This window comes from Streptomyces sp. NPDC046915, assembly GCF_040644935.1.
Lineage (GTDB): Bacteria > Actinomycetota > Actinomycetes > Streptomycetales > Streptomycetaceae > Streptomyces.
Map to the genome: position 1 here is coordinate 113,176 of NZ_JBEYXB010000016.1, position 111,823 is coordinate 224,998.

Here is a 111,823-nt window from a genome sequence, read left to right on the forward strand (position 1 = left end):
AAGGTCCGGCCCCTCACCTCCGGTCGGGCCACACTGCCCAGGTCACGGAGCGGACCAGCCTCGGCGGGGCACGAACCCTGATGCATAACCCGGCAGGCTGGCCGGAAGAACTCCTTTCCGCTCTTCACCGCCGGGTCTTCCTGATCCCTTCAACAGGCATGATCGCGGCCCTGGTGACAGGCCAAGCCGATGCCGGCGTGATTGCTGGTCCCCCGATGGGCTACGAGGACGTCGCTCCGATGCCGGTCATCGTCACGGAAGCGGGCGGCCGGGTGACCGACCTGAGCGGAGCATCCGTTCTGGACGGTGATATGTCGGTGCTGGTCACCAACGGCCGGCTGCATGACGAGTTCTTGCATCTGATGGAGGGCCTGCCGCACAGTCGCGACTTGCAGACCCTGGCCGATGGGGATTAGCGGCTGACGACGCCGCTGAGCGAGCCCACCGGCAGGTCCGCTCTACCTCCACCACCTCGCTTAAGACGCGGACACCACGGCCAAGCACCTTGCCTCGCGCCTGGTTCGCCGTCTGTCACTACGCCTCATCACCGTGCCGGCGCTAACCGTGGCTGCGTTGACCATGGGCGGGTACGGGTTCCTCGGACTCCGAACTCCACTCGTCTGGATCGAGATCCTGTTGTTGATACAGGGTCTCTCGATCGGCATGGTGATCGGCCCCGTGACGGCCGCATTGATCAGCAACCTGCCGCTGGAACAGGCCGGTGCAGGATCGGCGGTCACCAACACCGTGCGACAAACCGGCAGTGTCATCGGAATCGCGGTAGGCGGCACGATCATGTCGATCATGTACCGACGTGCGATCGAACCTTCGCTGGAGGGCGCACCCGGTCCGGTGCACGATCAGGCACGAGTTTCCGCCGAACAGGCCCGCCACGTCGCCACCGCCATCCACCGGCCCACTCTTGCTCAGGCTGCTGACAATGCGTTTATCCATGCCATGCACGTCGGTGCGGGCTGGATCGCGGTCATCGCACTCCTCGGAGCAGCTGTGCTGCTGATTACCTTGCCTGCTGTCGAAAAGAAGAAGGGTCCGATACCGGAGCCGGACTACGAAGAGGCCCGCAGCTCCGAGTCCACAGCATGAGGCGGTTCACCGAGAAGCCGAATGGCAACCGATCAGGGACGAACACGTCGCGGAACCGGGGCTCGTCGGCGTCGGCGTCGGCGTCGCGGCCGCGGACGACGCGAGCCGCTTTCGTCATCCAAGAGGTGATCGCCGGGCGTACGGCTGCGCTGCCATCTCGACCTGAGCCAGGAGCCCGCCCCAGGCCGGCCCGGCCACGAAGCCGACCACGGCCCAAAGGAAGACTCATGACGAGGCGGCATCCTCGCCGAACAGCGGTACCTGCGCTACGTCGACGTCTGTGCGGACGCGGTAGGGCCGGGCCGGATGCCGCCGTCCGGCGATGTCCCGGGCGACGTCGACGGCCACCTCCATCACCGCCTCGGGCTTCACCAGGTCGGCGGGCAGGGCCCTGACTGCCGGCACACCAGATCCGACATCACGGCAGGCGGCAGGGAAGGGTTGGCTGCTGCTGCTTCCACTACCCGCCAGTCCGCGTCGGCGAGCAGTTCTTCGATGACCGGCGGCGGGAGTGCTGGGTGGCCGGCGGCTACGGGTCTCGCCTGTATGTCCGCCAGGCAGACGAGCAGCGCCGAGTCCGTCGCCCCGCGATGCCGGGCAACCTCACGGAACACCTTCTGCACCGCTGGTTCGTGCCGGACCAGGTCCTCCAGCAGCGCCGGGGGCGCGTCTGGATTGGTCGCCACCTTGGCCAGGACACGGACACCGTGTCGGTCGACCATGGCGCGCAACTGCGCTTCGGTGAGGCCGGGGTGCGGAGCGATGGCCTTGACCACCTTCGCGTCGAGGTCGTCGGCCAGCCGGTTGCGTGTCTCGGGCGGCAAATCGCGTCGTTGGGCCACGAGCATTCGGGCAGCCGGGTCCGGTGACGTGGCCAGCTCTTCGACCTCGGCGGGAGAGGAGGCGGCAATACGGGGCAGAAGGGTGGCGCCGATCCTGACAGTTCGGGCCACGCGGGTGAGCACGTCGAGCGGCACGCGGGGGTGGTGTGCGAGCCTGCGGCGCACGTCAGGGTCACGGTCGCCGGCCAGCGTATGCATCAGGGCGTCGTCGATCGCGGGATTTTCGGCAAGGTCGGCGCGGACACCGGGAGTGGGGTCTAAGGCGAGCCGTGCGCACGCTTGCTGGGGCAGGTCCTGGCGGCCGACGAGCGCCCAGCGCAACAGCATCGACGGATGGTCCACGAAGCCGACGACGGCTTCGATGGGGGTCGCAGGATTACGGAGTGCCGCCTCCAGCATGGTGTGGACGGTGGACTCGTGGGAGCCGTCGCAGGAGGCGCCCGGCAGCAGGTCGCAGTCGAGCCGTGGGCACTGCGGATCGTGAACGAAGGGAGTCTCCTCGCGGTCACAGACCAGGCAGCGTCGCGCCGCAGGCAGCCCCTCCGCGGTCACCAACGCTGCCAGTGTGGCCGGGGGCGTCGCCTCATTGCCCGCGACCGCGCGGCGCACCTCGGCGTGCGGGTGCGCCGCGAGCCTCGCGGCCACCTCTGGGATGGTCCACAACGCGAGCTCGGCGACGACACGTACGTCGGGGTCCGCCGCGAGCGTGTCCACCACGTCGGACGGGAGGCCAGGGCAGGCTGCCAGCTTCTCCCGGCGCTCACGGACCGGGTCCGCCGCGAGGAGACGCGCCCACTCCGGGCGGCCGACACCCTGGTCGAGCAGGGCGAGGGCGGCATCCGGCCAGACAGAGGGATCGATGTCGGCGGCGGTCAGCCGACCCTCGTACGCGAGCTGCACCGCGCTCTTGTCGACGCGCTCGGCCAACGCGACCGCCTGTGCACGGCTGAGGTCCGCGCGACAGGCGAGATTCGTGGCGATGTCGTCGTCCGCGATGGATATCAGCCGGTCGACCAGCTCGGACGACAGGGCTGGATTGGCGGCGAGCCCGCACAGGATGTGACGCACAGAGGCATCCTGCCTCGAACGTGATGGATGAGTTCGGGATTTTTTTCATGTGCCGTGCTCCCAGGGCCGGTGGGCGAGGCGAGGTGCATCCGGATGGTGAAGACCAAGGCGCGCCGCTGTTCGAGCGGGCCGACGGACGACGAGCAGTTGCCCGAAGACGTGGGAATGCACTCCGCGGGCTACCCCGCCCCGAACCGCTGCAAGGGGTGCGACTCCTGGCTGTGCGCGTCGTGCGACCGGGTGCGTGTGGCGACCGAAGGCGCTCAGTGCGAATCCTGCCGCCCACAGGTCACCGCACCCGCGTGCAACGGTGATCACACAGAGGAGGACGGCCCCTACTACCGGATCACAGTAGGGGGCCTGGAGTGCCTTCACCGAGACGATGTGCCTGCTGATCCGCGCCGGGGCACACAACGGGGGCAGCTCCCGCGTATTCGCGGTTCACCTCCCGATCTGCGGCAGCCAGGTGGAAGCGCTGGAGGCCCTGAAAACGTTCGACCGTGAATCGGACGCGGGGAGCATCAAGGTGGAGCTGACGCCCGAAGGTGCGAAGGCAATGGTGGACGCGGGTCTGCCGGAGCCGGACCTGTCCGGCCTGGGGTACATCGACAGCTGGTGGTACGCCAACGGATACCCGGCCGGCGGCAACAGGCGCGGGCGGCAGTGGGCCGGGGCAGAGCCAGCCCGGGGCATCCGCCGCTGGGCCTGCGTCGGAGAGCCGATGCCCGCGCCACGCTCGTCACCACCGAACATGTCTACTCGGCCTGGAGCGTGGCCAAGGCGCTGCTCATCGGGCGAGGAGGATGCTGGTCACCTGCTCGGGGAGGAAGTCGAGGAGATCGTCCGGGGTACCGGTGGAGCGTTCGTCATGGAACCTGCCGGGAGTGCAGCCGATCATGGTCTTGAAGGTGTGCGAGAAGTGCGGCTGGTCGTGGAAGCCGGCTCCGGTCGCGGCCATGGCCCAGGGCATCCCGGCCCGCTTCAGTCGCAGTGCGGACTGCAGGCGCAGCACCTGGGCGGCTCCCTTGGGGGTAAGCCCGATCTGCTCGCGGAACCACCGCTCCAGGTGGCGGCGGCTCCAGCCGGTGCTGCTGGCGAGTTCCCTCACGGGTGTCTGCCCGCCGGTGCGCCGCAGTTCCTCCCAGGCCCACGCCACCTCGGGGCGGCAGGCAGGGCCCGTGTCCAGCCGCGCGGCCAGCGCTTGGTCGAGCAGAGCGAAACGGTCCGGCCAGTCGGGGCACTCGGCCAGCCGCTCTGTCAGTTCCGTGAGACCGGGGCCGAGGAGGTCGGCCGGGTCCAGGGGCAGCTGTGCCCACTCGGCCGTGGGGACGGCGAAGAGCCGGTAGGCCGCCGGGGGTGACAGCAGGATGGTGACACCGTGCAGGAGTCCCCGGTGCTGGCCGATCGTGGCGGTGCTGCGCAGTCCGTTGACCAGGGAGGCGGCAGCGGCCAGGCGGCGCGGCGCCACAGCGTCGATCACATCGACCGGAGCGGCGAAGCCCAGCATCACCTTCACCACTCCATCAGGCACGAGCAGTCTGCGGCGCGGCGTGCGCGCCCCGAAGCGGAACCCCCGGTAGCCCAGCACCGCCCCGCGCAGTGCGGGGCTCGGCAGTCCGCGGACCAGCTGCCGGTCGTCAGATGCCCCTGGTGTCACGACCATTCCCCCAGAAATGGCGCGTCTATGCCAATCATCACCGTACGCCCTTCGGCGCCCCCGGCGGGGCACGAGTCGCTTTCCTACAATCCAGGCCCGCCCTCCGGCTGGCAGGGTCCTCGCCAAGGGGCATCGCCGAAGGACATGCCCTCATCCATGGCAGCTCCGCCGGCCGTCACCGGTCGGCGAAGGGGAGGCAGACCAGTGACCACTCATCGCACCCGCCCGAGCTTAGGAGCGAGGCGGCTGATCGTCGTCCTCGTGAGTCCGGCGCTGACGCTCGCCGCCGCGGCCGGGGTGTCCAGCGCCGCCGCCAACACGGCCGTCGGCAGCCGGTACGCCGCCCAGGCCGCGCACGCCGGGCTCACCACCGCGCAGACCACGGCACTTCAGAAGGAGGTCGACCGGTACCTCGCCCAGACGGGCGGCACCCAGGTCTCCGCCAACCGCATCGACGTCCCGGACGGCTTCGTCCTGGTAGCCGTCCCGGGCGAGAAGTACGCCCGCGACCTGCGGACCACCACCCGCCCGGCGGACGCCGCCGACTGCGACTACACGAACTTCTGCGGCTGGCCCAAGGCGAACTACGAGGGCACCGTCTGGCAGCACTCCTCGTGCAACACCTACTGGGAGATTCCCGACGGCTGGAACAGCGGCGGGTCGTGGTGGAACAACCAGACGCCCGGCACGGTCGCCCGGATGTACGGCAAGACCAAGAACCTGGTCTACCAGACCCCGCCCGCAGGCGAGAACTCGTGGGACGCGAACGCCAACTGGCACCCCGTCTGGTACGTGAAGGTCTGCTAGCCGCCTCTCGCCGCAAGTCGGGCGGGTGCGGCTCCGCTCGGGGGAGCGGAGCCGCACCCGCCATTCGCTGTCCGCCCGTGCCCAGCGGTGTGCACGCTGGCCCAGGTCCGCTCGATGATCTGGTGAGCCACCAGCGCGGCGCCGCAGCACGCGGTGCGCGTCCAGGCGTGAGTACGAGACTGTCTGTGCCAAGGAGCTGGGCCCAGGCTCTCCGCGTCCTGCAGCAGCCAGGGTTCGAGCTACGCGACTGCGCTGCGCGGCTTTGCCGACGATCCGGCCCCTGCACCCGGACGAGCGGGGCGGCCGGAGAAGCATTGAGGGCCGGGCGGAAGGCCGCGATACTGGCGCCCGGCCCACGGGGGATCAAGGGAGGACACATGAGCCAGGTCGTCACCGGGACCATGGTGCGCGTCGAGAATGTCCACAGGTCGTACGGCCAGGGAGCCGCCGCCGTCCATGCCCTGCGCGGCGTGTCATTCGACATCCCTCGCGGTGAGCTCGTTGCGCTCAAGGGGCGCTCGGGCTCCGGGAAGACCACCCTGCTGAACATCGTCGGAGGGCTCGACGCACCGGACCGGGGGCGGGTCACCGTGGACGGCCTCGACCTGTCCGAGCTCGGCGAGGACGGCCTGCTGGCGCTGCGCCGGGACCGGATCGGCTTCGTCTTCCAGTCCTTCGGCCTCATCCCGATCCTGACGGCCGCGGAGAACGTGGGTGTGCCGATGCGCATGCGCCGGGCCGATGTACGGGAGCGGGAGGAGCGCGTCGAGCTGTTGCTGTCCCTGGTGGGTCTCGCCGACCACGCGGCCCAGCGGCCCGGCGAGCTCTCCGGCGGCCAGCAGCAGCGGGTCGCCATCGCCCGCGCTCTGGCCAACAACCCCTCGTTGCTGATCGCCGACGAGCCCACCGGCCAGCTGGACGCGGAGACCGGCCATGCGGTGATGGAACTGCTGCGGGCGGTCGTGCGCAGCGAACACGTCACGGCCCTGGTGGCTACGCATGACGCGACGCTGCTCGACCTGGCCGACCGGGTGCTGGAACTGCGCGACGGGGGGATATGGGACGAGGCGGGGGAGCAGGCCGAGCCGTCGCCTGTCAGGTGACGGGTTCACCGTCGACCTGGCCGCCACGGCGCGTTGATGCGGCGAGCGGCCCGAGCGCCTGCTGTTCGGTCACAGCCGGCGATCAGCTGTGCCCGCTGTCGTCCGGCCATACCGTGATGTGGTCCTCGTCCAGATCCAGCGCCACCCGGTCGCGCATGCCCAGCGCCCTCGTGTACTCGGCAGGCAACTGGAGGCGTCCGGCCCGGTCGAGCATCGCGTACTCGCGGGCCACCAACGTCTCGTGGCCGGTGGTCTCGTCGACCTCGCTGCGGCGCAGGACCTCCGTGGCGGTGCGGCCGTCGCGGATGGCGACCGTGCGGCGGACCTCGGCGGCCACGGCGCGGTCATGGGTGACGATGACGATCGTGGTGCCCAGTTCCTCGTTCGCCGTGCGGAAGGCGGCGAAGACCTGCTGGGCGGTGTGGGAGTCCAGCTCGCCGGTGGGTTCGTCGGCGAGCAGCACCGCCGGGTCGCAGGCGAGGGCCACGGCGATCGCGACCCGCTGCTGTTGACCACCGGACATCTCCTGTGGGCGGCGGTCCCGGCAGTCGGCGACCTGGAGCAACTCCAGCAGTTCCAGGGCACGTTCGGCGCGGGCCTGGGAGCGGGAGCGGCGTCGCCGGCCCGCCAGTTGGAGGGGCAGGGCGACGTTCTGGGCCGCGGTGAGATACGGAAGCAGGTTGCGGGAGGTCTGCTGCCAGATGAAGCCGACCACCTCGCGCCGGTAGTGCAGACGGTCCTTCGCGGTCATGGCCAGCAGGTCGTGGCCGGCCACCTGGGCCGCCCCGGCGGTGGGGGTGTCCAGGCCGGCCAGGATGTTCATCAGGGTGGACTTGCCGCTGCCCGAGGCGCCCACCAGGGCCATGAGTTCGCCCTCGCGGACGAGCAGGTCGAGGCCCTGGAGGGCCTGCACCTCCACGCCGTCCGCCGAGAAGATACGGACCAGACGGTCGCAGGTGATGAGGGCGTCATGGCCGTAGGCGGGCCGAGTGCGGGTGGCGGTCGCCTTGTCGGTCAGTTCGGCGAGGGTGGGATTCGTCGTCATCGGGCTCCTTGGTCAATGGGGCCGCGGCCGGCCGGGCGCGCGCCGGGCTGCCGTGTGCGGGCGTGGCCCGCCAGGGTGGAGGCCGGGGCCGCCGAGTCCGCCAAGGCCTGGGGCCCCGGGGACCCCAGCCGAGGACAGGGGGCGCGGCTGCCGAGTCCGACCGGGGTCGTGAGCCGGAGGCGCCGGGGCACTCGGGGTCTGGCCCCGAGGCCGCCGGGCTGTGTTGCCGGGCCACCGGGGACGGGGTGGGCTGCCCTTCTCACCCGGTGTCACCTGCTCTCAACTCCCGCACCGCTCCTCTCCTCCCCGCCCACCACGCCTGTACGCCGGCGATTCCCACCGTCACCACCACCACGGCCAGCGTCGGCACCGTCAGTGACCAGGCGTCGGGGTGCAGCAGCGTCTGGTCCAGGGGAACGACCGAGGGCGGTAGGGCCACTGCGGTCAGGTCCATGCCGGGGGAGAGCAGGCGGATCGCGGCCCAGCCGGTCAGGACGCCGCCCGCCGCGGCGAGCACCGCCTGGGGCAGCGACTCCAGGACGAGCAGGCGACGTCCCTGCGCACGGGTGAGGCCCATGGTGCGGAGGCGGGCGAGCAGCGCGATGCGCTCGGGAGCGGCGCGCAGGAGGGACAGGAGCAGCGCGAGCACGGCGTAGCCGGCGCCTGCCGCCACCGCCGCCGTGTAGAGGTGCTCCACGCCGGACTGGAGGGGGGAGTCGACGTACCGGGCTCTCTCGTCGGCGCGGAGGCGGACCGACACCGCGTCCCCGGCCGCCTCTCGCAGGGCACGGCCGTCCGCTTCCGAGCCTGTCACCAGCAGCGTCGTCGGCCTGGCCGCCGTGGCGCCGAGGCCTGCGCGGTCCACCACCAGGAAGTCGCCGCCCGGCACGGCTGGAGTGATGTCCCGGACGAGGACGATGCGGACGGTGACACTGCTGCCGTCCTCCATGGTGACGGGGAACGGAGACGAGCCGTGGGCGTCCGCCAGGCTCGGGGAGGCCACGGCGGGCAGCACGGCGCCGGCCCGCAACTCGCCCCGGCCCTTCCTCAACACTCCTTCGGAGAAGGCACCGAGCCCCGTCCGCCTCGTCAGCTCCGCATAGCCGCCGGGATCCACGCCCACCACCGGCACCGCCTGGCGCCCGTCGTTCGGCTTCGCCCGGTACGCGACGCTCACCGCCGCCACGTCCCGCACGCCGGAGACCCGGCGTACCCGGCCGGCCAGCCCCGCGGGCAGGGGATCCAGCATCGACTCCAGTCGGGCGTCGGCCCCGACGGCGAGGAGCGCCGAATGGTCCCTGGTCTCGCTGATGCCCGCCAGGACCGAGCCGCCGAACGAGGCCGTGGTGAGGGCGGTGAGCAGGGCGAGCAGCGGCAGCACCGCGGACACGGAACCGCGGCCGGCCCGGGCCAGGGACAGCTGGATCACCACACCGCGCAGCTGCCCGGCCGGGCCGGCCAGGCCACGCAGGGGAAGCGGGTAGAGGCGGACCAGCAGCAGCGCGGCGATCACCCCCACCAGCACGGGTGCCGCCGAGATCAGCTGATCGCCGGACCCGCCGGACGTGCCCTGCCGACGCAGGGTCACCACCGCGCCGGCGGTCACCGCCACCAGCGTCAGTTCCGCGACCGTACGCCGCCGGGACAGTCGTACGGACGTCACGTCCTGGCGGAGCGCGGGGATGCGGACGAGCCGGTGGGCGGCCGCCCCGCGCAGGGGGAGGGCGGCGCAGGCGACGACCGTGGCCGCGAGGGCGGCCAGTACGGCGGGCAGGGCCCGGGCGCCGGGAAGGGCCCAGATCGCCACGGCCAGGCCGAGCGCCCCGGCCGGGACGGCGACCACCGCCGTCTCCGCGAGCAGGCGGGCGCCGAGGCCGGGCAGCGAGGCGCCGCGGGCGCGCAGCAGGGCCAGTTCTGTGCGGCGGCGGTCGGCGGCCAGGCCGCCCGCCAGCGCCAGGACGACAACGGCGACCGTACCGCTGCCGAACGCCGCGACCGCGATCAGCGGGGAGACGCCGGAGTGCAGGCGGGAGTAGGAGGCGAGCACGTCGTCGAGGCCGGTGTCGGCGTCCGTGAGGGGGTCGGTGGCGGTGCGTATCTGCTGAAGGCTGGGGCCCGACACCAGGGCGGCGAGCGCGGACTTGAGCGCGCCCAGGTCACGGTGGCGCAGGGTGGTCGGGTCGGGGGCCAGCTGCCAGTAGCGGTAGGGCTGCCCCTCGGTGCCCAGCAGCGCGGGGGCGGCCTCGGGCGGCAGCAACAGGGCGCCGAGCCAGTACCGGGGCGACTCCGCGCTGTTGGGCGATACCCGCATCAGCACGGGCGTGCGCAGCAGGGTGTCCGTCGCCCAGTAGGCGCCGTCCCGGTCGCGCGGGTCGATGATGCCGGTGACCCGGACGGCGAGCGCGTCCCGGCCCGCGCCGGGGACGTGCAGGACCGACCCCACGTTGATGTGCAGGCTCTTGGCGGTGTCCGCGCTGACCGCCGCCTCCACCTCGGGCGTCGTCGCTGTGACCGTGCCGGACGCGCGGGGCAGACGGCCCTCGCTCAGCCGGGCGTGGTCGGCCAGGCCCGCCGGTGCGACGAGGGCGACCCGGGCGGGCAGCCCGCTCGGCCGGGGCAGCCAGGGCTCGGGCACCTCCTGGTTGACGGAGGTGGCCACGCCGTACGACGACTGGCCGGGGTCGGGGACGAAGGGGCGCCGGACCGTGCCGAGGATGCTGTCGTACTGGCGTTTCACGGTGGCGGGGCGCAGTGCCTGCTCGCGCTGGTCCTGCGGCAGGTTCGGCAGCGGCGCCGGGGCGGACAGACCGACGACGCTCCGGAAGTGAGGCACCTGTTCGACGGAGTGGCGCAGGCCCGCGTCCTCGTACCGCTCCAGCGCGCGCGGGAACGCGGCGGCCAGGCAGGTGGTCACCGCCACCAGCAGCGCGAGGGCGAGAGCGGCACCGGGGGCAGACCACAGACGGGTGCGGACCCACGGGGCGGTGGCACGCTCCGCACGCCTGAACGGGATCACCATGTCACTCCCCCTCCCGCAGCACCTGCACCGGATCGGCCTGTCGCACCGCCAGCAGCGCCACGACGACGACCGGGACGGCGGCCACGGCCGCCACCAGGGCGGCCATCCGCAGCGGCGGCAGTTCGACGAGCAGATCCGGCACCGGGCGGGTGGCTTCGCCGGTCAGGACGATGAGTGGCAGCACCGCACGGGTCAGGGCGATGCCCAGGCCCGTGCCCACGGCCAGCGCCAGCGCGACCAGGACGCTCTGCTCGCCGACGACGGCACGGGCCAGTCGGCGACGTGGGGCGCCCAGGGCACGCAGGATCGCGAATTCGGCGTTCCGCTCCCGCAGTGTCCCGGCCGTGCTCACCGCGAACCCGAGCGCTGCCAGCACCGCCGCCGCGGCGGCCGCCGCGGTGAACGCGGCCTCCGGGCCCGCCCCGAACGGATCGTCGCGCAGTTCGGCGGCGATCTCGTCGCGCACGACGATCTGCCCGGGATCGAGGTCGGGCCGGGCGCGCAGAGCGGTGGCGATGTCCGCGCTGTACGAGGGCGAGTCCGGCCGCAGCCACCACTCGGTGGGAGCGAGGGCGAGCCCGTAGCGCGCCTGGAGGACCCGGTTCACGGCGGGCAGATCGACGAGCACGGCACCGCCGTCGCCGTCTCCCTGGCCGCCCTGGGCCGTCGGCAACTGCCTCAGGGCGCGCACAATTCGCACGGGCACGTTCTGCCCCGCCAAGGAGATGTCCATCGTCTGACCGGGGCGGGCGCCGGCGGAGGCCAGGAAGCGGTCGGTGGCGAGGGCGGCCACCGCGGTGGTTCTGGGCTGTGGCACCTGCATGCGCAGCGTCAGGGACGGGCTGAGCCGGGGCTGATCGGACGGGACGTAGCCCGTGCCGTACACCACGGTCGGGTGCGCGGCGGGGCGGACGCGCGGGCGGGTCGGCGCGGTTGCGGCGTCGGCCGAGCCCTGCCCGTCGGTGCCGGAGGCCACCCTCCAGGACGCCGACAGGGGCACCCGCTGTGCCGTGCCGGCGGCGGTTGTCGCGGTCAGGGCGTCGAGGGTCAGGGTGTGCTGTTCCGCGTGGGAGGACGGCACAGGCAGCACGAGCTGTACCCCGGTGAGCGTCAACGGTCCGTGGTTGCTGGGCAGTTCGACCGACAGCATGTGCGGGCGTGCGTCGGCGGGCAGGCTGCCGGACGGCAACGGGTAGGGCACGCCGTGGTCGTCCTCCAGCGTCTGGGTCACGGTCGCCGCGCTCTCCGTGCCCCGCACCGAACTGAGCAGGGTCGCCGTCAGCGTCAGCCGGGTCGCCCCGGCGGGTACGCGTGCGCCCGCCGACTCACCCGATGGACCCAGCCCCGCCAGCAGCCGCTTCATCGGGGCGGGCGCCAGGTCGGGGCGCAGCAGGACGGTGTCCGCCGCGTGCGCGGTGTCCAGCGCCAGCACCGTCGCCGTGCGATCGCCGGACAGCGGCAGGGTCGTCCGTACGGCGGGGGCGGCCTCGCGCACATGAGGCACGGCCGCGTACTCCTGTGTGCGGCCCAGCTCGCCGTCGCCGGTGCCCAGGATGCGCACCGGCGCGCCCGCCGCGAAGTCGGCCTGGTCGTCCTGCGAGCGCTCCCAGGAGGAGCCCTGGCCGATCGCCAGTACGCCGAGCGCGACGGCCAGGACGAGCAGCAGTACGGGCCCGGCACCGCGCCCCGGGCGGCGGCTGAGCTGCCAGCCGGCCAGCGCCGCGGCCAGCCCCCGTCCGCCCGTCGCCCGGCGTTCGGCGAGGCGGGCGGCCGGCGGCAGCAGACGCAGGGTCAGGACCGCGCCGGCAAGCAGCGCGAGGGCGGGCGCGGCGACCAGCAGCGGGTCGATGCCCAGGGCGCCGGTCGTGTCCGCGCTCATCGCGCCCGACGTACGGCGGTCCAGCTGCCAGTAGGCGACCCCGGCCACCGCCACCAGCCCCAGGTCCGCGCCGGCCCGCAGCCAGGCGGGCAGGGCGCGGGCACGGGACGTGCGGAACCCGGTCGACGCGACCGCCGGCAGGGTCACCGCCAGCGCGCACCCCAGCGCCACCCCGGCCGCCGTCAGCCACACCCCGAGCCGTCCGCCGTCCGGCACCTCCAGCTCCAGTCCGAGCCGGGCCAGCGCCCCGTGCCCGGCGAGCAGCCGGGTCAGCGGGCCTGCCAGCAGCGGGGCGATCAGCAGCGCGGGCCCGGCCAGCAGCAGCGCCTCCCGGGCGGCGAGGCCGGCTAGGGCGGCGCGGGAGGCGCCGCGGGCACGCAACAGCCGGGTCTCGCCGGTGCGTTCGGCGGCGAGCAGCCGGGCCACGAGCAGCAGCGCGCAGGCCGCGAGCAGGGCGAGCTGGAGGGCGACGATCAGGAGGGTGGAGCGGGAGACGAGCAGGGAGCGTTCGACCCGGTCGAGGACCTCGGGGAGAGCGGTGGTCGCGGTCGTCTCGGCCGTGTCGCCCTCGCTGTCGTCCCCGGTGCGCAGCTTGAGCAGGGCGGCCGGCCCGGTGCGCGCGGAGGTGCGCAGGGCGTCGATGCGTTCGGCGGTGAGGCGGGCGAAGTCGGCGGAGGCGAGCCACGCGAACGGTCCCTCGCTCACCCGGCCGCCGGTGACGACGGAGGGCGCCGTCAGCAAGGGGCCGTAGGTGATGAAGTCGGACGTCTGTCGTACGCCCCGACCGCCCAGTTCGTCCAGCAGCCAGTAGGGGGAGGCCGGTTCGGTGGGCCGGTACACGCCGGTGACGAGGATCCGCACGGGCGGCCCGTCGAGCCGGTCGGTGACGGTGAGGCGGGCGCCCGGCGTCAGCCGCAGCCGCCGCGCGGCGGTCTCGGGCAGCGCCACCTCGACGTCCGGCGTGCCCGCGCGCGGCGGGCGCCCTTCGCTGAACCGCACCTGCGTGGGGTCGAGTGTCGCGAAGTGCGTGAGGTCGGGATTGTCGCCGGGCCGGGTGGCTGCGGCCCGGGTGGTTGCGGGCAGCGCGTACGGGCCGGAGCACACCAGCGTCCGCACGGTCACCGGCAGTCCGTCGAAGGTACGGCGCGCTCCGTCGCGCACAGCGGTGTCGGCGGCCCGGCGGTGATCGGCCGCCACCTCCGCCGTGACGACCAGCGCGGCATCGGCGGCGTTGCGCGGCTCGGCCAGCGAGTGACGCAGGGCCGCGTCGCCGATCGCGGCCGAGTAGGCGGCCAGGGCCGCCAGCACGGACGTGGTCAGCAGGACGGTGACGAGCGCGGCGGTGATCAGCGGCCGATGCGCTCGTGCCCTCGCCAGGACAAGCGTGGCCCGCCCCGGACGCACCCCGAAACGCCCCCCGTACGTCGCCACCCGGCTTCCCCCAAGCCTCCGTTGACACCGTTGACCGGACCTTTCGGTGATGTTGTCAGACCGGAAGGGGTGGGGTAAGCGATGGTGAACCGGGCTTGACCGGATTGTGACCGGAAATCGGCATTCCGTGACCGGAATCCGGGCTGCGGAGGCCGCATTGCCGCGGCCCGTGACTGCGTCCTCTGCGCGACCCGGACGCCACCGAGGACGTTGACAGCGAGCGGTGACCGCCGGGGCGCGGGGCGCTACCGAGACTGCCCGCGGGTCTTGGTGCTCTCGTCCTGGTGTCTGGTGTGGTCGGCCGGTGGGCGCTGGGGTTCAGCCGGGGTGGCTACCCAGCTCGCCAGGAGTTTGAGGCGGTCTTCGTCGCCGGTGTCCGGTTCGGCGGTGTAGATGGTCAGGGCGTGCGCTTGGGTGGCGGAGATGGGCAGGTCCAGGGGTTGGTAGGTGAGTTCCAGGGGCCCGGCGCCGGGGTGGTGGAAGCGCTTGATGCCGCCATGGTGGATACGCACGGTGTGGGCGGCCCATCGGGTGCGGAAGTCGGTGCTGAGGGTGGACAGCTCTCCGATGAGTTCGCGCAGCGCCTTGTCGCCCGGGTACCGGCCGGCTTCGGCGCGCAGCAGGGCGGCGGTGATGTCGGCGGCATCGTCCCAGGCGTCGACGAAGTGGCGGGAGCTGGGGTCGAGGAAGTAGTAGCGGGCGAAGTTGGGGCGGCCGCGGTCGTCCACGGTCTCGCTGTCGTAGACGGGGGCGAAGAGGGCGCGGGCGAGGGCGTTGGCGGCCACGATGTCCAGGCGGCCGTTGGTGACGAACGCCGCGGACAGAGTCATGGAGTCGAGCAGCCACTGGACGCGGGGCGGGATGTCGACGGCCTTGCGGCGACGCGGTGCGCGGCTGGCGGGTTGGGCGGCTTTGGCCAGGTCGAACAGGTAGGTGCGTTCGTCCTCGTCCAGGTGCAGGGCGTGGGCGACGGCGTCGAGGACTTCTTCGGACACGCCGCTGATGTGGCCCTTCTCCAGCCTCGTGTACCACTCGGTACTCACGCCGGCGAGGACGGCGACCTCCTCGCGCCGCAGCCCGGGCACCCGGCGCCGGCCGTGGGTGGGCAGGCCGGCCTCCGCAGGGGTGATCCGGGCGCGTCGGGTGGCCAGGAAGTCCCGGATGTCGGAGCGGTTGTCGGAGCGGTTGTCGGGGCGGGAGTCCATGCCCTCCACGGTAGGCGCGGTCCGGCGCGGAGGGAGGTTGAGCTTGTACCCCCCATGAACACGACCTTCCTCACGCAGTGACGGAGCCGGTTTCGTGGGATCGGCAGCCAGATGTCGATTGTTGTGGAGATCCAAGAAGTGAGCACCCGAGCAGCACCTTTGCGCCGCACTGGCGACGTGCGGGTCAACGGCCCGGCGGGTCTGCCCTCGCGGCTTCCGCTCGTGGTCCATGTGCTGGCGCTGGGCACGTTCCTGATGGGCACGAGTGAGTTCATGGTGGCGGGCCTGCTCCCGCAGATCGCGGGTGACCTGCACATGAGCGTGGCCCAGGCAGGGCTTCTGATCACCGTCTTCGCCCTCGGCATGATCGTCGGCGCGCCGGTGATGGCGATGCTGACACTGCGGCTGCCCGCTCGGTGGACGCTGGTGCTGGCCCTGGGCCTGTTCTCCGCCGGGCACCTGGTGGCCGCGCTGGGCTCCGGCTTCGGATCGCTGCTGGCGGCGCGGTTTGTGACCGCGCTGGCGACCGGGGCGTTCTGGGCGGTGGCCAATGTGGTGGCCACGCGTGCCGCCGGACCGGCCGCGAGGTCCCGGGCCGTGGGCGTGGTGGGTTCCGGCGCCATGCTCGCCAACGTCGTCGGCGTGCCGCTGGGGGCCTTCGCCGGGCAGTTGGTGGGTTGGCGCGGACCGTTCTGGGCACTGGCGGTCCTCGCGGCGGCCGCCATGGTGCCGATCGCCCGCCGGGTGCCGAACGGGAGCCGGCGCCGCCGTGAGGCGGTGTCGGTCCGGACCGAGTTGTCGGCGCTGCGCTCCGGCCGGGTCTGGCTGGTGCTGGCGGCCTGCGCCACCACCAATGCCGGGGTGCTGGGGACGTACACCTACATCGCGCCGCTGCTGACCGACCGGGCGGGTATCGCCGCCGGTCTCGTGCCGCTGGTGCTCGTGGGGTTCGGTGGCGGCGCCCTGGCAGGCTTCCTGCTCGGGGGACGCCTGGGAGACCTTCGCCCGCAGGCGACGACCGTCACGGCTGCGGCCGCAACCGCTGTCACGCTGCTGGCGCTCGGCCTGTTGCCCGGCTTTGCCGCGGCGTCGGTCGTCCTGGCCGTCCTGCTCGGGTTCTTCGGGTTCGTGGCCACTCCGGTGCTGATCTCCCTCGCCGTCCGCTTCGCGGGCCGGGCCCCCACGCTGGGATCCGCGTTGACGGTCGCCGCGTTCAACCTCGGCACCGCGGCCGGCTCCTGGATCGCCGGGCGTGCTCTGGCCCTGCCGCTCGGTGCCGCCGGACCCGCCACGGTCGGCTCCGCCGTCGCCGCCCTGACCCTGATCCCCACGATCATCATCGCCCGTGCCCGACGCGGCCGCCGGACGCCGCCGCTCGACTGGTCGGCAGCCTGGACGCGATGAAACCCCGGGTGCCCCGGCGGGCCGGGGCCGGGCGGTTACGCCGTCCCCGTGGGTTCGCCGTACCAGAGCACCAAGACGGCAGGGGGCCGCCAGGCTCCCGTGCCTTTCTGAACCAGGCGCCCAAGCGCCGTCACACGAGAACGAGGAGATGCGCACATGCGCGGAGTAGTGATGCACAAGGCCGGCGATGTTCGGGTGGAGGATCGCGAGGACCCGAAGATCGTCGAGCCCACCGACGCCGTCGTGAAGCTGACCGCGACCTGTATCTGCGGCTCGGACCTGTGGCCGTACCGTGGCATCGAGCCCGCCGACCACACGCTCATGGGGCATGAGTATGTGGGCGTGGTCGAGGAGGTCGGCTCGGAGGTGAAGACCGTCAAGCCCGGGGACTTCGTGGTCGGGTCGTTCGTCATCTCCGACAACACCTGCGAGATCTGTCAGGCCGGCTTCCAGTCCAAGTGCGTGCACGCCGAGTTCGTCCACGCAGGCATCGGTACCCAGGCCGAGAAGGCCCGCATCCCGCTGGCCGACGGCACCCTGGTGGCCACGCCCGCGCAGCCCGACCCGGAGCTGGTTCCCGCCCTGCTGGCCGCCTCCGACGTGCTGGGCACCGGCTGGTACGCGGCCGTCGCCGCCGAGGCCGGGCCCGGCAAGACCGTCGCGGTAGTCGGCGACGGCGCGGTGGGCCTGATGGCGGTCCTGGCCGCCAAGCAGCTCGGCGCGGAGCGGATCATTGCCATGTCCCGCCACCCCGAGCGGCAGAAGCTGGCCCTCTACTACGGGGCGACCGACATCGTGGAGGAGCGCGGCGAGGAAGGCATCGCCAAGATCAAGGAACTCACCCGCGGCCTCGGCGCCCACTCGGTCGTCGAGGCGGTCGGCACACAGGAATCGTTCATGCAGGCCGTCGGTGCCACCCGCGGCGGCGGGCACCTGGGTTACGTGGGCGTCAATTACGACGTCCAGATTCCCGGCATCGAGCTGTTCTTCGCCGGTATCCACACCCTCGGCGGGCCCGCCCCCGTGCGCCGCTTCCTCCCCGAGCTGATCCAGCTGATCTGGGACAAGAAGATCGATCCCGGCAAGGTCTTCGACCTCACCCTCCCCCTGGAGCAGGCTCCCGAGGGCTACAAGGCGATGGACGAGCGTCGCGCGACCAAGGTTCTGCTTACCCTCTGAGTACCGGGCCGACAGCCCCGTTCTCGCCCTCCCCCCATCTCACGGACGGAGAAGCCGACCACATGGCTCTGATCTTGGTGACGGGAGCCTCCAGCGGGCTCGGCTATGCGACGGCGACCGCGCTGGCCGGGGAGGGGCACGACGTGGTCGTCCACGCCCGCACCCCGGCACGCGTCACCGCGCCTGCGGGAGGAGGCCGGTGGGCGGGCGAGGCGACCGGGGATCTGGCCGAGATGGACGGGATCTCCGGTGTCGCCCGGCAGGCCGCCGCGTTCGGCCGCTTCGACGCGGTCATCCACAACGCCGGCACCATGCACACCCCCGAGGCGGCCACCGTCAACACCATCGCGCCCTACCTGCTGACGGCCCTGATGGACAGGCCGTCCCGCCTGATCTACCTCAGCAGTTCCATGCATCGGGGCGGTTCCACCGGCCTTGCGCGGTTGGCCGACGGCACGGCCTCCTACAGCGACAGCAAGCTGTGGGTGACCGTCTTGGCCATGGCCGTCGCCTCCCGGTGGGAGGGGACGGCCGCCCACGCCGTCGATCCGGGTTGGGTGCCCACCCGGATGGGCGGCCCCGGCGCGACCGACGACCTGGTCGCCGGCCACCAGACCCAGGTCTGGCTGGCCACCCGCGACGACATCACGCCGCCCACCGGCGGCTACTGGTACCACCGGCGCACCCAGGAGCCGCACCCCGCCGCGCGCGACCCCGAGTTCCAGGACCGGCTCCTGCTTGCCCTGGAGGAGCGCACGGGGGTTCGGCTCGACTGACCGCCGACCGGGGGTCAGCGCCCCTTGCCGGTCTCGGGCGAGGTGATGCCCCGGCTGGCGCGGCGCATGGCCTGATACAGCGCGGCATCCTCCGGAGGGTCCGGCAGCGCGCCGCGGGCGGGGCCCGGAAGGACTGGATCATCCACGCGACCAGACGGCGCCAGGCGCAGGGCAGAGCTGGACACGTCGACGCCGGACGGGTGGACAAGCACACGAAGCCCCTGGTGGAGACGGATTTCTTGGTCGAGAACCCATCTATCAGGGGCTTCGCCCGTCTGTCAGCCCAACTGCCCTGCCCCACCAGCAGGTTGCACAACATTCACTGCCTTCACGCGCCACCCGATCGGTGTTTGTGAAGCGTCAGTAGGATCACGTCATGCCTCCCTCGATAGTCCGCCGCTACATGCTGTCTGCACTGCTGGCCGTGGCACTGGTCGCGTTCGGCTACTACGCTCTGCAGCCCGTCCGAGAGGCTTGCGCGCTCAGCTCCGAGCCCTATGGCTCCACGTTCACCCGAAACATCGCTCACGCGTCCGGTGATGGTCAGTGCGGTGAAGAACGCACGCGGTTCCTGACCTGGCTAGGGCGATAGGCGTACCCGACCGTTCGAGGCCGGCGAGTTCGGGTTGCCGCTGGTCCGGACTGCCTGACAGTGCTGTACGGGCCGGTTGGCACGCCCCTGATCGGCGGTGCCATGTCCGGCGGTCGACCTGGACCCGGTCGGGACGGTTTTGGTGCACCGGCCGGAGAGCCGGTCTTCGTGCACGGGTTCCTGGACCCCCGCCGGACGCGGGCGGGTGTGAGCCTGTTCGGCTCGGCCGGCTTCTCCCAGGGCCGCCGGAGATCCGTGGCCAGAGGTTGGGCGAGCCGGAGTTCGGCATAGGCGACGATCACCAGCCACGTCCACCGGTCGGCCGCCTCCGGGCTGCGAAGCCGGGGCTTGATCCACCCGAGCGTCTGCTTGAACAGGCGGAATATGTGTTCCAGGTCGAAACGTCGGAGGAAGGACTGCCAGCGGCGGCCGACGTCGGCCTCGCTGGCGCCGGTGCCTGACCACCACGGCCAGACAGGCCTGTTCACCTCGCCGCTCGGCAGCTTCTCCACAACCAGGCGGATGACGGTGCCCTCGATCAGGGCAACGGTCCGTAGTGGTCGATCCAGGCTGCCCGCCGGGTCAGCCTCAGGTGCAACCGGTCCCATGCCCGCGCGGTCGCCTTCCCATAGAGGCGGGTGTCCGTCACCGTGACGGCCTGCTCGGTGCCCCAGGTGGCGGGGTCGCTGAAGACGAACTCCCCGCCGTGCTTGGGCGCTCGGCCGCCCTCGGGGTCGTAGACCCGCAGCGGTGCCGGTCGGCGCATGACGCGGTCGGAACGGAGTCGGCCGAGGATCTCGACGGGCAGGTCGCCCAGCAAGTGGGCGATGCGGGGTGCGTCGTATCCGGCGTCCGGCACGGCCAGGACCTCTGGGCCGCCCGGCTTCCACTGGTCGAAAGCGACGAGCCGCTCGACGACTCCGCGGATCTGGACCGTGGTCATCGCGGCGGCGTCGACGCCGGCCTCCAGCCGGACCGCATCCAGCACCGCCGAGGCAGCGACGGACGATGTCCCGGGCCGGCTCGCCCTTCGTCGTAGATCGTGGAGTCGTGGCTCATGCCGGTGTGAACGCGGACGGTGAAGCGGCCGTCCAGGCGGAGTGGTGGAAGGGGTAGGAGTGCCCCACCCGGTCCGACAGTGTCCAGCCATCAAGGTTCACCGGCCGGCGGCGACTCATGCGGCACGGCCCGTGATGCCCGGCATCGGGGTGCGCACTTTCCGGGCGAGACTGTGGATGGCCGGGTGGCCGTCCAGGCGGCGTACTCCTGGCGGACGTAGAGGCGGAGTCCGGGGGTGAGCGTGATCGCGTCGGGGTGGAGCGGGCCGGCCGCCAGGTCCGGATGGCGGCGGTCGTGCAGGACGAGTTGCTCGGCGGTTTCCGCGGCGGCTGCGAGGGGGCCGGGGCCGGGGTCTTCCAGGGCCATCCTGTCCATGAGGGCCGCCCGCCGTAGCAGCCAGGCCCGTTCGGCGGATGTCGCGTCGACGAGGGGGCCGGTGACGGACGGGGTCTGGCGGCCGTCGCGTTCGGCTCCGAGAGCGAGCACGTGATGCATCTCGCGGCGCAGGTCAGGCGCATTCCTGTAGGCCTCGTGCGGAGGCGGGGCGTCGATGCCTTGATGGCTCTTCGGGGTGACGTCCATGATCACCACTCCGCCGGTACGCAGGGGCCGGCGCCGCAGCGTCGGCACAGCACCGTGTCGTGATCGGGACCGCCGTGATCGAGGGCTGGTGGGTGCGCGGCGGACCGCATCGGAACCCGGGCCGGGCCTGGGCAGCCGTCGATGGGGCACGGCTTATGGGTTGCAAAGTCCCACTCGCGGGGTCGTCGGTCGACCCGGCGTCGCAGCTCGCGCGGAACGCCCGGGCCGGTCATGCCGAACACCTCAGGCTGGCGCGGACTTCGCGGCCGCTGCGCGTCTGGCGGACCTCGGTCGACTGGGCGAGGTACCGGACGATGCCGGTGCCGCGGCCATGTTCGTCGGGGGCGATGTCGGAGCGATGGCGCTCCACGGTCATGCCGGAGTCAACGACCATGATGTGCAGAGTGCCGTGGTCGAGGACGAGCACCAGGGTCATGCGCTCGCGGCCGTACTGGGCGGCGTTGGTGGCGAGTTCGTCGATGATGAGAACGGCGGAGTCCCGCTCGCTTGCGGGCACGCTCCAGGTCTCGAGCAGATCGGCCGCGAAGTGACGAGCGGCGGAGACGTGCGCCTCCTGCGCGGGCAGGGTGAGCAGCGCCTGGTGGCGGCAGGGTTGGTCGAGCAGCGAACTCGGGAGGGGCGATTCGGTCACAAACATGTTCTTCTGGCTCTTCTGTGGATGTGCGGAGCTCGGATCGGGGGAGACGCCAACAACGTCGGGGCGGTCGGTGGGCTGGTCCTGCATGGGCGCGCTCACTCAGTTCCACGGACGACGCATGCCCAATGGTTCGAGTCAATTGCACCTTTTGCTCGACTTCTTGCCGACCACGTCAATGCCAGCGGCCTGGCTGGGCCCCACGCACCTCTGTCACCTCTGTGAGAAGTCGATCGAGGCCGTAGTCGGCCGGGCAGGACCGGTAGCTCGGTCCCCTCGCCCGATCGTCGGCGCACTCACGCGGCAAGTCGGTTGAGGGCAGGGCCGGTTCGCGGGAGCGGGCGGTGAGGGCGCCCGGCTCCCGAGGGATCCCGGCGCGGGGTGGCAGGCCTGCCGCTGCCGAGGCCGTGTGACGGGAGCTGCCCGCAGCCCGACGACCGAGCCGCTGAACTGCCTCGGTGTCGACATGGTCCGCCAAATGACCGGCTGTGCAGGCGAAGCGGCCGCAGCACGGCGTGGTGGCGTCGGTCGGCAATGCCTCAGGAGCGAATGGTGACCAGCTTCTGACCGTTGTCTGCGAGGATCTCGAAGTGCTCGATGGCTCCTGGGGACATGGCGACCGCCCCTGGGATCGTGGTGCCGGGCGGGTACTCGCCTGCCCGCCAGGTGGCGCCGTCCGCCCTGGCGCCGCCGGGCCCGACCGCCTGCAGCCGGCAGGTGATTCCGGCGGGCGCGCCCTTGGCGGAGACCTGCAGGACACTGCCCCAGGCGGAGGGGGAGACCTTCACCGAGGCGGAGACGCCGGTGGCGGGATCGCTTCCGGAGAACGTGCGCCAGGCAGCCGGCGCGGTCGGCCCGGGCGGCGTTGCCTGACTGCTCAAGGAGCCGCCAGCCGCCAGCCATGTGCCGCCGGCCGCTGCCGCGATGAACGTCACGGAGGCGGCGGCGCCGGCCAGTTGCAGACGCCAGGTCCTGCGGCGCCGGGACGCGGCCTGCCGCAGCAGCCGCTCCAGCACATCCGCCTGTGGTGTCGGCGCCGTCGGCACCACAGGCCGTGTGGGCGAGGAGCCCTGCGTGCCCTCGGCTGCCCGTGCCACCAGCCGGTCGGACAGCTCCCCGTCCCCCGCCGGCACCGTTCGGGCCGCCGCTTCCGCCGCGGTCACCGTCGCCAGCAACGCGGGCAGCCCCGACAGCCGGATGTGTTCGGCCCGGCACTCGTCGCATTCCGTGAGATGGACGCGCACCTGTTCCATTTCTGCCGAGGGCAGTGTGCCCAGGACGTATCCCCCCAGCGCCAGCCGGAGGGCGTCGTGTTCCGCACTCATGGCCGCCACCTCCCGCACACCACGGTCATGGCTCGATCCCCCGCTCCTGGAGCGCCAGCCGCAGGGCGTGCAGGGCGTAGTACGTCCGTGACTTCACGGTGCCCAGCGGGATGCCCAGTACCCGTGCGGCCTCCACCATGGTCCGGCCCCGGTAGTAGGTCTCCAGCAGCACCGCGCGGTGGTCCGGTGACAGCGTCCGGACGGCGTCGGCAACCGCCCAGCTCTGCAGTGCCTGCTCGATCTCGTCCTCGCCCGGTGTCTGCTCGGCGGCTCGCTCCAGCACTTCGCCGCCGGTCTCGGCAGGCCTGGCCTGCCGGGCCCGGTGGGCGTCGATGACCAGATGCCGGGCGACCGTACACAGCCATGCCCGGGCCGGGCCGCGTGCGGGATCGAACGCGGCGGGATGCTGCCACGCCCGCAGCAGCGTCTCCTGCACCACATCCTCCGCCCATTGCCAGTCTCCTGAGGTCAGTCGCAGCACGTAGTGGAACAGGGGCCCTGCGTGTTCCTCGTACAGAGTGCGCAGCAGTTCCTCATCCGCGGTCGAAAGGGTCCCTTTACCGGAGACACGGCGCGCGGACCGATCCGGATCGGCCCTTGGATCACGTTTTCGGAAGCTCCGGGGCATAAGTCGATCGTCGCGCATATGCACTGCTTTGTCCTGTAATGCACTGCACAGGACAGGTAACCCTCGGTGAGCGCCGCGGAGGCGCGTCGGAGGTTGGTCTCACGGCGTCACCGGGCCCATCCGTGCACAGCGCCCGTGGAGGCCGACCGATCTGCGGCGATGCCAAGAAATCTCACAAAAGTGCATATACGTCGAACCGTACGACCCTCGCCGTCCGTGGAGCCGGACATAAGCCGACTCACATGCAGTTCCTCATCGATTCCCCGCGTGTCATAGGGCGGATCGGAGGTGACCGAAACACACCCACGCGACGCAAGCGCTCCTGGCGCCGGACACGCTCGCCGCGCCCCCGCGCATCTAAGTCGGCGCCACCGCGCCGCCTCGGCTCGTACCCAGCGCACACCACGGCGACGGCTCTGCGCGGCGCTGGACACGTGCGGCGATCGAGAGAGGCCATGAACACGGCATCCACCACATATCCCTGCGGTTGCCTGCGCCCCTGCCGGCGCAGTCCCCGTCTCCGCCCGATCAGTGAGGAACGGACACCATGCACCTGAACTTCCGCACACCGGCCCGGCGTTCACGCGCTGCGGCCGGGCTGGCCGTCGCCACCATCGCCACCGCCGGCGCGCTGGGGCTCCTCAGCTCATGCGGCCAGTCGCCGCATCCCTCGTCCTCCGGAGCCGGCGCTCTCACACCCGGTCCGGGTCAGCACCAGACGGCCGGGATGCCCGGTGCCACGGGGCCGGGAAACACGGCGGGTTCCCCTCCCGGCGCCTCGCCGATGCCCAGCATGAGCATGCCCACCAGTCACTCGAGCACGGGCGCGCCGGCCGCGCCGGTGACGGGGAACGCCGTTGCAATCAACAACTTCGCATTCTCCCCGGCCGTGCTCAAGGTGAAGGTGGGTACGACGGTGACCTGGACCAATCAGGACGCCGACGCCCACACCGTCACCAGTTCCGGAAAGGGCGGCCCGTTGCATTCAGCCGCCCTGGCCACCCACGCCACCTACAGCTACACGTTCACCAAACCCGGCACCTACGCCTACCTCTGCACCATCCATCCGTTCATGACCGCCACCGTGGAGGTGACCTGATGACCGACTACTACGACAGCCACGACGGAGCGCCGGACCACGACGCCGGCCAGCCCGACCCGGAACACGGCATGACGCGTCGCCAACTGATACGCCACGCAGGGTGGTTCGGCGGCGCGGTGGTACTGACCGTGGCCAGTGGAGAGGTGATCAGCCACATCGCCGACTCCCGGGACACCAACGTCGGAGCCACTGCCGGTGCCGTCGCCGCGGGAAGCGGCGCGCTGCGGTTCGTGCAAGTCTCCGACAGCCATATCGGATTCCAGGGCCCTGCGAACACGGACGTGGCCGGCTCATTCACCGAAGCGATCAACCAGGTCAACTCGCTCGGATTCAGGCCTGACTTCGTCATGCACAGCGGCGACCTGACCCACCTGTCCACGGCCGGACAGTTCGACCAGGTCAAGCAGATGATGGCCGGAATGAAGACAGACCGTGTCTTCACCGTACCGGGCGAGCACGACTCCATCGGCGACGCGGGCCGCGCCTACCGGCGGACCTTCGGCACGGGCACGCTCGGCGACGGCTGGTACAGCTTCGATACCCACGGCGTGCACTTCATCGCCCTGGTCAACACCCTGAGCCTGGAGAAGCTCGGCCACCTCGGCAACGACCAGATCGACTTCGTCCGCAAGGACGTCGCCGGCCTGCCCTCGGACACCCCCCTCGTGGTCTTCAGCCACATCCCGCTGTTCGCCATGTACCCGCGGTGGGGCTGGAGCACCGACGACGCCCTCAAGGTCATCGCCCTACTGCGCCGTTTTTCCTCTGTCACCTGCCTCAACGGGCACGTCCACCAGCTGTTCACCAAGACAGAAGGCAACATCACCTTCCACTCCGCCACCACCACCGCCTACCCCCTGCCCGAACCTGGCCGTGCCCCCGCCCCCACCCCGCAGGTCGTCCCCGCCCGACAGCTCAAAGACGCACTTGGCATCCGCAGCGTCGGCTACCGCCAGGGCGACCGCGAACTGGCCATCAAGGATCAGAGGCTGGCATGAACACCCGAAGACTCCCCACCCCCGCCCTGCGATGGGCGACTGCCGCAACCCTCGCCGCCGGCGGATACATCCACGCCCAGCTCTACGTCGACGAGTACCGCTTCATCCACATCATCGGCCCCCTGTTCCTCCTCCAGGCCGGCGCTTCCTTCGCCCTCGCCGCCCTGCTCCTGTTGGGGACACCACCTCTGACATTGAGGGCCGCCGCGGCAGGCGTCGCGCTCGGGGCCCTCGGAGGGTTCACCGCCTCGCGCACCGTAGGCGTGTTCGGATTCACCGAGCGCGGTCTACAGCCCGCACCACAGGCCGTCCTCAGCCTCCTCGCCGAGACCGGAACGCTGCTGCTCCTCGCGACCTGGCAAATGTCGGTGGCCACACAACGTCGCGCGGCCCGACCACCCGTCGGGCCGCCGATCCGCAGCCGGGCCGCCACCGGTACACCACCCGACTGAACCACCACGGTGAAGCCCGCCATCTACGCCACCTGTCACTCCTCCCGGAACCAAGGGGTATCTCCCATGCACCTGGAACCACGCCCAGGAATCGCCTGGCCGAGTCCGCACCTCCGCGAACTGAGGGACGCTGTGCGCATCCTGCTCGGCCTGGACGACGACACCGCCGTCGTGATCCGCCAATTCAGCTGTGGTGAACTCGGTTACGCACCGCTGGAAACCGTCGTCGAGGTGCTGCCCATGGACGGCGGGATCCACCGCTGGACACTCCACCGCCCCGCCGACGAGATCACCGAGCACGACCTGGCCTCTGCTTTTCAGGCGGCTCCGACTCGGCCGACTGCGCTCTGACCGCGTGATGCGCCGGCCGACCCCACTGCGGGTCTTCGAGATTGACAGTGACGACGGCACCGCCGAGCGGTAGAGCGGCAATGTGACTCCGTACCGGCGGCCAGGGCGGATACGTGACGCCGTGGGCGCCCTGGACGGGGGAGGAGGAGTCCGAAACCCTCAACTGGCGGGCGGATGCCTGCCATGGCGAGCAAGACGGCCGAGGCTGTGCTGTTTCCCGGGATCGATGTGCGAGTGGAGCGCGTCAGCAACTCCTTCGGCGTCCTTGTGGTGAAGGCGGTGTCCACCGCTCGCCCGGGCAGGTGTCGTCGAGCAGGTACCAGGCCCGTCCGAGCGGCACCGCCGCTCCAGCACCGGACTGACGGGCTGGCCGCGGTCCATCGTGATCGAGCTCGGCGGACGTCCGGCCGCGCGCTGTGCCGCCGCCTGTGGTTGGCCGCGGGCAAGGCCCGGCTGCTCAGGCTATCGACGGCGCAGAGGGTACCGGACCGGGCACCGCACGCCGGCCGGTCGTCACGGCAGAGCGAGGACATCGTCGATCGCGGACCGGATCTCCTCGTCCTGCATGAAGGCCCGGTAGTCCACGTATGTCGAAAGCCGCCGGCCGGATCCCCGCACCGTACCCAGGATTGCCCGCGCCGCCGGAGAGACCGTGCCGATCCTGGCGAGGGCGCGCAGCGCCTCGAGGGACAAGCCGTAGGCGTCGCCGCCACCGGCGATGGGAAGGAGGTGCTCTTCCAGGGCGGATCCACTCGGCTCCGGCTCGCCAGTGATCGACCACAGCGCGACCGCTGCCCGCAGCCGCAGCCAGCTGTCACCGTGCTCCATGACGCGCCGCACCCGGTCGGCGTAGCGTGCGGCCGCCGGTCCGAAATCGCCGAGGAGGCCGACGGGACCGTATAGCGGTTCGTCCTCGGTCAGCACCGCCTCGCCGATGAGCCGCATCGCCGCGTCGTGGTCGCCACCCAGGCGCCAGGCCGCCCATGCGACCTTGTGATGGTTGCCGGGGAAGTCGAGGACCGTGCACCGGCGCACGGCGGGCTCGGCTGACTCCGCAGCCGGTCCCATCGCCACCAGCGCATCGACTGCGTGCAGCGAGTACCCGGTGTCGTCCAGCAGGGCCACCACTTCCGGCAGTGCGGGCGCAGCGGCCGGCCCCCACGCTTTGAGGACTTCCAGGAAGCAGCAGGTCAGCGAGCCGCCCACGCCGTCGTCCCGGTGCAGCTTCCGCACCGTGGGCAGCAGGGCCTCCGCGTGCGCCCGCAGTGGCTCCAGGACGTCCTCGACCTCCGGCAGGTGGGGGCCGCCCGAGATGTACCCGCGTGAGTACTGGCCCCGGTACGGCGCGTACAGCCGCTCGACCAGCCCCGGCAGGGCGCGCTCGTCGCCGATGCGGCTCAGCGCCCAGCGGGCGTGGTCGCCGACGGTGCCCTCGAGGAACTCGGCCTCGCCCGGGTCGTCGAGGAGGGAGGCCAACTCGTCGGCGTACGGAGCCGCCCGCGAACCCAGCACGGCCAGCAGGTGGGCCGCCCGGTACCGTACGCCGTCATCCGGCTCGGCGAGCAGCGCACCCGCGAGCGGCAACAGCGATGATGCCGCGGACGGCCGGACCACCAGCAGCCGCCATCCCCCGTCCAGCGCGGCGCGGCACAGCAGGGTGTCCCCGTTCCGGCGCGCCGCGCCGATGAGCCGGACGACGAAGGCAAGTGCCGTCCGCGGCGTGGCCTCGAACAGGTGAGCTGTCAAAGAGATGACATCCTCACGGGTGAAGGCACTGTCGATGGCCGGCACGTACCAGATCGCCTCGAACTGCGCACGCACGGCTGGGTCGGACAGGACCTCCACCAGCAGGTCCAGCTCACGGACCGACGCCTGGGGATCGAACGCGGCCCACGCGTGCACGGCCGCGACCCGCATGACGGGACCGTCCGTACGCAGCACCTCGGCCACTGCCGCCCGCACCTTGACCACCGGCACGGCTTGGGCGGAGCCTGCGGCGGCGGTCCCCAGCGCGAGCAGCAGGGGCAGCCGCACCGTCGGGTCCGTCTCGGCGTGCCACCGCTCCCGCAGCACGTCGACACCATCTCCGAGGGGGAGGGCTTCCCTCCGCACCTCCGGCAGGGGGTCCGCGAGCAGCGCCCGGATCCGGGAGCGCTGGAGCCGCCATGCCTCGTGCCACCCCGTGTCCACCAGGCCGGGGTCGGCTTCGGCCGTCGTCTTGGACAGACTCGCCGGCAGTTGGACGAGTGTGGCCCGCGCGCCCATGTCCGGATCGCCGGCGAGTGCAACGACGAACGCCAGCGCGGCGGTTGCGACGGAGGCCACGCGTCCGGTGCCCAGCGCGAAGCAGTCGAACAGGGGGGTGCCCGAGCGCCGACTCCAGCCGCTCCCACGGCACATGGTCCAGCGCCTCAAGCGCTGTTCCTGCGGCCCATAGCCCCCGGGACCTCGCGAATGGGTTCTCCGACGGACATCCTGTCATCGAAAGCCGGCCTCTGCAGGACCGCTGGAGCGGGTGCCCATCTGCTCTCCCGGCGCCGTCTGCCAAAGTCAGCGCGCCGTTACACTCGCCGCCAGGCAGGGTGCCCCGCATTCCCGCACCACGGGGGAGCCGGGCACTTTCTTGCGCTGAAAGAGGGTCCCCATGCTGCTGCGTGAAGTGACGTTCACCGTCGACCTCGGCGAACACGGCTACCTCATCGGCTTCGACGACGACTACCAATTCCCGCGCCAGATGCCGTACGGATGGCGTTGCGGGCCGGCCGGCGAAGCCATCGCCGTCGTACTTCCCACCACCGACACCGGCCCGCTCCGGATGACCGTCCAGGTACACGACAGCCCACCCGCCCCCGAAGCGGATCATCGATGGGAGCCGGCGGAGGAGATGAGCCTGCGCGCCGACATTCCCACCCTCTGCCTGGCCACCATCGGACAGGGCGACTTCTGGGACGCCTGGCCCGAAGACGAACCCCCACCGCAGATGGCGCCCCTCGCCAGCAGGGGCGACTGGGTACGCATGCGCCTGTACTGCCATGCCGACGACCCCGAACCCGGCATCGGCGACCACGGAGAACACCACCTCGTCCAACTCTGGCACGCCCCAGCCACCCCTGCCCTGCACCCTCCACTCAGCGAGGAAGACCGGCAGGCACGCGAAGAGTACGCCGCGCACCAGCCCGGCATCGTGGAGGAATACACCATCGAGTATCCGCCGCGACACTGAACCGATCGGCCACAGGCCCGGGTTCGCGCGCCCCGCAGCCGACTCACACGCCTTCGGATCACGAGTTGCCACGCCATCCCGCGGACCGTGCAGCGGCACCTGCGGCACGAAGCCCGCCGAGGAGCCCTCCGGCTGGGGCGCCTCACGTGACACCTCCTTCCGCGCACTCCTGAGCCAGCCGCAACCGTGAGCAGCCGCCGCGGCACACTGCGGACACGGCGGTGTCCGGCTGTCCCTTGGTCGGACTGTCGAAGGACCAGGCCGCGAGCTTGTTGCCATCGCTCTTGTCGACCTGCCACATGCCCGTCCCGCGACCGAGGACGTCGGTACTCACAATCGGGTGAACGCCTGCATGCTGCTGGGATGACGTTCTGCGGCGGAGCGGGTGCCCCATCCGGTGCGAGGGATCAGCAGCGCACGTCACCACATCCGAACTCAGGACCTTGGGCGGGGCACCTCGAAGTAGGTTCCGTCTGAGAGAGGCGGTCGGATGTCCACTTGGAGAACCGTTCCGTACCGGGCGCGGATGGACGGCACGGCTTCAGGGCGCTGGGGGGTGATGTCGCACCGGGAGTACACGACGGATTTTGGCGGGCAGGCGGGCGTTTCCCTGCCCTCTACCTGGTGGAGAGGGGGCGTGGTTCCGTGGGGCGGCGTGTCCCATGTGATCTCCACATCTTCGTTCACCGACTCCAGGTAGGGAGCGGGCATCAGTTGCCCGTCGGGCTCCACGCCCCGCATCCGCTGGTACATCAGCGCGTAGTCCATCGATCCCCCGGACGCACTCCCGGGGCCGTTGACATTGGGCTGCCACTTCGCGATGTGTGCGGCGTCGATACGCCGCAGCACGTCGGCGACCTCACCCTCGACCCCGAACACGGCATGCCCGCTCATCGAGCAGGTCAGCAAGGGGCCCGTGGCGGGCTCGAAGATGTTTCCCTCGCGGGCTTTGTTGCAGCTGTCCTCGAACATCGTATATCCGGGGTGCAGGCCCTTCACGTGGCTGAACGGCACCAGCAGCCCCCGGATATACGCCTCCTTCGAGTCGCGGATGCGCTGTGCCTCGGCTCCCCGGGCCTTGGCCCGCAGCTCACTGTCGGCGGGCGGTCGGGAGCATGCGGTGGCCACCGTCATCATCAACGCACATCCCACCATCAGCACACCAGTGGCCAGTCTCCGATGTAATCCCAATTCCTCGCCCTTCCCGCATACTTAACGGTCGTCACCACACATTTCCCTGTTCCGTACACGAGTGCATGAGTACGCGTACTCAAAGATCCGCGAGCGACACTGGACGGTCCGCGGCGGCGGATGCGGCGCTCCCGCAACGGCGAGGCGCTGCTGGTCGGCGGGTACACCGACACCGACCCGGTGGCCACGCGCCGGCACACCGTGTGGCACCGCCTGCACTCCGCCGAACTGCACGCCCGCTTCTCCGAGGGCGCCTCCCGCGCCTTGGCTCGAAGCGGTCCTCGTGCCGGCACGGACAGGTCTCTGCCGCAGCCTGAGAAAGCTGCCGATGCTCAAGTGGGGGCCGGTTCCAGTCGCCCGGTGGGGCCGCCGAACGACGTCGCAGGGAATGACGTGTACGCGGGTCAGGGCCGGTTGGGCCTGGGCTGAGGACCTTGTCCCACCGCGAGTCGGCGGGGATCATGACCGAGTGCAGCACCGAGAGGGAATCCACGAACTACTTGCACGCGTCGGACTCACGGTCGTCGAGGACGTGTGCCCGGGCAGCCTGTTCCCGCCGGAGGCCGGCTGGAGGATCGCGCGGGGGATCGCGGCGCCGGACGGCGTGGCCCGGGAAGCGCTCGATGCCGCGTGGTGGCGCCGTCTTTGCGATGTCGACGGTGAGTTCCTGGTGGTCGTCCTCGGGCACCGGACCGGCGGCAACGACTCCTGGTGGACCCGGGTCCGGCACACCGGGAGCGGCGTGCCGGAGTTGACCGGCGCCCCCGGGTTCGTGGCGCTCTCCCTTGACGGGCAGGTGCTGTTGGCGGAGGTGCCCGGTGCGGGCGGGCCTCGGGTGACGGCACTCGACCGACTGCCGGAGCGGCTGGAGGAGGCCGCCGCGGCCGCCGGCCGCGAGACGGAGGCCGAGCGCGCCGAGGTGTGGGCGGCGGTGCCCGGTCGACGTGCGTGGCCTCTGCACTGGGCCGAGGGGATCGGGTCCAATCCGGCCGCGACGGACGAACTGCTGATCCGGTTGCTGGATGTGGAGGCGGGCTTCCTGCACGGATGCGACCGGCCCGCCGTCCTCGACGCCGCCGTGACGCACCCCGATCCGCGGGTGCGGTCAAGGCCCGCCGACACCTTCCGGCCCAAGCTCACGTCCGTTCAGTGGGCACACCTGGTCCGCGCCGAGCCGTCACCGAATCGACGCGTGCTCTGGGCGGAGCACGCCTGCATCTGGGGCGCCGAGCTCCCCGAGGACCTGTACGACGACCTCCTCGCCGGCCCGTCCCGCGCGCAAGCCGCCGAACTCCCGGGGCTCCCCGCACAGCACCTCCCTGGCCTCGCCGCCGACGCCGATCCTCGGGTGCGGGTGGCGGTCTGTGCCCGGTGGGAGGACCTCGCTGCACCGCTGCGGGAGCGGCTGCTGGCCGACACGGACTACACGGTGCGAACGGCTGCGCTGCTCGCCCACCACACCGGCGAACCCATGCCTCGAGAGGTCTTCGCCGCCCTGCCCGACCCGCGGCGGGCGCTCGAACGGTGCCGCCTCGCGCCCGAGCTGGAGGCGGAGCTGGTCCGGGACGGGGACGCGGAGGTACGTCGGGCGCTGGCCGCCAACCCGGGCCTGGGCGCGCACGGCGTCGCCGTGCTGGCGGAGGACCCGCAGGACGGCATCCGCTCCGCGGTGGCGCTGCGCCCCGACCTCACCGAGGAGCAACGTGCCGCGGTGCGCCACGACTTCGACTCGACGTCGATGTCGTACACCCTGCCCTGGGTCGAGGACCTGCACGGCGACGCCGATGCGATGCGCCGTCTCGCCGCGTCGTCCCACCCGCTGGTCCGCCGCAGTGTGGCCCGAGCCCGGCACCTCCCGCCGGATGTCGTGGCGCGCCTGGCGCGCGACGAGGACCGGGTGGTCCGCCTGTTCCTCGCCGAATCGTGCGAGGACGCGCCGGCCGACATGCTGCTGGAGGTCTGGCGCTGGTGGGACGGCAGCTTCAGCCACCCAGACCGGCCCCGCAGCCACCCCAACTTCCCCCGTACGGGCCTGCTGCGCTACACCGCCGACCCCAGCGGGCGGATGCGCCGCCTGGCCCTTGACGATCCGGAGTCGACACCGGCCGACGTCGCACGCCTGGCCCGGGATCCCGAAGCCGAGGTACGCCACCGCGCGGCTGCGGACCCCCGACTGTCACCGGCCGACGCGGTGCGGCTGCTGAACGACCCGGAGGTCCACGTCCGGGGCACCGCGGTACGCAATCCGCAGCTGCCGGCCCGCGTCCTGGCCGGGCTGCTGCACGACCGCGACACGGCATACGCAGCGGTCACCAACCCGGCGATCCCGGTCCCCGTCCTGCACCGCATCCTTACCGCGGCCGCGGCAGCCGTGGCAGCCCCGCCCTGAACTCCGGCACACCTGTTGCGAAAGTCCCGTCCTCCGCCCGAAGGGCGGGCCCGGCGGCGTCCGGTGCGTGCTCTCGGCGTGCCGGGTGGAGAGGCCCTCGTGCTGGACGTACCTAGCCGCCGCAAGCGGCCGCATTTCCTTGTTGACAGCCGGCCAGTATGCATACCTTTCCTACGATGGTCCGCCCGAGCGGCCTTCGGACCCGGCCAGGCCCTCCTATCTGGTCCGAGTCGATATGAACCGGACCGGCGCCAGTACAACGAGAAGTTCAAGACGACCGCGGGCAACTCGCTGCCCGGTCGCGAACCTCAGGGAATGGCGATATGGCGGTCCTCCAGCGGTCCGCGGCTCGCGTTCGGCTACTCCAGCAAAATCGCTGTCAGTCCTGACGAGTTCCAGGCGACCGTCTTCTACAAGAGAGAGCTTGCCGGGTAAGCAGCGCTGAGGCGCGGCTCCCCGCCCGGCTGCGGTTATCTCGTCACCAGCGACCGCATGCTTCAGGGGCTGGTGGGCAGCGCCTGGGGGGAGGGGCGGCCAGGGCCGCTTCACCCTGTAGGTCTGCATCCCGGTGGGCAGCACGGCGTGGTCCGGATGTCCGCGGTGGCCCCGGATCGCGTCACCGCCATGGGCTCCATGCGGCCGCCTCCCGACGCCCGGACTGCCTTGCTGGCGACCTACCGGGTCTCCGCCGGCAGCTACGTCTTCGTCGTGGGCTGACCTGCAAGCGCGAGGAGGCCGCTGACCTGGAGCGCATTCTGCCGGTGCCGGGCATCGAGCCCGGTACCGGCAGAGCTGTACACGGCGACTGCCGCCTAACTTTGTCCTCATCCTGGATAAAGTTCGACCGATCATGGTGAAACTTCTTCCCGGTACGAGTGGATGCTGTTACCGTCCCTGACGAAGCAAGCCGGTACCCGTAAGGTGGCCGGAAGTCGACGGACAGGTCCGACAGGGGCGGTGAGGGGCACGTGAGGCGTATGACGGAGCGACCCGCCAATGCTCATCAGGCCCGGCTGCTGACGCTGTTGCGCGACGGCGGCCCCAGTTCCCGTGCTGAACTGAGTGACCGGATCGACCTGTCCCGGTCCAAACTGGCCGTGGAGGTGGACCGGCTGCTGGAGACGGGCCTGGTCGTGGCTGACGGGCTGGCCCCCTCGCGGGGCGGCCGCCGTTCCCACAACGTCCGGCTCAATCCGCGGCTGCGTTTCCTCGGTGCCGACATCGGCGCGACCTCGGTCGACGTCGCCGTCACCAACGCCGAACTGGAGGTTCTGGGACACCTCAATCAGCCCATGGACGTGCGCGAGGGCCCGGTCGCGGTCCTCGAGCAGGTCCTGGCCCTGGCCGGAAAGCTCAAGGCCGGCGGGCTCGCGGACGGCTTCGACGGCGTCGGTATCGGCGTCCCCGGCCCGGTCCGCTTCCCCGACGGCGTCCCGGTGGCGCCGCCGATCATGCCGGGCTGGGACGGTTTCCCGGTGAGGGAGGCGCTCAGTCAGGAGTTCGGCTGCCCGGTCATGGTCGACAACGACGTGAACCTGATGGCGCTGGGGGAGCAGCACGCGGGGGTCGCACGCTCCGTGGGCGACTTCCTCTGCGTCAAGATCGGCACCGGCATCGGCTGCGGCATCGTCGCGGGCGGCGAGGTCCACCGGGGCGTCACCGGCAGCGCCGGCGACATCGGGCACATCCAGGCCGTACCCGACGGACGCCCCTGCGCCTGCGGCAACCGGGGCTGCCTGGAGGCCCACTTCGGCGGCGCGGCCCTGGCCCGCGACGCACTCGAGGCGGTCGAGCGGGGTCGCTCAGTGGAACTGGCCTCGCGGTTGGCGGCGAACGGCACCCTGACAGCCGTCGACGTCTCCGCCGCGGCGGCCGCCGGAGACGCGACCGCGCTCGATCTGATCCGGGAGGGCGGCACCCGCACCGGGCAGGTCATCGCCGGGCTGGTCTCCTTCTTCAACCCCGGCCTGGTGGTGATCGGCGGCGGTGTGACCGGCCTCGGTCACACCCTGCTGGCCGCGATCCGCACCCAGGTCTACCGCCAGTCGCTGCCCCTGGCGACCGGCAACCTTCCCATCGTCCTCGGTGAACTGGGGTCGGCCGCCGGCGTCATCGGCGCCGCCCGGCTCATCAGCGACCACCTGTTCCTGCCCGCGTAACCCCGGGCGCTCCTCCCGCCAGTCCCACGTGCGCGATCCGCACGACTCGTACTCGTACGACCTCCCTCACCTGCACACCACACCAGCGCAGTGATCCGTGTTGACCAGGTCCGCGCGCCGCTCCGCGCTGTCCTGCGCCGCCCCGCGCCCAGACACATCCGCATGCCCGCCGAGGGGAACCCGCATGGCACCACCACTGCTCAGCATGTCCAAAATCACCAAATCGTTCCCGGGAGTCCAAGCCCTCGCCGGGGTGGACCTCGAAGTCCAGGCGGGGGAGGTGCACTGCCTGCTGGGTCAGAACGGCGCCGGCAAGTCGACGCTCATCAAGACCCTGGCCGGCGCCCATCAGCCGGACGGCGGCATCATCCGCTGGCGCGGCGAACCTGTCGTGCTGCGTTCGCCGGTCGCCGCGATGCGGTTGGGCATCGCCACCATCTATCAGGAACTCGATTTGGTGGCGCACCTGTCGGTGGCCGAGAACGTCTACCTGGGCCACGAACCCACGACCGCCGGTTTCGTCGTACGCGGGAAGACCGCCCGTGCGTCAACAGCACACCTGCTGCAACGACTTGGGCATCCCGAGATCAACCCGTCGCGGCCCGTCGGGGAGTTGTCGGCGGCCCAGCAGCAGGTCGTGTCCATGGCGCGGGCGCTGTCCCACGAGGTGCGGCTCATCGTGATGGACGAGCCGTCGGCCTCCCTCGACCCGGATGAGGTCGACAATCTCTTCCGCACGGTCACCGATCTCACCGCCGACGGTGTGGCCGTCGTCTACATCTCGCACCGGCTGGAGGAGATCCGCCGCATCGGCGACCGCGTCACGGTGCTGAAGGACGGCCGCTCGGTCGCCGGCGGGCTGCCCGCGAAGTCCACGCCGACGCACGACATCGTCGCGCTGATGACCGGACGGGACGTCGAGCAGATTTTCCCCGATCGTCCCACGGCCGAGGCATCCGGCCCCCCGGTTCTCGAAGCCCGCGGGCTGTCCCGACGCGGCGAGTTCGCCCCGTTCGATCTGGAGGTGCGGCCGGGAGAGATCGTGGGCCTGGCCGGTCTCGTGGGCTCCGGGCGCTCGGAGATCCTGGAGACCGTCTGCGGCGCTCGCAGGCCCACCACCGGTCACATCGTGGTGGACGGGCGCAAGGTCCGGCCCGGCAGTGTCCGCGCCGCCGTCCGGGCCGGGCTCGGCCTCGCCCCTGAGGAGCGCAAGGCACAGGCCCTGCTGATGCTGGAGTCGGTCACCAGCAATGTCTCCGCCTCCTCCCTCTCCCGCTTCGCCCGCGGTGGTGTGATTGACCGGCGTGCCGAACGCGCGGCCGCCCACACCGCCACCCGGGAGCTGTCGCTGCGCCCCGACAACCCCGACGCCCAGGTCCGCACGCTCTCCGGCGGCAACCAGCAAAAAGCGGTACTCGCCCGCTGGCTGCTGCGCGGCTGCCGGGTACTGCTGCTGGACGAACCCACCCGCGGTGTCGACGTGGGCGCCCGGGCCGAACTGTACGCGGTGATCCGCCGACTCGCCGACGAGGGACTGGCCGTCCTCCTCGTCTCCAGCGAGGTGCCCGAGGTCCTTGGGCTGGCCGACCGCGTCCTCGTCCTGCGCGAGGGGACGGTCGTCCACACCGCCCCGGCCGCCGAACTCGACGAACACCGCGTCCTCGACCTCGTCATGCAAGGAAGCCCGGAGGCAGAGCAACGCAGCCCCGTGGCCGATGAAGGGAGCCTCGCGTCATGACGCAGCCCATGTCCCCACCACGGGACAGCGCCGACAAGACGGCGTCGCCCGTGGCCGCGCCACCCGCCTGGCGTGCCCTGCTGCCCCGCGCCGACGTCCGCATCCTGTCGCTCCTCGGGGTCCTCGCCGTGCTCGTCGTCATCGGCGGCGTCACCCAGCCCGACCAGTTCCTCGACACCCGCAACCTCCAACTCGTCCTCACCCAGGCGTCCGTCATCGGTGTCGTCACCGTCGGCATGACCTTCGTCATCACCTCCGGCGGCATCGACCTGTCCGTCGGAGCGATCGTCGCCCTCGCCTCCGTCTGGGCGACCACGGTGGCCACCCAGAGCTACGGATTCGCCGGCATCCTCTTCACGGCCGTGGCCGTCGGCGTCGGGTGCGGACTGGTCAACGGAGTACTCATCGCCTACGGCAGGATGGTCCCGTTCATCGCGACGCTCGCCATGCTGGCGTCCGCCCGCGGCCTTGCCCTCCAGATCACCGGCGGCCAGACGCAGGTCGTCACCGTCGGCGGCGTCCTGGACCTCGGCAACCGCGACTCCTACGTGCTCGGCATACCGCCGCTGGTGCTGGTCTTCGCCCTCGTCACCGTCATCGGCTGGTTCCTTCTCAACCGCACCACCTTCGGCCGGCGCACCGTCGCGGTCGGCGGCAACGCGGAGGCGGCCCGGCTCGCCGGCATCGACGTCCGCCGCCAGCGCCTCTACCTCTACCTGCTGTCCGGCCTGTGCTGCGGCATCGCCGCCTTCCTCCTGATCGTCCTGTCCGGATCCGGCCAGAACACCAACGGCAACCTCTACGAACTCGACGCCATCGCCGCGGCGATCATCGGCGGCTCGCTGCTCACCGGCGGCCGGGGCACCATCACCGGCTCCGTCCTCGGCGTCCTGATCTTCACCACGATCACCGACATCTTCGCCCTCAACAACCTCCAGAGCGACGTCCAGCAGATCGCGAAGGGCGCGATCATCGTCGCCGCCGTACTGGTGCAGCGCCGTACCGCGAGCACCACCTGAGGAAAGGGTCCACCGCCATGTCACAGCTCACCAGTCGCAGAGGACTGCTCTTCGGCACCGCCGCGGTCTCCACGGGAGCCTTCCTCACCGCGTGCACCAGCAACGCCACCGGCGCCGCGCCCTCTGCGAACGACCAGTCGGCCGCCTCCGACAAGCCCGGCAAGCACGTCACCATCGGCTTCGCCGGCCCCCAGGCCGACCACGGCTGGCTCAACGCCATCAACGCGAACGCGAAGAGCCGCGCCAAGAGCTACTCCGACGTCACGCTGGAGATCACCGAGGGCTCCAACGACACGGCCACGCAGATCGGCCAGATCGAGACCCTCATCAACAAGAAGGTCGACGTCCTGGTCATCCTCCCCGCGGACGGCAAGGCGCTGACCCAGGTCGGGCTCAAGGCCATGCGGGCAGGCGTCCCGGTGATCAACCTGGACCGGATCTTCAACTCCCCTCAGGCCTACCGCTGCTGGATCGGCGGTGACAACTACGGCATGGGCCTCAATGCCGGGCACTACATCGGCCAGAAGCTCAAGGGCAGGAAGAACGCCAAGGTCGTGGAGCTGGCCGGCATCGACAACCTGGAGCTCACCCGGCAGCGCACCCAGGGCTTCGACGACGCGCTCAAGAACTACCCGAACATCACCAAGGTCGCTCGGCAGGCCGCCGACTTCACCGTCGAGTCCGGACAGGCCAAGATGGCCCAACTCCTCCAGGCCCAGCGGAAGTTCGACGCACTGTGGAACCACGACGACGACCAGGGCGTGGGCGCCCTGCGGGCTGTCGAACAGGCCGGCCGCGACGAGTTCCTGATGGTCGGCGGAGCCGGGGCGCTCTCCGCGTTCCAGGCCATCAAGCAGGACAACGGCGTACTCAAGGCGACCGTCCTGTACCCGCCGAGCATGGCCGCCTCCGCCGTCGACCTGGCCCGCGCCCTGGCGCAGGGCAAGGGGGTCGGCGGGCTCGCCCAGTACGAGATCCCCGCCTCACTCACGGTGTACTCGGCCGTCGTCGACAAGGACAACGTCGACCAGTACCTGTCCACGGGCTTCCGCTGATCCCGCCCGCTCGCACTCCCACCCCGCCACTCGACGAGGAGGACCACCGCATGGCCCAGCCGCAGAACCAGGACGTAGCGGCAGCACAGAACCAGGGCGCGACCGCTGCGGACAGACCGCCGCTGCGCGTCGGCATGATCGGATACGCCTTCATGGGCGCCGCCCACACCCAGGGCTGGCTCACCGCGGGACGCGTCTTCGACCTGCCTCGACGTCCGGTCCTCGCCGCGCTCTGCGGCCGGGACGAGGCCGCCGTACGGCGCATGGCCGACCGGCACGGCTGGGCCACGACCGAGACCGACTGGCGCGCCCTGGTCGCCCGGGACGACATCGACCTCGTCGACATCTGCACCCCGGGCGACAGCCACGCCGAGATCGCCCTCGCCGCTCTCGCCGCCGGCAAGCACGTGCTGTGCGAGAAGCCGCTCGCCAACAGCGTCGCCGAGGCCGAGGCCATGGCGGCAGCGGCCGACGCGGCGCAGCAGCGGGGCCGGGTGGCCATGGTCGGCTTCAACTACCGCCGGCTCCCCGCGATCGCCTTGGCCCGACGGATGATCACCGAAGGCCGGCTGGGCACGCTGCGACACGTACGCCTGACCTACTTGCAGGACTGGCTGGTCGACCCCGACTTTCCGCTCACCTGGCGGCTGCGCAGGGAAGCGGCCGGCTCGGGAGCGCTCGGCGACCTGGGCGCCCACATCATCGACCTCGCCCAGTACCTGGCGGGCGAGCCCCTCGCCGGGGTCTCCGGACTCACCCGGACGTTCGTGCGCGAGCGGCCCCTGCCCGGCGGCCCGAGCGCCGACGGGGGCGTCGGCACGGTCACTGTCGACGACACCGCCCTGTTCACCGCCCGCTTCCCCTCCGGAGCCGTCGCCTCCTTCGAGGCCTCCCGGTTCGCCGCCGGACGCAAGAACTCCCTGCGCGTCGAACTCAACGGCGAACGCGGCTCACTCGCCTTCGACCTGGAGCGCCTGAACGAGCTCGCCTACCACGACCACACCGAACCGGCCGCCCATGCCGGCTTCCGCCGCATCCTCGTCACCGAACCCGACCACCCCTACCTCGACGCCTGGTGGCCGCCCGGCCACGGTCTCGGTTACGAACACACCTTCGTGCACCAGGTCCGCGACCTGATCCACGCGCTGGCCGAGGGCCGCCGTCCCGAACCCTCGTTCGCCGACGGACTCCAGGTCCAGCGCGTGCTCGCGGCGGTCGAGGAGAGCGCCGAGAAGGACTCCGTCTACACCACCGTCGACTGAGAGAACCCCGCCATGCCGCACTCCTTCACCCTCTTCACCGGCCAGTGGGCCGACCTGCCCCTCGAAGAGGTCTGCCGCCTCGCCCGCGACTTCGGCTACGACGGCCTCGAACTCGCCTGCTCCGGCGACCACTTCGAGGTGGACAAGGCGCTCGCGGACCCCTCGTACCTCCCCTCGCGCCACCAGCTCCTCGACAAGTACGGCCTCAAGTGCTGGGCGATCTCCAACCACCTCGTCGGCCAGGCGGTCTGCGACGCCCTCATCGACGAGCGCCACCAGGCCATCCTCCCGGCGCGCATCTGGGGCGACGGCGAACCCGAGGGCGTGCGTCAGCGCGCCGCCACCGAGATCAAGGACACGGCACGGGCGGCAGCCGCCTTCGGCGTCGACACCGTCGTGGGCTTCACCGGCTCCGCCATCTGGCACCTCGTGGCCATGTTCCCGCCCGCCCCCGAGTCCATGATCGAGCGCGGCTACGAGGACTTCGCCGAGCGCTGGCACCCGATCCTCGACGTCTTCGACACCGAGGGCGTCCGCTTCGCGCACGAGGTCCACCCCAGCGAGATCGCCTACGACTACTGGACCACCCACCGCGCCCTGGAGGCCATAGGCCACCGCCCCGCCTTCGGCCTCAACTTCGACCCGTCCCATTTCGTCTGGCAGGACATCGACCCCGTCGGCTTCCTGTGGGACTTCCGCGACCGCATCTACCACGTCGACTGCAAGGAAGCCCGCAAGCGGTTCGACGGGCGGGGCGGCCGCCTCGGCTCGCACCTGCCCTGGGGCGACCCCCGCCGCGGCTGGGACTTCGTCTCGGCCGGCCACGGAGACGTGCCGTGGGAGGACGTCTTCCGCATGCTTCGCTCCATCGGCTACGGCGGCCCCATCTCGGTCGAGTGGGAGGACGCCGGGATGAACCGCCTCCAGGGCGCCCCCGACGCGCTCGCCCACCTCAAGAAGTACGACTACGAGCCGCCGTCGGCCTCCTTCGACGCGGCGTTCGGAAACTGACTGCCACAGGCCGGTACCGCCGGACCCCGAGAGCAGCGCACCGCCGCACCGGGAGCCACCACGGCGTCGGAGATCCTCCACGCCGCCCCTCTACGCCGGCCATGGCACGGCACAGGACACAAGGCGTGCCACGGCCCGGTCCCCGTACAACCGCCTCCGACCACGAGGAGCACCCCATGAGCCGCACCCCGTCCCGCGACCCCGAACTCGCCCACCGCCTCAGCAGACGAGGCATGCTCGGTGTCGCCGCGGGCACCACCGCCGCGGCCCTGCTCGGCACCGCCGCGGCGCCCGCCTCGGCGCACACCGGGACCGACACCGGCGCCCGCCACGGTCGTCCCCTGCTGCCGCCCGGCCGCCTCGGCATCCAGCTCTACAGCCTGCGCGACAAGGTCTCCACGCTCGGCTTCGCCCCCGTCTTCGCCGAGTTGGAGAAGTACGGCTACGACGAGATCGAGTTCGCCGGCTACACCCAGGGCTCGGCGGGCCCGATCACCCTCGCCCAGCTCAGGCGACTGGCGCACAGCCACGGCCTGACCCCGATCGGCAGCCACGTCGGGTACTACGCCGACGACCCGAATGCCTACACCTTCGCCCAGAACCTCACCAAGGTCCTCGACGACGCCCAGGCCCTCGGCCTCCCGCACATAGGCACCGCCTCGGGACCGTTCCGCTACGGGACGACTGTCGACGCGGTCAAGCGCGCCGCGCAGGAGTTCAACACCTACGGCGCGGCGGCCAAGGCGCGCGGCATGAAGTTCTACCAGCACAACCACTCCGACGAGTTCGCCTTCGCCACCGACAACCCCAGGGTCCGGCTCTACGACGTGCTGCTCGCCGAGACCGACCCCGCCCTGGTGTACCTGGAGATGGACATCTTCTGGGCCTACGCCGGCCAGTTCCGCTTCTCGAAGCGGCCCGACGGCACACCCGCCCCCTTCGAACCCCTCGACTATGTGCTCAGGCAGCCGCACCGCTACCCGCTCTTCCACGTCAAGGACGGGGTGAGCGATCCGTCGAACCAGTTCGGCTACCGCATGGTCGACGTCGGCGACGGCGACATCGACTACCAGCGGTTCATCTCGGGCGTCACCCGTCTCAGGGGCGAACGGCTCGCTCACCACTGGCAGGCCGAGTTCGACAACCCCACCGACTCGCTCTCCTTCGCCCGCCGCTCCAGCGCCTATCTGCACTCCCTGCGCGAGAACGGCTGACCGGCGTACCGCGCAGGGGGCAGACCCCTGCGCGGGCGTTACCCCCTCTGGCTTCGTAACTGACGGGCGGCTCTGGTCCACTTCCCGGGCTCTGTCGCTGATTTGGGGGTAGGGCCGGTTGATCAAGGTGACAGGAGGATGTGGCGTCGTAGGAGGTCGAAGTTGGCCCGGCCGTACATCTGTCTCTTCAGCAACTTGATCCGGTTGGCTGCTCGTTCGACCAGGCCGGAGTTCCAGTCGGCGGTTAGACCGGCGGTCACGGCGTCGAAGTCGCTGTGCAGAGCGGCGAAACTGTTAATGCCAGGCAGGTCGGCCGTGGTGGCCTCATTGATCCATTCAGGCAGGGCAGCCGCTGACCGCACATGGGAGCGGCGGCGGGGCGAGGTCACCGCACTGCCGCCGACCTGCTAGAGGACGTGGAGACCGGCCCAGCGCCGGAGCGGCACGTTCCCGCAGGTGCGTGCGGCGCAGGCTACGCGCCGACCCTCTTGCTACCACCCTGCTACCATTGAGTGTGACTTCCATGAAGAAGCAGACGCAGGTCCGGCTGGAAGAGGACGTGCTGGAGGCCGGCAAGGCCGCCGCGCGTGCCCGCCGGCTGGACTTCAACAAGTACGTGGAGCGGCTCATCATCGAGGACACCACCGGTGCCCGCGCCGCCGGTATGGCTGCTGCCCAGCGGCTCATCGATGAACACGGTGATTTCCTCGACGATCTGGAGCAGCAGCTCGACGCCCCGTACGCCGATCCGCGGCCGGGCGCCGCCGCGTGATCCTGCACGTCGACGAATCCTGGATCCTCGAAGTGGCGGAAAGGGCCGGGCACCGCGACCCGGCCGCCGACGACTACGGCGTGCCCATCGCCGCCGTCGCCCGCCACCGCGGCGAGCTCCTCGACACTCCCGTCTACGACGGCGCCTACGCCCGCGCCGCCGCCCTGGTGCACAACCTGGGCCGCTGCCGCTGGCTGGAACGCTCCAACCTCACCGTCGCCTGCGCCGTCGCCGTCATGTATCTCGAGGCCAGCAACATCCCCGTCAGCCCCACCCGCGAACAGCTCACCGCGCTCGCCCACGAGTTGAACAGCCCGCGCTGTACCGCCGACCGGATCGCCTCCTTCCTGCGCACCTGGAAACCCTGAACCCGAACCGGCTGGTGCTCGCCTCAGGGCGTGTGTGGCGGTGGACGACCGCGTGGCGATGACCACTCGGTGCGTTCGCTGGAGACGCGTATGTGAGCAGCTCGCCGAACTTCGGGCGCTCCAGCGGGTGGAGGCGGCTGGAGGTGCCGGCATCCTCCTCGAACGTCACCGGTCGTCGATCCCGGCGATTGGATTCGCGCCGCCACGAGGCCGCGAAAAGCCGGGGTTCATTGGACGCCCGCCGCACCTGTCGTCATTCGTTCGTTTGAGGACAGGGCGGCCGGTCAGGAGAACCTGGCTGGCGGCCACCGACAAGGAGGCCGGCCGGAGCACGCCGGAACCGTGCCGTTCGGCCTTGAGGGCGTGGCTGGGAGTTCTGAACCTATGCCGGCTCGGGTCGTTCCGGGTTCGGGGCGAAGGCGGGTAGCGCGGCGAGGCTGTGGCGCACGGCCTCGCCCCCGTACTCGAACATCTGCCGCTCGTAGCTGTCGACTGCGGTGAGAAGATCTTGACGGCCCTCGGCGGCCTCAATCAGGCAGCGGCGCAGCAGGTCGGCATCGCGCAGGGCGGTGTTCGCACCGTTGCCGCCGGTCGGAGAGGTGGCGTGGATGGCGTCACCGAGCAGCGTGACCGGACCGGGCGCCCAGCGCTCACCTGGCTCGACCACCCCGATGGACAGCAGGGTGCTGTTGTCCGGGTCGGCCTGTTCGATGAGAGCCCGCAGGTCCGGGTGCCAACCGTTCATCCTGGACAGCGCGGCCTCCTGTGCCGTCAAGGTGCCGAGAGAGTCATTCGGCGGGAGGATCATGGCCCAGCGCACGTAGTCATGAATGTCAGGGAGTGTTATTTCGGGTGCCAGTTTCTCCGCCGCTTCCTTTGGCGGAACGGGGAACCGCATCGCCCCGAGCAACAGACTCACTCCGCCCCCGACGATCTTCCCGCCGTAGGCCCGGGACAGACCGGCGAACTGCTCCGTCAGCGGCGTGCGGCCGATGACGAACCGAACGCCGGTGTCCCTCGGGGTGGTCTGCGGCGTCAGCACCTGGCGAACCGCGGAGCCGACCCCGTCCGCCCCGACGAGCAGATCAGCGGTTGCCGGATCGCGTTGCGCGAACCGGGCTTCGACCCTGCCGCCGTCCAACACGTCGTAACCGGTCAGCGCGGCCCCGGTGTGCAAAGTGAGTCCGGTCAGCAGCAGGTGCCGGAGTACGTGCCGGTCCACCACGATCCCACTCCTTGCAGGGCCGAGTTCGCCGATCTTGTTCAGCTGGGCGTCCAGGGCCAGTCGCTCGACGTAGGCGTCACTGACGACCGCGTCCAGCAGCGAGTGCCAACGCTGTGGCAGACAGCTACGCAGCGCCTCGAATCCGACCGGATCCAGTACGAGCCGGTACCCCTGAAATCGTGCGGTGATCGCTGGGTCCCGCTCGTAGACGTCGACCTCGATCCCGGCACCGCGCAGACCCTGCGCCAGGCACAGACCCCCCAGACCGGCTCCGACCACGGAAACGCGCATCACACACCTCCTGAACAGACTGCCCGAACCCTGCTCACGACCTGAGCAGGGGTACGCCAACCGCAGAGACGAACTTAGTTCTGCTGTCACGATCTAAGTTCTACGAGGCGAACTTAGATCGTGTCAAGCTATAGTGATCGGTATGTCCTCCGATCCCCGGCAACGCCGAGCAGCTCGTCACGCCCAGCCCGCTGGGGAGCCCTCAGCGGCGTCACCACGCAAGAAGCCCATCACGGTCGACCGGATCACCGACGCCGCCCTACAGGTCGTGGCCACCGAGGGCTACGACGCACTGACGATCCGTCGAGTCGCCGCGGTACTCGGCACCGGGCCGTCGTCGCTGTACGCGCACATCGTCAGCAAAGAGGACATCGACGATCTGCTCGTCGGCCGGCTCTGCTCCGAGGTCGTGCTGCCCGAACCGGACCCGGCCACGTGGCGCGAGCAGATCCTCGACGTGTACGCGCAGATCCGCGACCAGTACCTGAAATACCCCGGAGTCTCCCGTGCCGCGCTGGGCGTAGTCCCGACCAACCTCTCCACATTGCGGGTCAGGGAAGGGCTCTTGGCGATCCTGCTCGCCGGCGGAATCGAACCGCAGAGCGCTGCCTGGGTGCTCGATGCTCTGTCCCTCTACGTCAGCGCCTACGCCTTGGAGCAGTCGCTGGTCCAGCAGCGGCGCAGACACCCGGACCAGGAATGGGTCCTTGGCCGCGAGGAGTTGATCCGTCGGTTCACCGCGCTGCCGGCCGACACGTTTCCGCAGACCCGACGCTATGCCGCTGAGCTGACCTCCGGCACCGGACACGACCGGTTCGAGTTCACCCTCGGACTGATAATGGACAACCTCACCCAGCCCCAGCCCCAGCCGACTCCGGCATCCGACACCGCCGGATGAACGCCGCGGCCCGAGGCGGGTCTGTACCGGTGTAACGCCCAGCCATGGAACTGGCACCTGATGAGTGACGTGACTGCCTCGGTTGAGGTCGGTTGAGGTCGGTTGAAGAGGTCCGGTCGGACTGGCGGCGGATCTGTTGGAGCGTCCGCGCTACCGAATGTCGCTGCTGCCGTCGCGGCTGGCTTGGGGCCACCAGGAGCAGATGGTCCAGGCCGGCCGCGACGGCGTCCTTCGGCGCTCAGGCGGTCTCGGTCACGGTCAGCGTGTGGCCGGCCTTCAGCCGCACGGCGGTCGGATCGGACACGGTCCTGGAGGGCCGGTGTTCGCGCAGCTCGGGCCATTCGGAGGCGAGCTGCACACCGTACGCGGTGGGGAACCACGCCCGGGTCCGTCCGGTCTGCGGCAGGGTGATGAGGTCGGCCAGCCCCTTGGCACGCAGCATGGCCAGCCTGCGCCTCGTCTGCTCGATGCGCCTCGCGGCAAAGCTGGGGTCCACCGAGGTAGAGCGCTTCCAGGCTTGGGACGCAGAGCAGTGGCTCGGCTTGCGGTCCTCGGTCACGCCGTCCGCTTGAGCCCAAGGTCGCCAGACAGCCCGAGGTGAGGACCTGACTGCCCGCCGCCTGTTGGGGAGGACTTGCTGCCCATCAGCGTGCCTCGGAGGGCGTCTGATCAATCCACAGGATGCCGTGGATGCGTCCAAGCGAGTCGGTGGCGAACGGCCCTTGTGCGAGTGTCAGGTCCATCATGCCTGTTCGGAAGTGGTTTCGGTAGGACGCAGCGCACGTCCGTTCGTCCTTGTGGCAGCTGGTACCGCGCGCCAGACTTATCGTCATCCACTCCCCGGCCAACGTGTCGGCAACCGTTCTCGGCTGTCGGCGCGTTCGCCGTGCTGTCTCGCCGTGTGACGTGCACCGGCCGGGGGTGGCGCGACGAAGGGGATCGATGGATCAGGACATGGTTGTGCTGGCGAGGGTCAGGTTGCTCAGCGCCAACCGGCGGGTGGTGCGCGGTGACGAGGGGCTGTGGATCTACCGCCTTCTGGCACAGGTGGAGCCGTTGCTGCCCGAGCCGCCGCCGAAGCTGGCGGAAGGGCGGCCGCGAGTGCCCGACCGTCAGGCCTCGTGCGGCATCCTGTTCGTCCTGCACACCGGCATCCAGTGGGTGTACCTGCCCCAGGAGCTCGGCTTCGGCTCGGGCATGACCTGCTGGCGCCGCCTGGCCGCCTGGAACGAAGCCGGCGTCTGGGACCAACTGCTGCTGAACAAGCTCCGGTCGAAGAACCAGCTGGACTGGTCCCGGGCGGTGATCGACTCCTCCCACGTCCGGGCCGCCCGCAGGGGCCCAAAAGCGGCCCCAGCCCGGTCGACCGCGCACGTCCGGGCAGCAAACACCACATCATCACCGACGGCCAAGGCATCCCGCTCGCGGTGTCGCTGACCGGCGGCAACCGCAACGACGTCACGCAACTGCTGCCCCTGCTGGACAAGATCCCTGCAGTGGCCGGAGTCGTCGTCCGGCCGCGCCGGCGGCCCGACATGCTCTTTGCGGACCGCGGCTACGACCACGACAAGTACCGGCGGCTCCTGCGGCAGCGCGGAATCCGGCCCGCGATCGCCGAGCGGGGACAACCGCACGGCACCGGCCTGGGCACCTTCCGCTGGGTCGTCGAGCGGACGATCTCCTGGCTGCACGGCTTCCGCCGCCTGCGTATCCGCTGGGAACGACGCGACGACATCCACGAAGCCTTTCTCGGCCTCGCCGTCTGCCTGATCACCCACCGGCACGTCCAGAGGCTTTGTTAGGGCCAGTTAGTCCAGAAAAGGCCCCTGGCGCTGGTCCTCGCTTTCGCGGGCCCGCTTGCGGTCATGGCCTCTGGGTGGCCCGGTGTACGAAAGCGGGCGGGAGGTTCGCCCACACAGCCTTCGAGCGCTCCAGCCGGTCGAAGCGGCAGGCGAGTTCGGCGGTGAAGTGGCGGGCGGGCGGGGTCCAGGCCGCGTGCAGATAGGCGAAGGTGGTGAACCGGCCGCCGGGCGCGAGGACTTCGGTCACGACATCCAGGATGTGCCCGCGCCGGTCCTGCGGCATGACCGTCCACGGCAGCCCGGAGACCACCGCGTCGACCGGTTCGCCCACCGCGGCGGCCAGCCCGGCGGCCGAACCCTGGACCACGGTCAGCCGGCTGTCGCGCCGGGTGACCGACAGCCGGGCCGCGAGCACCGGGTTGAGCTCGACCGCGACGAGCCGTGCGTCGGGTGCGAGCCGGGCGAGGATCGCGTCGGTGAACACTCCGGTCCCCGGGCCGAGCTCGGCGACGAGCCGGGCTCCCTCCAGGCCGATGCCCTCGGTCATCGCGTACGCCAGTCGCCGTGAACTGGCCGCCACGGCACCGGTCATGAGGGGCCGTCTGAGGAACTCGGTGGTGATCGACATGGCGGCCATGGTGGAAGCGCCCCGGGTGGCCGCACGTCGTATCCCCGGCCGGTGTCCGTACGACTGCGGGAGGACCTGGTGACGCCCGCCAGGACGATGCCGGGGAGTGGGCCCCGGCCGTAGCGTGAGGCGGTGCAACGGCTGATCGAGACCCTGCCCCGCCTGCGGCGCGAACATCCGTGGCTGACGGACGTCCTGCTGCTCGTGCTGGTGGCCGTGCCCCCGGTGATCCGCCCACAGCCGGGCTGGCGGCCCGTCTGGGTACAGGCGGGCGTCTACGCCGCCCTGGTGCTGCCCCTGCTGTGGCGTCGCCGCCGGCCGGTCCTCGTCGCGGCCCTGGTGACGGCCGCGTTCTGGGCGCAGTACCTCGGACAGGTGTGGGGACAGGAACCGGGACGCGGCGCCGTCGCCCTGGCCGCGGTTCTGGCCACCCTCACGGTGCGTGGCCTGCGTAGGGCCGCCGCGGCGACGGTGGTCTGTGCCGCAGGCTGCGTTCTGCTGTGGGTTCCCGCCTGGCAGCGGGACTACGGGGGTCCGGGTGCCCGCGGTGCCTGGCTCACCCCGCTCGCCGTGGGGCTCCTGCTGGCCGGGGCCTGGGTGTTCGGCGAGTACGTCCGTGCCCGCCGCGCCTATGTCGCCGAGTTCGAGCGACGGGCCGCGCTCGCGGACTCGGAGCGCCTCGCCCTGGCCCGGGTCGCCGTCGCCGAGGAGCGGGCCCGCATCGCCCGCGAGATCCACGACGTCCTCGCGCACAGCGTGAGCGTGATGGTGCTGAACGCCGAGGGCGGCAGGCTGATGCGGCACGCCGACCCCACGGTCGTCGACCGCACTCTCAATGTCATCAGCGCGACCGGCCGCGAGGCCCTGGACGAACTGCGCCGGCTGCTCGAGGTGCTGCGCACCCCCGAGGCGGACGCCCCAGCCGGCGGCCCCGGCTCCGGGCCACATCACGGTGGGGCCGGTGAGTCCCTTTCGGCCGATCTCCGGCGGCTGGTCGGGCGCCTCAACACGAGCGGCACGCGCGCCCGGCTGGATCTTCGTGGAGAGCGGGGCGGTCTTCCGGCGGATCTCACCGCGCAGACGTACCGCATCGTGCAGGAGGCGCTCACCAACGTCGTCAAGCACGCGCCACCGGACGCCACGATCCATGTGCGGCTGGACACGGGCACCGAGGGGCCGGGGCGGCTGGTCCGCGTCCGGGTGGAGAACTCAGCCGGAGCGGAAGCCGCCCCGGAGCACCCCGGCCCACTGCTTTCCCGCGGTCACGGACTCACCGGCATGCGCGAACGCACCGCCCTGTACGGCGGGAGCGTCGACGCCGGGCCCACACCCGACGGGGGCTACCGGGTCACCGCGACCCTGCGTCCCACCGAGCCCGAGCCCACCACGGCGACCCCATGACCGGCCAGACCCCCACCCCGGCGTCGTCGCGGGTGCTGATCTGCGACGATCAGGAGCTCATCCGGATGGGACTGCGCATGGTCATCGACAGCCAGCCCGACCTCACCGTGGTGGGCGAGGCCGCCGACGGGGATGCGGCGATCACGGGCGTGGCCGCCCTGGAGCCGGACCTCGTCCTGATGGACGTACGCATGCCCGGCCTGGACGGACTCGCCGCGACCGAACACCTCTGCGCGCAGCCGAACGGACCCCGGATCCTTGTCGTCACGACCTTCGACCTTGACGAGTACGCCTACGCGGCCCTGCGCGCCGGCGCGAACGGCTTCCTCGTCAAGGACGCCCCCGCCGAGGAGATCCTGGTGACCGTCCGGGCGGTGCTGCGGGGCGAGGTCATGGTGGCGCCCTCACTCACCCGGCGCCTGGTCGACCGCTTCGTCCGGCAAGCCCCCGCGTCCGTGCCCGCCCAGCGCAGCCGCCTGGCCGCGCTCACCGACCGGGAACGGGAAGTCCTTGCCCTGGTCGCCGGGGGACTGACCAACGGCGAGATCGCCGACCGCCTTTTCGTGGGACAGACGACCGTCAAGACCCACCTCGGCCGCATCCTGACCAAACTCGGTCTCCGCGACCGTATCCACGCGGTGATCTTCGCCTACGAGAGCGGGCTGATACGGGCCGGGGACTGAACAGCGACGGGCACCCGACCGGGCTGCCCGCATCGCCGTGTTTCCAGGACTACCTGCGGTGGGTCCCGCGTTCCTGTCCTGCGCCGGGGTCCAGATCGTCTTCGCCAGGATGCCGTCATAGATCGCCGCAAACTTCCTTCGCAGCGGTTCCCGAACAGCTCGGCGGGCCGCGGTGCACGACGGCGGAGCCCTTTCGAAGATCACGGCCAGGTTGTCGCGCCTTCGTAGCCAGTTGTAATCGGGACGGAAAGTCGGATCATCACGGGATCGGTCCCAGGTGGCAGGACACGGGTGGTGCGCGATCTCCTGGTGCGGGTGCTGCTTCAGCCTTGGCGTAGCGCGTAGCGGCAGGCTGTTGGTGGGGTGAAGATGGAGGTGCGGGTCTCCGCCCCAGGTTTCCCCGAGCTGGGACAACGCAGCTGCCCTGGTACAGGGGCCGAAGCGGATCTGCAGTCCGCGCCTTCACCCTCCGGCCGGCCGGATGCTTCATGTCTCTTTCCGTCGTGAACTTCGGCGCCTGTGTCAGGGCGTTCGCATGCCGATGCCACTAACCATCACCCGGTCTTCGGGGTGCCGCTGTGTCGGTCCTTTCCTTTACGGTCTGCCCATGACTCCTGAGATGTGGGGCCGGTTAAGTCCCTTTCGTGACAAGGCGATTGCGCAGGGTATACCAGGCGACGACGTTGAGCGATGGCTGGCCACCGCCCGCGCCTGTGTGACGCTGACGAGGGGCGGGAACGGGCCGGTCGTGGGCCGATTCGGCGGTCCGCTCCTGCTTCCGGCCGATACCCCGGACCCCGCCCACCCCTTCGTCGCCTCCATCGACCTCGCGGCCCTGCCCGCCGAGGCCACTGACCTGCCCCTGCCTCCCGATGGCCACCTGCTGCTCTTCGCCTTCCCCGAGACCGCCGACGATGACGAAACCATGGGCAGCGTGGTACACGTCCCCGTCGGCACGGCCGTGGCCGAACGGGACAAGCACGCCTGGAACTCCTTCGACTGGGACGACTACGAGGCGATGTTCGCGGAGTTCCCGCAGGGTCCGCTGCGGGCGACGGCCAATGTGTCACTGCCCTACCACAAGTCGGTCATACAGCCCGGCATGCCGTGGGGCGGCCCGCATCCCGGGCATCCCCGCTCCGAGGAACTCGTCGCGGTCTGGGAGAGCACCCGTGCGGACATCGCCCCCGAGGGGCCGCTGCAGATCGGGGGATACGCCGATGAGGAGGCCATCGACACCGACCCGGTCGCCTACGCCGTACACAGGGCCGTGAAAGCCGCGGAAGCGGGCCGGGGGGACGGACCGGTTTCGGATGACGTCTCGGACTGGGTGCTCCTGGCCGACTGGCAGGCCGGCACGGACGTGCAAGGCTGGGAGAGTGCCACCGTCCACTGGGTGATCCAGCGCGAGGACCTGGCCGCGCGGCGCTTCGACCGCGCGTTCACCAGCGTCTTCTGGAACCCCTGACCTGTTCCTGGGTCGTCTCGTTCCGATCAGCTGGTCGTTGGTCCTGATGTGCCGTCAACAGATGAGCAGTGGGCGCGAATCGAACCGCTACCCCCGGACCGGACGCCGAAGCGGGGTGGCCGCTGGCGAGACCACCGGGAGGTGATCGACGCGATCGTCTTCAGGTTCCAGACCGAAGACGGCCTCGATACGGCCCAGGGGGCAACTCGGCCCTCTGACCCGCACCGCAATCAGAACAGCCACAACAGACCCTAGCCTGCCTTCTCCTCCAGCCCTCGGGTGGTCGGCCGCTCGCGGCCCCAGGCGGCCAGCGGCTGGAGTGCGTCGTTGAGGCGCATGCCGTCCTGGGTCAGCGAGTACTCGACGCGGGGCGGCACCTCGTCGTAGGAGACGCGGTGCAGGACGCCGTCCGCTTCCAGCTCACGCAGGTGAGAGGCCAGCACCTTCTCGGTGATCCCCGGAAGCAGCCGACGCAGCTCGCCGAAGCGACGGTAGGGATGCTCGTGGAGCGCCCAGAGGATCAGCACCTTCCACTTGCCACCGATCACCTCCATCGCGGCGTCGATCCCGCAGACGTGTCCGTCTGGCGCGCCCGGCCGGTTCAGCGTCGTCATGCCCTACCCTTCTGACCTGCTCGCTCACCCCGGGGTAACCACCCACTGCCAAGTGCGTACTTGATCACCTCCGGGCCTGCGACCAGCCTAATCGGCATGACACAGAACACTGTTGAGAAGACTCCTGTCACGATGCTGGGCCTCGGCGCGATGGGCACCGCGCTGGCCCGCACCTGGCTTGCCGCCGACCACCCACTGACCGTCTGGAACCGCACCCCAGCCCGCGCCGCGGCACTCGCCGCCGACGGTGCAAGGGTCGCCGACACCGCCGCTGAGGCGGTCGCAGCGAACACCCTGATCGTCGCTTGTCTGTTGGACGACACCTCGGTCGACGAGGTGCTGGCCGGAATCGATCTGGCCGACAAGGACCTGGTCAACCTGACCACCAGCACCCCCGCCCAGGCCCGCGCACGCGCCGAATGGGCCCGCGAGCGCGGCACCCGCTACCTGGACGGCGGGATCATGGCTGTCCCTCCGATGATCGGCGTCCCGGAAGCCGGCGGCTACGTCTTCTACAGCGGCTCGCGGCAGCTGTTCGAGCGACACCAGGAGACCCTGAGCGTCCCGGTCGGCACCACCTACGTCGGCGAGGACGCGGGCTTCGCGGCCCTGCACGACGTGGCCCTGCTCAGCGCCATGTACGGGATGTTCGCCGGGGCCGCGCACGCCTTCGCCCTGATCCGCAAGGAGGACATCGACCCCGCGGCGCTCGCCCCGCTGCTGGCCGACTGGCTCGTCGCGATGGCCCCGGCAGTCCACCAGACCGCCGACCAACTGCGGAGCGGCGACTACACCAAGGGCGTCGTCTCCAACCTCGCCATGCAGGTGGCCGGCACGCCGACCTTCCTGAGCACCGCCGAGCAGCAGGGTGTAAGCCCGGAACTGCTCAGCCCCTACTTCGAGCTGATGCGCCGCCGCCTGGCCGAGGGCAGCGGCGAGGAGGATCTGACGGGCGTGATCGACCTGCTCGTGCACTGACCAGCCACTTGCCGCCACAGAAGCGACCGTGCCGGTCACAGTCCTCATCCTTAGGTCTGTCTGGATCTTGGAGTCGTGGGTGGCCTGGCGGGTAGGGCTTGATGGCAAGTGCTACAGATGCCGGTCCAGCACCTCAGGAGGCGTCGGTTCCGCCGATCCGTGCAGCAGGGCCACGGGAGGAGAGCAGGGGGGGCGTCCGGGGCGGGGAACTCCTCACTGGTCTCCTCGAGATGCCAGCGCAGCAGCGAGAGATCGGCGGCCGGGCGGGAGCCGGGCAGGTCGAGCATCAGGTGAAGTTCGTGGAAGTCACTCATGGCGGCAGGTTATGGGGCTGGCTAGTCCACGGTGTACGCCGGGGAGTCGTGGGCGCCGACTGAGGGCGAGGAAGGGCGTCCAGCGCCCGCGCTGCGAAGCCGGGCGGCCCGTCGGCCCTGAACCATCCCCGGCCGAGCGGGGAGCAGTCGAAGGTCGAGGTGCCCGTGCTCCATCTCAGCACGTGTCAGCCCCCTGAGGCAGTGCGGAAGTCGGGTCGATCAGACGCAGATCCAGCAGTACAGCCGCTCCCCGCGCCGTTGTGCCCCGCGGGCGAGTTCAGCCAACTCGTGCAGCAGGCCGCCGATCACGTCGGTATCACCAGACCCCCGCTCTTCGACCCAATTCCGTGCTGCCACCGTCAATGCGGCGGCCTCTGCCCTTGCCAGGACGCCTTGGAGCTCATCGCTGATGGTGAGCACTAGACGCTCGCCTCCGTCGCGTTCGGCGACGACGTGGGAGGTCCGGGGCCGTGCCAGGAACTCGTCGAAGTCGACCCCGGTCAAGATGACTTCGATCGCTCCGAGATCGGCCGTCGAGTCGAACAACGCGAGGAGAAGGTCGCCGCGTACCTCACCGCGAGGACTCGCAGCGTCACCCCAGAGGAAGCCGAGGAGGTGTGGGATCCTTCGGCGATCTCATCATGGCTGCTTCCCACCACATCCGTGCCGTCCGCGCGCAGGAACTGGGCCGGCATCGCGAGCACCGCGACATGCTTGCCATGAACGGTGACCAGCGTCTGCGTGATCTCGCCGACACCGGCGCCTGGTCCACGGCCCGGCCCCGCCGCTCCTCAGCACCGGCGGGGACCGATGGCTTCCCGGCGGCCCGTGGACGCGGCCACCTCTGCGCTCCCCCTCTGGGAGTTACGTGACGCTCTGACCGCCGAACAGAGGGCAAGGCTTGATTGTCGACGCGCGCACGGGGGCGGCGAGATGCCGGCCCCGTGCGCGTCCGTCAATGGCGGGCCTGGATCTTAAGGTCGCCGCGGGTCTGTACGCGGATGTGGTCACTGGCGAGCATGGCGTGGGGGAAGCCCAGGTCGATCGCGCTGACCTCGTCCAGGCGCGCCATCTGGGACGGGGTCAGGTCGACCTCGAGGGCTCCCAGGTTCTCCTGCAGCTGTTCGGCGGTTCGCGCCCCGATGATGGGCGCGGTCACCCCTGGGTTGTGCAAGGTCCAGGCCAGTCCGACCTGTGCAGGGGTCCGGCCCAGTTCCGCAGCGACCTCTTTGACGACGTCCACGATGGCGAGGTTGCGCTCGGTCACTCCACCCAGGGCCAGGTTGAAGCTCTTGCGGGCGCTCTCACTCTGGTCGGACGCCGGTGCGGTCAAATCCTGGCGGCTGTACTTGCCGGTGAGGACCCCACCTGCCAAGGGGGACCACAGCACGGTTCCCAGTCCCAGTTGCCGGGCCATCGGCAGAAGGTCGCGCTCCCCGGTGCGTTCTACCAGGTTGTACTCCAGTTGTAGCGCCGTCAGTGGCGACCAGCCGCGCAGGTCGGCGATCGTCTGCATGCGTGAGATCTGCCAGGCCGGGGTGTTGGAGATGGCGACGTAAAGGATCTTGCCCTGGCGCACCAGGTCGTCCAGGCCGCGCAGAATCTCCTCCACGGGAGTGGTGGAGTCCCATACGTGCAGGTAGAGCAGGTCGATATAGTCGGTGTTCAGCTGCCGCAGGCTGGTCTCGACCGCGCCGAACAGGCTCTTCCGGCTGGCGCCACCGGAGTTGGGGTCATCGGGTCGGCGCAGCGTCGTGTACTTGGTCGCCAGGACCAGGCTGTCGCGTCGGTTACGGGCGAACTCCCCGAGCATGCGCTCGGAGGTTCCGTTGGTATAGGTGACCGCGGTGTCGATGAAGTTCCCACCCCGCTCGACGTAGAGGTCGAACAGTTTCCGCGCCTCGTCCTGCTCCGCGCCCCAGCCCCAGTCGTTGCCGAAGGTGGCCGCGCCGAGCGCGAGTGGTGAGACCCGCAGGCCTGAACGTCCCAGCTGCCGGTAGGTGTCGAGCGTGAGCGCCATCGTGTTCTCCTGTGAGGTGTGGTTCCTGGCGTGTGTTGCGTGCGGACCGGTCGAGGGTCCGTGGAGGCTCATCAGGCGCCGAGCCCGTAGCCGCCGGCCACGGTGAGGTTCCTGGCCGGTGATGTAGCCGGCGGCGTCCGAGGCGAGGAAGACGTCTGCTTCCGCGACCTCTTGGTTGGATCCGAAGCGCTCGAAGGGGATCTTCGCGCGCATCGCGTCCCGGCCGCTCTGGGGTACTCCCAGCTTGTCGAACAGCGGAGTGTCGGTAGCCCCGGGGTTCACGGCGTTGACGCGAATCCTGCGCGGAGCCAGTTCGAGCGCGAGCGAGGGCAGCATCGCGCCGCGCGTCGCCGCCCCCACGCTGGCGCCAGGGCTGCCGCAGCGGGAGCCGATGCCCACGGTCAGGACGATCGAGCCGCCGTCGTTCATGAGGTGAAGGGCCTTTTGGAGGGTGAAGCACTGGCCCTTGAAGTTGAGGTCGGCGTGCTCGTCGAACGGTTCCTCCGTCACATCGGGGAGCTCGAACCGTGCCCGTGCGAGGAAATCAGGACTCTGTCCGGTGACCGTGACCTCGTAGGCATGGCAACCCTTTCGTCGCTGAAGCCGTGGGCGAGACCATCCATAAACGGGGAACTCCCCGCTTGTCTCACCGTACACTGAACCGGGGACATCCCCAATTCGCTCCCGGGCCTCATCCGACACTCACGATCGCGAAGGTCATGACACCTCCACGCAGCACCCTGCGCGCCGACGCGCAGCGCAACCGCGAGCAGCTGATCGCCACGGCCGCCGAAGCCTTCGCATCCGGACGCGCGATCTCACTGGATGCGATCGCCAAGCGCGCGGGAGTGGGGAACGCCACCCTGTACCGGCACTTCCCCACGCGAGAGGACCTGGTCGAAGAGGTCTACAGGGACCAGATCCGCCCCTTGCGCGAGGAGGCGCGCACCCTGCTGGCTACCGAGCCGCCCGCACGGGCCCTCCACGCGTGGATGCTCCGATTCGCGGACTGGGCCGGCGAACGACGCGGCATCTGCGAGGCCCTGGTCGCCATGAGCGCTTCCGGCCGCTTCGGCACCGGACCGGTCTGCGACGAGGTCCAGCAGGTCCTGGCGATGGTGCTCAAGGCCGGCGCCACAGCAGGAGAACTGCGCAGCGACATCGACCCGGCCGACGTAGGCAGCATCCTCGCCGGTTTGCTCTCCGTAGCCGGCGCACCCGAGCAGCGCCCCCAGCTGAACCGCATGCTGGACGTCGTCGTCGACGGACTCAGGCCCCGCTGAGCGATACGTCAGCGGTTCGGCGAGGCGTCGGCCCATGCCGGACGACGTGGCTGCGGCCGTGGCGGTCATGGTGCCCCAGACCTTGGCGAGGACCGTCGGGATGGTTGCCTACGTTCGGCTCGTTCCCCGACCCGCGACAGCGCCCGAACGGCTCGTCAGGCGTTCCTGCCGTCGCCGCTCAAGGAGATCAGCGAGGTGGGACCAAGGCCGCCAGTAGTTGATCTCGGAGGCGTCAGCGCTTCCGGCGGGCGGCGGGATCGCGGACGCGAAGGGCCACGACCACGAGGTCACCGTCGACGCGCAGAGCGGCAAGGTCACGGCTGCCAAGGCCGACGACGGCAGGAACGACAGCGACAGCACCTCCGGCGACCACGACGAGGTCTGACGGCAGAGCGCGGCGTACTGCCCACCGGGCGGGGATCCCTCCGGCGGACACCCCTGCCCCGCCAGGTCACCCCACGAGACATCGCGGGGAGGCCGTGCCGCTTGCTCCGGGCTACGCTGCCAGGCGGGGGCTGTCGTGGATCACGGAGTCAGGCATGCCCAAGCCCCCATCGACGAGGAACCGGTCGTCCTCGCAACACATGCTCCGCTACGCCCTTCGGCACCCCAGGCGGATCCCTCCCTACCTGCGCCGCGCCGCGCGGGACACCTGGCTGGGCATCCGCCACCGGGACCACGTCGCCTACTACCGCGCTGTCATGGCCTCCGATACCGCACGCAGCCCCGAACTCGCCGTCGGCAGCCGCTCACAGGCCCGCTGGCTGGCGCTCGGCCGGATGCAGTTCGACTACCTGCTCGAACACGGCCTGAAGCCGCAGGACCGGATGCTGGAGATCGGCTGCGGGAACCTGCGCGCCGGATGGCGGTTCATCGACTACCTCCAACCCGGCCACTACTACGGGATCGACATCTCGCCGGCCATCCTCCTCGAGGCACAGCGCACCCTCGCCCGCCGAGGTCTGCAGGACCGACTCGCCCACTTGGCCCTCGTCGAGAACCTGACGCTCGACTTCCTGCCCCCGGGCTGGTTCACCGTGGTGCACGCCCACAGCGTCTTCTCACACTCGCCACTGGAGGTGATCGACGAGTGCCTGGCCAACGTCGGGCGGGTGCTGGCTCCAGGCGGCTTCTTCGACTTCACCTTCGACCGTACAGAGGGCTCCGAGCACCAGGTGCTCCACGAGGACTTCTACTACCGCACGCAGACCCTCATCTCGCTGGCCGAACGCCACGGCCTCACCGCCCGTTTCATGGACGACTGGGAGCAGCGCCCGCACGGCCAGTCGAAGATCCGCGTCACGAACCACGCAGCGGTGTAGCGTCGCCGGTCGGCTGCGGGGCCGCTCCCAGATCCTCGGCCACGACGGGCCGCCGTGCAGGCTGGCCGACGCCCCGGGTGGCGAGGGCGGTCCAGGCAAGGCGCACAGCGGAACCTTTCGAAGAAGTCACACCGTCAGGCATTGACCCTTGAGACCGCTGCGTCCGATCAAGAACAACTGGACCACGGCCGTGCAGGTCACCGGAATCGGCTGAAGCCGCCCCGACGCCGGGGCATTCGGACCACGCGCGTCGGATGTCCCGGCACGTGGCGCGGCCCTGCTGTGAGCACGGCGGCGGCGCGCGACGCAGTTTGCCGGAACGGCAACAGGAGTGGAAAGACCGGGATGCGGTGGGCGACGGTGGGTCCGTGACTGACAACATCGCAGCAGGATCGCCCGCGTCCGACTTTCCCTCGCCTGCCGACGGTTACGTCGGAGACCCCGCGGTGCGGGCGGAGTGGGACAACCGGTACGCCGAGCGACAACAGTTGTGGAGCGGCCAGCCCAATGGTGTGCTCGTGGCCGAGGTTGCCGGGCTCGCGCCCGGGCGGGTGCTCGACGTCGGCTGCGGCGAGGGCGCGGACGCGGTCTGGCTCGCGCGCGGCGGCTGGGAGGTGACCGCGCTCGAGGTCTCGGGCGTGGCGCTGGAGCGGGCGGCCGGGCACGCGCGGGACGCTGGGCTCGCCGTTCACTGGGTACACGCCGCACTCACCGAGGCGGCGCTCCCGCCGGCCTCCTTCGACCTGGTGTCCGCGCAGTACCCGGCCTTGCTGCGCACCCCCGAGGCTGCGGCCGAGCGAGCGCTGCTCGCGGCCGTCGCGCCCGGCGGCGTGCTGCTGCTCGCACACCATGCGGGGATGGACACCCAGCAGGCGCACGACAGCGGGTTCGACCCGGCTGACTACGTCTGGCCCTCGATGGTCGCCGATCTCCTCAACGACGACTGGGAGGTAGAGGTGGACGAGCAACGGCCACGCGTGGCACCCGGCGGTGGCGCCGGCGCGCACCACACCGACGACCTGGTGCTGCGCGTGCGCCGGCTGCGCTGAGGCCTCTCGGTTCGCTGCAGGCCCGGCAGCTGGGCAGACGTGATGACCCGTTCCACTGACAACGGGCTGTGGGCCTCTCATGGATCAAGAGCCTTCGGGGCGCACGGCACGACGGCCACCAGCGGACCGTTCGTCGTCTCCGCCGCCGTCGCTGTCGCCGGCCAGCTCAAGCTCACCGGCTGGGCCAAAGAGCGCTGGCAGTCCAGCGACGCCCTCGTACGAGGACTGGCGGCGATGGGACTCGCGTTCGTACCGCTCGCCCTCAGTCCGCGCGGCTCCTCCACGGTCGTACTCACATCCCTGATCGTGGCCGTGGTCCTGCTGGCGGCCGGATCCGCCGTCGTCTACCCCTTCGAGATGGACACGGTCGTCACCATGTCCGGCGACCGCCTGGTGGCCACCCACTACGGCCTCTCCACACGGTCTCCGGCCTGGGCATCACAGGACGGAAGCGGTGGAGAACGGCACCGCCGTTCTCCACCGCTTCCGTCTCCTCCAAGACACGCCGACCACAAGTCGCGGGTGTCACCGAATACGCAGGAGCATGGGCATCTACCGCTTCCGAAGGAGTGAGCATGGGACGAAACAGACTGCTCACATCAGCTGCGACAGTATGCGCAGCCGTGAGTCTCGGCCTCATGGTCCCCCACACCGCCGCAGCCGCCCCCGCTTCCGCCGCCTGTTCCTACGTGTCGTCGGACTTCCGCGCCACGCTCGTTTACGGCGATACCGGAGCGGCTGTCCGGCAGGCCCAGTGCCTGAGCAACGCGTGGGGAGGCCAGCCCCCCAAACTTGCGATCGACGGGGTCTACGACTCCGTCATGCTGAAGAAGATCAAGTGGATCCAGGTCTGCCACGGCCTGCCTCAGAGCGGAGTCATCGAGGGCCGCACCTGGCAAGTGCTCTACCACCCAGCCCTGGACTGCTACGTCCCCTATCCCTCGTGAACGGAGCCGTCGTCGGTGCCGCTGTGGCATATGGGACGGCTGGACCAGCCCCCGTCACCGGCGCGGCCCTGCCGCCTGCACGTGGTACGGCCGGGGGCGTACGTCACCGTGGGTGTCGAGGACCGGGTAAAGGGTGATGCCGGTGCGGGCACTTTTGGGGCCAGGCGCTGTTCGGTGAGAAAGGCGTGGGCGGCGGTCACGAGGGAGACGTGGTGGTGCCAGCCGGCAGGTTGGACAGCCAGTAATCGGTCGGCGCCTCGGCGTCGGCGAGCCGTTCGATCAGCTGCCAGCAGTCGGGCAGGACCCCGTCCCACCAGCCCTGCCCGGCTGGGGCGGCGGCCTGGACCGGCCTTTCGACGGCCTTGCCCACGGGGCGGACACGTATGGCGGCGAAGCGGGAGCGTCACTCCCCTCGCGAGCCATTGCGCCAGGTCACGGGATGGACGGCGAACGGATGGGCGGTCACATCCGCTCGGACAGCCGGCATGTAGTCGGCTCCGCGCTCGGCGGGTTCGAGCTGTGCGGCCGCAGCTCGCCTGGCTGCCCGAGTTCAGGGCCTGACCTCCACAGGATCACCCGAGGGGCGTCCGGACGGGAGCGGATCGGTCTCTCAGCGGAACGTGCCTCGGAAGAAAGCACTAAGATCAACGACCGCCCCTCACAGGAGTCAGCCTTTGACGGCTCCGGTCAGCACGCCGGTCCTGAAGTGCTTCTGCATGAACGGGTACACGACGAGCAGGGGCACCAGCGTCAGCACGACCACCGCCATCTGCAAGGACAGCGGCGCGGTCTGCCCATGAGAGTTGCCGAAGCCGCTGTTGACGGAGCCCGGCAGGCCGTTGCCGCGGTTCACGTACGTCAACAGCACATATTGCAGCGGCCACTTCTGGCTCTCCGTGGGCATGAAGAGCATGACGTCGAAGAAGGCGTTCCAGTAGCCGACGGCGTACAAAAGGGTGATCACCGCGGTGACGGCGCGGGAGGTGGGCAGGACCACCGACCACAGGATCCGCCAGTCGCCGGCCCCGTCCATGCGGGCCGCGTCGATGAGTTCGGTCGACGTGCTGGAGTAGAAGGAGCGCAGCACGAGGATGTTGAAGACCGACACGGCGCTCGGCAGGATGAGGGCCCAGTACTCGCCGTAGCCGCCGAGGCCAGTGACCACCAGGAAGGTGGGGATCAGGCCGCCGCTGACGAACATGGTGATGACCAGGAGCGTCAGGATCGGCCGGTGGGCGTAGGACTGGGAGCGGGACAGTCCGTAGGCGCACCACACCGACACCATCATCGAGATCGAGGTGCCGATGACGGTGACGGCCAGGCTCACCAGCACCGAGGTGCGTACGGTCGGGTCGCCGAGCATCTCCAGGTAGGCGGAGAGCGTGAGGCCGTCGGGCCAGATCACCAGCCCGCCGGCCCGGTTGATGGCGGCCTGCGTGGAGAGGCTGGTGACCACGATGATCCACAGGGGTACCAGTACGGCCGCTGCGACCAGGGCGAGTGCGGTGCTTTTCCCGGTGGTTCCGGCCGCCGACGGCTGCTCGTCCCAGACGGGGCGCTTGGCGCTGCGGCGCCCGTGCAGTGCATGGGCAGTGCTCATGTGCGGTACAACCCGTCCTCCCCGAAGGTGTGCGCGAGCTTGTTCGCGCCCCAGATCAGCGGCAGCGAGATGACGCTCTTGAACAGGCCCGCCGCGGCTCCGTAGCTGTAGTTGTTGGTGGCGATGCCGTAGTAGAAGGAGAAGGTGTCCAGCACGTCCGCCGCCTTGTGGCCCACGGCGACCCGCTGGAGCAGGAGTTGCTCGAAGCCGACCGTCAGGGCGTTGCCGAGGCGCAGCACCAGCATCAGCACGATCACTCCGTGCATCCCGGGCAGCGTGATGTGCCACATCCGGCGCCAGCGGCCTGCGCCGTCCACCGTGGCGGCCTCGTACAGGGTGATGTCGATGGCGGCGAGTGCGGCGAGGAAGACGATGATGCCTCAGCCCGCCTCCTTCCAGACGGCCTGGAACGTGACCAGCAGGGCGAAGGTGTGGGAGTTGGACATGATGTCCCAGGTGCCGATGGAGTGCTGGCGCAGGAACTGGTTGAGCACGCCGGCGCCGCCGAGCATCTGCTGGAAGACGGTGATCGTCAGCACCCAGGAGAAGAAGTGCGGCAGATAGACGATCGACTGGATGAGGTTGCGCAGCCGTTCGCTGAGCACGGTGTTGAGCAGCAGGGCGAGGGCGATCGGGACGGGGAAGAAGAGGATCAGCTGGACGAAGCTGAGATACAGCGTGTTCTTCAACGCGGCCCAGAACAGCGGGTCCTGGAAGAGGGCGGTGAACTGCTCCAGGCCGGCCCACTGGCTGTACCGGACGCCGACCAGCGGGTCGTAGTACTGGAAGGCCGTGATCAGGCCGAAGAGCGGCACGTAGTTGAAGACCAGGAGCAGTACCACGGCCGGGATCGTCATGATGACGAGGGACTTGTCCCGGCGCAGCCGGATCCGCCAGTGCAGCTTGACGTGTGGGTGCGGCGGGTGATCCGGGGCGCCGCGCTTCTCGGTCTTGGCCGTGACGGTGGTGGCCACAGTTGCGTTTCCCCTCACTGACCGGTGCCGTACTTCTCCAGGACGTTCGTCGTCAGCCATCGCTTGAGCCGGTCGCCGCTGCTCTTCCAGGCGGCGACCGTCTGCTTGCCGTGGCAGCAGTCCTTGATGGTGTCCTCGACCGACTGCGCGGCGTCCGCGGTGGCCAGCGAGGCCGGCAGGGAGATGTTCATGTTCCAGAACACCGGCTTGTACAGGTACTTGGCATTGGTGGCCTGCCAGGCCGCGAAGTCCTTCGTCATCTGGTCCGCGCCGGGGTTGCTGATCACCTGCGGGGAGGAGGCCAGGAACGAGTAGGTCTGGGGCTGGACGTACTTCTTGCCGGCGTCGGTGAAGGTGGGAACCCCCTTGACCATGGTGTGGTGGATGCCCTCGACGCCGTAGTTGACCATGGTGTACTCGGCCGAACCGTAGGGCGCGGCCAGGTAGTCGGCCACCGCGAGCAGCTCCTCGATCTGGTCCTTTCCCAGCCTCTTGTTGAGGTAGCTGAGGACGCCGGTGGAGTTGCCCAGGAACAGGTTCGGCCTGGAGGTGCCGTCGGCGGCGAAGACGTCGAGGGCGCCACGCCGGTAGTTCTTGTCGGCGGCCGAGCCGGACTGCTGGTCGGTGAGGGTCCACGCCCCGGTGCCGCCGCCGGAGAGCAGGACCTTCTGCGCGTAGAAGCGGGTCGCGGCGGAGACCTCCTGGCCGGCCAGGGCATCGCGGTGCACGGAGCCGGACTTGGCAAGTTTGTGGTGCCAGTTGAGCGCCTCGAGGAACTCTTGCGTCTCGTACTTGTTGAGCAGCTTGCCGTCCTGGACCTTCCACTTGTTGGGTACGCCCCAGAACGGGAAGAGGTATGTCCACACGTCGTCGAACGCCCGGATGCCACGCTTGGCGTCGGTCAGCTCCTTGCCCTGGGTGAACAGATCGTCGGCGGATTTGATCTGGTCGGCGCCGATGCCCTTGGCGGAGAGAATGTCGCGCCGGTAGAAGGTGGTGCCGGAGACGACGCAGCGGCTGGAGTAGGACGGGATGCCGTAGATCTTGTTGCCCCAGGCGCCCGCCTGCCAGGCGCCGCTGGGTATGGCGGCAAGGTTCGGATATTTCTTGATCCTGTCACCGGCCAGGTACGGCGTGAGGTCGGCGAGCTGGGTGCCGGCCAGTCCGCCCGTGTTGAAGCCGGAGTTCCACCAGGCCGGCAGCTGGATCCAGTCCGGGAGCTTCTGGGCCGAGGTCATCGTGGGGACGATGGTGAGGTAGTTGTTGCCGTCGGTGGGCTTCATCCTGAGGTCGACGCCCAGGGCCTTGTTCATGGCCTGGTAGAAGAAGTTGCCGGGGGAGGGGACGGTGCCCCACAGCGGAGTGACCGCCGTGTAGCTGCCCCCTTGCCGGGCACGCCGTCGACCGTCCGGGGCCGCTGGGCCGGATAGGTGAGGAAGCCGGGGTCGGTCGCGATGTCGGCGCCACCGGCCACCGGCGCGATGTCCGGCTTGATGGTGGTCGCGGGTGCGTAGGCGGGGAGCGCGGCCTTGAGCCTCTTCTTGGTGCTGGCCCCGCCGGTGCTCTGCCCACCGCTGCCGCAGGCGGACAGCAGCGGCGCCGTCGCGGCGGCACCGGCCACGGCCGCGGCCGTGCTCAACAGGGTTCTGCGGTTCATTCAATTGGCCATGGTCGGCTGCTTTCTCCGGTGGGACACGGAAACGGAGCGGAGTGAGGCGAAGCGCTTCAACAACGGGCCCGCGGGGAGGAGCGAGGACGCTGGGATCAGCCGGTCGTCCCGGTCACCGTGTTGCCTGTCCTGGTGACGTGGTAGATCACCGAGGAGCCGCTCCAGAAATGGAAGGTGACTGTGACGCGGGAGTTGTCCTTGAGGGAGTTGACGAAGCCGGAGGTCAGCTTGATGGAGTCGCCGGTGTACGCGGTGAAGGCGGTGTCCCATTGCTGGTAGGGGGTCCAGCCGGCCGGGCCGGCGTTGCTTCCGTCGTCGTAGGTGGCCTCCATCGTGGCCAGTTGGTCGCCCCGGAACTGGGTGGGGATGGTCAGGCCGTCGGTGTCCCCGGAAGCGCCGGACAGGACCGGGGTGTCGTACGTGATCACGTCGATCCGCCACGGGATGCCACGCGAAAACCTGGCCTGCAGTGTTGCGTCGACGCCGTACGTCCGGTCACCGGCCAGCTCGGTGAGTGCGGCGGGTGTCAGCGTGAGCTGGTTGCCGGAGACGGCGTAGTCCCTGCCCTTCAGCAGGTTGCGGGAGCCGTACCGCAGGCCCTGGAAGTCGGTGCCGTTCGGGTTGAGCGTGAGGCTCTGGGCGGTGATGGCCCCCGACTTCGGGAGGAACACCTGGTCGCTGGACGCGGTGCCCGAGCGTGTGCTCCAGCTCGACTTGATCTGGGCGAACAGCTCCGGGTCCCGCCATTGCAGGGTGGTGCGGTTCAGGAACTGGCCCGCGTCCCACAGCATGGTGGTGAGCTTCTGCTTGCGGGCGTAGTTGCCCAGGAACTCGAAGTACTTGCGTTGCTCGCCCCGTTCGATGATGCCGGGGCGGTTGTGGTCGTAGGCGAGTAGGGCGTACTCGCCGATGATGACCGGGACTCCGTGGGCGACGAAGGTGTCGTGGACGCGGTCGAAAGTGTCCGTGAGGTCCTTCTGGGCGGTGGCGTCGAACCGGATGTAGCCGGCGATGTTCACACTGAACGGCCACCATCCGTAGAAGTGGATGGTCGTGGCCACCATGGGGTCGTGGAGGGCGGCGAGGTCGGCGGCCAACGCGTCGAGCCGGCCCTGGTCGGCGTTGGTGTACAGGGTGGGCAGGACGAGCAGCCGGCCGGTGTTGCGGCCGCCGGAGGTGCGGACGATGCGGTGGAAGACGGTGTTGAGTTCGGCCAGCAGCCGGTAGTTCTCGTCGTCGCCCGAAGTGCTGCTGAACGTCGGCTCGTTGATGCTCTCGAAGGCCAATCGGGACGGCTCGTCGCGGAACTCCGCCGCGATCTGGGTCCAGGTGGCGGTGTAGCGGGCGAGGACGGCGTCGTGATCCGTGGAGAGGTTGTTGACCCACATCCACGAATCGTGGTGCATGTTGAGCAGCACGGAGAGGTGTTCGTCCAGCGCCCAGTCGACGACCTGTCGCACCTTCGCCAGCCAGGCCGGGGCGATCGTGTAGTCCGGGGCAGTGCCCTGGTGGACGCCCCAGGTGACGGGCAGCCGAATGCTCCTGAAGCCCTGCGATCTAACCTTTTTGAAGAGCGCCCTGGTCACGGGCGGGTTGCCCCAGGACGTCTCGTCGGGGATGGCGTCGTAGGTGTTGCCCAGGTTCCAGCCGGGCTGCATGGCCGCGACCGCGCTGCGGGCGGTGGCGGAGCCGGCCGGGGGCGGGTCGGCGGCCCGTGCGGTGGCGGGCATCAGCGGCAGGAGGGCGATCGCCAGCAGGAGCGCCGCGGCGAGCCTTGGTACCAGTCTCCGCGTCATCGCGGGCACCTTCCGGATGAGGGGGCGCAGACCGCCCAGGAAATAGGAACTGGCTTCGACGGAAAACTTTCTCTGCGCGCGGCGGAGAAATTAACATGAAGATGTGTCCGGGGCCACAGGTCTGTCGGTAAGAGATGCGAGAATGACGCGGCACACCTGCACGAGGCTGTTCAACCGGCTTGCGCGCCAGGCCCGCCCAGGGCGCGAGCGGTTCGATGATCGGGAAGGCCACCTTGGCGGACAACGCAGCAGTTGGACCGGCGGATCGGGAGCACGAGGAGCGTGACGCGCCCAAGTCGGTCACGATCGCGTACATCGCCGAGTCGGCGGGGGTGTCGGTGCCGACCGTGTCCAAGGTGCTCAACGGAAAGTCGGGGGTGTCCGCGGACACGCGTGCCCGGGTCGAAGAGCTGATCAACAGGTACGGCTACCGCAAGCCGGCCGGAGCCGGCCGGAGCAATGTCGTCGAGCTGGTGTTCCGCGAGCTCAAGGACATGTGGGCGGTCGAGATCATCCGGGGTGTGGAGAAGGTGGCTCGCCGGCACCGCGTGGGCCTCATGGTCTCCGAATTCGGCCTGCACGACAGCGCGGCACCCACCTGGGACGACACGGTTGCCCGGCGCCCGAACTGCGTGCTGTCGGTGGCGCAGCTCTCCGAGGCTGAACGCGAGCAATTGACGGCGAAGGGGATCCCGTTCGTCGTCTTCGACCCGATCATGGAGCTGCCGGACGACGTCCCGTACGTGGGTGCCACGAACTGGTCCGGCGGCCGCGCCGCGACCCGCCACCTCGCCGAACTCGGTCACCGGCGCATCGCGATGATCGGCGGCCCCGAGGATCAGCTGTGCTGCTCCGCCCGGCTGGACGGATACCGTTCGGCGATGCACGCTGCGGGCCTGCCGGTCGATCCGGAGATCGTCGTGCATGTCGGCCTCACCCGCGACGACGGCTACGACGCGGCGCGCACCCTGCTCGCCCTGCCCGAACGCCCGACGGCGATCTTCGCTGCCAACGACCTGCAGGCGCTCGGCGTCTACCAGGCGGCGCGCGAGGCCGGCCTGCGCATCCCGGACGATCTGAGCGTGGTCGGTTTCGACGACCTCCCGGTCGTGGCCTGGGTGGATCCTCCGCTGACCACCGTCCACCAGCCCCTGACCGAGATGGCGGTGGCGGCGACCGAGCTGGCACTCACCCTCGGCCGCGGCGAGCAGGCACCCCAGGCAGGCTTGGAGATCGCGACGACCCTGACGGTCCGGGGGAGCACCGCTCCGTTGAAGTAAAGCCCTACCCTGGTTCGAAACTTTCGCATCTCCGCAACGACACTTGCCAAGTGCTCCAGTCTCGTAGACCGTGGTGCGCGTTCCTCGTCCACCCGGCCGCTCGTCATCCCGATGGAGGGCACATGCGCAGGCTGGTCCAAAGACACCGCATCCGCCTGATCGGGTTTGTCGCAGCCGTCTCGCTGGCCGCGGCCGGCTCCATCACCGCCGCCACCCCTCCGGCGGAAGCCGTTTCGGCCGCGGCCACCGCCTCCGTCTCGGTGGAGGCCGGCCGCACGCTGGCGAGCATCCCGGCCACCGGGGTCGGAATGAACGTTGCCGTCTACGACGGCAACATGAACCACCCGTCCGTTCCCGGGCTGCTCAAGGACGCGGGTGTCGGCATGGTCCGCTATCCGGGCGGCGGTTACGCCGACGGGTACCACTGGCAGACGCACACCGTCGAGGGCGGCTACGTCGCGCCGAACACCGGCTTCGACGCCTTCATGGCCACGGTACGCGCCACCGGAGCGCAGCCGATCATCACCGCCGACTACGGCTCGGGCACACCCGAGGAGGCGGCCGGCTGGGTGCGGTACGCCAACGTCACCAAGGGCTACGGCGTGAAGTACTGGGAGATCGGCAACGAGGTCTACGGCAACGGCCTCTACGGCGCCAGCTGGGAGACCGACCACCACTCCAGCAAGACCGCCACGACGTACGCGACCAACCTCGTGCAGTACGCCACCGCGATGAAGGCCGTGGACCCGACCATCAAGATCGGTGCCGTGCTGACCACCCCGGGAGCCTGGCCGGACGGCATCACAGGACCCGGCGACACGACGGACTGGAACCACACGGTTCTCTCGATCGCCGGCTCGAAGATCGACTTCGTGATCGTGCACCACTACCCGATCGGCAACAGCCAGGCCGACCTGCTGGGCAAACCCCAGGCGGAGATCCCCGGCATGGCAGCCACGCTCCGGTCACTGATCAACCAGTACGCCGGGAGCAATGCGCCCAACGTGGGCATCGCGGTGACCGAGGCCAACGCCAACGCCTACAAGGACACCTCCCCGAACGGGCTGTTCGCGCCGGACGAGTACCTGACATGGATGGAGAACGGCGCCTTCACCCTCGACTGGTGGAACCTGCACAACGGCACCGACTGCAGCCACGTGACCACCGTGGAAGGCGCCACCGACTACGACGACGGAGGAATCCTCTCCAGCGGCGCCTCCTGTCAACCGCCGCTGAACACGCCCTTCCCGCCCTACTACGGCGCCCGGATGATCACCAAGCTGGGTGCGCCGGGCGACCGGCTGGTCCGGGCCGCCAGTTCGACGTCGCTGGTGTCCGCGCACGCCGTGCGGCGGGCGAACGGTGACGTGAGCGTCCTCCTCATCAACAAGGACCCCGCCGACGACGCCACGGTCACCCTGTCCTACAGCGGGTTCACCCCGTCCTCGGCCACCCCGACCGTGTACTCGTACCGGAAGAACGCCACCTCGATCGGCTCCGCCACCACCGGCAGCGCCACCCGCCAGACCGTGCCGGCCTACTCGATCGTGGTCGTACAACTCCGCAACGGCTGAGCAGGCGAACCGCCGCCCAGCGAACGCAGCCAGTGAACCGCAAGCCATTGGACCAGTGAGAGGACTCGATCAGGGTGTCGAGCAGGCCCGAGACGGGCACCACCACCGTCAACAACCCGGTCATCGCCGGCTTTCATCCCGATCCGAGTATCTGCCGGGTGGGCGAGGACTATTACGTCGCGTGCTCCAGCTTCGAGTACTTTCCGGGTGTTCCCGTCTTCCACAGCCGGGACCTGGTGCACTGGACGCAGATCGGCAACGCGTTGGACCGGCCGAGCCAGCTGCGCCTGCCGCTGGGCTCGCCCGCCTCGGGCGGGATCTACGCGCCCACTCTGCGCCATCATGACGGCCGTTTCTGGCTGATCGTCACCAACGTCAGCCGCGACGGCAACCTGCTGTTCACGGCCACCGACCCGGCGGGCCCCTGGTCCGATCCGGTGAGGCTGCCCGGGGTGCAGGGCATCGACCCGGATCTCGCCTGGGACGAGGACGGCACCTGCTGGTGCACGGTCGCCGGAGTGTCGCAGGTTCGCCTCGACCCTTACACCGGGGAGACCTTCGGGCCTGCGCGGAAACTCTGGTCCGGCATGCCCGGAGCCAAGGCCCCCGAGGCACCGCATCTGTACCGGATCGGCGGCTACTGGTACCTGCTCATCGCCGAGGGAGGCACCGAGCGCTGCCACGGTGTCTCGATCGCCCGGAGCCATACGCCCGAGGGTCCGTTCGAGCCGTGCCCGGCCAACCCGATCCTCACCCACCGCGGCACCGACCATCCCATCCAGAACACCGGCCACGCCGACCTGGTTCAGGCACCCGACGGCTCCTGGTGGATGGTGCTGCTCGGGGTGCGGCCGGGAGGCGGCACTCCGGGCTGGCACGTGCTGGGCCGCGAGACGTTCCTGGCGCCGGTGACGTGGGTGGACGACTGGCCGGTCGTCGGCGAACTGTCCCTGGATGCGCCCGCGCCCCCGTGGCCGCTCCAGCCGGCCTCCGTCAGGCCGGTCCGGGACGACTTCGACCAGAGCGAGCTGGCCCCGCACTGGGTCTCACTGCGCCATCGCCCCGCGGAGGACTGCACCACCAAGGAACGGCACGGCTGGCTGGCCCTGCGCGCCCGCGGAGCCTCGCTCGACGACACCGACGTGACGTTCGTCGGCCGACGGCAGCAGCATCTGTCCTGCCGGGTGCGGACCCTGGTCGACGTGGGGGAGGGGCGCGGCGGCCTGGCCGTACGCCTCGACGAGCAGCACCACTACGACATCGAGGCGGCCTCCGGCGAGGTACAAGTACGCGCCCGCATCGGCCCGTTGAGCACGGTCGTGGCGTCCCGGCCGGTACCCCCCGGACCTGTGGTCCTCCGCATCGAGGTGGCCGCTGTAGAGACGGTGAACGACGCACGCACCGGCCCCGACACCGTTTCGATCGGCATCGAGGAAGCGGACGGCACGTTCGCCGAACTCACCTCACTGGACGGCAAATACCTGTCCACGGAGGTCGCCGGCGGCTTCACCGGCCGGGTCCTCGGAATGTTCGCCTCGGCCGGCTCCGTGCACTTCGACTGGTTCGACTACGAGCCACTCGATAGCTGAAGACGGGTTCCCCGCCTGGGGGAGGGAGCCGATCGATAATTGTGAGGCGTGTTGTCGCGCGTGCTGGAACACTGCCTCGGTGATCGATTCTCACTGCCTCAACTGCTTCGCCCTCCTGCCCTGAGGCCCGGAGATCTCGTTGTCATCGCGGCGCTGTGTCGCCGATCCGGCTGGTCTGAGCGTGACGTACTGGAGGGTGCGCCATCGCTGCTTGAGCTCGGCGGCGGTGCGCTCGCCAGTGCGCGGGCGTGCCGCAGCAGGGTGTTGAACATGCGGGTGTCGACGTGAAGTGCCTGCTCGGACTTGCCCTTTGAGCGGCTGGGCCGGACGCGGCTGCGTCGTCGAGGGCGGCGCCGGGCTCGGGCCCTGTGTGGGCGGCTCACCGCGTCGCGACCCAGTTCGTACGCGATGCATGCCGGCTCGGTGTTGCGCCTCAGCGGTGGTCGACGTAGGCGACGAGCCCGCCGACGGTCAGGCCCACTGCGCATCCGTGGCGGAAGCATTCGTGGCGCATGCGCGGGGTGTACTGTGCGTCGGTCATCGCGTACGGTGCGCGGATCCCCAGTTCCACGCCGCACAGGCACACGACGTAGCCGTGACGCAGGGCGGCGGCCGCCCACTCGGGGTCGTGCGGGACCCAGGTCCGGGAGTAGATCTCCCCGTCGGGCGTCCGCAGTTCCAGCCGGGAGTAGGTGTATCCGAGGCGCCCCGCCAGTTTTGGCTGTTCATCGGGTGTCTCGTGCAGCTCCCATCCGGGGATCGAGCGCAGGTCGGCGTAGCCGGGCGGCCTGCGTCTCATGCCGAAGTAGACCTCGTCGGGGTCGCGTCGCAGTGGCTCGCGCATGCGCAGCTCGTCGAATATGGTGGGCCGCTTCTCGTCGAGGCGGACCTCGTCATCGTCGGATCCTGGCGGGTCGGGCAGGCGCAGGTCGGAGAACTCGGGCGGTAGGCGCCTCATGCCGAACAGGATGGCGCCTTCGATCTGCGGTTCCTTGGGTATGCCCTCGAGCGAGGCTCTCTTCGGCACGACGTACCCGAAGTGGCCCACGCCCAGGGCACGCCTGAACTCGAAGAGGGCAGCGGGCATGTGACGTGTCTGTGCGTGATCGAGGGTGACTGTGCCTTCCGCGGTCTCCAGACCCATCACGATGCCCTCGAGCCGCAGCGCGGGGTCGTCGCTGAACAGGATCTGCCCGTTGTCGTCGACCTGTTCGAACTGATGCCAGCTCATCTCCTTGAGCCCTCCGGTTGGTTACCGTTCCGCGCCCGCGAAGCGGACGGCTGGATGTTGAACCATCCTATTGAAGGATCGTTGAACAATCCATACATTGGAACGCGTACACCCACCAGGCCGACGGTTTCATCGAGAGCAAGGGTGAGGTTGAGCGTGGAGGAAGTACGCACAGGGCGGATACGCGTGGGCCGGTGGGTACTGGTGGGCGCCGCAAGCACCGGCGCAGCGTTGGCACTGTGGGCGATCGTGCGTCTGATCGTGCGCACGGCCTTCGTCGCGCACGCCCAGTGGATCGACTTGCTGTGCGCGCTGGCGATCCTCCTCGGCTGCGTGTTCCTTTGCACGTGCTGGTACTTGGACCTCCGGTGGCTGCTGTGCGCGGTGTGCCTCTTCGGGGTGCTGATCCTGCAGATCCTGGAGCTGGATCAGCAGGCACTGCACCAGCACGGGCGCACCGAACACGTCAGGGTCCGACAGATTCAGTGGTCCACCGGCGACGGCATGGATCCGGGCGTCCACCGCTACACGGTCACCGTTGTCGACGGCCCACCGCTGGCTCCGTTCGAGGAGAACGGGCTCATGGGCTGGAAGTGGGTGGTAGGCGGCACTTACACGGTGACCGTCGATCCGCAGGGCCGTGCCCCGCTCAGGCGGGGGGACAAGCCCGGGCCTCCGGTGATCCAGCGGCTCCTGCAGATCCCACTCGGCCTCGGCCTGGCCTTCGCCCTGTGGCGGCCAGCAGGCCTGCTCCTGCGCCGACAACGCGTCCCATCAGCCGGACCCACTCAGCCATAGGGGGCTGTGCTTGAGCGGCGCCGGGGCACCGACAATCTCACCTGCTCTGGTCCCTGGCGTGTGGATGGCCGGCGTCGTCTCGGTTGACCCGGTCCCGCTCACTGTCGTGACGACCGGCCTCAAATACGCCGACTTTTCCTTGAAGGGTGTTGCACAAGGCTCTGAGCTGGGCATCTCCCTTGTATTGTTGAGGTGTTATGTGCTGAGCGGGTGTGGGTGGAGACGTTCACGGGGCTGCGGTTGACGCAGTTTTCGGGTCTGTTGAAGGTGGTGCAGGAGCGGGGCGGCAATGGCACGTTGCGGGGCCGGCCATGGTCGCTGTCGCTGGCCGAGCGGGTGCTGATGGTCGCGGTGTACTACCGCACGAACCTCACGATGCGGCAGCTCGGCCCGCTGTTCGGTGTCTCCTCCTCTCCTCCATCGTGTGCAGGGTCATCCAGCGGCTGGACCCCGGTCTCGCGATCGAGCCCGCCAGCCGCTCGGCGGAGGCCGCGGACCGGTTGTGGATCGTGGACGGCACGCTGATCCCCGCTGCGGGACCGGAGTGTGGCGGCCTCCGGCCGCAACTGCCGGTTCTCGGCGAACGTGCAGGGCATCGTGGACGCCGACACCCGGCTGGTGATCGCGGCAGCCCGTCCGGTGCCGGGGACGACCGTGGACGCCCACGTCTGGCGGGCGTCCGGGCTGAGTCGGCACTGCGAGGGAGTGACCGTGCCAGGCGACGGCGCCTGTCCCAACTGCGGGATGGCGGTACCGCACCGCAAACGCCCGGGACGGGCCCTGCTCCAGGCCGAGGAGGACGACAACGCCGAACATCGCAGGGCGCGTGCCCGGGTGGAACACGTCATCGGCCGGCTGAAGAACTACAAGATCCTGCGCGACTGCCGCCAGCGGGGCGATGGGCTCCATCACGCGGTCCAAGCCGTGGCCCACATGCACAACCTCGCCCTCGCGTCATGAGCAGAGAGAGCCCGTCACCCGCTCTGACCTGCCCGCACTCAGCCTTGTGCAACACCCTTTAGGAACTTTCGATGCCGCGCCACTGCGTCATGCGGATGAAGAGGCTGACCAGCGACGGAGTGACCGGCCTGCGGAGTCACCCGTCGCCGAGACCAGCCGTCTTGTGGGCCGCGACGAGCGTCCGGGGTGGAGAAAGGCCAGCGTGGAGCGCCGCTGCGGATGCCGTCGGCCGTTAGTTCGTTTTCCGGGAACTCGCAAGGCGTGGGCACCGTGAGTGCGTGTCACGATGTTCCCCCTTCCGCAAGACGGCGGTGTGTCCACCGCCCTATAGTCCGTTCGTGCTCAAGCGGAGGAGGTTGCCGTGAGCGGGTTACCGCGTAGGACCGAGCGGATTTCCCAGCCGGTGTCGTAGGGGGAGCCGGTGCAGACGAGCAGTGAACCGGACCCGGCTGAGGAACACCGGGACATGGCGAGCAGATTCGAAGCCCGCCGGGCCGTACAGATCATCGCCCGGCCGGACCAGAGCGTCGTGGGCCGCCGAGCGGACGGGGCGTCCTTGTCCGGGAGGCGCGGTTCGGGGTATCAGGTCGCCGAAGGCACGGTGCTGACCGCCGCGCACGTCGTACGCGACGCAGGGGTAATCGCCGTGCGTTTCGTGCTCGACGACGGCTCCGTGCGCGCGTTGCATGGAACCGTGGTCTTCTGCGACCGGGAAATCGATGTGGCCGTCCTGCGTATCCCAGAGGGCAGTACCCCCGTAGGCCGGACCGCGGACCAGCTGCCGCGCGCCGCATTCGGCCGGATCGACGAGCCGGCTCCCTGCGTGGCCGTGGGCTTTCCCCGGTTCAAAATGCGCCGGACCGTGCATGCTGACGACTCGGTGACGGAGTACCGCGACAGCCGCTACGCGGACGGCACTGCCGTCCCGGGCTCCAACCTCCGCGACGGAGGCCTTGAACTGCGTGTGGCTGCTCCCGAGTCGGACCCCGACCCGGCGCGTTCGCCGTGGGAGGGCATGTCCGGAGCCGCAGTCTGGAGCCGGGGAAGGATCATCGGCGTGGTCAGCGAGCACCGGCGCGCTGACGAGCTGGGAACGTTGACCGCCAGCCGTGTGGACCGTTGGCAGGCACAGCTGACGCCGCCGCAAGCCGCCCGACTCCGCACACTGATCGGCTTTCCCGACCCGACCGTCCGGCCGCTGACGCTGGGCCCTCACGCTGACATCCTGCAGGACTATCTGGCGGCTGCCGAGCGCTCGGTCGCGGCTCAGCCCTACTTCGGCTCATCCGCCGGTTTCGCTCCGCCGTTGGCCGCCGTCTACCTGCGTCAGCTCGCCCGCCGCCTCGACGACGCGCCCGCCACGGGACCGGATGAGCCAGAGCATGAGCTGGTTGTCCCCGGCAAGCGGCTCGAGGCAGCCGACATCCTCGGTCTGGCCGGTAGCTGTGCCGTCGTCGCGGGGCCGGGCGGGGGGAAGTCGAGCCTTCTGCGCACGGTGGCCGCCGCCTCCTTCGCCCGCTGGCGCCGTGATGCCACGGACACCGCGGTGCCGGTACTTGTCCGGGCCGCAGACCTGGTCGGCGACGGAACCCTGCTCGACGCAGCAGCGCAGGCGGTCACTGCCGAACTCAGGTGGCACGGACTTGCCGCCGCTCTCCCCGCGCAGCTGTTCCGGAGTCCCCCCGGGCCGCAAGTGCCCTGGCTGTTCCTGGTCGACGGCCTCGACGAGATCACCGATCCGGCTGCTCGTCGACGCTTGCTGACCGCTCTGTCCGCCCTGGCCGGAGGGACGCAGGGGGCGCACGTGCGCTTCACCGTGGCCACTCGGCCGCTGCCATCAGGGGAGTTGGAACGGCTCGGTCCAACCGTGCCCTGGTACGGCTTACAACCGTTCTCCCCCCAGGACGTGCGGGACGTCGCCGCATCCTGGTTCAGCGCACACGGCCGACCTGATGCGCAGGAGGCGGCCGACCGGTTCTCGGCGGCGCTGGCCCGGCGCACTCGGCTCGCCGAAGTGGCCTCCACGCCGCTGCTGACCGCGATGCTGTGCCGCCTTGCTGCAGACCAGCACGGCCTCGGTGCCCAGCAGGACATCGAACTGCCGGAAAGCCGCGGCGAGATCTACGCGCAGTTCACCGACCTGCTCTTTGCGCGGCTTGCCGACGAGGGCCGGTCCGGGATTCTCGTCCAGGCCGGCCACAGCCTGCGGCGGCACAACCCGGCGGTGACCGACCATGTGCACAAACTGCTGCTCAGCCTGCCTCGGTTGCTCGGCGAACTGGCCCGGCTGCGCCGAAACGGATCCTGCGGGGCTCGCACGGCCGTCGACATCATCGCGGTCCTGCCCGGTGGCGACGGTCCGGCCGGAGTCCCCGAAGCGCACTGGCGCGACTTCCTCGACTCCTTGCTGCGGCGCAGTGGCCTGATGACCCCACGCGGCACGGATCACGATTTCCTGCACCTGACGATCCGGGACTACCTGGCCGCCCGCCAAGCTGTCACGGACCCACAACAGCGCGTCCGAATCCTGCACCAGGCTCTGCGGCTTCGCCGCACGATCCCGCCCGTGCAGGTTCGCTGGACCGCGCCGGACGCGCAGGACCTGTCCTACTTCGGGTTCGTCCTCGACCCTGGCGGGCATGACACGGCAGACACGACGACGGATCTGCTTCGGCTCCTCGGCACCCGGCGCACTCAACTCGACGCGTGTCAGATGCTGGCGGAGCTCCAGAAGCTGGGCGTCGGGCTGCCTGACGTGGTGCGGCAGGAGGCGCTCACCCGGCTGGCAGCCGCCACCAACCGGGTGAGGAGGAAAGACGAAGGCGGCAGGGAACGGCTCGAGGCCGCGCGGATCCTGGCCAGGATGGACCGTGATACCGGACTGGTGGCGCTCGAATCCCTTGCCACCCAGCAGACATACAAGGGTTACCGGTTTGAGGCCGTCCGCGAGCTGGCCTCCTACGACCTGGCCCGGGCAGCAAATGTGCTGACGGCTATCGCCGATCAGCAGGCCCTGGGCGAGCACGGCCGTTTCAGGGCTGCGCGACTGCTCTACCAACTGGACCCGGGGCGCGGACTGGTCTGGTTCAGTCAGCGTTTCGATGAGCGATCCCTGGACGATCCCCTGCGAGAGCGCCTCAGGCACTCACGGGTCCAGGAGTCCGTCGCCCGCAACCTCGCTCTGGTGGACCGGGACGCTGCCATCAGCCTGCTCGAATCAGCTCTGCGAGCCGCCGGCCCCCGGTTCAACCCCGTCGAAGAGCGCCTGGCCGCCGTTCTCGGCGAAATCGACCACGATCGGGCCCTGGCTCTGCTGCGGGAACTGCGGGAAGCAGCCGACCTGCCGGGCATCGCACGCATCTACATCGACAGTGCGCTCGCCGCTCTGGACGAGGCCACCGGCGCCGACACATCCGAAACCTACGTCCGCAGCGACGACGACAGCTGGCTGAGGGTCAAAATCGCTCACCTGATCCCTGAGATGACGGGTGACACATGGTCGATCGCCTCCGCACCTGAACCTGCCGCCCGGCTGAACGAGGCGCCCGGAACGACGCTGCCCGAGGGTCTGATCAACAGTCTGGACGATCCAGCCGCAGCGAACCTCCTGTTCGAGGTCGCCAGCGGCGCGCAACATCGACGTGAGTACCGTGACCTGTGGCGTGTCACCGCGGCCTGGCAGCTTGCGCGGCTGGGTGACCCGCGCGCACAGGAGATTCTCGAGATGTTCGCTACAGACCCGGCTATGGGCTTCCGCTACCGCCGCGACGCTGTCAGGGCTCTGACGCTCGTCGACTGCGACCGCGCGCTCACGCTCGTGGACCAGATGACCCTCGAACCCGGGCGGAGCCGCTCGGAGCGCCGGAACCTGGCCAGAGTGCGTGCCTGGATCCACCAGCGTTCACTCGAGCAGGACACTCATCCTTGACCGGCGATGATCAACTGCCGCCGTCGCAGGGCCGCCCGGCGGACGGGCTATTCCTCGTCGGCTCCGGCATGGCCCGAGATCTGCGGTGCCTGGTGAGTTCCGACCAGTCTCGGGGTGAGGGAGAGCTTGATCCTCTGGGTGTTCGACGCGTCCTTCTTGTGTTCGCCCCCCAGATCGACCACCCAGAAGCGGACCTTGCCCCCGCCGCTGTCAGACCGTTCCACAGCGACTGAAGCCTCGAGCTCGATCGGCCCGAGTTCGAAGCGAAGGTTCTCGTCCTTGCCCGCCTCGATCGCGGCCTGCAACTCCGAGCGCAGGTCTTTGATGACGCTTCCCAGTTCGATCACGAGTCGTCCCCCTCTGGAACCGCTGGCGCAACTGCCATCAAGCGTAGGGCTCCCCGCCTGACGGCCGGGGTGCAAATCGCATTGATTTGACGCTTGGGCCTCTACCCCGCATGCGGCCCGCGGCGATTCCATCGACTTTGACGGCGAGCAGCCGGCCTGACCGTCCGGAGACGGGCGACTCCGACTCTTCGATGGCGAGTCACCAAAGTAGGGATTGAAGAGCGGCCCTGGGATTTTCACGAAGCCTCATCAGTGGTGCCGCTGGTGACACGCAGGGCGTTGCAGGATGCGCAGCCCTTCGTCGGGGTGCCGGAGCACGGCCGTGTCTCCAGGCGGAACCGCCGGCCCGCCCCGTGCTACGGCGTGGGGGGCCGCTGCGGGGAGCGGAGGATGAGCAGGGTGATCTCGCTGGGGGCGAAGAGGCGGAAGGGCGGGCCCCAGAAGCCGGTGCCGCGGCTGGTGTAGAGGGGGGTGCGGGGGCCGTGGTGGCTGAGGCCGACGAGGGCGGGCTGGTCGATGCGGACCAGGTGGTGGAAGGGCCAGATCTGGCCGCCGTGGGTGTGGCCGGAGAGTTGGAGGTCGATGCCGTCGGCTGCCGCTTGGTCGACGAACTTGGGCTGGTGTGCCAGGAGCAGGACGGGGTGGTCGGGGTCGGTGCCGTTCAGGGCTCCGGCGAGGTGGGCGCCGTGGCCGGCGAGGCCGGAGGACTAGGCGGTGACGTCATCCAGGCAGGCGACCACATGGGTGTCGTCTCCGCGTTCGAGCAGCAGAGATGGCGGTGCGGAGCGGCTCCCAGCCCGTCTCGTCCATCAGGTCGACCCAGCCCTGGGCCTTGCTGTAGTACTCGTGGTTGCCGGTGACGGAGACCCGGGCCTGGGTGGCCCGCACGGTGCCGAGTGGGGTGGCCTGGGCGCGGCGGCGTTCGGCCGTGCCGTCCGCGATGTCGCCGGTGTGGCAGACCAGGTCGGCTTCCAGCGTGTTCACCGTCTCGCACACCCGTGCCGACCAGCGGGCGCGATCGAGTGGGCCGTAGTGGGTGTCGGTGATGAGGACGACGCGGGTGCCGTCCAACCCGGCACCCAGGCCGGGGAGTTGCACGTCGAGTCGGCGCACGCGTGGCACGCGGCGGGCCTCGGCGTACCCCCAGGCGAGCAGTACCGACGCTGCGGGACCGGAATGTGGCGGCCGCCGGCCGCAACTGCCGGTTCTCGGCGAACGGGCAGGGCATCGTGGACGCCGACACCCGGCTGGTGATCGCGGCAGCCCGTCCGGTGCCGGGGACGACCGTGGACGCAGCCTGGCCAACCTCGCCATCGTCGCCCTCGACCGGCTCGAAGCACTCGTCCGCAACCGACTCAAGCGCCTTCAGTACCGGTCCGGCACCCTCGACGGCTTCATAGCGGACACCAGCCTGACCCTCGACGACCCAGCTTCCCCCTGACCCGCCGACGTCAGTAATTCCGCGGCGGGTTGACGAAAAGCCAATCGGCCGGACCCTTCCGGATTAATTATCCGGGGTGTTGACGTAATTCGGAGAGGCTTCGCATGCTGGGCTCCGGGCCATCCCAAGGACGCCGCACCGGCACTGCTTGGCCTCAGCCATGGACATCCCGGATCGAGTTGCCGCGCGCTCCGGCGCGGCCTCCCGGGATGAGGAACGAGAGGGCGATTGATGAGTACCGACCCCCATAACGCGTCGCCGATCGGCCGACGGACGCTGCTGGCCGGGATGGCCAGGACGGCAGGCGCGGTCGGCCTCGCCGGCGCTGTCGGCTCGCTGGGGGCGACGGGCCGGGCTGCCGCCGCGGTTTCGCCGGTGAGCGGGCAGTACCCGTCGGCGAAGGGGCGTTACCCCTCGAACTGGCCCGACCTGGAGCCGTACGGCCTCGCGGACGCCCGCATGGATCTGTGGCCGAGGGACGACAACTCCTTCATCCTGCCGCTCGAGCTGCGCCCGCGCGACGAGGAACTCGGGCGGGTCTGGATACGCGACTTCTACGTCAACTGTTTCCGGGTCGACGGTCGCCGCCCGCTCTACGTCGCCACCGGCACCACCCGGGTGCCCGGCCTCGACACCGCCGGCCCCTGGAACGACGGCATCTTCATCTGGACATCCACCTCCCTGCGCGGCCCCTGGCGTCTGGCCGACACCACCGGCATCCGGCCGGGCGCCGAGAAGGGCAAGGTCTGGTCGCCCGAGTTCGCCGACGAGAACCGGCCCGGGCGCACGGTCGTGGCCCCGTGGCAGGAGTACTGGTACGACGACCTGTTCGGCAAGCGCGGCAACGTCTGGGCGCCGGAGGTGCACTACTTCCGCGACACCTGGTACATCGTCGCCTGCACGGGCGACCGCGCGCACAAGGTCGGCTCGTTCCTGCTGGTGAGCGACGGGGGCGTCGAGGGTCCGTACCGGCTCGCCGAGGGCAACCTCGACAAGCCGTTCGGCGATCCGCTGCCCGACGCGCCGTACATCGATCACGGAGCGCGCTACCACATCGACGGCAGCATGTTCACCGAGGGCGACAACGCCTGGCTGGTGCTGCACAACAACCTGTACGCCCCGTTCCGGGACGACATGGAGGACATCGTCCCTACGACGAACCTCCCGGCGTTCCAGCAGCAGCCCTACAGCCCCGAGCCGTACCTGGAGGGCGCCTACGTCTTCAAGCACGGCGGCAAGTACTTCCTGGTGCAGGCCGCGTGGGACCGCACCTCGACGGCCGCCGACGGCAGCATCCGCCACGCCTACAGCGGCGGCGGGACGCAGTACCAGTACGACGCGGTCGTCGCCGTCGCCGACCGCCTGGAGGGCCCGTACTCCCGGCGCTGGACGGCGGCTGTGGGCGGCGGCCACAACAGCGTCTTCGCGGACGAGGGCGGTCATCTGTGGGCGACCTTCTTCCGCAACCCGAGCTTCGGCCACTGGGCCGACCCGACGCGCGTCGCCGACGCCGCGGTGCCCGGCGTCGTCCGCCTGGAGTGGACCGGCCCGCAGGGCAACCGCCTCTACGTCCAGCGACAGAGCCGAGGCCAGGCCATCGGCGGGTGAAGGCCCAGGACGACGCGATCCCCCCGTGCGAGGCGTCAACGGACGCCGCGCACGGTCGGGTTGACCCGCATCCCCGCCCCATTGTCCCGAACGCGTTGTCCCACTGGAAGGGAACACTGTGACCTGCCCGACCGCTCCGAACATCATCTTCTGCATGTCCGATCAGGTCCGCGCCGACTTCACCAAAGGCGTGGGCTTCGAACTCGACACGATGCCCTTTCTCGACTCCCTCGCCGCCCAGGGCACCCGCTTCCGCCGCGCGTACACCACGGCTCCGGCCTGCGTCCCGGCGCGCACCAGCCTGCTGACCGGCAGATGGCCCAGCACCCACCGCGTCCGGCAGAACTCCAGCACCGACGCGACGCTGGTGTCACGCGGCGACGACCTGGTCGACGTCCTGCGCGGCGCCGGCTACCAGCTGTTCTACGCGGGCAAGACGCACATGTACCGCAACAACCCGGCGGAGTACGACGCCTTCTCCGAGTACGGGCACACGAAGGCGCCGGACAAGACCACCGAGCAGCGGGCCTTCACCGCCTATCTGAACTCCATCGACATGGGCCCGACGACGGCGCCCACGCCGTTCCCGGCGCAGCAGCAGTACCCGTACCGGATCGTCTCCGACGCCATCCAGCAGATCGACGCCCGGGACCCCGACAAGCCGTTCTTCGCCTTCGTCTCCACCCCCGAGCCGCACAACCCGTACCAGGTGTCGGAGCCGTACTACTCGATGTTCTCCGAGGACGAGATCCCTGAGCGGCTCACCAGCCCGGCGGACGCGGAGGCCAAGGGCGGCGCCTACAAGTGGCTGCGCGACCTGGTGGAGGAGAAGCGCCCTGGATACGACGGCCTCTGGCGCCGCTACCGTGCCACCTACTGCGGCATGCTCCGCCTCATCGACGACCAGTGGCGCCGGCTCGTCGACCACCTCAAGGAGCAGGGGCTGTACGAGAACACCCTGCTGATCTTCCTCGCCGACCACGGCGACTACACCGCCGAGTACGGCCTGCAGCGCAAGGGCGCGGGCATCGCCGAGGTCCTGGCGAACGTGCCCGTGATCGTGCACGGCTGCGGCATCAAGGTGCAGGACAACAAGACGGACTTCGTCTCGATCGCCGATATCCTGCCCACGGTGTGCGAGGCGATCGGCCACCCCATCCCGCTGGGTGTCCAGGGCCGCAGCCTGTGGCAGATGCTCACCGGCTCCGACTACCCAGCCGCGGAGTTCGCCGACATCGTCACCGAGCGCGGCTTCGGCGGCCTGCCCTACCCCGCCGACGCCCGGCCGCCGCTTCACTTCCCCTACGAGGGCAGCAGGTACGACGAGCTGAACAGCGTGACGCAGAGTGGTTCGTCGCGGATGCTCCGGCACGACCACTGGAAGCTCTACGAGCACGTCGGCGACGTGGGTGAGCTCTACGACCTCGACAAGGATCCGATGGAGCTGCACAACCGCTGGGACGATCCGAGCCTGCGCAAGGTCAAGGCCGATCTCATGCAGCGGGTGCAGCGATGGGCGGTCCGGCTTACCGACGACCTCCCCAAGGGCGTCTACGAGCCCAGGCTCGCCCAGCACAACTGGTACCGGACCTCGGAGGATGACGGAGCATGACCGGACCGAACGACCCCAGCGACGGCAACCAGCAGGCCGGCCCGTCACGCCGTACGGTCCTGCGCGGTGTGGCCGCCGCGACCCTGGCCACGGCGGCCACGACCGCGGCTGCCACCGGGACCGCTTCCGCGGCCGGCGGCTCGTCTGCCGCGGTCGTCGACCACCCAGGCGCGCAGTGGCTGCCCGCCGCCCGCACCAATTTCCGTACCGCGCAGCGTCCTCACAGGCATCCGATCGACTACGTGCTCATCCACGTGACGCAGGAGCGCTTTGACGACGCAGTCGCCGTCTTCCGGAAGCCCGGCCGGAAGACCTCGGCCCACTACGTGGTCCGTTCGGCGGACGGCCACATCGGGCAGTGCGTGAGGGAGAGGGACATCGCCTGGCACGCCGGTCACCCCGACTACGACGACCGCAGCATCGGCATCACCCACGAGGGCTGGGTCAACTCCACCCGCTGGTTCACCGAGGAGATGTACGCCGCGTCCGCGGCGCTCACCGCGGCCGTGTGCGCCCGCTATGCCATTCCCGTCGACCGCACCCACATCCTGGGCCACCACCAGGTGCCCGGGACCACCCACACCGACCCTGGGGCCAACTGGGACTGGGAGCACTATCTCGAACTGGTGCGCCAGGTGAAAACCGCGAGCTGAGCAGCACATCGAGGGGGCGGCGCCACAGGCACCCCCCCCTCGGCTGTTCGGCCCTGTGGGCCATTCGGGCCAATGCCCGGCCAGGCCTCCGCACCCGGCGGACCGGGAAGCGGACATCCTGAGTCGGCCCTGCTCAGCAACGGGGCGCGGACGCGTCGGCGTTCACGCCTCACCGGCGGCGTCTGCGTCCGGACGCGAACTGACCGGCGGCCGTGTGCACGCCACCATCCTGCCGTCGGTCGGCGCCGCGCCGTCGCGGCGGCCGCCCGAGCGACCCCGCAGGATCACGCGGACGGAGCACCAGGGGGCGTCGGCTGCGAGGCGCCGGCGGCGAGGGCCGCTCCCCGCTACGCCGTCTCGGAGGCGTCGTTGGCGCAGCGGAAACCGAGGTTGCCGGAAGAGGACTCAGGTGTGTTCGAGGCGCGCGGTGACTCGGTAGCGGTTGCAGTAGGAGTCGTGGCACAGGCAGGAACCGCCCCGCAGGACACGCGTCGTTCCCGTCGCCGGGCCCTGCGGGTTCTCCTCCGGCGACTCGGCATAGTAGGAGGGGGAGAACCAGTCGGAGCACCACTCCCACACGTTGCCCGCGGTGTTCCACAGGCCGTAGCCGTTGGGGCGGTAGGCCTTGACCCGAGTTGTGGTCAGATAACCGTACTCGGCGGTGTTGTGGTGCGGGAACTCCCCCTGCCAGATGTCGCACCGCCAACGCCCGCCCGGGTGAGTTCGTCACCCCACGCCTAGCGCCGGCCGACGAGGCCGCCTCGCGCGGCGTACTCCCACTCGGCCTCCGTGGGGAGGTGCTTGCCGGCCCGGCTCGCGTAGGCGGCGGCGTCGTTCCACGAGATGCGGACGACCGGATGGTTCTGCCGGCCGGTCATGTCGGAGCGAGCGCCCTCGGGACGGCGCCAGTGCGCCCCGCGGACGTTGATCCACCACGGCGTCCCGGCGACGGAGCCCAGGACGTTGGAGGAGGGGGCGGCGACCAGCAGGTGGAAGACCCCCGAGGAGCCGTGGCGCTCCGCGTCCGTCGCGTAGCCCGTCGCCTCGACGAAGGTGGCGAACTGGGCATTGGTGACGGCGGTTTCGTCGATGTGGAACGGCGCGAACCGTACCGGGTGGACAGGTGTCTCACCGTCGGCCGGGTAGCCTTCGTCGAAGGCGTCGCCCATAGCGAACTCGCCGCCGCGCAGCAGGATCTGCCCGCGGGTCGAGCGGCTGGAGGCGACGGGCTTCGGCGCCGGCGCGACCACGGTGGTCCGCCCACGGGCCACCGGCCGCCGCAACTGTTACTTCCGGTAGGTGGATTCGTCCAGCCCGCTCAGGGTTGCGTCGTGACCCACCGCGCCGACGTCGTACATCGATGTCATCCAGTGGTAGAAGTTGTCGCCGCGTTCGCGTAGGAGGGCGTAGAGGCAGCGCATCATCCGCGAGCGGACATCTGCGTGCTCGGGACGACGCCGTCGGGATTATTTATCCGGAGTGTTGACGTAATGAGTGGGCCTTTCCGATGCTGTACGGCGTGCAAACCAGCAATGGCCTTCCGTGACGTGGCGGATCGGAGCACGAGGTGCTGGAACTGCTGTGCCGACACGGCCCGCTCAGCCGGAGCGGGCTTCGGGAACTCACCGGATTCTGGGAGGACGACTCCGTACGACACGGCCGTGAAGCTCGGCGACGACGGCGCCGTCTGTTCCACCTCGACGGCGGCCCGTGGGAGCTGAGCGACCTGGCTTCGGACAACCCTGCCGAGGTGCATGAGCTCACCAGGCAGATCGGGGTCAGCTTCTGTGATCCCGAGCAAGGACAAGACCGGGCCCACCGGTTCGTCCAACGGCACATCGACGTACGTGAAGCCGAAGGCGGCAACGCGCCCTCAACAGCCGTTGCCCCCGGATGTGAGGGCTGTTTTCGCTGATGAGACCTAACGGAAGGGCAGGCGATCGCATGCAGGGAAGTGGTACGGAATCCGGTGGTGGGCCGCAGCGCAGGTCGACGTCCCGGCGCGGGTTGCTCGGCCTGGCCACAGGCGCTGCGCTCGCGGCAGCCGGGTTGGCGGCCCGCGGCGCGAACGGCGGGCGCGGCGCGGTGACCGCGGCCGACGCCGGCGGTTCCTTCGACGCGGTGCCGGCCGGTGCGGTCGTGAGCCAGGTGACCGCGTCCCCCGCCTCGGGCGTCCTGGGCGCCAACTACAACGAGTCCTTGGACATGATCGACTACGCGGAGCTGGGCGCTGTCTCCGCCACCTGGATGCGTGGCTTCTACCTGATGTCCGACGCCGACTCGGGGGATCCGGCGACGCAGACGGGGATGGCGACGTTGCTGCAGGCGTCGTCCGACGGCTACGGCACGGTGCTCTCCACGAAGTTCCAGTACCACGACACTACGCTTCCAGCGCCGGGTACCGCGGCCATGGACACCGCCCTGACCCGGCTCGACAAGGTCCTGGCGGCGGTGCTCGGGAAGGTCGACATCGTCACCATCGGCAACGAGCCGTTCTACGAGACCAGTCAGGCGGACCGTACGACCTCCGCCATCAACGACTTTTACGAGGCGCTGGCCAAGCACGCCATCCAGTACCGGAGCACGCACTTCGGCACGACCTCCAAGACCGTCTTCTACATGGGGGCGCTCAACGGCCTCGAGGACCCTGCCAACCAGAACGCGCAGACCGACCGCTGGATGACCTTCGTGGCCGGCAACGCCCATATCGCCGGTACGGACATCCACCCGCATGTGGCGGGCATCGACGCGGCGCAGAAGTACCTCGACTACATCCTGCCCTACCTCCGCGCGGACCAGACGTTCCTGGCCACCGAGTTCTCCCTGATCAAGCTCTGGGAGCAGCACATGAGCGACCCGGTGGACCCCTCGTTCGCGAGTGCCTACGGCATTCCGGCGGGCACGTTGGTGTGGCAGGTCATCCACGATGCCGCCAACAACCCTTTCACGGAGCAGAAATGGAACGACTTCCTGCTCTCCAACACGTGGTTCGCCAACCACTCGACCTTCATCACGAACTGGATAGCGCGCATGCGCAACACCGGTAAGCTCGCCGTGTCCAGCTACGGCATCACCGAGGGCGCGCCGATCCCCAACTTCGGTGCGAGCAGTGCCCCTTGGGTGCTCAACAGCATCTTCTGCCCCTACGTCTGCCAGATCGGGACGGGCGGCCTGCCCGGCCGCGACCGCACCTGGGCCTCCTCCTTCCGGGCCGCGCAGTAGGACCGCCGGGCGGCTTACTGGTCCTCGGCCTGACACCCGATCGGGGAAGGGCACCTGAGGGCGACGTGAGGGTCTTCGCCCGCGGCGTTCGAGGAAGTCCGGTCGGTCGAGCCGTCGGCGGTCCTGCCGGATGACCGGTTGGTCGGGTGAGTGGCCGTCTGGGCTCACGTGGGCGGGCTCCTGCGGCAGATGGCCCGACGCGTGCTGGAGTCGGCCCTGGAAGGCGGATCAACGCGTGCTTCGGCTGCCAGGAGCACGCCTCCGCCGGGGTGCGGGACCTTCCCGCACCCCAGCCGGGCGATACGCGCGGCGGACCGGCGCGGTGCGGGAAACTAGCGGCAAGGCCGTGAAGTTACGGGTCCGGCGGGGTTGTCCAGGGTCTTTGAGCTGCGGACTCGCCGGACGTGAGGAGCGGAGCCCCGGTAGAACTGGCAGTCGACCAAGACAAGCCGTTCACAAAGACCGGAGGTTCCGCTGTTCGGGCAGTCCGCCATCACCCGTGCCGTCACGGTGGCCGAAGGCCCCTTCGCGCCGGGTCATCTCGGCGAACGTACCCAGCTTGTGCCCTTCGAGATGGTCGACGAGGCGCTGATGGCGACCAGGGCGGTGCAGTCGCGGCTGCGGGACCTGCCCTCCCGGGTCGTGATCTACCTGGTCCTGGCCGCGTGCCTGTTCCCGGAGGTGGGATATCCCGGTGCGTGGCGCAAGCTCACCGACGCGCTGGCGGGCCTGCCCCTGGCTGCGCCGACGGCGAGCGCGCCGGCCCAGGCCCGCCGCCGTGTCGGCAGCAAGCTGCTGCGGTGGCTGTTCGACCTCCTGCGCGGACCGGCTCCGACTGCGCACGGCCCCGGGGCCCGCTGGCGCGAGCTGCTGGTGGTCGCACGGGACGGCACCATCCTGACGGTTCCTGACGCCCCTGCCGTCCTGAGCGAGTTCACCAAGCAGGCGGGCAACCATGGCGGGACCGGCTACCCGCAGATCCGCCTGCTGGCGCTGGTCGCCTGCGGCACCCGTACCCTCATCGACGCCGTGTTCGGCCCCACCACCACGGGCGAGATCACCCACGCCCCGCGCCTGCTGTCCAGCCTCCGGCCCGGGATGATCCTGCTCGCCGACCGCAACTTCGCCGCCCAACGGCTCGTGACCGACATCGCCGCCACCGGTGCCGAGGCCCTGGTCCGGCTGAAGAACGGCCACAGGATGCCGGTCCTGGCCCGCTACCGGGACGGCTCCTACCTCTCCACGCTGGGCGACCTGCGCGTCCGCGTCGTCGACTGCGAGATCACCGTCACCACCACCACCGGCAAACACACCGGTCTGTACCGACTGGCCACCACCCTGCTCGACCACCAGCGCCACCCGGCAGCCGAACTGGCCACGCCCTACCACCAGCGGTGGGAGATCGAAACCGCCTGCCTGGAACTGAAGTCGGCCATCCTCGGCGGCCGGGTCCTGCGGGCCCGCACCCCCGAGGGCATCGACCAGGAGATCCACGCCCTGCTCGTGCGCCCTGGACAGGCGTGCGCTGGTGCGGCGCCCGAGACCCTTCGGGCGCCGCACCACGAGATGCCGCAGGAGGGCCGTCCCTCACATGGCCGGGGGACGGCAGGCATTGCCGGGGGCGGGCTACTTGAACCAGTAGCGGACGCCGTGGTGGTGGGAGCGGGTGCCTGCGTACAGGTGTACGGCGGTATGGGTTTCACCTGGGAGGTGCTCGCGCGTCTCTACCCCAGGCGTGCCTGGGGCCAGGCGAGGCGTTCGGCAGCGCCGACGACCATGCCGCGGTGCTCGCCCAGCCCCTCTGCTCCCTGCGCACAGTTGATCTCGCCCGAGGAGACGTAGCGCCGTGTAGGGGGCGAGGAGTGCCGACAGCGGCCGGTGCTGTTCGGCGAGCGCAGCCAGGACGTGCAGAGCCGTGAGCATCCCGGTGTCCGCCCGCCAGAAGTCGCGGAAGTAGTAGTGGCCGGCGTGCTCGCCGCCGAAGACGGCGTCGTACTCCGCCGTGCGCGTCTTCATGAAGGAGTGCCCGACCCGCGAGCGGATCGGCCTGCCTCCGTGCTCGCGGATGATCTCCGCGGCCGCGGCGGAGGTGATGACGTTGTGCACGATTGCGGCACCGAGATGGCGGCTCAGCTCACGCGCCGCGACCAGGCCGACGATTGCCGACGGGCTGACGGGTGCGCCCTGTTCGTCGACGAAGAAGCAGCGGTCGGCGTCGCCGCCGAAGGCCAGTCCGATGTCCGCGCCGCTCGCGCGCACTGCGGCTTGCAGGTTGGGCGCCTGACCCTGGGGGATCAGTCGACTCCCTGCACCCCGGTACGGTGCACCAGGCCGTTCAGGATGAGGGCGAGGCCCGCCTCGAACGCCGACTCGTGATCGATCACCGGCACGTCAACCGGTAGATCCGTGCCGTCACCAGGGCCGGTGTCTGCCTGCTCTTCCAGGACGCTGCCGACGGTGAAGCGGCTGGCGGCCAGCATGGCCATCTGCGCGTCCCGCTCGGGCACGCCGGAAGTGACGAGGAAGTCCATCTTGCGGCGGATCCGGTCGAGGTCGCCGGTGGGGGTGCTGCCGGCGTGGAGCCGTGCGCCGTCCCGGCGCATCAGCAGGGTGCGCCTGAAACTGCGTGTGTTGTCCGCGAACCAGTCGCGCCAGTCGTCGCCGGGTGCCGGCAGGGGCGCGGTCGCATGGGGTTCCATCGCCGCCTCCGCCATAGCGGTGAGCAGGTCCTTCTTGGTGCGGAAGTACCAGTAGAGCGACGGCTGCTCCACGTTCAGTCGCTTCGCCAGCCGTCTCGTGCTGACGGCATCCAGCCCGACCTCGTCGAGCAGGCCGAGCGCCTCAGCGATGACGGTTTCGCGGTTCATCTTGGTCACGTTGACAATCTATCGCTGATAGATGACTCTGAAAAAGAATCTTTCACTGATAGATTTTGGAGGGATGGGTATGACGAAGGGATCGGGCAAGCAGCCCCTGCGGATCCTCGTCGCCGGTGGTGGAATCGCGGGGCAGGCCCTGGCCTTCTGGCTCACCCGGGGCGGCCACCGGGTGACCGTTGTCGAACGTTTTCCGGCGCTGCGGGCCGCCGGGGCCCAGGTCGATCTTCGGGGGCAGGGCATCGAGGCCGTCAAGCGAATGGGGCTTCTCGACGCCGTCCGAGGCAAGCTCGTGGACGAGGCGGGCGTTGCCTTCATCGACGTACACGGCAAGGCCAAGGCGACGATCATGGCCAATACCTCGGGGAAGGGCCGGCAGACCCTCACGTCCGAGTACGAGATCATGCGCGGGGACTTGGTGCGCATCCTGCACGATGCGACGAGGGATGACACCGAGTACGTCTTCGGTAAGAGCGTGGACGGCTTCGAGCAGGACACCCACAAGGTCGTCGCGCATTTCTCCGACGGGTCATCCGGCGAATTCGACCTTCTGGTTGGCGCGGACGGCCAGGGATCGCGCATCCGGCGAGCGATTCTTCCAGAGGGTCTCGACCCGTACTGGAGGGTGGGCATCCACATGGCCTACTGGTTCGTTCCGCGCATCGCATCCGACAGCAATATCCGGGACACCTACATGATCCCGAGAGGCCGCCAGATCATGCGCCGCAGCCACAACCCGACCGAGACCCAGGTGTACTTCGTCCTACGGGAGGAATCCGAGGAGGCCTCGGCGATCCACCGGACGCCCGTCGAGCGTCAGCAGGAGTTCTGGGCGAGCAGGTTCCGCGATGCCGGGTGGCAGACCGAGCGCTTCATCGAGGGTATGAAGACGAGCCCGTTCTTCTACTCCCAGGAGGTCGTCCAGGTCCGTACCGACACCTGGTCCAAGGGCCGCGTGGTCCTGGCCGGTGACGCCGCCCACTGCGCCTCCCCCTACAGCGGCATGGGCATCTCCGGCGGCCTGGTCGGCGCCCACGTCCTGGCCGGCGAGATCAATCGGCACCCGGGCGACCTGCCGACCGCGCTGGCGAACTACGACCGCGTGCTGCGGCCCTTCGTCAACGAGATCCAGGGCGAAGTCAACCCGCGCCTGCTGCGCCTGGGCATGCCGATGACCCAGCGTGCGATCGATGCCTTCCAGGCCACCACCGCGCTGGCCTGCTTCCTGCACGTCCCGGACCTCGCCGCGCGCCTGTCGAAGGAGGACCGCGGCGGCAACTGGCAGCTCCCAGAGAACCCGGCACGGACCAGCACCGGCTGAAAGCGACCGTGCAGTTCGCACCGAGGGCCGCCATGACCACTCCCGACCAGCGGTGCGAACTGCGGCAGGACGAGGGACCCTGCCTACCAGCTGATCAGCGGCCGGCCCCCGGTGTTCCTCATGCCCACCGTCGCCATCCTCCTCGTCTGCGGGTAAGCCGGACCCAGGATGGAGGGCCGCCGCAGGCGCTCTTGACCGGGCGGCTCGCCCCGCACACGACACGAGCGGGCGGCCCTGGCCGACAGCGTGCGTGTCGCTTGCCGAAACGCCCCACTCTGTTGAACGACGGAGCGAGTGGGGCGACGAGCATCACTGGTCGATTTCAGAGATCCCCATCACCGGAGTCCGCGGAAGTTCTCCCGTCTGCCCGTCTTCACCCGACTGGGTATGCGATCGAGCCGCGGCGGAGTCTCCGGCCGCTACATCTCCTGCGCCAGCCCTTGCGCCTTTTCCTGCGGCATCTCTTGCGACTTCTATACGAGACACCAAGTCGCTTCTCCTGAGGTCCACTTGGCCGGAGACCCAGCGCCAGGCGGTTTTTGCCGGCCCTGCCCCTGGCGCTACCGCAGCGTGTTGGCGTTCTCTCGTTCGTTTCCTCCTCGTACGAGGTATACGCCGGGCCTCAGTTCATCGGAGTGGGCACGAATGCGCGGCCTGGTCCCCGCAGGCCAGAGGGTGTCGTCGGACCAGATGACGTTGCTCAGTACCGTCAGGTCGCTGACATCCACCCGTGTCAGGTCCGCACCCGAGGCATCCACCTGTCCGTCGGCGAGTTCGCGCAGTTCGGCCCAAGGCCATGTCGGGAGGGCGAGGGCCAGGGCAAGGGTGAGGGCGTGGGTGAGCTCGTGGGTGAGATCGAGGACGAGGGCGAGGTTGCGGGCGCGATTGAGGGCGCGGTCGAGGTAGGGGACGAGGTCGGGAACGCGCCTGCGGGCGCGGGCGAGTTTGAGGACGAGGCCGTGGGCGAGGTCCCGGTGGTCCTGGTCGAGGTCCGGGACGCGAAGAAGGTCGTCGTGGACGAGGGCGCGGTCGCGGGCGAGGTCTCGGGCGAGGGCGAAGGCGAGGTCGCGGGCCTGGGCGAGGTCGCGGTCGCGGGCGAGGTCGGGGATGCGAAGAAGGGCGCCGACGAGGTCGCGGGCGGGGGATTGGGCGAGGTCGTGGGCGTGGGCGAGGGCATGGGCGAGGTCGCGGACGAAGTCACGGACGAGGGCCGGGGGGCTGGTGAGGTCGCGGACGAGGGCCGGGGTGCGGGCGAGGCCGCGGGCGAGGTCACGGGCGCTGTCAGGGGCGGGGCCGCGGTCGAGAGCGCGGAGGAGGTCGTAGGCGCGGTCGCGGGCGCAGTCGAGGACGCGGTCGAGGGCCCTGATGGTGATCAGGGTCTGGCCGTCCGGGATCGCTGGTGCAGGGGATGCGGCCGGTGCGGTGCTGGGGGCGGTCTGGTTGGTTTCCAGGAAGGCGGATAGGAGGGTGCTGGTGTCGCTGGTTGCCTTCACCTGCCGCAGGAGGTCGGCCGCGGCGGTGTCCAGGAGAGCGTCCAGTTGCGTGTCGGTGACCTCCTCGGGCCTGTCTTCGCGGCCGCTCATCGGGCTTCCTTCCTCGTGACCGTGTGTGGAGCAAGGGCGCGGCGTAAGGCTGCGCGGCCTTGCTTTCTCAGATCCCGGACCTTCTGCGCGGTCACACCGAGTAATTTTGCGATCTCGGTGTCAGGAGCACCGTCCAGGGTGAGGGCCATTACGGACCGCTGAGGCTCGGGAAGGTCGGCCAGGACTTTCAGGACGGTGAGGGTCTGCTCGGTGAGGTCAGCATGATCTTCGCTCGGATCGGAGAGGTCGGGCAGCCCGGTCCCGTACGCGATCAGCGGCTGGTCGCGCTTCTGCCCCGGCGGCCGGTGGTGAACGTTCCAGACCACCCGCCGGATCCAGCCGGTGTGGTTGCCGATGGATGCCCAGCGTCCGGCAAGTACCTCACGCCACGCTTGGAGGAACGCTTCCTGGGCCGCGTCCTCGGCCTCGTGGCGACTGACTCCCTTCATCATCAGGAGCCGGAGGATACGGGGATGGGTGTCTTCAACGAAGTCCAGGAATTCACCGCGCACCCGAACCATTCTGGCGGCATCCGCCGAGGGCAACGCGCCAATCTCGGATCCTCCACCGTCGATCGGCCCGGGACCTGGGTCATCCGCGTCCACCAGCCCCGCCTTCCCGGCCCCCGACCTCGATGACGATGCCGTGCTCCCCCAGATCGATGATGCGGCTGCCCGCCGGCAGAATCCTTACGTGCTGCCGGCGGGACTCTTCGCGATACCGGCGCAGGTGCACCCGTGCCTTCAGCCAGCCCCCGGCGATCGTGGTGATGGCTGTGATCACCGCACCCGCCATGGTCACCACAGCCGTCGTGTCGGGCTCCATGCCGCCTCCCCTCGTGGCCTGTTACGGGCAGAGCTGATGCCCTTCCCACTCGTATGTGGCCGTAGCAGACCTTGATCGGGAAGCAGGTCTCATGATTTTTTGCTCAGTGATCCGGCCGACCAACGGCCTGAGCGTCACTCGTAGCTCTTTTGCCCTTGGAGACAGAGGCAGGAGGCGCCTGGGCTCGGGCGAGGTCGCGTGGGTCATCTGGCGCGGCGTCCCGCCTGGCCTGCCAGCAGGACTGTGGGGCCCACTAGTGGCCAGTAGTGCGACGGCCGCGCTTGCCTGGTCATCGTTTCTTTTTGCTCCTTCCCTGCCAGGGCGCTGACGGGCCCACGCGTCTGTTTTAGCGTCCTCGGGAAAGCCGACGGTCTGGCCGCGGTAGGGGTACCGGCTATCAGCCCTTGACGATCAGGGAGATGATGGCGACCAGGATGTCGGCGCGCCGGTCGGCGCCACGATGATCGAGCACCGGGTGGCGGTGTACGGCGTAGCCGAGCGCACCGACCATCAGCAGCACGACCAGGACCAGCGGCAGACCGACCAGCAGGACAATCGTGGACATGCGGGTTCCCCTCGGACTGGCAGGTCAGGCGGGACCAGATACGCGGACGGTCCGCGCAACTTGTCCTGGAGCGCAGGGGCTTCCAGGCGGCGCCAGGGTCACGGATGCGAGGGTTAGCCCTGCAACCCGTCTGTGACCCTGGCGGTAACCGGTCCACCTGCTCGGTCGAGAAGTCATTCGGCAGCAAGAACTCGACCGCGACAGGTCAGCCGCCACGTTGACGGAGCCGACGAATGTGTGCGGATGACTGCAGCTGAACACAGGGGCCGCCCGCGGCCGCCGCAGGCAACGTGGGAAGGTCACGGTCGGGCCTCTGGTCCGCCCCTGCGATACCCGCCCGCCGGAGGGTGCCTGGTATTTGTGGAGGTAGTAGATCTACGTCCGTAACGAAAAAGGCGGACCGCATTCTGGACGCGTAAGAGCGGCTTGTGCAGCGCACCTGCGCCTGGTGCGGTGCGTCCATCGCCTACACAGGCAAGGGCCGGCCGCCCGTCTACTGCTCGCCTGCGCACCGGCCCGGGCCTGGGAGGTGCGCAGCGCCGACCGCCGCGCAGACCGGCCGGTGGAGGCCGGCGAGCGGACCTCCGAGCCCGTCCGGGGCGCCCGGCCGTCCGGCTGAGCGGCAAGCCGTACACCCTGCCCACGGATGCCGTTGAGTGGGTGGAAGCCCTGGCCGCCCTGCGCAGCCGCGCCGGGTCCGCGCGCATCTTCCCCTTCCGGGAGCAGTTGGCCCGCGCCTGCGAGCGTGCGGCGCGCGCTCTACGCGAGGCCGAACCGGATCAGGCCGACTGAATTCCACCACTGCGCCCACGCGCTGAGGTCCGCCATCAGGTTGATCTGCGAGGGACATTCACAGGCGCGGTGGCGGGGGATTTGATCGGCCTTGGCCGAAGCGAAGCACCAGCCCAGCAGTGCACGGGGCAGCCGAAGCGCCCCCAGCCCGCCATCAACGAGCCGCACAGCATGGCTCGAGGAACACAGAACGACAGAACGTCTGTCCGAGCGAAACTGGACGCCACGGGATGCTCATCACGCGCGACCAGTGTCCTGAACTGGCCTGATGCGGCATGGGGCTTCGCCTCGAAGGTGATCGTTTGTCAGTGCCTGCCGTCAGCATGGTGGCTACGCAGTAACTGGATGCTTCGGGGGAGGATCACATGCCGTTCGTACGCCCCTACGTACGTTCCGATGGGACACCGGTTCGGGGGCACCCCCGGTGGGCGCGGAGGGCGCGCCGGGAGTTAACCATCCTGGCGGTGGCCGCCCTGGCGGTCGTCGGCTTCGGGCACAGCAACGCCCAAGCAGACAGGCCCACAAGTCCCCAGCGGGGATCGACAGGGCCGTACCCGATCCGCTTCGACCAGCTCACCGGCAACCCGCCCAAAGCCGTGGTGCCGCAGCCCACCCTGTCCTACCCGATCAAGTTCAAGACGCCCAAGGCGAAGCCGGCCACGCCCAGGCACACGGTGTCGTATCCGATCGACTTCTCCACGATGGGCGGTGGCCGGTGACCCGACGTCCGCCCGCACGTCGGCGACCGTCCCGGCGTCCCAGCCGCAGGCGCCGGCAGCAGCAGGACGCCCAGCTGGTCACCATCGGCGTCGCCGCTGTCGCCGCCATCACGTTGACCGTCATGGTGGTCAACTGGCTGCTCGCGCACTGGTGGATCCTCCTCATCGCCGCCCTGATCGCGCTGCTGGGCGGCGCGGGATGGTGGCAGCAGCGGTCACAGCGCGCCCAGTGGCAGCAAGCCCAGGCGCGCGCACTGCGCTACCGGATCGCTCAGATGGACGCACTCACCCACCGACAGTTCGAGCACGCGATCAGGGACCTGATGCACCGCGACGGATGCGCAGACGCCGTCCAAGTCGGAGGCCAGGGCGATCTCGGCGCTGACGTGAAGGCCACCGACCCCTTCGGCCGACGCTGGGTGATCCAGTGCAAGCACCGCAAGAACGGAGACCGCGGAGCCGCCGTGGGCACCCCCGAACTGCAGGTCCTCAACGGCACCGGCCGTCCCGTCCACAACGGCGACGTCGTCGTCATGGTCACCAACGGCAGAATCACCCAGCCCGGCCGCACCTTCGCCCAGCAGCAACGACTCCACCTCGTTGACCGCCGGGTCCTCGCAGAATGGGCGGCCGGCTCACGCCCCCTGTGGGAACTCCTGCGAGCCGTACCCCCGCCGCGGCAGCCGACAACTCAGTCCTAGCCGGGAGTGCCCTATATGGCCTGTCCGCGCATCCGAGTGATCCAGCCTCAGAGAAGCGCTTTGTTGCCAACGAGCACCAACTGAGCTGCCCGGTACAGGGGTTTGTGGCTACATCAGAAGGCTGGGAGGTTGCCTCAAGGGGGAGGACAGGCTGCGTGATGCTGTCGATCAACGTAGCGTTTCTACTGGCGGTCATCATCTACCTCCGGCTGCGCCGCCGGACCCAGGCCCGCAGCCGCAACGACGAGCTGCTGACCGTGATCATCGTCATGGCCTTCGGAGTTCTCATCGCTCCCACGGCCTTCGGCCAGGGGGTGCTCCACACCGTGGGGCAGCTTGCGGATGGGATCACCCGGTCAGGCCGCTGAGCGCCGGAGATTGTTCACTCCCCGCCGGCAGCGTCGAGCTGCGCGACATCATCGGGCGTGAGGTCGGTACAGACGCGCTTGAGCCGGACGGTGAGCCGACCTGACGGTGCTTCGCCCGTCTCCTCACTGAAGTCGGCCAGGCTGCCGGAGAGGACCGCCTCGTTGAAGCCGACCGTCGGGCACCCGCGAGCGGCCCGCAGGGACCGGGCGCACGATCGGATCATGGAGGTTCCGGTACAGGGCGCCCTCGGCGAGGAGCTGTTTGCGGCATGCTCCTGTCGTGCTCGTTCCGCAGCGCCGACGCCGCATCGTGCTCTGGCCGATCTCGTAGGTCGCGCCCGTGGCCCTCATCCCCGCCCTCGTGCTCGGTTGGGCTGTATACGTGTACGTCAGCAGCGTCCTCAATGGTGTCGGCACCGCGTTGGTGCTGTTCAGCGTCTTCCTGGCCGTCGTCTACGCCTACCGCAGGCGACGAGTAGCCCGATGGGGCCCCTCAAGGACGCTACGCCCCGGACCTCTTGCCAGTCTGGCTCGTGGCGCGCCTGGCCGTCGCCCTTGCCCTCCTCCTGGGCTGGGTGATCTACCAGCTGGCGCTCGACTACTTCACGCACGCGGCTGCTGCGCAGAAGCCGACCAAGCCGGTCAACATCAACGACGTTCTCAAGGCCACCGTCACCATCCTGACGCTGGTTGGCGCTGTACTCGCTGGCGTCTACGCCTATCGCAAGCAGCTCCTCGCCGAGGGCGACGCGCACCGCGCGGACGCAAGCCAGCTCGCCGAGCGCTACGCCACCGCCGCCGGGCAGCTCGGCCACGACCAGCGGCTCGCCGACGGCTGGCAGGAACAGCGCCAGGTCTGCATCGACGTGCTGTGCGCCTACCTGATCATGCCCTACGAAACCGACCCCACGGCAGCTACAAGGAGGGCGAGTGCGAGGTCCGTCACACCATCATCCGCGTCATCCGCGGGACCCGGACGCCTCCACGTCCTGGTGCCCATACGCCTTCGACTTCAGCGGCGCCACCTTCGACGGCGGCGACCTCTCGCACAGCCATTTTCGATCTCGGGGAACGACGCCGTCATGTCCGTCCCCTGCCTGGAGCGCAGCAGGACCCGCCGGTCCGCGTACACGGCGAACTGGGCGCGGTAGCCGTCCTTCTCCAGACTTTGATATGTCTCATGAGACATCAGCTCGCTGTCTGGGCCACTTCAAAACCGGCGCATGATCGGCAAGCAGCTCAACATCGCCGAGGCCCGCCACCGCCTGGCCCGGCGGATCTTCTTCGGACAGCGCGGCGAACTGCGCCAGCACTACCGCAAGGGCACGGAGGACCAGCCCATTTTCCGCTCCGCGCAGGCCGGCCGCCGACCGCTGCGCCAACCGTCGGCCGATGAGAACGCCAGCGAGGCGTAGCGGAGCGTTGCCCAGGGCAGAACAGTTCACCTTTCGTAGCGGCCATGGTGCGCGCGTGAGAGGGCGGCGGCGCCCTGGCAGGCGAGGGTGGCGGCATCGTCTGCGTACTGGGGGATGTCGTCGGGCCATTTCGAGGTCGGCTGGAGGATCAGCAGCGAGACGGCACCGTGCAGGCACGCGCAGATGGCCCGGGTCAGCGCCGTCACATCGCCGTGGAGCACGCCGGCGTCGGCGCATCGCTGCACCGTTTCCCGCAGGAATCGGAAGCAGGCGTCGGCGACGTGCTCAGTGGCGGCTGTCGCGGGTCCGGTCGCGACCAGGCGGTAGCGCAGGGGATGGTCGAGCCCGAACCTGATGTAGGCGACACTGCGCTGGTGGAGTTCGGCGAACGGGTCGGTGGTCTGGGCGCTGATGCTCAGCATCCGTCGGCCGAGCTCGTCCCAGACCCCGAGGCACACGGTGTGCAGCAGTTCCAGTCGGTTGTCGAAGTGCAGATATACCGAGGGCGTGCTGACCCCGACAGCCTGTGCCACCGCACGGATGGTCACGCCGTCCTCGCCGGCGTCGTCGAGCAGCGTGCCGGCCGCTTCGATGAGCTCGTCCCTCAGTCGGCCGCCGTGGCCTCGCTTGGCGCGACTGCGACGACGGCCTTCGGTTGTGCTGGCGCGGCCGTCGGCCGTGGTCTGGCCGGGTCCCTTAGTCATGGCGCCTCCGGAGGGCGACGAGTTGAGTGACGCGGACGCAGAGCCGGTCTTTGTCATCCCTGATGTCGATTTCCACGGCGACCGTTGACTTGCCGACGTGCAGCGGGCGGGAGGTCGCGAAGGCGCCGGTGCCGTGTACGGGCCGCAGGAAGTGGGTGGTGGATTCCATGGTCGCGGGGACGGTGTCGGCGGTCCCGTTCAGCGTGGCGCACACGGCGCCGGCTACATCGGCCAGCCCCATCAGTGCCCCGCCGTGCATCGCGGCACCGACGGTGGACTGCTCGGGCGTGTAGGCGAGTTGCGCGGTCACAGCGTCGGCCTTGAGGGATCCGAAGCGTATCCCGAGCGTCCTGGCGAACGGCGCCAAGGTGTAGACGTCTTGCGCGGTGATGGTCATCGCGGCCCCTCAGGTTGTCGGCGTTAAGTTAACGGTGACATGTTACGTGGACGTCACGGTTCGCGTCCACGCCTGTGGCGCGAGGCTGTAGGGCTGTGCCCGTGACGTGCAACGCGGCCATTGATCAGAGCGGTTGAACCAGCTGCCCACGACCTAGGATCCGGCGAGCTCGGGGTCCGGCTTCGTTGTTGTCTGGATCTGCGTCAGGAGTTCACCGGCGGGGGAGAGGAGCTTCGGCCGAACTGGCTGTCGCGAAACGCTCCTGTGGCCTGTGCTGCGAGGGACGCCGCGGCGGACACGGCGCGGCGGCACGCCGGGCTGGTGGGCTGGCGTGCCGCCGACTGGGGTGTGAGGCCGCTGGTGTTGGTCAGTGGCCGAGGTACACGTATTCGTAGCCTTGGGTTCCGTTCCACCAGCCGCTTATTTCCCAGGCTGACCATGCGCCTGTGGTGCAGCTGCGGGCGAAGACTCGGGGGTAGGCGCTGGTTTTGTCGTTTCCGATGTCGCCTCGGCCGAATGCGCACATGCCGTCGTTAGTGGTGTCGATGACGCGGATCTTGATGCTGCTTTGGATGCGGCCGTTGTAGGTGCGGCGGCATTCGTAGTACTGCATCTTGGCGCCGCCGGTGGGGTGGGTTCCCCCGTACCAGCAGTTTTGGCTCGTGGTGGTCATCGGGGTGGCGAGGGAGCTGGCTGTGGGGATTCCAGCGGCCCCTGTGCCCAGGGCAAGGCCGGCGACAGCGGCGACCATGCCTTTGCGGATGTTCATTTTCTGTGTCTCCTTCGGACTCGACTGGAACAGGTGTTGCCGCGCGTCGCTGGGTGCTTGGTCGCTCTCGGTGACCGCCAACCGCAGTCGCCTGCGGCCGGAGCTGATCAGGTGCCGGCCCCGGCAGTCTGCTCGGCTGGAGAGGGACTTGGACGAGCGGTGTGAGAGGAGTGAAACGGTGCCAGCGCCAGGTCGGTACCGGTCGCCTTCGGTGTGCGCGTCCGACCCCTGTGGTGGCGGCCCGCTCTTATTCGCGGCACCAGTGCAGGAGGGCGTCCCAGGTTCGGGCGCCTACGATTCCGTCTGCCCGCAGCCCGCAGTGTTCTTGGGTGACGATCACTGCGCGGTGCGTCTGACGGCCGAAGGTGCCGTCGGCCGGGACGGCGAGTTTGCTCTGCAGGTACCTCACGCACCCGCCCGTGCTGCCTTGCCTGAGGACGTTGGTCGGCAGGCCGTTGACCCAATGGCATCCATGGGCCGCGGAGGAAGGTGCTGCGCTTGCGTCGGCGGCGCCGAGAGCGCCGAGGAAGCAGGCGCCGGCCAGAGCGGCGGCGGCAAGGACTCGCCGTATGGCTGGTGGATTTCGTCTGAGCTGTTCCATGGGGGACCCCGGTCCGGTGGGAGGAACGTGGACTGAGCCGTGGCCTCGTCGCCTCGCGCTCGAGGTCGGCTGGGCTGCTGGTGGTCCGCCGGGCGTCGAGGCCCGGCGGACCACAAGGCGGCACGTCACGCCGTCTGGTGACGCTGCAAGCAGGTGTCGGCTGGCGCTGTCAGCACTTGGGCAGTCCGGCCGGGGGGTCGTGGGGCGTGTTGACGTTGCCGCCCCAGGAGTACACGTCGTAGTAGACGTGATCGGGGTTGTCGTGCGTGTCGATGACGGTGCCGTAGTACCAGACGTTCGTGTGGTGCTTGCCGTCGTTGTAGTAGTCGCCTCGCTTGTAGCAGTTGACGGCGAAGCTGCTCTTGCCCTTGGTCGTGCCGACGAGATAGCTGTTCAGGTGAGGGCCACCGCGCAGGTTGCTGCCACCGTCCACGGTCGTCCCGATCCCGCTTGCGGCGGGCGGGGTGGCTGTGGCCGCGTCGGCCGGTGCTGCTCCGCTGAGCGGTCCGGCGGCGATTCCAACGGCAACCGCCGCGGTAGACAGGGCCGCTCGCACGTATGCGCGCATAGTGATCTCCAATCTGATGTTGTGATAGCTCATGACCCGGCACACAGGCGGTAGAGAAACGGGCGTTGCCGGGGTGCCGGCGGTAGCGGCCGTCCTTCTGACGCTGTGGGACGACTCCGCCGCAGTGGTGGAAGCAGGGTGGGGTGCGGGCGTCCACCCCCGTGGGACGCCCGGCCGGCAGGTCAGTAGTTCCAGGCGGGGTGGCCGTAGCCCCAGATGAGGTGGCTGGTGCGGGGGTACTTCAGCTGCTTGACCTGGTCGGAGCGGTTGCCCTCGACCGTGTAGACGTAGGTGTCGTCGTAGGACGTCACGATCCCGATGTGGTCCTCGCCGTTGTGCCCGTTGAGGTCGAAGAAGATCACGCAGCCTTCGCGCGGGCCGCCGCAGGTGGCCCCGCGGCGGAAGAAGCGGTGGTGGTTGTTGAACCACGTGAGGTGGTCGGGAACGTACGCGTGCTTGCCGCCGATGGCCCCCAGCTGGCCGACCTCGTGGAAGACCCAGCTGACGAAGATGTCGCACCACTCCTGTCCGTCGGTCCCGTACCAGCGGCCGTACTTGGTGTGGTTGGTTCCGCTTTCCCGGTATCCCACCTCGCTCTTGGCGATCCGGGTGACCTTCACCGGCGGCACGTTCGGATCCATCGGCATGACGGTGTCCAGCATGGCGAGTTCAGCCGGCGACAGTTCGTGGCTGGGATCGACCGGCTTGGTCGCCGCAGCGAGCCCAGGTACCTGCTCGCCGGAGACGAGCGGCCTTTCCTGCGGGATGAGCGGTTCGGGCATGATCACTCCTTCGTGCTGTCCACGCGGGGACAGTGATCGACTGACAGGTGACGGCCGGACGAGGTGAGCGAGCCCGTGTCGTCTGACCTCGACTTTTCCGGCCTGTGGATTGAATGGGCAGCCGGTTTCGCCAGCCTGATCAATGACCGCACCGCAGGTCAGGGCGTGGCGGACGGAGCTGACCCAAGAAATCGCCTGTGGTTGCCGTTGCCTCACGGGTGCGCGTAGCTTCACGGACCACAGCGCTGCGTCAACGGGGGAAGCGGCGCAGGGGGTGATGTCGATGGCCGGATGTGCGGAGAATCCGCTCGATCCAGGTGCAGGACCGGTGCAACGGCTGGCGTCCGAGTTACGCAAACTCCGTTCAGAGGCCGGGAGCCCGACCTACCGGTCGATGGCGCAGCGCACGCATCAAGGGGCGAGCACCCTGTCGCAAGCAGCAGCCGGGGAGCGGCTGCCGACCCTGCCGGTCGTCCTCGCCTACGTACAAGCCTGCGGTGGCCACCCGGAGGAGTGGGAGGAGCGCTGGCGTCAGGCGGCCGCGGAAGCAGCGGCGGAACCCCGCGTCGAGGACGAGAAGGCCAAGCCCCCTCATCGAGGTCTGGCCCGTTTTGAACCGGCCGACGCTGATCTGTTCTTCGGCTGCGATGAACTCACCGAGCGCCTGTTCCAGCAGGCCTGTCTCCGCCGCTTCACCGCGGTCTTCGGCCCTTCAGGCTCTGGCAAGTCCTCCCTGCTACGGGCCGGCCTCCGGGAGCGTGTGGTCATCGCCGTTCGTGCGGACTTCCTTGGCCACTGTGCTCAGCACCCGGGTCTGACGGCCGCGCTGCGGGACGGGACTGTGCTGGCCGGCCCGATGAGCCGCGACGAACTGCGTGAGGCCGTGGTCAAACCCGCGCAAGCCGCGGGGCTGATAGTGGAACGGGCCTGCTGTATGACGTCGCTTCACAGCGGCAACTGGGCATCTTGTCCACTCCCGGTGATGCGATCTTCTCACTCGCCTTGAGCAAAGATGGCGGCACGCTGTACGCGGCCGGCCAACACGTGGCCTGGCAGAAGTACGACATAGACCCGGAACGTGCAGCCCGTGCGGTGTGCCGCCGCGCCGGGGGACCGCTGCCCCCTGCCGACTGGCACACCTACCTGCCTGACGTTCCATACCGCAAGACCTGCTGAGCAGGAGGAGTCGGACGACTGGCACTTGAGGACGGCTGATTCTGCACTGCTCGGAGCGGCTCCTTCGGGCTCGTAGTGTCTCTGACATTGCGGCGGGATGAGTGCGGGCTTTTGGCGGCTGTGTTTGAGCTGTGCGCGGACGGTGGCGGGGTTGATGTCGAGGATGTCGGCGATCTCGGCGGTGGTGAAGCTGTGGACGTAGCGCAGGACGAATGTCTGCTGTTCGCGTTGCTACGCGGATCCCGCACGGACTCTGCTGGCTGGTCAGCCTCAGACACCCGCGAACTTACGCCCGAACATACACAGGGGTCTCGGTGCAAAATGAGCTGGTCTCTCAAGACCATTAGGCGTTGCCCCGGGTAAGACGACGTCCCCTGGATCGCGGGCTGTGGCGGCTGCGGTCCAGGTGGCGTTCAGCGGGCGGCGGTTACTCGGCGAGCAGCTCGACCGGGATGTTGCCGCGCGTGGCGTTGGAGTACGGGCAGACCTGGTGGGTGGCCTCGATGAGCTCGCGACCGACTTCCCGGGGCAAGCTGTCCGGTAACTTCGTACGCAGGCTGACTTCGAGCTGGAAGCCGCCCTGCCCGTTGGGGGCGAGGCCGACTTCGGCGGTGACCGACACACCCGAGACGTCGATCTTTCTCTTCTGCGCCACCAGCTGCATGGAGGCGGCGAAGCAGGCCGCATAGCCCGCCGCGAAGAGCTGCTCGGGGTTGGTGCCGTCGCCGGTGCCGCCCAACTCCTTCTGGAGGGCCAGCTCGACGTCCAACTTGCCGTCCGAACTGAAGGCGCGGCCGTCGCGGCCGGTCGCGGTCGCGACGGCGGTGTACAGGCTCATGTCCTGCCCTTCTGTGGTAGACCGATCGGTCAATCTGGTTGGCGCACTCAGCGTATGGAGGTCAGGAGCCGCGCCCCATGGCTCACCGTCTCCGTTTCATGTCTGATCGTCTTGTGTGTGGCGGCCTCACGATACGATCTGCCGATGGACGTGCTCAGCGATGCGATCGGCGTCATGCGTACGGGGCGCCCGCATTCCAGTGAAATCCGCAAGCACGCTCCGTGGGGGGTGCGGGCGGAGCCCTTCTCCGGGGCCGGCTTCCATGTGGTGCTGGAAGGGACATGCTGGCTGATCCCGCCGACGGGCGCCGCGATCGCCCTGAGCGTGGGCGATGTGGTGTGCCTTCCGCACGGCTGCGGTCACGCTCTGGCCGACAGCCCGTCGACGGCCCTGACGGGCGCACCCTCGGCCTCCCTGCGGGAGATAGCGCCGAGCGCCGACGACGGCGAGGGAGCCACGACGGTCCTGCTGTGCGGCGCATACACGCTCGACCAGACCCGGCCACATCCGATGTTCGAGGAACTACCCGAGGTCATCCACCTTCCAGCGCGTCTCGGCCACCGCACGCCGCTACATGCTGCCGTCAACCTGCTCGGCGACGAGATCGCCAACCCCGACCACGGAACCGAAGCGGTCGTGTCGGCCCTGCTGGACATCATGCTGCTGTACATCCTGCGGGCCTGGCTCGACGCGAAAGCCGACGACGGTCCGGCCACCGGGTGGGCCGCAACACTGCGCGATCCGGCGATCACCGCAGCGCTGCGCCATATCCACCAGGAACCCGCCGGGCAGTGGACGGTCGAAGCGCTGGGCGCGAAAGCCGGACTGTCGCGCGCGGCCTTCTCCCGCCGGTTCACCTCGCTGGTCGGCAAGCCGCCGCTGGGCTACCTGACCTGGTGGCGGATGACCCTGGCGGCGCGACTGCTGCGCGACAGCGACAAGCCGGTAAAGACCGTCGCGCAGCGCACGGGATACACCTCCGAATTCGCCTTCGCCAAAGCGTTCAAACGAGAGTACGGCTTGGCCCCCGGTCGGTACCGCCAGCAGTCGCGGAGGTAGTCCGGTCAGCACGCCGTGACGACGACGGCCTCCTGATGGGCATGGCGCCGCGACGACGTGCTGACGGGCTGCGTACGTGCGGCGATCGAACCGCAGCCTGAGTTGCACGCCATGGCCTCCCGGCCATCAGGAGCCCACGGCACGGGCCGCAACTGTCACCTCGCCCTCGCCGCCGCGGCGTCCATGGTCCCCAGCCCCCGCATCGCGCCCGATATGCAGACGCCCGAGTCCGCAGCAGAGGGTGCGGCGGGGCCGGAATTGTGAAGGCTTGTACCCCGGCGTCGCCGACGGGTGGCTGGATCGTCGACCGGGGAGTGGGGGCGGGGCGGTTTGCCGGGCACGCTCCGCGTCAGCTCAGTGTGGTCAGCGATTCCGCGTCGTACGGGGCGAGTTCGTGGAAGTGGCCGTTGAGGACCTTCTTGGCCCAGTTCGGTTTTGGAGGAGTGCGCGGTCGACGGAGACCAGATCGAACTCCTCGCGTGCCATGCGGTCGAGGAGGTTGTCCATGCCCTTGACCGGGGCGCCTTCGCCTTCGAAAGCGCGGTTGCAGTCGCCGTCGAGGCCGACCGACCCGACCGTGATGGTCTGCTTGCCGGTGAGCTCCTTCGTCCAGCCGGCCAGGATCAGGTCGGAGCCGTCGAACTCGGGCCGCCAGTAGCGGCGGGTGTTGGCGTGGAAGGCGTCGACGCCGGCCGCGGCGAGCGGGGTGAGGATGGCCTCCAGCTCCTCCGGGGTGTCGGCGAGCTTCACGTCGTAGACCCCCACCTTCCACTGGGAGTAGCGGAAGAGGATCGGTAATTCGGGGGAGACCGCGTCGCGGACCGCTGCGACGGCTTCGGCGGCGAACTTCGTGCGGGCCACCGGGTCGCCGCCGTAGGCGTCGGTACGGCGGTTGGTGCGCTCCCACAGGAACGGGTCGCTGAGGAGGCCGCCGGCGCCGTGGAGCCGTTGTTGCCAGACCGGACACCGAGGCGTGGGGGACGGTAGCGGGATCACCGACAGGTGATCGACGCGATCGCATGGAAGTTCCAGCCCGACTCGCAGTGGGTGCATCTGCCCGCCGAGCACGGCTCGTGGAAGGGCGTCTACACCAGGCTGCGGAACTGAGCGATCGCCAGCCCCTGGGATCGGGTTTTCACCGCTCTGCTCGCCCAGGCCGACGCCGAAGGTGCCCTGGACCGGGCCGTCGCGGTCGACTCCACCATCGTGCGCGCTCACCAGCACGCGGCTGGGGCCCGCAAAAGGGGTCCCCAGCCGGCGAGCCCGGTCACCACGCGATCGGACGCTCAGGTGGTGGGCTGACCACGAAGATCCACCTTGCCGCGGACAGCCGTGGTCGACCGTTGTGCTTTGTCCTCACGCCCGGCCAGGCAAATGATGCGCCCGTGTGCGAGCACGTCCTGGCCGCTCTGCGCATGCCCAGGTCGGTTGGCCGACCGCGCACCCGGCCTCTCGTAGTCCTGGCGGACCGGGCTCGTGACTACGGCACCGCCTGAGGGGCCTGACTGCTGGTTGCAGCCAGCGTCGGCCCCTTAGGGATCTTCTCTGTCCGGCTGGTCCTCAAGAGTTCCGGCCGGTTCCAGATGGTCCCCGGGTGTCCTTTGCATCGCATGACATCGGCATGGCTATGCAATGCATTGGGGTGATGAGAGTCCGCGGTGCTGTGTTTGTCCGGAGAGCACGTGTGCCTCAGTCCTCGTGGGCTGCCCAGTCGAGTCCGAAGTTGGCGAGCCGTTGGAGTCGCTCGGCACTCAGCTTGGCGCGCCTGGTCTTGGTGTTGGACAGGAACACGCCGAGTTTGACGGGGGTGCCGTCCGGCAGGGTCTCGATGTGGGCGCGGCCGGGCCCGACGGTGCCGGTGCGTTCCCAGTGCTGGGCGAGTGCCGTACACCCCCGCTCGAAGCCCGCTGACACGCCCTTGGAAGCCCGCGCGGGTGTCTGCTGCTCCGGTGGTAGGGGTGTGATGCCCAGGGCTGGCTTCGTAACTGACGTGCGACACCGTTTATCACCGAGTCCGGGCAGCACTTGATGATCACAGGGCCGGAAAATGTCGATGAGAACTGACACCCGGTCAGGTGCTTACGTCCTCGGTGGGGAACCGGGAGGAGGCGCTCTACCGACGGACCGCCGAGATCAGTCCGCCGGGCTGCTCCTCGCGCCGCGGCGGGGTGCTGATCGGGCGGCCGTAGGCGGCAGCGCGCTCGCGCAGGGTGTGGCTGCCGGCCTCCCAGCCGTGCCCGGCCAGCCAGCCCACCGGGTCGTCGGGCATCTCCGAGACCCACATGGACGCCGCTGATCCTGGCACGGCGTCCGCGCCGAAGCGCTCGATCACGCCGCGCGAGCCCAACGTCAGCCCCATCCGACTGCCTGCCGCCGACTGCGCGCTGATCCGGGCCAGCAGCAGTTCCACCGCGTCCTCGGGCAGATAGATCAGCAGTCCTTCGGCGATCCACGCGGTCGGCACGGCCGGGTCGTGCCCTGCGGCGGCCAGCGCGCCTGGCCAGTCCTCACGCAGATCCACCGCGACGGTGATCCGCTCGCAGCGTGCGACGGCCCGCTCCTGGCGCAGCACCGAAGCCTTGAAGTCCAGTGGTGCGGCGGTGTCGACCTCGAAGAGCCGGGTGCCCTCGGGCCAGTCCATCCGGAAGGCCCGGCTGTCCATGCCGGCGCCGAGCAGCACGACCTGCCGGACCCCGGACGCGGAGGCCTGTTGCAACAGGTCGTCGAGGAACTTCGTCCTGATGACGATGGAGAACGACACGGCCAGCCGGCGGCGGCGCGCGGCCTCGTCATCGGGCAGCGGCGGCGAGGAGGGTGACAGGCCGCCGGCGGTGGCGAAGGCTTGTGCCAGCGGGTCGCGGAACAGCGCGTTCTCCCGCTCGGTCTCCAGCGCCCGCACTCTGGCCACCCCCACTGCCGTGGCCCACACTCCCGACGGCTGCACCCGCTCCTGCTCATCAGTCACCGCGCCAGCCTAGATGATCGATTCCAAGGGGAGCTGAAGAGTGGAGCCAGGTTCATGCGCGGCCAGCCGGTCATGCGCGCACACTCGCCGCACTGGTCATGACGGGCAAGAGCAGGCGTCTTCCCCTTGACGGCCTCCTGAGCCGACAAATGCGGCTCCCGCCGATGAAGGGCTTGGTGGTGCGACGTCAGCCGGAGGCGTCGTGCGCGGCAGCCCGGGCCTGGGTGATGGCGAGGCGGTAGGAGTCGGTGCCTGTCTGGATCAGGTTGCCGCCGGAGGTGAGCCGGTCGACGATGGCCGCGCAGAGCCGGGGGTCGGTGAAGGTTTTGGTCCAGCCGCTGAAACTCTCGTTCGAGGCGATGGCGACGCTGTTCTTTTCCTCGCGTTCGGTCAGCACCTGGAACAGCAGCTCGGCGCCCCTGCGGTCGAGTTCCATACAGCCCAGCTCGTCGATGCAGAGAAGATCGACTCGGCGGTAGCGGGCGATGGTCTTGGTCAGCACCTTCTCGTCCGCGGACCAGTTCGTTGACGAGTTTGGTGGCGAGTGTGTAGCGGACCCGGTAGCCGGCCATCGCGGCTTCCGCGCCCACCGCGATCAGCAGGTGCGACTTGCCGGTGCCGGAGTCGCCGATCAGGCAGAGCGGCAGGCCCTTCTTGACCCACTCGCAGGCCGCCAGGGTGTGGATGACCGCTGGGTCCACGCTGGGGTTCGCCTCGAAGTCGAAGGCCCGCAGCGATTTCTCGCGGGGGAAGGCGGCGGCCTTGATCCGCCGTTCCGAACGGCGGCGGGCCCGGTCGTCGCATTCGGCCATGAGCAGTTCGGCGAGGAAGCCGCGATACGACATCTGGTCACGGGCGGCGGCTTCGGCCAGCTCGGGGAACTGGGCCCGGATGGTCGGCAGTCGAAGCATCCGGCATGCCTGGTCGACAGCAGCGTCGGCGGCTTGTTCGGTCAGCCCGCGGTGGCGTTTGAACGTCGTCATGGCGTTTCTCCCTCGACGGCAATGTGGTCGGCCGGCCGCCTCGGTCGCAGCAGTTGGTCGTAGGCCGCGACCGAGGGCAGCGGCCGGTTGTCGGGCGGCAGGTGGGGCCAGGCGCCGTTCGGTCAGGAACGTCACACTCGCCCGGTCCGGCTCCGGATCTGCCTTCGGGGGCGGCGCATCGGCGGCATCGGCGGCCTTGCGGGCTTCCAGTGCGACCGCGTCCGCGGTCATGGCGCCTGCCCGCAGGGCGGCGGCGAGCCCGGTCACCAGATACTCATGATGAAGATGCCGTCCCAGCAGCAGGACCTCGATCAGAGCGCGGGTGCCGTCGCGGTCGCCGTGGGCCTTGCAGGCGGCCGCCCACCACACGTCATGGACAGGGGTGAACTTGCCCGCGGAGCGGGCCTGTTCCAGGGCGTTTGCACCGGGGAAGGCGCCGGGCTTGCGGACCAGGGCCTCCAGGTAGCGGTCCAGTTCCAGGGGGGTCTGGCCCTTGGCGACGAGCCGCTCGTGTCGGGCGACTTCCTTGCGGCCGTCGTAGACGACGACGTCGGAGGCGTGCAGCATCACTCGAACGGTGTGTCCGATCAGTCCCACCGGCACCGAATAGCGGTTCGTGCGGACGCTGACCTGCGCGTATCTGTCCACCCGCAGGCTGAACAGCCGACCGGTCTCGAACGGTTCGTCGGGCAGCGGCTGCAGCAGCGGGCGTTCGGTGGCGAAGTACCCGCCGATCGTCCTGGGCCGTGACCGGATGCGGCGGGCATCGTCCTCGTCGTCCCACCGCTCGACCATCGCGTTGAGTTCGGCGAGGGATTCGACTTCCGGGACGGGGACGAGGTGGTTCTGGCGGAACCAGCCGATCTGGCCTTCCATCCCGCCCTTCTCATGGGCTCCTTCCACCGCACCGTGCTCGTCCAGCAGCCGGTCGAAGATCCGCTTGACGGTATGCCGCTGCTTGCGCGGCGCTTCCAGATCCGCCCGCATCTGGTCGATGGTCGGCTTGAAGGCGTCGAGCCGCGTCTTGCGGGGCGGCAGCTGCTTGCGAGGCTCCGGCCAGACGGGACTCCATGGCCGCCTTCACCGTCCGGAAGCCCACCCCGTACTTGCGCTGCAAGGCCCGGTTCGACATCCCCGCCCGGGCATCGCGGCGTATCGCCGCGTACAGATCGACCTTGGACTTCGGTGACACCGGCGCCCCCTCACCACGCAGAGAACCCCCAGACATCCTCGCCACCAACTGCCTCGGCAAGGCCCTGTACTGGCCGCTGTTCCAGGACCCCGCCCGGCCGGTCAACATGGCCCGCTACCAGTTCCTCAATCCCGGCGCCGAGCAGTACATGACCGAACTGGACCACCAAAGGGCCGCAGCCGCAGCCCTCCTGCGCACCGAGGCCGGACAAGACCCCTACAACCGCGACCTCAGCGACCTGATCGGCGAACTCTCCACCCGCAGCGAGGACTTCCGTTCGTTGTGGGCCGCGCACAACGTGCGCCTGCACCACACTGGCCTCAAACGCTTCCGCCACCCCGCCGTCGGTGATCTCACCCTCGCCTTCGAAGCCCTGCTCGTACCGACCGACCCGGGTCTGACCCTCACCGCTATGAGTGCCGAACCCGGTACCTCTTCGGCTGACGGCCTCAAACTGCTCTCCAGCTGGGCCGCCACACTCGACGGGAACCACCAACCGGACAACGAACCCACCAACGACCAAGGCGCCACACACCGGCCCTGAGCGTTCGCCCGGCAGCGCGTGAAGGTCTCCCGCCACTCGCTCCGTGATGCGCGGGTCTTCAGGCTTCCAGGCCGTACGGAGCGGTCGTCTGGCTGGAGGATCGATCAGCTACGTCGTGGTGGGTGAGGGCCACACATCGGGGCCGCCGCCGCGCCAGGTGATCAGCGGGGAGTCCTCAAAGTCGACGTCATTCACCTCGATGCCGGCCCTGTGCAGAATCTTCAGGAAATCGGTGATCCCGTAGGCCACCCCATAGATGGTGATTCCGTAGGCCGTTTCAAGGATTGTGCCGTCCACCCGCACTCGTCGGCCACCTGCGGGCGAGGGTGGCTGGACGGTGACGTGCGGGGTGCGGGCCATGCGTCCAGCCTCTGTCCGGAGAGAGCCGGATGCACCTGGACGGGGCTGTCCGGCTACTCCGCGAGGAGGCGCGGTCTGTTCCTGGTAGGCCCCGTAGCCGCTCCAGCTCCGTGTACCGCTTCCTCTCCGGCGTGACCAGCAGCAGCCCCAACCCCTGCGGAAGAGCCTGCCCTGAAGGCCGCCCGCGACCGTCTTTCCGCGATGGCCCGGACGTCGGCCACCTGAGCTGTTCGTTGAGCCCGAACCGGGGGCTCGGGTCTCACGACCGCTCGGGGGCCCCTGGTCGAAATTCGACATGCTCCAGGTCGGTGAACTCCATCAGGAGGTCGTGGGCGCGGCGGCCGCGGTCTTGACGCATGTGCCGACGGAATGCCGACGCAGCATGGGAACACGAACGGTGACATGATGGTCACTCGGTGCCCGGATTCGCGTGGCCCCGCCCGGCACAGCGGCCGGGGGAAGGCAGTTTGGTCCCCGGGGGCGGAAGCGCTCGCGGTACAGGGAAGCGGTGGGATGCGGCAGGCAGGAGTCCTTGACGTCGGGTGCCACAGCGCCCTGCTCACGGTGGCACGGCGTCGGGCGGGCGGGGTGCTGGAGCCGGTGCTGTCCCGCAAGGTGCGGCTGGGGCTGCACCAGGCCCTCGATCGGAAAGGGCGGCTGCGCGAGCCGGGGGTGAGAAGCGTGCAGCGGGCGGTGGCCGAAGCAGTCGCCGCGGATCCGCGGCTGCGCGTGGCGGAGGTGTTCGCGTTCGCCACCTCCGTCATCCGGGATGCGCCCAACTGCGACGAGGTCATCGCCCGGGTGGCGCGGGCCACCGGTGTCCGGCTGCGGGTGCTGCCCGGCGAGGAGGA

General features: G+C 69.7%; 102 protein-coding genes and 18 pseudogenes (2 of these 120 running past the window's edge). 63 read left to right on the forward strand and 57 right to left on the reverse strand.

Going from position 1 to position 111,823, the window contains the following annotated elements; genetic code table 11:
* Window positions 1-416 carry the 3' end of an inositol monophosphatase family protein gene (locus tag ABZ915_RS34170; protein WP_361811265.1) on the forward strand. The gene continues 433 nt to the left of window position 1, outside the view, so only the last 416 of its 849 coding nucleotides appear in the window; its start codon lies beyond the left edge, outside the window; it ends in the stop codon at window positions 414-416.
* A 100-nt stretch (window positions 417-516) separates the two neighbouring features.
* The gene (locus ABZ915_RS34175) at window positions 517-1,104 is read left to right on the forward strand and encodes a hypothetical protein (RefSeq protein ID WP_361811555.1); all 588 of its coding nucleotides are present in this window, start codon (window positions 517-519) and stop codon (window positions 1,102-1,104) included.
* A gap of 225 nt (window positions 1,105-1,329) precedes the next feature.
* Here ABZ915_RS34175 and ABZ915_RS34180 read toward each other — a convergent pair whose 3' ends face one another.
* The 3 genes from ABZ915_RS34180 to ABZ915_RS34190 all read right to left on the reverse strand — a co-directional run bounded on the left by ABZ915_RS34180 (window position 1,330) and on the right by ABZ915_RS34190 (window position 4,671).
* The gene (locus ABZ915_RS34180; RefSeq protein WP_361811267.1) at window positions 1,330-1,509 is read right to left on the reverse strand and encodes a hypothetical protein; all 180 of its coding nucleotides are present in this window, start codon (window positions 1,507-1,509) and stop codon (window positions 1,330-1,332) included.
* On the reverse strand, window positions 1,473-3,014 hold the full coding sequence (locus ABZ915_RS34185) for a hypothetical protein (protein ID WP_361811269.1): 1,542 nt from the start codon (window positions 3,012-3,014) through the stop codon (window positions 1,473-1,475). Before ABZ915_RS34185 ends, ABZ915_RS34180 begins: the two co-directional genes overlap by 37 nt.
* A 787-nt stretch (window positions 3,015-3,801) precedes the next feature.
* Window positions 3,802-4,671, reverse strand: coding sequence for a helix-turn-helix transcriptional regulator (locus ABZ915_RS34190; protein WP_361811271.1), 870 nt, complete (start codon window positions 4,669-4,671; stop codon window positions 3,802-3,804).
* Window positions 4,672-4,875: 204 nt separating this feature from the next.
* Between ABZ915_RS34190 and ABZ915_RS34195 the strand changes: the two genes are divergently transcribed.
* Complete coding sequence (locus ABZ915_RS34195; RefSeq protein ID WP_361811273.1) at window positions 4,876-5,478, forward strand: peptidase inhibitor family I36 protein; 603 nt, start codon at window positions 4,876-4,878, stop codon at window positions 5,476-5,478.
* Window positions 5,479-5,855: 377 nt separating this feature from the next.
* Entirely contained in the window at window positions 5,856-6,581 is a 726-nt protein-coding gene (locus ABZ915_RS34200; protein ID WP_361811275.1) for an ABC transporter ATP-binding protein, read from the forward strand.
* 82 nt (window positions 6,582-6,663) lie between these two features.
* Here ABZ915_RS34200 and ABZ915_RS34205 read toward each other — a convergent pair whose 3' ends face one another.
* The 4 genes from ABZ915_RS34205 to ABZ915_RS34220 all read right to left on the reverse strand — a co-directional run bounded on the left by ABZ915_RS34205 (window position 6,664) and on the right by ABZ915_RS34220 (window position 15,160).
* Window positions 6,664-7,626 (reverse strand): ABC transporter ATP-binding protein, encoded by a 963-nt coding sequence (locus ABZ915_RS34205; RefSeq protein WP_361811277.1) that lies wholly within the window; start codon window positions 7,624-7,626, stop codon window positions 6,664-6,666.
* A 259-nt stretch (window positions 7,627-7,885) separates the two neighbouring features.
* On the reverse strand, window positions 7,886-10,645 hold the full coding sequence (locus tag ABZ915_RS34210; protein WP_361811279.1) for an FtsX-like permease family protein: 2,760 nt from the start codon (window positions 10,643-10,645) through the stop codon (window positions 7,886-7,888).
* A gap of 1 nt (window position 10,646) precedes the next feature.
* Window positions 10,647-13,955 (reverse strand): ABC transporter permease, encoded by a 3,309-nt coding sequence (locus ABZ915_RS34215; protein WP_361811282.1) that lies wholly within the window; start codon window positions 13,953-13,955, stop codon window positions 10,647-10,649.
* A gap of 245 nt (window positions 13,956-14,200) precedes the next feature.
* Window positions 14,201-15,160, reverse strand: coding sequence for a helix-turn-helix transcriptional regulator (locus ABZ915_RS34220; RefSeq protein WP_361811285.1), 960 nt, complete (start codon window positions 15,158-15,160; stop codon window positions 14,201-14,203).
* A 138-nt stretch (window positions 15,161-15,298) separates the two neighbouring features.
* Between ABZ915_RS34220 and ABZ915_RS34225 the strand changes: the two genes are divergently transcribed.
* The 3 genes from ABZ915_RS34225 (at window position 15,299) to ABZ915_RS34235 (ending at window position 18,519) form a co-directional block, all read left to right on the forward strand.
* Complete coding sequence (locus ABZ915_RS34225) at window positions 15,299-16,564, forward strand: MFS transporter (RefSeq protein WP_361811288.1); 1,266 nt, start codon at window positions 15,299-15,301, stop codon at window positions 16,562-16,564.
* 156 nt (window positions 16,565-16,720) lie between these two features.
* Window positions 16,721-17,743, forward strand: a complete 1,023-nt coding sequence (locus tag ABZ915_RS34230) for a zinc-dependent alcohol dehydrogenase family protein (RefSeq protein WP_361811291.1) — start codon at window positions 16,721-16,723, stop codon at window positions 17,741-17,743.
* Window positions 17,744-17,805: 62 nt separating this feature from the next.
* A complete protein-coding gene (locus tag ABZ915_RS34235; protein WP_361811293.1) occupies window positions 17,806-18,519 on the forward strand; it encodes an SDR family NAD(P)-dependent oxidoreductase in 714 nt (237 codons plus the stop codon).
* A 699-nt stretch (window positions 18,520-19,218) separates the two neighbouring features.
* Here the strand turns inward: ABZ915_RS34235 and ABZ915_RS34240 are convergent.
* From ABZ915_RS34240 to ABZ915_RS34260, 5 genes and pseudogenes are all read right to left on the reverse strand, one after another.
* Window positions 19,219-20,105: pseudogene (locus ABZ915_RS34240) on the reverse strand (transposase); the annotation flags it as partial.
* A 155-nt stretch (window positions 20,106-20,260) separates the two neighbouring features.
* A complete protein-coding gene (locus ABZ915_RS34245; protein ID WP_361811296.1) occupies window positions 20,261-20,752 on the reverse strand; it encodes a hypothetical protein in 492 nt (163 codons plus the stop codon).
* Window positions 20,753-20,981: 229 nt separating this feature from the next.
* Window positions 20,982-21,497 carry an ATP-binding protein gene (locus ABZ915_RS34250; protein ID WP_361811299.1) on the reverse strand — a complete coding sequence of 172 codons (516 nt, stop codon included), beginning with the start codon at window positions 21,495-21,497 and terminating at the stop codon, window positions 20,982-20,984.
* 449 nt (window positions 21,498-21,946) lie between these two features.
* Entirely contained in the window at window positions 21,947-22,732 is a 786-nt protein-coding gene (locus ABZ915_RS34255) for a zf-HC2 domain-containing protein (protein WP_361811302.1), read from the reverse strand.
* 25 nt (window positions 22,733-22,757) lie between these two features.
* Window positions 22,758-23,378 carry a sigma-70 family RNA polymerase sigma factor gene (locus ABZ915_RS34260; RefSeq protein ID WP_361811305.1) on the reverse strand — a complete coding sequence of 207 codons (621 nt, stop codon included), beginning with the start codon at window positions 23,376-23,378 and terminating at the stop codon, window positions 22,758-22,760.
* Window positions 23,379-23,907: 529 nt separating this feature from the next.
* Here ABZ915_RS34260 and ABZ915_RS34265 point away from each other — a divergent pair.
* The 4 genes from ABZ915_RS34265 to ABZ915_RS34280 all read left to right on the forward strand — a co-directional run bounded on the left by ABZ915_RS34265 (window position 23,908) and on the right by ABZ915_RS34280 (window position 26,263).
* Complete coding sequence (locus tag ABZ915_RS34265; RefSeq protein WP_361811308.1) at window positions 23,908-24,459, forward strand: plastocyanin/azurin family copper-binding protein; 552 nt, start codon at window positions 23,908-23,910, stop codon at window positions 24,457-24,459.
* Window positions 24,459-25,460, forward strand: a complete 1,002-nt coding sequence (locus ABZ915_RS34270; RefSeq protein WP_361811311.1) for a metallophosphoesterase — start codon at window positions 24,459-24,461, stop codon at window positions 25,458-25,460. The genes ABZ915_RS34265 and ABZ915_RS34270 overlap by 1 nt, the downstream gene beginning before the upstream one ends.
* Entirely contained in the window at window positions 25,457-25,912 is a 456-nt protein-coding gene (locus ABZ915_RS34275; RefSeq protein WP_361811314.1) for a hypothetical protein, read from the forward strand. Before ABZ915_RS34270 ends, ABZ915_RS34275 begins: the two co-directional genes overlap by 4 nt.
* 132 nt (window positions 25,913-26,044) lie before the next feature.
* The gene (locus ABZ915_RS34280) at window positions 26,045-26,263 is read left to right on the forward strand and encodes a hypothetical protein (RefSeq protein WP_361811316.1); all 219 of its coding nucleotides are present in this window, start codon (window positions 26,045-26,047) and stop codon (window positions 26,261-26,263) included.
* 513 nt (window positions 26,264-26,776) lie between these two features.
* Here ABZ915_RS34280 and ABZ915_RS34285 read toward each other — a convergent pair.
* A complete protein-coding gene (locus ABZ915_RS34285; protein ID WP_361811319.1) occupies window positions 26,777-28,663 on the reverse strand; it encodes a HEAT repeat domain-containing protein in 1,887 nt (628 codons plus the stop codon).
* A gap of 244 nt (window positions 28,664-28,907) precedes the next feature.
* On the opposite strand from ABZ915_RS34285, the gene ABZ915_RS34290 reads away from it, so the two are divergent.
* On the forward strand, window positions 28,908-29,486 hold the full coding sequence (locus ABZ915_RS34290) for a hypothetical protein (protein ID WP_361811322.1): 579 nt from the start codon (window positions 28,908-28,910) through the stop codon (window positions 29,484-29,486).
* A 142-nt stretch (window positions 29,487-29,628) separates the two neighbouring features.
* On the opposite strand, the gene ABZ915_RS34295 is transcribed toward ABZ915_RS34290, so the two are convergent.
* Complete coding sequence (locus tag ABZ915_RS34295; protein WP_361811325.1) at window positions 29,629-29,820, reverse strand: hypothetical protein; 192 nt, start codon at window positions 29,818-29,820, stop codon at window positions 29,629-29,631.
* 101 nt (window positions 29,821-29,921) lie between these two features.
* Window positions 29,922-30,614 carry a hypothetical protein gene (locus ABZ915_RS34300; protein WP_361811328.1) on the reverse strand — a complete coding sequence of 231 codons (693 nt, stop codon included), beginning with the start codon at window positions 30,612-30,614 and terminating at the stop codon, window positions 29,922-29,924.
* A gap of 532 nt (window positions 30,615-31,146) precedes the next feature.
* On the opposite strand from ABZ915_RS34300, the gene ABZ915_RS34305 reads away from it, so the two are divergent.
* From ABZ915_RS34305 to ABZ915_RS34345, 9 genes are all read left to right on the forward strand, one after another.
* A complete protein-coding gene (locus ABZ915_RS34305) occupies window positions 31,147-33,066 on the forward strand; it encodes a hypothetical protein (RefSeq protein WP_361811330.1) in 1,920 nt (639 codons plus the stop codon).
* A 591-nt stretch (window positions 33,067-33,657) separates the two neighbouring features.
* Entirely contained in the window at window positions 33,658-33,783 is a 126-nt protein-coding gene (locus tag ABZ915_RS34310) for a hypothetical protein (RefSeq protein ID WP_361811333.1), read from the forward strand.
* Between the two features lie 260 nt (window positions 33,784-34,043).
* Window positions 34,044-35,225, forward strand: a complete 1,182-nt coding sequence (locus ABZ915_RS34315; protein ID WP_361811336.1) for an ROK family transcriptional regulator — start codon at window positions 34,044-34,046, stop codon at window positions 35,223-35,225.
* Window positions 35,226-35,409: 184 nt separating this feature from the next.
* Window positions 35,410-36,963, forward strand: a complete 1,554-nt coding sequence (locus ABZ915_RS34320) for a sugar ABC transporter ATP-binding protein (RefSeq protein WP_361811339.1) — start codon at window positions 35,410-35,412, stop codon at window positions 36,961-36,963.
* Window positions 36,960-37,982 carry an ABC transporter permease gene (locus tag ABZ915_RS34325; protein ID WP_361811342.1) on the forward strand — a complete coding sequence of 341 codons (1,023 nt, stop codon included), beginning with the start codon at window positions 36,960-36,962 and terminating at the stop codon, window positions 37,980-37,982. The genes ABZ915_RS34320 and ABZ915_RS34325 overlap by 4 nt, the downstream gene beginning before the upstream one ends.
* Before the next feature lie 17 nt (window positions 37,983-37,999).
* Complete coding sequence (locus tag ABZ915_RS34330) at window positions 38,000-39,037, forward strand: substrate-binding domain-containing protein (protein WP_361811345.1); 1,038 nt, start codon at window positions 38,000-38,002, stop codon at window positions 39,035-39,037.
* Window positions 39,038-39,087: 50 nt separating this feature from the next.
* A complete protein-coding gene (locus ABZ915_RS34335) occupies window positions 39,088-40,299 on the forward strand; it encodes a Gfo/Idh/MocA family oxidoreductase (protein ID WP_361811348.1) in 1,212 nt (403 codons plus the stop codon).
* Window positions 40,300-40,311: 12 nt separating this feature from the next.
* On the forward strand, window positions 40,312-41,310 hold the full coding sequence (locus tag ABZ915_RS34340; RefSeq protein ID WP_361811351.1) for a sugar phosphate isomerase/epimerase family protein: 999 nt from the start codon (window positions 40,312-40,314) through the stop codon (window positions 41,308-41,310).
* Window positions 41,311-41,486: 176 nt separating this feature from the next.
* Complete coding sequence (locus ABZ915_RS34345; protein WP_361811354.1) at window positions 41,487-42,524, forward strand: sugar phosphate isomerase/epimerase; 1,038 nt, start codon at window positions 41,487-41,489, stop codon at window positions 42,522-42,524.
* A gap of 122 nt (window positions 42,525-42,646) precedes the next feature.
* Here the strand turns inward: ABZ915_RS34345 and ABZ915_RS34350 are convergent, their stop codons facing one another.
* Window positions 42,647-42,913: a transposase gene (locus ABZ915_RS34350; RefSeq protein ID WP_361811357.1), complete on the reverse strand. Its 267-nt coding sequence runs from the start codon at window positions 42,911-42,913 to the stop codon at window positions 42,647-42,649.
* A 134-nt stretch (window positions 42,914-43,047) separates the two neighbouring features.
* Here ABZ915_RS34350 and ABZ915_RS34355 point away from each other — a divergent pair, with 134 nt between their 5' ends.
* Both ABZ915_RS34355 and ABZ915_RS34360 read left to right on the forward strand, forming a co-directional pair.
* Window positions 43,048-43,296: a hypothetical protein gene (locus tag ABZ915_RS34355; protein ID WP_361811359.1), complete on the forward strand. Its 249-nt coding sequence runs from the start codon at window positions 43,048-43,050 to the stop codon at window positions 43,294-43,296.
* Complete coding sequence (locus tag ABZ915_RS34360) at window positions 43,293-43,664, forward strand: fic family toxin-antitoxin system, toxin component (protein WP_361811362.1); 372 nt, start codon at window positions 43,293-43,295, stop codon at window positions 43,662-43,664. The genes ABZ915_RS34355 and ABZ915_RS34360 overlap by 4 nt, the downstream gene beginning before the upstream one ends.
* Before the next feature lie 382 nt (window positions 43,665-44,046).
* Here ABZ915_RS34360 and ABZ915_RS34365 read toward each other — a convergent pair whose 3' ends face one another.
* Window positions 44,047-45,180 (reverse strand): NAD(P)/FAD-dependent oxidoreductase, encoded by a 1,134-nt coding sequence (locus tag ABZ915_RS34365; protein ID WP_361811365.1) that lies wholly within the window; start codon window positions 45,178-45,180, stop codon window positions 44,047-44,049.
* Window positions 45,181-45,322: 142 nt separating this feature from the next.
* Here ABZ915_RS34365 and ABZ915_RS34370 point away from each other — a divergent pair, with 142 nt between their 5' ends.
* Window positions 45,323-46,078: a TetR/AcrR family transcriptional regulator gene (locus ABZ915_RS34370; protein WP_361811368.1), complete on the forward strand. Its 756-nt coding sequence runs from the start codon at window positions 45,323-45,325 to the stop codon at window positions 46,076-46,078.
* Between the two features lie 238 nt (window positions 46,079-46,316).
* Here ABZ915_RS34370 and ABZ915_RS34375 read toward each other — a convergent pair whose 3' ends face one another.
* Window positions 46,317-46,574, reverse strand: coding sequence for a hypothetical protein (locus ABZ915_RS34375; protein ID WP_361811579.1), 258 nt, complete (start codon window positions 46,572-46,574; stop codon window positions 46,317-46,319).
* Here ABZ915_RS34375 and ABZ915_RS34380 point away from each other — a divergent pair.
* Together ABZ915_RS34380 and ABZ915_RS34385 are read left to right on the forward strand one after the other, a co-directional pair.
* Window positions 46,537-46,650, forward strand: a pseudogene (locus ABZ915_RS34380) (GNAT family N-acetyltransferase); the annotation flags it as partial. The gene ABZ915_RS34375 and the pseudogene ABZ915_RS34380 overlap by 38 nt on opposite strands.
* 466 nt (window positions 46,651-47,116) lie before the next feature.
* A protein-coding gene (locus ABZ915_RS34385) for an IS5 family transposase (RefSeq protein ID WP_361811558.1) occupies window positions 47,117-47,880 on the forward strand; the annotation gives its coding sequence in 2 pieces (ribosomal slippage) (window positions 47,117-47,399 and window positions 47,399-47,880; 765 coding nt in all).
* Window positions 47,881-47,941: 61 nt separating this feature from the next.
* Here the strand turns inward: ABZ915_RS34385 and ABZ915_RS34390 are convergent.
* Window positions 47,942-48,508 carry a methyltransferase domain-containing protein gene (locus ABZ915_RS34390; protein ID WP_361811371.1) on the reverse strand — a complete coding sequence of 189 codons (567 nt, stop codon included), beginning with the start codon at window positions 48,506-48,508 and terminating at the stop codon, window positions 47,942-47,944.
* A 132-nt stretch (window positions 48,509-48,640) separates the two neighbouring features.
* Here ABZ915_RS34390 and ABZ915_RS34395 point away from each other — a divergent pair, with 132 nt between their 5' ends.
* The 4 genes and pseudogenes from ABZ915_RS34395 to ABZ915_RS34410 all read left to right on the forward strand — a co-directional run.
* The gene (locus tag ABZ915_RS34395; RefSeq protein ID WP_361811374.1) at window positions 48,641-49,909 is read left to right on the forward strand and encodes a histidine kinase; all 1,269 of its coding nucleotides are present in this window, start codon (window positions 48,641-48,643) and stop codon (window positions 49,907-49,909) included.
* Window positions 49,906-50,592 (forward strand): response regulator transcription factor, encoded by a 687-nt coding sequence (locus ABZ915_RS34400; protein ID WP_361811377.1) that lies wholly within the window; start codon window positions 49,906-49,908, stop codon window positions 50,590-50,592. Before ABZ915_RS34395 ends, ABZ915_RS34400 begins: the two co-directional genes overlap by 4 nt.
* A gap of 748 nt (window positions 50,593-51,340) precedes the next feature.
* Window positions 51,341-52,060: a DUF1963 domain-containing protein gene (locus tag ABZ915_RS34405; RefSeq protein ID WP_361811380.1), complete on the forward strand. Its 720-nt coding sequence runs from the start codon at window positions 51,341-51,343 to the stop codon at window positions 52,058-52,060.
* 48 nt (window positions 52,061-52,108) lie between these two features.
* Window positions 52,109-52,234: pseudogene (locus ABZ915_RS34410) on the forward strand (transposase); the annotation flags it as partial.
* Between the two features lie 77 nt (window positions 52,235-52,311).
* Here ABZ915_RS34410 and ABZ915_RS34415 read toward each other — a convergent pair.
* The gene (locus tag ABZ915_RS34415; RefSeq protein WP_361811383.1) at window positions 52,312-52,674 is read right to left on the reverse strand and encodes a helix-turn-helix domain-containing protein; all 363 of its coding nucleotides are present in this window, start codon (window positions 52,672-52,674) and stop codon (window positions 52,312-52,314) included.
* Between the two features lie 96 nt (window positions 52,675-52,770).
* On the opposite strand from ABZ915_RS34415, the gene ABZ915_RS34420 reads away from it, so the two are divergent.
* Window positions 52,771-53,652 (forward strand): NAD(P)-binding domain-containing protein, encoded by an 882-nt coding sequence (locus ABZ915_RS34420; RefSeq protein ID WP_361811386.1) that lies wholly within the window; start codon window positions 52,771-52,773, stop codon window positions 53,650-53,652.
* 533 nt (window positions 53,653-54,185) lie between these two features.
* Here ABZ915_RS34420 and ABZ915_RS34425 read toward each other — a convergent pair.
* The 3 genes and pseudogenes from ABZ915_RS34425 to ABZ915_RS34435 all read right to left on the reverse strand — a co-directional run.
* A complete protein-coding gene (locus tag ABZ915_RS34425) occupies window positions 54,186-54,512 on the reverse strand; it encodes a hypothetical protein (RefSeq protein WP_361811389.1) in 327 nt (108 codons plus the stop codon).
* Window positions 54,513-54,921: 409 nt separating this feature from the next.
* Entirely contained in the window at window positions 54,922-55,986 is a 1,065-nt protein-coding gene (locus tag ABZ915_RS34430) for an aldo/keto reductase (protein WP_361811561.1), read from the reverse strand.
* A 168-nt stretch (window positions 55,987-56,154) separates the two neighbouring features.
* Window positions 56,155-56,688 (reverse strand): annotated as a pseudogene (locus ABZ915_RS34435) (SDR family oxidoreductase); the annotation flags it as partial.
* A gap of 17 nt (window positions 56,689-56,705) precedes the next feature.
* Here ABZ915_RS34435 and ABZ915_RS34440 point away from each other — a divergent pair.
* The 6 genes and pseudogenes from ABZ915_RS34440 (at window position 56,706) to ABZ915_RS34465 (ending at window position 60,587) form a co-directional block, all read left to right on the forward strand.
* Window positions 56,706-57,269: a TetR/AcrR family transcriptional regulator gene (locus ABZ915_RS34440; RefSeq protein ID WP_361811392.1), complete on the forward strand. Its 564-nt coding sequence runs from the start codon at window positions 56,706-56,708 to the stop codon at window positions 57,267-57,269.
* A 217-nt stretch (window positions 57,270-57,486) separates the two neighbouring features.
* Complete coding sequence (locus ABZ915_RS34445) at window positions 57,487-57,654, forward strand: hypothetical protein (protein WP_361811395.1); 168 nt, start codon at window positions 57,487-57,489, stop codon at window positions 57,652-57,654.
* A 154-nt stretch (window positions 57,655-57,808) separates the two neighbouring features.
* Window positions 57,809-58,591 (forward strand): class I SAM-dependent methyltransferase, encoded by a 783-nt coding sequence (locus ABZ915_RS34450; protein ID WP_361811398.1) that lies wholly within the window; start codon window positions 57,809-57,811, stop codon window positions 58,589-58,591.
* Between the two features lie 368 nt (window positions 58,592-58,959).
* Window positions 58,960-59,640, forward strand: coding sequence for a class I SAM-dependent methyltransferase (locus ABZ915_RS34455; protein WP_361811401.1), 681 nt, complete (start codon window positions 58,960-58,962; stop codon window positions 59,638-59,640).
* A gap of 105 nt (window positions 59,641-59,745) precedes the next feature.
* Window positions 59,746-60,080, forward strand: a pseudogene (locus ABZ915_RS34460) (MFS transporter); the annotation flags it as partial.
* A 183-nt stretch (window positions 60,081-60,263) separates the two neighbouring features.
* Window positions 60,264-60,587: a peptidoglycan-binding domain-containing protein gene (locus ABZ915_RS34465; protein WP_361811564.1), complete on the forward strand. Its 324-nt coding sequence runs from the start codon at window positions 60,264-60,266 to the stop codon at window positions 60,585-60,587.
* A 101-nt stretch (window positions 60,588-60,688) separates the two neighbouring features.
* Here ABZ915_RS34465 and ABZ915_RS34470 read toward each other — a convergent pair.
* The 8 genes and pseudogenes from ABZ915_RS34470 to ABZ915_RS34505 all read right to left on the reverse strand — a co-directional run.
* A pseudogene (locus tag ABZ915_RS34470) lies at window positions 60,689-61,089 on the reverse strand (IS701 family transposase); the annotation flags it as partial.
* 165 nt (window positions 61,090-61,254) lie between these two features.
* On the reverse strand, window positions 61,255-62,187 hold the full coding sequence (locus ABZ915_RS34475) for a carbohydrate ABC transporter permease (RefSeq protein WP_361811404.1): 933 nt from the start codon (window positions 62,185-62,187) through the stop codon (window positions 61,255-61,257).
* Window positions 62,184-62,453 carry a hypothetical protein gene (locus tag ABZ915_RS34480; protein ID WP_361811582.1) on the reverse strand — a complete coding sequence of 90 codons (270 nt, stop codon included), beginning with the start codon at window positions 62,451-62,453 and terminating at the stop codon, window positions 62,184-62,186. The genes ABZ915_RS34475 and ABZ915_RS34480 overlap by 4 nt, the downstream gene beginning before the upstream one ends.
* Window positions 62,454-62,504 (reverse strand): annotated as a pseudogene (locus ABZ915_RS34485) (hypothetical protein); the annotation flags it as partial.
* 63 nt (window positions 62,505-62,567) lie between these two features.
* On the reverse strand, window positions 62,568-63,161 hold the full coding sequence (locus ABZ915_RS34490) for a hypothetical protein (protein ID WP_361811407.1): 594 nt from the start codon (window positions 63,159-63,161) through the stop codon (window positions 62,568-62,570).
* Window positions 63,162-63,175: 14 nt separating this feature from the next.
* Entirely contained in the window at window positions 63,176-64,474 is a 1,299-nt protein-coding gene (locus ABZ915_RS34495; RefSeq protein ID WP_361811410.1) for a hypothetical protein, read from the reverse strand.
* Window positions 64,471-64,818 carry a hypothetical protein gene (locus ABZ915_RS34500; protein WP_361811413.1) on the reverse strand — a complete coding sequence of 116 codons (348 nt, stop codon included), beginning with the start codon at window positions 64,816-64,818 and terminating at the stop codon, window positions 64,471-64,473. The genes ABZ915_RS34495 and ABZ915_RS34500 overlap by 4 nt, the downstream gene beginning before the upstream one ends.
* Before the next feature lie 107 nt (window positions 64,819-64,925).
* On the reverse strand, window positions 64,926-66,626 hold the full coding sequence (locus tag ABZ915_RS34505; protein ID WP_361811415.1) for a cellulase family glycosylhydrolase: 1,701 nt from the start codon (window positions 66,624-66,626) through the stop codon (window positions 64,926-64,928).
* 233 nt (window positions 66,627-66,859) lie between these two features.
* Between ABZ915_RS34505 and ABZ915_RS34510 the strand changes: the two genes are divergently transcribed.
* From ABZ915_RS34510 to ABZ915_RS34520, 3 genes are all read left to right on the forward strand, one after another.
* Window positions 66,860-67,906 carry a LacI family DNA-binding transcriptional regulator gene (locus ABZ915_RS34510; protein ID WP_361811418.1) on the forward strand — a complete coding sequence of 349 codons (1,047 nt, stop codon included), beginning with the start codon at window positions 66,860-66,862 and terminating at the stop codon, window positions 67,904-67,906.
* Window positions 67,907-68,028: 122 nt separating this feature from the next.
* Window positions 68,029-69,480 carry a cellulose-binding protein gene (locus ABZ915_RS34515; protein ID WP_361811421.1) on the forward strand — a complete coding sequence of 484 codons (1,452 nt, stop codon included), beginning with the start codon at window positions 68,029-68,031 and terminating at the stop codon, window positions 69,478-69,480.
* Window positions 69,481-69,554: 74 nt separating this feature from the next.
* The gene (locus ABZ915_RS34520; RefSeq protein WP_361811424.1) at window positions 69,555-71,069 is read left to right on the forward strand and encodes a glycoside hydrolase family 43 protein; all 1,515 of its coding nucleotides are present in this window, start codon (window positions 69,555-69,557) and stop codon (window positions 71,067-71,069) included.
* Between the two features lie 433 nt (window positions 71,070-71,502).
* Here the strand turns inward: ABZ915_RS34520 and ABZ915_RS34525 are convergent, their stop codons facing one another.
* Window positions 71,503-72,300, reverse strand: coding sequence for a hypothetical protein (locus ABZ915_RS34525; RefSeq protein ID WP_361811427.1), 798 nt, complete (start codon window positions 72,298-72,300; stop codon window positions 71,503-71,505).
* Between the two features lie 156 nt (window positions 72,301-72,456).
* Between ABZ915_RS34525 and ABZ915_RS34530 the strand changes: the two genes are divergently transcribed.
* From ABZ915_RS34530 to ABZ915_RS34540, 3 genes and pseudogenes are all read left to right on the forward strand, one after another.
* Complete coding sequence (locus tag ABZ915_RS34530) at window positions 72,457-73,098, forward strand: hypothetical protein (RefSeq protein ID WP_361811430.1); 642 nt, start codon at window positions 72,457-72,459, stop codon at window positions 73,096-73,098.
* A 183-nt stretch (window positions 73,099-73,281) separates the two neighbouring features.
* Window positions 73,282-74,058, forward strand: a pseudogene (locus ABZ915_RS34535) (transposase family protein).
* A gap of 466 nt (window positions 74,059-74,524) precedes the next feature.
* Complete coding sequence (locus ABZ915_RS34540) at window positions 74,525-77,986, forward strand: trypsin-like peptidase domain-containing protein (protein WP_361811433.1); 3,462 nt, start codon at window positions 74,525-74,527, stop codon at window positions 77,984-77,986.
* A 47-nt stretch (window positions 77,987-78,033) separates the two neighbouring features.
* On the opposite strand, the gene ABZ915_RS34545 is transcribed toward ABZ915_RS34540, so the two are convergent.
* Together ABZ915_RS34545 and ABZ915_RS34550 are read right to left on the reverse strand one after the other, a co-directional pair.
* Complete coding sequence (locus ABZ915_RS34545; protein WP_361811436.1) at window positions 78,034-78,333, reverse strand: trypco2 family protein; 300 nt, start codon at window positions 78,331-78,333, stop codon at window positions 78,034-78,036.
* A 356-nt stretch (window positions 78,334-78,689) separates the two neighbouring features.
* A pseudogene (locus ABZ915_RS34550) lies at window positions 78,690-79,497 on the reverse strand (metallophosphoesterase); the annotation flags it as partial.
* Between ABZ915_RS34550 and ABZ915_RS34555 the strand changes: the two are divergent.
* The 5 genes and pseudogenes from ABZ915_RS34555 to ABZ915_RS34575 form a co-directional block, all read left to right on the forward strand.
* Window positions 79,488-79,634 (forward strand): annotated as a pseudogene (locus ABZ915_RS34555) (IS5/IS1182 family transposase); the annotation flags it as partial. The pseudogenes ABZ915_RS34550 and ABZ915_RS34555 sit on opposite strands and share 10 nt — an antisense overlap.
* Window positions 79,625-79,774: pseudogene (locus ABZ915_RS34560) on the forward strand (IS630 family transposase); the annotation flags it as partial. The pseudogenes ABZ915_RS34555 and ABZ915_RS34560, both read left to right, overlap by 10 nt.
* A gap of 231 nt (window positions 79,775-80,005) precedes the next feature.
* Window positions 80,006-81,382 (forward strand): family 43 glycosylhydrolase, encoded by a 1,377-nt coding sequence (locus ABZ915_RS34565; protein ID WP_361811439.1) that lies wholly within the window; start codon window positions 80,006-80,008, stop codon window positions 81,380-81,382.
* Between the two features lie 118 nt (window positions 81,383-81,500).
* On the forward strand, window positions 81,501-82,994 hold the full coding sequence (locus ABZ915_RS34570) for a sulfatase-like hydrolase/transferase (protein ID WP_361811442.1): 1,494 nt from the start codon (window positions 81,501-81,503) through the stop codon (window positions 82,992-82,994).
* Window positions 82,991-83,647 carry an N-acetylmuramoyl-L-alanine amidase gene (locus ABZ915_RS34575; RefSeq protein ID WP_361811445.1) on the forward strand — a complete coding sequence of 219 codons (657 nt, stop codon included), beginning with the start codon at window positions 82,991-82,993 and terminating at the stop codon, window positions 83,645-83,647. The genes ABZ915_RS34570 and ABZ915_RS34575 overlap by 4 nt, the downstream gene beginning before the upstream one ends.
* Before the next feature lie 347 nt (window positions 83,648-83,994).
* Here the strand turns inward: ABZ915_RS34575 and ABZ915_RS34580 are convergent.
* Both ABZ915_RS34580 and ABZ915_RS34585 read right to left on the reverse strand, forming a co-directional pair.
* A pseudogene (locus tag ABZ915_RS34580) lies at window positions 83,995-84,843 on the reverse strand (formylglycine-generating enzyme family protein).
* Between the two features lie 90 nt (window positions 84,844-84,933).
* Window positions 84,934-85,071, reverse strand: coding sequence for a hypothetical protein (locus ABZ915_RS34585; RefSeq protein WP_361811448.1), 138 nt, complete (start codon window positions 85,069-85,071; stop codon window positions 84,934-84,936).
* A 520-nt stretch (window positions 85,072-85,591) separates the two neighbouring features.
* On the opposite strand from ABZ915_RS34585, the gene ABZ915_RS34590 reads away from it, so the two are divergent.
* On the forward strand, window positions 85,592-86,869 hold the full coding sequence (locus tag ABZ915_RS34590; RefSeq protein WP_361811451.1) for a hypothetical protein: 1,278 nt from the start codon (window positions 85,592-85,594) through the stop codon (window positions 86,867-86,869).
* A gap of 561 nt (window positions 86,870-87,430) precedes the next feature.
* Window positions 87,431-88,711 (forward strand): IS4 family transposase, encoded by a 1,281-nt coding sequence (locus tag ABZ915_RS34595; protein ID WP_361811454.1) that lies wholly within the window; start codon window positions 87,431-87,433, stop codon window positions 88,709-88,711.
* On the opposite strand, the pseudogene manB reads toward ABZ915_RS34595, so the two are convergent.
* Window positions 88,687-89,143: pseudogene (gene manB, locus ABZ915_RS34600) on the reverse strand (phosphomannomutase/phosphoglucomutase); the annotation flags it as partial. The gene ABZ915_RS34595 and the pseudogene manB sit on opposite strands and share 25 nt — an antisense overlap.
* Before the next feature lie 20 nt (window positions 89,144-89,163).
* The gene (locus ABZ915_RS34605) at window positions 89,164-89,736 is read right to left on the reverse strand and encodes a TetR/AcrR family transcriptional regulator C-terminal domain-containing protein (RefSeq protein ID WP_361811567.1); all 573 of its coding nucleotides are present in this window, start codon (window positions 89,734-89,736) and stop codon (window positions 89,164-89,166) included.
* Window positions 89,737-89,815: 79 nt separating this feature from the next.
* Between ABZ915_RS34605 and ABZ915_RS34610 the strand changes: the two genes are divergently transcribed.
* Window positions 89,816-91,066, forward strand: coding sequence for an FAD-dependent monooxygenase (locus ABZ915_RS34610; protein WP_361811457.1), 1,251 nt, complete (start codon window positions 89,816-89,818; stop codon window positions 91,064-91,066).
* Window positions 91,067-91,626: 560 nt separating this feature from the next.
* On the opposite strand, the gene ABZ915_RS34615 is transcribed toward ABZ915_RS34610, so the two are convergent.
* From ABZ915_RS34615 to ABZ915_RS34630, 4 genes are all read right to left on the reverse strand, one after another.
* Complete coding sequence (locus ABZ915_RS34615) at window positions 91,627-92,649, reverse strand: hypothetical protein (RefSeq protein ID WP_361811460.1); 1,023 nt, start codon at window positions 92,647-92,649, stop codon at window positions 91,627-91,629.
* Window positions 92,646-93,254 (reverse strand): sigma-70 family RNA polymerase sigma factor, encoded by a 609-nt coding sequence (locus ABZ915_RS34620; protein WP_361811463.1) that lies wholly within the window; start codon window positions 93,252-93,254, stop codon window positions 92,646-92,648. The genes ABZ915_RS34615 and ABZ915_RS34620 overlap by 4 nt, the downstream gene beginning before the upstream one ends.
* Window positions 93,241-93,474 carry a hypothetical protein gene (locus tag ABZ915_RS34625; protein ID WP_361811466.1) on the reverse strand — a complete coding sequence of 78 codons (234 nt, stop codon included), beginning with the start codon at window positions 93,472-93,474 and terminating at the stop codon, window positions 93,241-93,243. The genes ABZ915_RS34620 and ABZ915_RS34625 overlap by 14 nt, the downstream gene beginning before the upstream one ends.
* 397 nt (window positions 93,475-93,871) lie before the next feature.
* Window positions 93,872-94,039: a hypothetical protein gene (locus tag ABZ915_RS34630; RefSeq protein ID WP_361811469.1), complete on the reverse strand. Its 168-nt coding sequence runs from the start codon at window positions 94,037-94,039 to the stop codon at window positions 93,872-93,874.
* Window positions 94,040-94,699: 660 nt separating this feature from the next.
* Between ABZ915_RS34630 and ABZ915_RS34635 the strand changes: the two genes are divergently transcribed.
* The 4 genes from ABZ915_RS34635 (at window position 94,700) to ABZ915_RS34650 (ending at window position 96,619) form a co-directional block, all read left to right on the forward strand.
* Window positions 94,700-94,831 (forward strand): hypothetical protein, encoded by a 132-nt coding sequence (locus ABZ915_RS34635; protein ID WP_361811472.1) that lies wholly within the window; start codon window positions 94,700-94,702, stop codon window positions 94,829-94,831.
* Between the two features lie 464 nt (window positions 94,832-95,295).
* Window positions 95,296-95,550: a hypothetical protein gene (locus tag ABZ915_RS34640; RefSeq protein ID WP_361811475.1), complete on the forward strand. Its 255-nt coding sequence runs from the start codon at window positions 95,296-95,298 to the stop codon at window positions 95,548-95,550.
* On the forward strand, window positions 95,547-96,251 hold the full coding sequence (locus tag ABZ915_RS34645) for a restriction endonuclease (protein ID WP_361811478.1): 705 nt from the start codon (window positions 95,547-95,549) through the stop codon (window positions 96,249-96,251). Before ABZ915_RS34640 ends, ABZ915_RS34645 begins: the two co-directional genes overlap by 4 nt.
* Before the next feature lie 158 nt (window positions 96,252-96,409).
* Window positions 96,410-96,619: a hypothetical protein gene (locus ABZ915_RS34650; protein ID WP_361811570.1), complete on the forward strand. Its 210-nt coding sequence runs from the start codon at window positions 96,410-96,412 to the stop codon at window positions 96,617-96,619.
* 14 nt (window positions 96,620-96,633) lie between these two features.
* Here the strand turns inward: ABZ915_RS34650 and ABZ915_RS34655 are convergent, their stop codons facing one another.
* Complete coding sequence (locus ABZ915_RS34655) at window positions 96,634-96,843, reverse strand: hypothetical protein (RefSeq protein WP_361811481.1); 210 nt, start codon at window positions 96,841-96,843, stop codon at window positions 96,634-96,636.
* A 309-nt stretch (window positions 96,844-97,152) separates the two neighbouring features.
* Here ABZ915_RS34655 and ABZ915_RS34660 point away from each other — a divergent pair, with 309 nt between their 5' ends.
* Together ABZ915_RS34660 and ABZ915_RS34665 are read left to right on the forward strand one after the other, a co-directional pair.
* A complete protein-coding gene (locus tag ABZ915_RS34660; protein WP_361811484.1) occupies window positions 97,153-97,770 on the forward strand; it encodes a hypothetical protein in 618 nt (205 codons plus the stop codon).
* A 72-nt stretch (window positions 97,771-97,842) separates the two neighbouring features.
* Window positions 97,843-98,034, forward strand: a complete 192-nt coding sequence (locus ABZ915_RS34665; protein WP_361811487.1) for a Tn3 family transposase — start codon at window positions 97,843-97,845, stop codon at window positions 98,032-98,034.
* A gap of 26 nt (window positions 98,035-98,060) precedes the next feature.
* Here ABZ915_RS34665 and ABZ915_RS34670 read toward each other — a convergent pair whose 3' ends face one another.
* From ABZ915_RS34670 to ABZ915_RS34695, 6 genes are all read right to left on the reverse strand, one after another.
* Window positions 98,061-98,738, reverse strand: coding sequence for a TetR/AcrR family transcriptional regulator (locus tag ABZ915_RS34670; RefSeq protein ID WP_361811490.1), 678 nt, complete (start codon window positions 98,736-98,738; stop codon window positions 98,061-98,063).
* Window positions 98,731-99,135: a PaaI family thioesterase gene (locus tag ABZ915_RS34675; protein WP_067271683.1), complete on the reverse strand. Its 405-nt coding sequence runs from the start codon at window positions 99,133-99,135 to the stop codon at window positions 98,731-98,733. The genes ABZ915_RS34670 and ABZ915_RS34675 overlap by 8 nt, the downstream gene beginning before the upstream one ends.
* A 367-nt stretch (window positions 99,136-99,502) precedes the next feature.
* Complete coding sequence (locus ABZ915_RS34680) at window positions 99,503-99,904, reverse strand: hypothetical protein (protein ID WP_361811493.1); 402 nt, start codon at window positions 99,902-99,904, stop codon at window positions 99,503-99,505.
* Window positions 99,905-100,151: 247 nt separating this feature from the next.
* On the reverse strand, window positions 100,152-100,505 hold the full coding sequence (locus tag ABZ915_RS34685; RefSeq protein WP_361811496.1) for a peptidoglycan-binding domain-containing protein: 354 nt from the start codon (window positions 100,503-100,505) through the stop codon (window positions 100,152-100,154).
* Window positions 100,506-100,674: 169 nt separating this feature from the next.
* The gene (locus ABZ915_RS34690; RefSeq protein ID WP_361811499.1) at window positions 100,675-100,938 is read right to left on the reverse strand and encodes a hypothetical protein; all 264 of its coding nucleotides are present in this window, start codon (window positions 100,936-100,938) and stop codon (window positions 100,675-100,677) included.
* A gap of 317 nt (window positions 100,939-101,255) precedes the next feature.
* Window positions 101,256-101,855 (reverse strand): CHAP domain-containing protein, encoded by a 600-nt coding sequence (locus ABZ915_RS34695; protein WP_361811502.1) that lies wholly within the window; start codon window positions 101,853-101,855, stop codon window positions 101,256-101,258.
* Window positions 101,856-102,138: 283 nt separating this feature from the next.
* On the opposite strand from ABZ915_RS34695, the gene ABZ915_RS34700 reads away from it, so the two are divergent.
* Window positions 102,139-102,861 (forward strand): helix-turn-helix domain-containing protein, encoded by a 723-nt coding sequence (locus tag ABZ915_RS34700; protein ID WP_361811573.1) that lies wholly within the window; start codon window positions 102,139-102,141, stop codon window positions 102,859-102,861.
* Here ABZ915_RS34700 and ABZ915_RS34705 read toward each other — a convergent pair.
* Window positions 102,849-103,250, reverse strand: a pseudogene (locus ABZ915_RS34705) (sigma factor-like helix-turn-helix DNA-binding protein); the annotation flags it as partial. The gene ABZ915_RS34700 and the pseudogene ABZ915_RS34705 sit on opposite strands and share 13 nt — an antisense overlap.
* A 208-nt stretch (window positions 103,251-103,458) precedes the next feature.
* Window positions 103,459-103,869, reverse strand: a complete 411-nt coding sequence (locus ABZ915_RS34710) for an organic hydroperoxide resistance protein (RefSeq protein ID WP_361811505.1) — start codon at window positions 103,867-103,869, stop codon at window positions 103,459-103,461.
* A gap of 144 nt (window positions 103,870-104,013) precedes the next feature.
* On the opposite strand from ABZ915_RS34710, the gene ABZ915_RS34715 reads away from it, so the two are divergent.
* Window positions 104,014-104,928, forward strand: a complete 915-nt coding sequence (locus ABZ915_RS34715) for an AraC family transcriptional regulator (protein WP_361811508.1) — start codon at window positions 104,014-104,016, stop codon at window positions 104,926-104,928.
* Between the two features lie 349 nt (window positions 104,929-105,277).
* On the opposite strand, the pseudogene ABZ915_RS34720 reads toward ABZ915_RS34715, so the two are convergent.
* Window positions 105,278-105,873, reverse strand: a pseudogene (locus ABZ915_RS34720) (12-oxophytodienoate reductase); the annotation flags it as partial.
* A 57-nt stretch (window positions 105,874-105,930) separates the two neighbouring features.
* Here ABZ915_RS34720 and ABZ915_RS34725 point away from each other — a divergent pair.
* Window positions 105,931-106,035, forward strand: coding sequence for a hypothetical protein (locus tag ABZ915_RS34725; RefSeq protein ID WP_361811511.1), 105 nt, complete (start codon window positions 105,931-105,933; stop codon window positions 106,033-106,035).
* 78 nt (window positions 106,036-106,113) lie between these two features.
* Window positions 106,114-106,307 (forward strand): annotated as a pseudogene (locus ABZ915_RS34730) (transposase); the annotation flags it as partial.
* Between the two features lie 310 nt (window positions 106,308-106,617).
* On the opposite strand, the gene ABZ915_RS34735 reads toward ABZ915_RS34730, so the two are convergent.
* The 4 genes and pseudogenes from ABZ915_RS34735 to ABZ915_RS34750 all read right to left on the reverse strand — a co-directional run bounded on the left by ABZ915_RS34735 (window position 106,618) and on the right by ABZ915_RS34750 (window position 110,008).
* A complete protein-coding gene (locus ABZ915_RS34735; RefSeq protein ID WP_361811514.1) occupies window positions 106,618-106,842 on the reverse strand; it encodes a hypothetical protein in 225 nt (74 codons plus the stop codon).
* Window positions 106,843-107,041: 199 nt separating this feature from the next.
* Window positions 107,042-107,857: a class I SAM-dependent methyltransferase gene (locus tag ABZ915_RS34740; RefSeq protein WP_361811576.1), complete on the reverse strand. Its 816-nt coding sequence runs from the start codon at window positions 107,855-107,857 to the stop codon at window positions 107,042-107,044.
* Between the two features lie 223 nt (window positions 107,858-108,080).
* Window positions 108,081-108,876, reverse strand: a pseudogene (gene istB, locus ABZ915_RS34745) (IS21-like element helper ATPase IstB).
* Window positions 108,873-110,008, reverse strand: a pseudogene (locus tag ABZ915_RS34750) (hypothetical protein). The pseudogenes istB and ABZ915_RS34750 overlap by 4 nt, the downstream one beginning before the upstream one ends.
* Here ABZ915_RS34750 and ABZ915_RS34755 point away from each other — a divergent pair.
* Window positions 109,947-110,612, forward strand: coding sequence for a hypothetical protein (locus ABZ915_RS34755; protein ID WP_361811517.1), 666 nt, complete (start codon window positions 109,947-109,949; stop codon window positions 110,610-110,612). The pseudogene ABZ915_RS34750 and the gene ABZ915_RS34755 overlap by 62 nt on opposite strands.
* Window positions 110,613-110,720: 108 nt before the next feature.
* Here ABZ915_RS34755 and ABZ915_RS34760 read toward each other — a convergent pair whose 3' ends face one another.
* Window positions 110,721-110,972, reverse strand: a complete 252-nt coding sequence (locus tag ABZ915_RS34760) for a hypothetical protein (protein WP_361811519.1) — start codon at window positions 110,970-110,972, stop codon at window positions 110,721-110,723.
* A 513-nt stretch (window positions 110,973-111,485) separates the two neighbouring features.
* On the opposite strand from ABZ915_RS34760, the gene ABZ915_RS34765 reads away from it, so the two are divergent.
* On the forward strand, window positions 111,486-111,823 hold the 5' end (the start) of the coding sequence (locus ABZ915_RS34765; RefSeq protein WP_361811522.1) for a hypothetical protein. Its footprint extends 592 nt past the window's final position; only the first 338 of its 930 coding nucleotides appear in the window; its start codon is at window positions 111,486-111,488; the stop codon falls past the right edge of the window.

What these genes read in the sequence shown, in the direction of transcription:
- ABZ915_RS34625 (WP_361811466.1), bottom strand. Translation starts at nt 93,474, where the DNA reads ATGGAGCCCGACACGACGGCTGTGGTGACCATGGCGGGTGCGGTGATC.
- ABZ915_RS34450 (WP_361811398.1), top strand. Translation starts at nt 57,809, where the DNA reads ATGCCCAAGCCCCCATCGACGAGGAACCGGTCGTCCTCGCAACACATG.
- ABZ915_RS34250 (WP_361811299.1), bottom strand. Translation starts at nt 21,497, where the DNA reads ATGCAGGACCAGCCCACCGACCGCCCCGACGTTGTTGGCGTCTCCCCC.
- ABZ915_RS34235 (WP_361811293.1), top strand. Translation starts at nt 17,806, where the DNA reads ATGGCTCTGATCTTGGTGACGGGAGCCTCCAGCGGGCTCGGCTATGCG.
- ABZ915_RS34670 (WP_361811490.1), bottom strand. Translation starts at nt 98,738, where the DNA reads ATGACTAAGGGACCCGGCCAGACCACGGCCGACGGCCGCGCCAGCACA.
- ABZ915_RS34590 (WP_361811451.1), top strand. Translation starts at nt 85,592, where the DNA reads ATGCAGGGAAGTGGTACGGAATCCGGTGGTGGGCCGCAGCGCAGGTCG.
- ABZ915_RS34310 (WP_361811333.1), top strand. Translation starts at nt 33,658, where the DNA reads ATGTCCGCGGTGGCCCCGGATCGCGTCACCGCCATGGGCTCCATGCGG.
- ABZ915_RS34440 (WP_361811392.1), top strand. Translation starts at nt 56,706, where the DNA reads ATGACACCTCCACGCAGCACCCTGCGCGCCGACGCGCAGCGCAACCGC.
- ABZ915_RS34340 (WP_361811351.1), top strand. Translation starts at nt 40,312, where the DNA reads ATGCCGCACTCCTTCACCCTCTTCACCGGCCAGTGGGCCGACCTGCCC.
- ABZ915_RS34265 (WP_361811308.1), top strand. Translation starts at nt 23,908, where the DNA reads ATGCACCTGAACTTCCGCACACCGGCCCGGCGTTCACGCGCTGCGGCC.
- ABZ915_RS34665 (WP_361811487.1), top strand. Translation starts at nt 97,843, where the DNA reads ATGATCGGCAAGCAGCTCAACATCGCCGAGGCCCGCCACCGCCTGGCC.
- ABZ915_RS34290 (WP_361811322.1), top strand. Translation starts at nt 28,908, where the DNA reads ATGCTGCTGCGTGAAGTGACGTTCACCGTCGACCTCGGCGAACACGGC.
- ABZ915_RS34400 (WP_361811377.1), top strand. Translation starts at nt 49,906, where the DNA reads ATGACCGGCCAGACCCCCACCCCGGCGTCGTCGCGGGTGCTGATCTGC.
- ABZ915_RS34755 (WP_361811517.1), top strand. Translation starts at nt 109,947, where the DNA reads ATGGCCGCCTTCACCGTCCGGAAGCCCACCCCGTACTTGCGCTGCAAG.
- ABZ915_RS34680 (WP_361811493.1), bottom strand. Translation starts at nt 99,904, where the DNA reads ATGAACATCCGCAAAGGCATGGTCGCCGCTGTCGCCGGCCTTGCCCTG.
- ABZ915_RS34210 (WP_361811279.1), bottom strand. Translation starts at nt 10,645, where the DNA reads ATGGTGATCCCGTTCAGGCGTGCGGAGCGTGCCACCGCCCCGTGGGTC.
- ABZ915_RS34475 (WP_361811404.1), bottom strand. Translation starts at nt 62,187, where the DNA reads ATGAGCACTGCCCATGCACTGCACGGGCGCCGCAGCGCCAAGCGCCCC.
- ABZ915_RS34685 (WP_361811496.1), bottom strand. Translation starts at nt 100,505, where the DNA reads ATGGAACAGCTCAGACGAAATCCACCAGCCATACGGCGAGTCCTTGCC.
- ABZ915_RS34575 (WP_361811445.1), top strand. Translation starts at nt 82,991, where the DNA reads ATGACCGGACCGAACGACCCCAGCGACGGCAACCAGCAGGCCGGCCCG.
- ABZ915_RS34615 (WP_361811460.1), bottom strand. Translation starts at nt 92,649, where the DNA reads ATGAGCGGCCGCGAAGACAGGCCCGAGGAGGTCACCGACACGCAACTG.
- ABZ915_RS34320 (WP_361811339.1), top strand. Translation starts at nt 35,410, where the DNA reads ATGGCACCACCACTGCTCAGCATGTCCAAAATCACCAAATCGTTCCCG.
- ABZ915_RS34255 (WP_361811302.1), bottom strand. Translation starts at nt 22,732, where the DNA reads ATGAGTGCGGAACACGACGCCCTCCGGCTGGCGCTGGGGGGATACGTC.
- ABZ915_RS34270 (WP_361811311.1), top strand. Translation starts at nt 24,459, where the DNA reads ATGACCGACTACTACGACAGCCACGACGGAGCGCCGGACCACGACGCC.
- ABZ915_RS34695 (WP_361811502.1), bottom strand. Translation starts at nt 101,855, where the DNA reads ATGCCCGAACCGCTCATCCCGCAGGAAAGGCCGCTCGTCTCCGGCGAG.
- ABZ915_RS34430 (WP_361811561.1), bottom strand. Translation starts at nt 55,986, where the DNA reads ATGGCGCTCACGCTCGACACCTACCGGCAGCTGGGACGTTCAGGCCTG.
- ABZ915_RS34370 (WP_361811368.1), top strand. Translation starts at nt 45,323, where the DNA reads ATGTCCTCCGATCCCCGGCAACGCCGAGCAGCTCGTCACGCCCAGCCC.
- ABZ915_RS34390 (WP_361811371.1), bottom strand. Translation starts at nt 48,508, where the DNA reads ATGTCGATCACCACCGAGTTCCTCAGACGGCCCCTCATGACCGGTGCC.
- ABZ915_RS34540 (WP_361811433.1), top strand. Translation starts at nt 74,525, where the DNA reads ATGGCGAGCAGATTCGAAGCCCGCCGGGCCGTACAGATCATCGCCCGG.
- ABZ915_RS34585 (WP_361811448.1), bottom strand. Translation starts at nt 85,071, where the DNA reads ATGATGCGCTGCCTCTACGCCCTCCTACGCGAACGCGGCGACAACTTC.
- ABZ915_RS34315 (WP_361811336.1), top strand. Translation starts at nt 34,044, where the DNA reads ATGACGGAGCGACCCGCCAATGCTCATCAGGCCCGGCTGCTGACGCTG.
- ABZ915_RS34505 (WP_361811415.1), bottom strand. Translation starts at nt 66,626, where the DNA reads ATGACGCGGAGACTGGTACCAAGGCTCGCCGCGGCGCTCCTGCTGGCG.
- ABZ915_RS34610 (WP_361811457.1), top strand. Translation starts at nt 89,816, where the DNA reads ATGACGAAGGGATCGGGCAAGCAGCCCCTGCGGATCCTCGTCGCCGGT.
- ABZ915_RS34335 (WP_361811348.1), top strand. Translation starts at nt 39,088, where the DNA reads ATGGCCCAGCCGCAGAACCAGGACGTAGCGGCAGCACAGAACCAGGGC.
- ABZ915_RS34345 (WP_361811354.1), top strand. Translation starts at nt 41,487, where the DNA reads ATGAGCCGCACCCCGTCCCGCGACCCCGAACTCGCCCACCGCCTCAGC.
- ABZ915_RS34710 (WP_361811505.1), bottom strand. Translation starts at nt 103,869, where the DNA reads ATGAGCCTGTACACCGCCGTCGCGACCGCGACCGGCCGCGACGGCCGC.
- ABZ915_RS34655 (WP_361811481.1), bottom strand. Translation starts at nt 96,843, where the DNA reads ATGATCCGATCGTGCGCCCGGTCCCTGCGGGCCGCTCGCGGGTGCCCG.
- ABZ915_RS34285 (WP_361811319.1), bottom strand. Translation starts at nt 28,663, where the DNA reads ATGTGCCGTGGGAGCGGCTGGAGTCGGCGCTCGGGCACCCCCCTGTTC.
- ABZ915_RS34760 (WP_361811519.1), bottom strand. Translation starts at nt 110,972, where the DNA reads ATGGCCCGCACCCCGCACGTCACCGTCCAGCCACCCTCGCCCGCAGGT.
- ABZ915_RS34200 (WP_361811275.1), top strand. Translation starts at nt 5,856, where the DNA reads ATGAGCCAGGTCGTCACCGGGACCATGGTGCGCGTCGAGAATGTCCAC.
- ABZ915_RS34630 (WP_361811469.1), bottom strand. Translation starts at nt 94,039, where the DNA reads ATGTCCACGATTGTCCTGCTGGTCGGTCTGCCGCTGGTCCTGGTCGTG.
- ABZ915_RS34480 (WP_361811582.1), bottom strand. Translation starts at nt 62,453, where the DNA reads ATGCACGGAGTGATCGTGCTGATGCTGGTGCTGCGCCTCGGCAACGCC.
- ABZ915_RS34275 (WP_361811314.1), top strand. Translation starts at nt 25,457, where the DNA reads ATGAACACCCGAAGACTCCCCACCCCCGCCCTGCGATGGGCGACTGCC.
- ABZ915_RS34700 (WP_361811573.1), top strand. Translation starts at nt 102,139, where the DNA reads ATGGCCGGATGTGCGGAGAATCCGCTCGATCCAGGTGCAGGACCGGTG.
- ABZ915_RS34420 (WP_361811386.1), top strand. Translation starts at nt 52,771, where the DNA reads ATGACACAGAACACTGTTGAGAAGACTCCTGTCACGATGCTGGGCCTC.
- ABZ915_RS34525 (WP_361811427.1), bottom strand. Translation starts at nt 72,300, where the DNA reads ATGAGCTGGCATCAGTTCGAACAGGTCGACGACAACGGGCAGATCCTG.
- ABZ915_RS34500 (WP_361811413.1), bottom strand. Translation starts at nt 64,818, where the DNA reads ATGAACCGCAGAACCCTGTTGAGCACGGCCGCGGCCGTGGCCGGTGCC.
- ABZ915_RS34565 (WP_361811439.1), top strand. Translation starts at nt 80,006, where the DNA reads ATGAGTACCGACCCCCATAACGCGTCGCCGATCGGCCGACGGACGCTG.
- ABZ915_RS34415 (WP_361811383.1), bottom strand. Translation starts at nt 52,674, where the DNA reads ATGACGACGCTGAACCGGCCGGGCGCGCCAGACGGACACGTCTGCGGG.
- ABZ915_RS34330 (WP_361811345.1), top strand. Translation starts at nt 38,000, where the DNA reads ATGTCACAGCTCACCAGTCGCAGAGGACTGCTCTTCGGCACCGCCGCG.
- ABZ915_RS34355 (WP_361811359.1), top strand. Translation starts at nt 43,048, where the DNA reads ATGAAGAAGCAGACGCAGGTCCGGCTGGAAGAGGACGTGCTGGAGGCC.
- ABZ915_RS34220 (WP_361811285.1), bottom strand. Translation starts at nt 15,160, where the DNA reads ATGGACTCCCGCCCCGACAACCGCTCCGACAACCGCTCCGACATCCGG.
- ABZ915_RS34650 (WP_361811570.1), top strand. Translation starts at nt 96,410, where the DNA reads ATGCTGTCGATCAACGTAGCGTTTCTACTGGCGGTCATCATCTACCTC.
- ABZ915_RS34365 (WP_361811365.1), bottom strand. Translation starts at nt 45,180, where the DNA reads ATGCGCGTTTCCGTGGTCGGAGCCGGTCTGGGGGGTCTGTGCCTGGCG.
- ABZ915_RS34675 (WP_067271683.1), bottom strand. Translation starts at nt 99,135, where the DNA reads ATGACCATCACCGCGCAAGACGTCTACACCTTGGCGCCGTTCGCCAGG.
- ABZ915_RS34715 (WP_361811508.1), top strand. Translation starts at nt 104,014, where the DNA reads ATGGACGTGCTCAGCGATGCGATCGGCGTCATGCGTACGGGGCGCCCG.
- ABZ915_RS34605 (WP_361811567.1), bottom strand. Translation starts at nt 89,736, where the DNA reads ATGAACCGCGAAACCGTCATCGCTGAGGCGCTCGGCCTGCTCGACGAG.
- ABZ915_RS34245 (WP_361811296.1), bottom strand. Translation starts at nt 20,752, where the DNA reads ATGGACGTCACCCCGAAGAGCCATCAAGGCATCGACGCCCCGCCTCCG.
- ABZ915_RS34260 (WP_361811305.1), bottom strand. Translation starts at nt 23,378, where the DNA reads ATGCGCGACGATCGACTTATGCCCCGGAGCTTCCGAAAACGTGATCCA.
- ABZ915_RS34515 (WP_361811421.1), top strand. Translation starts at nt 68,029, where the DNA reads ATGCGCAGGCTGGTCCAAAGACACCGCATCCGCCTGATCGGGTTTGTC.
- ABZ915_RS34325 (WP_361811342.1), top strand. Translation starts at nt 36,960, where the DNA reads ATGACGCAGCCCATGTCCCCACCACGGGACAGCGCCGACAAGACGGCG.
- ABZ915_RS34205 (WP_361811277.1), bottom strand. Translation starts at nt 7,626, where the DNA reads ATGACGACGAATCCCACCCTCGCCGAACTGACCGACAAGGCGACCGCC.
- ABZ915_RS34495 (WP_361811410.1), bottom strand. Translation starts at nt 64,474, where the DNA reads ATGAACAAGGCCCTGGGCGTCGACCTCAGGATGAAGCCCACCGACGGC.
- ABZ915_RS34230 (WP_361811291.1), top strand. Translation starts at nt 16,721, where the DNA reads ATGCGCGGAGTAGTGATGCACAAGGCCGGCGATGTTCGGGTGGAGGAT.